We start from the raw sequence: 110,806 nt of genomic DNA, 5'->3' as shown, positions 1-110,806 counted from the left end.
GGATCGCCGCTCTTGCGCTTCTGGCCGCGGTGCCAGCGCTCGGCGACCTGGTAGGCGCGCTCGACCTGGCGCAGCGTCGCCGTCTCGATCTTGGGGTCGTTGCTGCGCACTATCCGCAGCAGCGGTTCGAGCACCGGGTTGTACGCGGACGAGCGCTGTACGCCAAGGCGGGCGAGGCGGGCGCGCACCCGGTTGGAGGAGCCGCCGCCGGAGCGCGACACGGAGCCGGCCGGCACCACGGGCTTGGCGACCGGCACCGGAGCAGGGGTTTTGGCCGGTGCCTTGGCCGGCGCGCCCTCGGGCGCCGCGGGCTTCGGCTTCGCCGCGGGCTCGGAAGGCGTGGCCGGGGCCGCCGCGGGCTGTGTGGCCTGCTGGTCGGGCTGCGCGGCGGAGAGTGGCTGGGCCTCGTCTGGCAAAAGCGCTCCTCTGGGGTCCCCCCGGACGGAGTCTGGGGGAGGGTCCGGGTCCCCCGGTCAGGCCCGGAAGTACCCATGGTATCGAGCCAAGAGCCTCCGCTCGCCCTCGGCCGGTGTGACGCCTCTGCCTGGAGAAACACCGGAGGCGGGCACCGGATTCCTCCGGGCCCGCCTCGGCGGTGTTCTGCGGCCTGCTCAGACCGTGATCAGGGCATCCAGCGGGGCGCCGCGCAGGGCGCTCTCCAGGCGCTCGCGGCCGCTGAGGAAGCTGAGCTCCATCAGGACCGCGACACCCGCGACCTCGGCTCCGGCCCGGCGGATCAGCTCCAGCGAGGCCTCGGCCGTGCCGCCGGTGGCGAGCACGTCGTCGATGACCATGACCCGGTCGCCCGCGCTGAGGTCCTCGGCGTGCACCTCGATCTCCGCGGTGCCGTACTCCAGCTCGTACGCCTGCCTGAGCGTCGCTCCGGGGAGCTTGCCCGCCTTGCGTACGGGGATGAAGCCGATCCCGGCACGGACCGAGACGGGGGCCGCCAGGATGAAGCCGCGCGCCTCCAGGCCGACGATCTTCGTCGCGCCGTGCTGGACGCACAGCGCGGCGAGCGCGTCGGTGAGGGCCGTGAACGCCTCCGGGTCCGCGAGCAGCGGGGTGATGTCCTTGAACATCACGCCCGGCTTCGGATAGTCCGGCACGTCACGGATGCGGCTGAGCAGCAGCCCCACGGTCTCGGTGGACACGCTGGTCATCGGCGCTTCCGGTTGTTGCGGGTGGGCTGGCGGCGCTGGCCGACGACCGCACCGGCCGTCTCGGCGTCGTCGTCCTCGTCGTCGAACGGCGCCACGTCCTCGGGCTCCGCGCTCTCGCCCTTGGCGGCGGCCGCAGCGCGCTTGGCGAGCACCCGCTTCTTGAGGGCCTTCATCTCCGGCATGGTCTCCTTCAGGTCGGCGACCAGCGGAGTGGCGATGAAGATCGAGGAGTACGCACCGGCCGCGAGGCCGACGAACAGGGACAGCGAGATGTCGTTCAGCATGCCGGCGCCGAGGACGCCGCCACCGATGAACAGCAGGCCCGCCACCGGGAGCAGCGCCACGACCGTGGTGTTGATGGAGCGGACCAGGGTGCCGTTGAGGCTCTTGTTCGCCATCTCGCTGTAGGTGACCCGGGTCTGCTTGGTGATCCCCTTCTGTCCCTCCTTGAGTCCGTCGAAGACGACGACGGTGTCGTAGAGGGAGTAACCGAGGATCGTGAGCAGACCGATCACGGTGCCGGGGGTGACCTCGAAGCCGACCAGCGCGTAGATCCCGACCGTGATCGTGAGGTCGTGGATCAGGGCGACGAGGGCCGCGACCGCCATCCGCCACTCGAAGGCGATGGCCAGGTAGATCACCACGAGGATCATGAAGATGATCAGGCCCGTCCAGGCCTTGTTGGCGATCGTCTGGCCCCAACTGGGGCCGACCAGGTCGGCGTTGATGTTGTTCGCCTCGACCTTGAGGTCCTTGGCGAGCTGGGTCTTGATCTGGTCGGACTTGGCCGTGTCGACCCCGCCGATGGTGATGCGGATCGTGCCGTCGCCGAGCTTCTGGGCGATCGCGTCGTGGCCGGACGCGGCCTCGGCGTCCTTCTCGGCCTGCGGGGCCGAGATGGAGGTCTTCGGGGTGGTGAAGACCGCGCCGCCCTCGAATTCGATGCCCATCGTCAGACCCCGTACCGCCAGGCCGACGATGGCCGTGATGGTGATCAGGATCGAGATGCCGTACCAGATCTTCCGCTTGCCGACGAAGTCGTAACCGACCTCACCGCGGTACAGCCTGGCGCCGAGAGTGCCGAGCTTCGACATCTCACGCCTCCTTCGGGTTGTCGACGGGGGCGGAGGTGGTGCGGCGGGTGCGGCGCAGCGGCGGCTTGGCGCCGAGCCGCTTCGGGTCCAGACCGGACCACGGGTGGCCGCTCGCGAAGAACTTCTTGCGGGCCAGGAGCGTCATCACCGGCTTGGTGAACAGGAACACCACGACCACGTCGAGCAGGGTGGTCAGACCCAGCGTGAACGCGAAGCCCTGGACCTTGCCGACGGTCACGATGAACAGCACCGCGGCGGCGAGGAACGACACGAAGTCGGAGACCAGGATGGTGCGCCGCGCGCGCGGCCAGGCGCGCTCGACGGCGGGACGCAGGGTGCGGCCCTCACGGATCTCGTCACGGATGCGTTCGAAGTAGACGATGAACGAGTCCGCGGTGATGCCGATGGCGACGATGGCGCCGCAGACCGCGGGCAGGTTCAGCGCGAAGCCGATGCCCGGGCCGAGCAGCGTCATGATCGCGTACGTCAGGATCGCCGATACGACGAGGCTGAGGATGGCGATCAGCGCGAGGCCGCGGTAGTAGGCCACCAGGTAGATGATGACCAGCGCGAGGCCGATGGCACCCGCGATCAGGCCGGCGTGCAGCTGGTCGGCGCCGAGGGCCGCGGTCACGGTGGTGACGCTCTGCTCCTGGAAGGAGAGCGGCAGCGCGCCGTAGGACAGCACGTTCGCCAGGTCCTGGGCGGTCGACTGGTTGAAGTTGCCGGAGATCTCGGCGGAGCCGCTGAGCGTGGAGCTCACGGTGGGGGCCGAGACGACCTGGTTGTCCAGCGCGATCGCGAAGCGGTTGTTCGGGTACTGCTGCTGGGACAGCTTGCCGGTGATGGCCGCGAACTTCTTCGAGCCGCCGCCGGTGAAGTCCATCTGAACGATCCACTGACCGTTCTGCTGGTTGATCACGGCCTGCGCCTTGGAGACGTCCGTGCCGTCGACCTCGGCCGGGCCGAGGATGAACTTCTCCGCGCCGTCCTTGTCGCACGCCACGGTCGGCTCGGAGGACTTGGCGCCCTCGCCGGCCTTGGAGCGGGCTTCCTTGGTGGAGCAGTCGAGCGCCGCGAACTTGGCCTGGAGCTGTGCGGCGGCCGCGTCACCCGTGGGGGCCGACGGGTTCGGCGCGGGGCTGCTCGGCTTGCTCGCGCCGGGCGTGGGCGAGGCCTTCAGCGCGTCGGAGAGAGCGCGGCCCTTGGCCGAGCTGGAGGCGCTCGCGGAACCGGACGGCGTGCCCTTGCCGGAGGCGCTCGGGGTGCCCGAGGGGGCCGGCTTGCCGCTGGTCGAGGCGCTCGGGGAAGCGCTCGGGTTGGGCGCCACGGCCGTCGGCTGGGCGGTCAGGACCGGCCGGAAGTACAGCTTGGCGGTCTGGCCGACCTGCTGACGGGCCTGCTCCGAGTTCGTGCCCTTGGGGATGTTGACAATGATGTTGTCGCTGCCCTGGGTCTGGACCTCGGCCTCGGTCACACCAAGACCATTCACACGACGGTTCATGATCGAAACCGCTGTGTTCATGTTGTTCTTGTTGATCGCCGATTCCTGGCCGGGCTCGGCCTTGGCCTTGAGCGTGATGCTCGTACCGCCCGCGAGGTCGATGCCCAGCCTCGGAGTGGTGTGGTGGGAAATGAACATCCCACCGACGAGCGCGACCATGGCGATGAGGATCAGGGCCAGGGCGCGGCCCGGCTTGCTCTGTCCCCCCGCCGCCGGCCTTCGGCCCTTGTTCGGTGCTGCCACCTTGTCGTTTCTCCCTGTCCAACCACCCTGCGCCGGGTATGCGCGTGGGCGGCCACGAAGTGTTGTGGGGACGTCCCCCGCGGAAGTCGGCGCGCTCCGGGGACCGCCCGCGCCGGTCGGGCGCCGTGCGGTCCCGGTGCGTGACTACTTCGCGTCGGCCCCGCCGTCGGCCTTGCCGTCCTTGCCGTCCTTGAGCTCGGCGGCGTCCTCCGCCTCGTCCTTCTTGCCCAGGTCGATCTTGGCGTCCTTGCTGTCCTCGGCGTCGGCCTCGGCGGCCTCGGCGGCCTCGGTCAGCGAAGAGGCGTCGTCCGGCACCGCCGGGAGCTCCTCCTCGGTGTCGCCGTGCACGATGCGGTTGTACTCCGCGTCGTCCAGGACCGCGCCGATGGCGTTCTTGGCGTAGACGGCGTGGACGCCGGGAGCCACCTCCAGGAGGACCGTCTCGTCGCCGATCTCCTTGACGGTGGCGTACATGCCCCCGATCGTGCGGACACCGGTGCCGGGCTGCATCTCATCGCGCATGGCGGCAGCCGCCTGCTGCTTCTTCTTGGCGGACCGGGTCATCAGGAACATGGCCCCGATAAGCACAATGAAGGGGAGGAGAGTGATAGGGCTCACGGGACGGAACTTCCTTCGCATGACCACGCCTGAGGCGCGGCCTGATCTGGGGGTGGGTACGCCGGCCGGGAAGGGCGGCATCGGCGGAGTCTAAGCGAGTCCGCACAGATGGAACAACGCCCAGCATCCCACCGGGGTTCCTCGGGGTGCGACCCTCCGCGCCGTCACGCCCCGAAGAGACCCTGTTGTCCGCTTCCTGCCGCGCCACCGCCCTGCTGCGGTGGTACGAGACCGAGGTGGGCCCAGGCGGCGGGTGTGGCCACCCGGCCCCGCGGAGTACGGGCGAGCAGACCCTCGCGGACCAGGAACGGCTCGGCCACCTCCTCCACCGTTTCGCGCTCCTCGCCCACCGCGACCGCCAGCGTGGACAGGCCCACCGGGCCCCCGCCGAACAGCTTCAGGAGGGCCTGGAGGACGGCCCGGTCCAGGCGGTCCAGACCTCGGGCGTCAACCTCGTACACCCCCAGCGCCACCGAGGCGATCTCAGGGGTGATGACGCCGTCCGCCTTGACCTGGGCGTAGTCGCGCACCCGGCGCAGCAGCCGGTTGGCGATGCGCGGGGTGCCGCGGGAGCGGCCCGCGATCTCCGCGGCGCCCGCGGTGTCGATCTCCACGTCGAGCAGCCGGGCCGAGCGGTGGATGACCCGCTCCAGCTCGGAGGGCTCGTAGAACTCCATGTGCCCGGTGAAGCCGAACCGGTCTCGCAGCGGGGGCGGCAGCAGGCCGGCCCTGGTGGTGGCGCCGACCAGGGTGAAGGGCGGCAGCTCCAGCGGGATGGCGGTGGCGCCGGGGCCCTTGCCGACGATGACGTCGACCCGGAAGTCCTCCATCGCCATGTAGAGCATTTCCTCGGCCGGCCGCGACATCCGGTGGATCTCGTCGAGGAAGAGGACCTCGCCCTCCTGGAGGGAGGAGAGGATCGCGGCGAGGTCGCCCGCGTGCTGGATGGCGGGGCCGCTGGTGATGCGGATCGGGGCGCCCATCTCGGCCGCGATGATCATCGAGAGGGTGGTCTTGCCGAGGCCGGGGGCGCCGGACAGGAGCACGTGGTCGGCGGTGGCGCCGCGGGCGCGGGCCGCGCGCAGGACCAGGTCGAGCTGCTCGCGGACCTTCTCCTGGCCGACGAACTCGTCCAGGTCCTTGGGACGCAGGGCGGCCTCGACGGCGGTGTCCTCACCGTCGGCGTCGGCCCCGACGAGGCGGTCCCCGGCCGTCGCGGACAGATCCGCCGTGTCGGAGCTGTCTTCCCAGTTCATGACGTGTGCCTCGGATCGTGGTCGCGATGGGTGGTGCGGGTCGGGCTCAGCGGGCGCGGTTCAAGGTCTGGAGCGCGGCCTTCAGGAGCGCGCCGATGTTCGGCCTGTCGGAGGCCTCGGCCTGCGGGGCCACGGCCGTGACCGCCTCGTCGGCCTCCCGGGTCGCGTAGCCGAGGCCGATGAGGGCCGCGTGCAGCTGGTCGCGCCAGCCCGAGGTGACCGGCGCTCCGACCGCCGGGGCGTTGCCGACGGGCGCGCCGAGCCGGTCCTTCAGCTCGATGAGGAGCTTCTGGGCGCCCTTCTTGCCGATGCCGGGCACCGCGGTGAGCGCCTTCTCGTCACCGGTGGCGAACGCGCGGCGCAGCGCGTCCGGGGTGTGCACGGAAAGGACCGCCTGGGCGAGCCGGGGGCCCACCCCGTTGGCGGTCTGGAGCAGCTCGAAGACCTGCTTCTCGTCGTCGTCCGCGAAGCCGTACAGGGTGAGCGAGTCCTCCCGTACGACCAGTGACGTGGCGAGTTTGGCGTGCTGGCCGATGCGCAGTTCGGCCAGCGTGTTGGGCGTGCACTGGAGGGCCATGCCGATGCCGCCGACCTCGACCACCGCGGTGTCGGGAGCGAGGGCGGCGACCGGGCCGCTGACGAAGGCGATCATCGGGTGACCTTCCGTACGGAGTGCTGGGCGTGGGCCTGTTGGAGCCGGTTGAGCGCGGGGGCGCGCCAGATGTGGCAGATGGCGAGGGCGAGCGCGTCGGCCGCGTCGGCCGGTTTGGGCGGGGCGTCGAGCCGGAGCAGCCGCGTCACCATGGCGCCGACCTGCGCCTTGTCGGCCCGGCCGCTGCCGGTGACGGCGGCCTTGACCTCGCTGGGGGTGTGCAGGGCGACGGGGATGCCGCGCCGGGACGCGCACAGCATCGCGACCGCGCTGGCCTGGGCGGTGCCCATCACGGTGCGCACGTTGTGCTGGCTGAACACCCGCTCCACGGCGACGACTTCGGGCCGGTGAGCATCGAGCCACTCCTCGATGCCGCGCTCGATGGCGATGAGGCGGAGGCCCAACTCGGCGTCCGCGGGGGTCCGTACGACACCGACGCCCAGCATCGTCAGGGACCGGCCCGCGACCCCCTCGACCACGCCGACGCCACACCGCGTCAGGCCGGGGTCCACCCCCAGTACGCGCACGGCCCCTCCCCTCGGTGATCTTTGACTTGCTGCCAGGCTATCCGCTGCCACTGACAACGGCGGCGGGCCGATGGGACGTGTCCCATCGGCCCGCCGGAACCGCTCAATCCGCGGCAGCGTTACGCGTCGACCTTCTCCATGACCTCGTCGGAGACGTCGAAGTTGGCGAAGACGTTCTGCACGTCGTCGCTGTCCTCCAGCGCGTCGATCAGCTTGAAGATCTTCCGCGCGCCCTCTTCGTCGAGCTCGACCTGCATGGTCGGTACGAAGTTGGCCTCGGCCGAGTCGTAGTCGATGCCGGCCCCCTGGAGCGCGGTACGGACCGCGACCATGTCGGTGGCCTCGGAGATGATCTCGAAGGAGTCACCGAGGTCGTTGACCTCCTCGGCGCCCGCTTCCAGAACCGTCTCCAGAACGTCGTCCTCCGAGAGCTCGCCCTTGGGCAGGACGACGACGCCCTTGCGGTTGAACAGGTACGAGACCGAGCCCGGGTCGGCCATGGAGCCGCCGTTGCGGGTCATCGCGACACGTACGTCGGATGCGGCACGGTTGCGGTTGTCGGTGAGGCACTCGATGAGCACCGCGACACCGTTCGGGCCGTAACCCTCGTACATGATCGTCTCGTAGTCGGCACCGCCCGCCTCAAGACCGGCACCGCGCTTGAGCGCGGAGTCGATGTTCTTGTTGGGCACCGACTGCTTCTTGGCCTTCTGTACGGCGTCGAAGAGCGTCGGGTTGCCGTCGATGTCGGCGCCGCCGGTGCGGGCGGCGACCTCGATGTTCTTGATCAGCTTCGCGAAGAGCTTGCCGCGCTTGGCATCGATCACGGCCTTCTTGTGCTTCGTCGTAGCCCATTTAGAGTGGCCGGACATCTGCCTGTCTCCTTCGCGTAACCCATTCTGCGTCGTTCGGCAGAGATCCTACCGGGACCTCGTCACCGTGCGGCGCGCACCATGTCCACGAACAGCGCGTGCATGCGGTGGTCGCCGGTCAGCTCGGGGTGGAACGAGGTCGCGAGGGCGTTGCCCTGGCGTACGGCGACGATGTGGCCGCCGTGCTCGGCGAGCACCTCGGTCTCGGCGCCGACGGACTCGACCCAGGGCGCGCGGATGAACACGCCTTCCACGGGGCCCACTCCCGAAACCTCCACGGTCGCCTCGAACGACTCGTTCTGGCGGCCGAAGGCGTTGCGGCGGACGATCATCTCGATGCCGCCGATGGTCTCCTGGCCCGAACGCGGGTCGAGGATCTTGTCGGCGAGCATGATCAGCCCGGCGCAGGTGCCGTACACGGGCAGGCCCGCGCGGACCCGCTCGCGCAGCGGCTCCAGCATGCCGAACAGCGCGGCCAGCTTGGAGATGGTGGTGGACTCGCCGCCGGGTATGACCAGGCCGTCCACCTCGGCGAGCTCCTCGGGGCGCCTGACCGGCCTGGCCACGGCGTCCGCCGCGGCCAGGGCGATGAGGTGCTCCCGTACGTCGCCCTGGAGGGCCAGGACACCAATCACGGGGGTGTGCATGAGTGACTACCAGCCGCGGTTGGCGTAGCGCTCGGTCTCGGGCAGGGTGTCGCAGTTGATGCCGACCATGGCCTCGCCCAGGTTGCGGGAGGCGTCCGCGATGATCTTCGGGTCGTCGAAGAAGGTGGTGGCCTTCACGATGGCGGCGGCGCGCTTGGCCGGGTCGCCCGACTTGAAGATGCCGGAGCCGACGAAGACGCCCTCGGCGCCGAGCTGGCGCATCAGCGCGGCGTCGGCGGGGGTGGCCACGCCACCGGCGGAGAACAGCACGACGGGGAGCTTGCCGAGCTCGGAGACTTCCTTGACCAGCTCGTACGGGGCGCGCAGCTCCTTGGCCGCGGCGTACAGCTCGTTGTTGTCGAAGCCGCGCAGCTTGGCGATCTCGTTCTTGATCTGGCGCAGGTGGCGGACGGCCTCGACGACGTTGCCGGTGCCGGCCTCGCCCTTGGAGCGGATCATGGCCGCACCCTCGGCGATGCGGCGCAGGGCCTCGCCCAGGTTGGTGGCGCCACACACGAACGGGGTCGTGAAGGCGAACTTGTCGCTGTGGTTGACCTCGTCGGCCGGGGTGAGGACCTCGGACTCGTCGATGTAGTCGACGCCGAGCGACTGCAGGACCTGGGCCTCGACGAAGTGGCCGATGCGGGACTTGGCCATCACCGGGATGGAGACCGCGCCGATGATCTCCTCGATCATGTTCGGGTCGGACATCCGGGCCACGCCGCCGTCCTTGCGGATGTCGGCCGGCACCCGCTCCAGGGCCATGACGGCGACGGCGCCCGCGTCCTCGGCGATCTTCGCCTGCTCGGCGTTGACCACGTCCATGATCACGCCGCCCTTGAGCTGCTCGGCCATGCCGCGCTTGACGCGGGCGGTGCCGATCGCGGGGCTGTCGGACTGGGGGGTGCTGGAAGGCGTGCTGGACACGGAGCGACCTCACTGAGTGAAGAAGGGATTCTGCTGCCCCGAGAGAACCCTGGCGGACCAGTCCACATCAAGGGCCAATGTGTACCCGGTGGATCGTTTTCGCCGGTCAGCCACCCCCAGTGGCTACGAGATCACGTTCCCGGGCGGTCGGCCAGGGCCGTCGGAGGCTCGTCGTCCATCTCGAAGGCCAGCGGGAACGGCGCGTGGCCCGCCAGGCGGAACCAGCGCACCGTACGGTGCCTGCGCAGCGCCCTCGCGGCCCGCACGGCGTCGTTGTGGAAGCGCCGCGCCATCGGCACCCTGCGCACCGCCTGCGCCAGCTCCTCGGCGGCCTCCACGCCCCCGGGCGCCTCCCGTACGGCGTCGACCTGCGCCGGCTCCCCGAAGACCGCCCGCAGCGCCTGGCTGAGCTCGCTCTCGGCGACCTCCCGGTGCTCCTCCTCCGCCTGGCGTGCCGCGTGCGCGGCCTCGTACAGCACGATCGAGGCGGCCGGGTCGAGCACCCCGCTGGTGGCCAGTTCCTGGGTGACCGAGGCGCGGCGGAGCAGTTGGGCGTCCAGGGCGGCGCGGGCCGCGTCGATGCGGGCGTGCAGCCGGTCGAGCCGGCCGGCGGTCCAGCTGAGATAGAGGCCGATCGCGACGAGGGCGACGACGATCCAGATGAGGGTTACGGTCACGGGCCGCAAGGCTACCGGGGCGCCGGGTACGGCCGTCCCGCCCAGGGGACGAGCCCGCTCTTGGAACGCGCGGTGCCGTAGGGAAGGCTGGGGCCCTTGACGCGGGCGGATCGGACGGACAGGGGGAACGGACTGTGGGCGCGGGCCAGTTGGTGACCATGGGCACACCGCACGACGCGGCACGGCGGATCGCCGAGGTGCTCGGCGGCCGGGACGCGCGGGTCGAGGCCGGGGACGGCTGGGCGCACACCCGGTTCACGGTCGGCGGCCGGGGCGTGCCGCTCGGCGTCGACGTGGTGGCCGACACCCGGCGGGCGCCGACCGGCATCGCCTTCCTGCTGCCCGGCGGCGGCCTCGGCTTCGCCGCGAACTTCTTCACGCCGCGCGCCCGCAATCTCGCCCACCACCTACGCGGTGCGGGCCAATTGGTGGTAGGGATCAGCCCGCGCGAGGATCTGGCGTCCGCCGCCGACATCACGGCCGACTGGGGCCTGGCCGCGCACGCCCGCGACGCCCGCTCCGTGATCGACGCCGTGACCGGAGTGCTGCCACTCCCCCACCAGTACGTGGGCCATTCGGCCGGGGCGGTGCTCGCCCTGGACCTGGCGTCCAAGGACAGCTCGCACCGGCTGCGCCGGGTGGTCGCCCTCGACACCACGGGCCCGTACACCGGCGATCTCGCGGTACGGGCGGCACAGTCGCGCACCGCGCTCCAGGGGCTCATCGACCAGGGCGTATACGTCAACGACCCTGGCCTGAAAGGGCTGTTGGCGCGGGCCGTGGCCGATCCCGGCGGGGCGAGCGCGGCGCCGCGGCCGGTCGATCCGGCGGCCCGGTTCACCAACACGGGGCTCGCGCACTTCGCGCTGATCCGCACCGCTTCGCTGCCAGGGCTCACCAACTGGATCTACCGGCAGGGCTTCAGCGCCGGGACGTACGGGTTCGGGGCGGCCCCGGCCGAGGACCGGTTTGCTCTCGACCGCACCCCGTTGGAGGTGTGGGCCGAGGCGACCGCCGCGCTGGGCAGCGGGCTCGTGCCGAACGCGCTGCTGCGCGACCTGATGTCGGTCTGGGCCGCCGACGGGACGGGGTACGCCGTCGACTGGGCGGGGATCCGGGCCGAGGTGGTCTGGGTGAACATGGAGCTCGGCCGGGGCGACCACCCCCGGGGCGCGGAGCTGATCCGGGCCGGCGGCAACGGCCGGGTCGGCTTCCGCGTGGTGGCGGGTTACGGCCACGGCGACCCGGTGTGGGGCACCACGGCCGCAGCCGATGTGTGGCCGCTGCTGACCCCGGCCTGAGCGGCGGCCTCCGCCGAGCCCGGCCGGGGCCGCAGTCAGTCCCTGGCCAGCCCGAACCGGGCCCGGAATCCGGTGCGTTCGTCCGTGGCCACCGCCGCCGCCCCGTGCGTCACCGTCTCGTACACCGCGAGGATGTCCGCGCCGACCGTCGCCCAGTCGAAGCGCCGCACGTGCGCCGAGCCGCGTTCGCTCAGGCCCGCGCGGCGGGCCGGGTCGGCGAGCAGGCGTACGGCCGCCGAGGCGAGCGCGTCGGCGTCCTCGTTGGCGAAGAGGTCGCCCGCCGCGCCCTGGTCCAGGACCTGCGCGAAGGCGTCCAGGTCGCTGGCGAGGACCGCGGCGCCCGCCGACAGCGCCTCGACCAGGATGATCCCGAAGCTCTCGCCGCCGGTGTTGGGCGCGACGTACACGTCCACACTGCGCAGCAGCCGTGCCTTGTCCTCGTCGCTGACCATGCCGAGGAACTCGACCCGCGAGCGCATCTCGGCCGGCAGGGAGGCCACCGCCTCCTCCTCGTCGCCCCGGCCCGCGACGAGCAGCCGTGTCTCCGGGCGCTCCGCGAGGATCTTGGGGAGCGCCTTCATGAGGACCGGCAGGCCCTTGCGGGGCTCGTCGATGCGCCCGATGAAGCCGAGGGTCTGGCCCTGCCACTCCTTCTTCGGCTCGGCCCTCGCGAAGAAGTCGACGTCGACGCCGTTGGGGATCACCACCGCGTCGCCGCCGAGGTGTTCGACCAGGGTGCGCCGCGCGTACTCGCTGACCGCGATGCGCGCGCTGATCTTCTCCAGGGCGGGCTGGAGGATCGGGTACGCCGCGATCATCGCGCGGGAGCGGGGGTTGGAGGTGTGGAAGGTCGCCACGATGGGGCCCTGCGCCGCCCAGCAGGACAGCAGGCCGAGCGAGGGCGAGGCCGGCTCGTGGATGTGGATGACGTCGAACGTGCCGTCGTGCAGCCAGCGCCGCACCCGCGCGGCCGACAGGAACCCGAAGTTGAGCCGCGCCACCGAGCCGTTGTACGGGACCGGGACGGCCCGGCCCGCCGAGACGACGTAGGGCGGCAGCGGGGTCTCGTCGTCGGCGGGGGCGAGGACCGAGACCTCGTGGCCGAGGCGGATCAGGTGCTCGGCCAGGTCCCGGATGTGGAACTGGACGCCGCCGGGGACGTCCCACGAGTACGGGCAGACGATGCCGATCTTCACGGCCGTCGCTCCTCCAGGTCCGCGAGCCACAGCCGTTGCAGCATGTGCCAGTCCTCCGGGTGGTCGGCGATTCCGGTGGCGAAGGCGTCCGCCAGCGTCTGTGTCATCAAGGACGTCTTGGCGGCCCGGTCGCCCGTCTCGGGCACCTCGATGGGCGGGTGGACCCGGCCCTTCATGATGGGCGAGTCGTCGTACCAGAGCGTCACCGGGAGGAGCAGCGCGCCGGTCTGCTGGGCCAGCATGGCCGGTCCCGCGGGCATCCGGGTCTGCTCGCCGAAGAACTTGACCTCGACTCCGGACGCCGACAGGTCGCGGTCGGCGACCAGACAGACCAGGCCGCCCGCGCGCAGCCGCCGGGCCAGCGTGCCGAAGGCGGAGCCGCCGACGTGCGGCAGGACCTCCATGCCGAGGCTCTCGCGGTAGGCGACGAAGCGGTCGTACAGCGTCTCGGGCTTGAGGCGCTCGGCGACCGTGGTGAACGGGGTGGCCAGCTTGGTGGTGACCCAGGCGCCCGCGAGGTCGTAGTTGCCCATGTGGGGCAGGGCGAGGACGACGCCGCGCCCGGAGGCGAGGGCGTCCGTCAGGTGGTGGACGTCCTCGGGCACGAAGCCGTTCGCCATCCGGTCCTTGCTCCACGACGGCAGCCGGAAGGACTCCATCCAGTACCGCATGTAGGAGCGCATGCCCGCCTGCGAGAGGGCCGCGAGCCGTTCCGGGGTGGCGTCGGGCACGACCCGCGCCAGGTTGGATTCGAGCCGCAGCACGCTCTTGCCGCGCCGCTTCCACACCTGGTCCGCGATGCGTCGGCCGAGCCCGTTCGCGACGGGCTCCGGCAGCTTCTTGACGGTGGCCCAGCCAAGGCCGTACAGCGCGTCGGTCAGCCTGTCCTTCATGCGCCCGCCTCACCGGCCGCCCGCGCGTCGGCCTCGGCGGACTCCCGGCGGACCGTCACCACACGCTGGATCAGCGTGACGAGACTGCCCACGGCCACGATCCACAGCGCGATGGGGAGCAGCACCTGGATGCCCGGCACACCGAACTTGTGCAGTCCGGCCAGGCCCGCGGCCACCAGCGAGATCACGAGCCGTTCGGCCCGCTCCACCAGGCCGTTGACCGCGACCGGCAGCCCGATCGCCTCGCCGCGCGCCTTGGTGTACGAGACCACCTGGCCGCTGGCCAGGCAGAAGATGGCCACCGCGCACAGCGCGTTGTCGTCGCCCTGCCCGGCGTACCAGAGGGCGAAGCCGCCGAAGATCGCACCGTCGGCGACCCGGTCCAGGGTCGAGTCGAGGAAGGCGCCCCAGCGGCTGGAGATCCCGGCCTGGCGGGCCATGTTGCCGTCGACCAGGTCGGAGAAGACGAAGAGGGTGATGACGATGGTGCCCCAGAAGAACTCTCCACGGGGGAAGAAGACCAGCGCACCCGCCATCACTCCGGCCGTGCCGATGAGGGTCACCGCGTCGGGGCTGACTCCGCGACGGAGCAGAAATGCGGCGAACGGCGTGAGGACACGCGTGAAGAATGCACGCGCGTACTTGTTCAGCATGGCCTTCCCGAGGGGTCGGTGTGGCCGCGCGGCCCCTGCTGGCCACCGGCCGACCCATCGTAGCCACGACTGCGCGGCCGCACCGCCGGGCACCCGCCGCGTGACCGGCGGGCCACTGTCCGCGTGCGGTCGCGTACGACGTATGGACGCACAGTGACCGGAGTGGAAAGCTCGAATTACCGCGGGCGTCGCAGATGCCGCCTCCGCACGCGGAGTCCGCGTGTCCGCGCCCCCTCACCACCTCACCGCGCACGAAACCGGGAGGAACGGACATGGGCGACAAGGCAAACGCACACCCCGGGGCCGCCGGCAGGGCTACAGCGGCCGACCACCCCTCATCCGTACGGAACGTGGTGCTGGTCGGCCACAGCGGATCCGGGAAAACCACCTTGGTGGAAGCGCTCGCGCTGGCGGCCGGGGCCGTCAACCGGGCGGGCAGGGTCGAGGACGGCGGCACCGTCTCCGACTACGACGAGATCGAGCACCGGCAGCAGCGCTCCGTACAGCTGTCGCTGGTTCCGGTCGAATGGGGTGGTTTCAAGATCAATATCTTGGACACCCCCGGATACGCCGACTTCGTCGGGGAACTCAGGGCCGGTCTGCGAGCGGCGGACGCGGCCCTTTTCGTCGTCTCGGCCGCGGACGGCGTGGACGGCTCGACGCGGATGGTCTGGGACGAGTGCGCGGCCGTCGGGATGCCGCGGGCGATCGTGATCACGCACCTGGAGGCGGCCCGCGCCGACTTCGACGCGATGACGACGATCTGCGCCGAGGCGTTCGGCGGCGACGACCCCGACGCGGTGCTCCCGCTGTACCTCCCGGTGCACGGCGCGGCCGGACCCGACGGGCACGCGCCGGTGACCGGCCTGACCGGGCTGCTCTCGCAGCGGGTCTTCGACTACGAGTCCGGCGAGCGCAAGGAGACCCAGCCGGACGCCGACCTGCTCCCGCTGATCGAGGAGGCCCGCAACCGGCTCATCGAGGGGATCATCGCGGAGAGCGAGGACGAGACCCTCATGGACCGCTACCTCGGCGGCGAGGACATCGATTTCAAGACGTTGGTGGCGGACCTGGAACGCGCGGTGGCGCGCGGCACCTTCCACCCGGTCCTGGCCGCGGCGCCGGCCGCCGAGGGCGCCAAGCAGGGCCTCGGCACGATCGAACTCCTCGAACTCGTCACCGGCGGCTTCCCCTCCCCCCTGGAGCGGACGGCGCCCGAGATCACGACCCCGCAGGGCGGGCCCCGGCCGACCCCCTCGTGCACGGTCGAGGGCCCGCTGGTGGCCGAGGTGATCAAGACCTCGTCCGACCCGTACGTGGGCCGGATCAGCCTGGTGCGGGTCTTCTCCGGCACCCTGCGCCCCGACGAGACGGTGCACGTGTCCGGCCACGGCATGGAGGACCGCGGCCACGAGGACCACGACGTCGACGAGCGGATCGGCGCGCTGTCCTCGCCGTTCGGCAAGCAGCAGCGCACGCTCACCAAGTGCGTGGCGGGCGACCTCGCGTGCGTGGCCAAGCTGTCCCGGGCCGAGACCGGCGACACCCTGTCCGCCAAGGAGGACCCGCTCCTGATGGCGCCCTGGGACATGCCCGACCCGCTCCTCCCGCTGGCCATCGAGGCACACAGCAAGGCCGACGAGGACAAGCTCTCGCAGGGGCTCTCGCGCCTGGTCGCGGAGGACCCGACGATGCGCCTCGAACAGAACCCGCACACCCACCAGCTGGTCCTGTGGTGCCTGGGCGAGGCCCACAAGGAGGTCGCCCTGGAGCGGCTGCGCAGCCGGTACGGCGTCCAGGTCGACGTCGTGCCGCACAAGGTGTCGCTGCGCGAGACCTTCGGCGCGAAGGCGGCGGGACGCGGCCGGCACGTCAAACAGTCCGGCGGGCACGGGCAGTTCGCGATCTGCGAGATCGACGTGGAGCCGCTGCCGCCGGGCAGCGGCATCGAGTTCGTGGACAAGGTGGTCGGCGGGTCGGTCCCGCGCCAGTTCATCCCGTCCGTCGAGAAGGGCGTACGGGCCCAGGCCGCGAAGGGCGTGGCCGCCGGGTATCCGCTCGTGGACGTGCGCATCACGCTCCTGGACGGCAAGGCGCACTCGGTGGACTCCTCCGACGCGGCGTTCCAGACCGCGGGCGCGCTAGCCCTGCGGGAGGCGGCCGCCGAGGCCCGTATCCATCTGCTCGAACCGGTCGCCGAGGTCCAGGTCCTGGTCGCCGACGACTACGTGGGCCCGGTGATGAGCGACCTGTCCGGGCGCCGCGGCCGGGTGGTCGGCACCGAACAGGCCGGCCCGGGCCGCACGCTGGTGCGCGCCGAGATCCCGGAGATCGAGATCGGCCGGTACGCGCTCGACCTGAGGTCGCTGTCCCACGGCACCGGACGGTTCAGCCGCAGCTACGCGCGGCACGAGCCGATGCCGCCCCAGCTCGCCGACAAAATTCGCGAACAGGCCGAAGAAGGGCGATAGTTGACAGGTCATCAGAAAGCCGCCCACCGCAATCTCCTTGCGGCGGGCGGCATTCCGACGTCCCCTGACGGGCAGCCTGTGACCCCGATACGCTGTGGTCCCAGCTCAGCAGGTGTGCGGGGTGCGGCAGTCGGGAACGGGTCGCGGAGCGACGGTGTGCGGCGATGGGGGCGGCAGTGACGACGGAAGAGCCATTCTTCGACTTCTTGCCCAGGCCACAGGTGCCGCTCCAGGGCTCCGCGGGCCAGACGGCCGCGACCCAGGCGCTCGCCTCGGCCGCGTACCGGGACAGCCCGATCGAGGACATACTCAAGGCCAACAGCGAATGGCACGAGTCCGAGGTGAAGAAGGGCAAGCTGTCGCTCTTCGAGCCCAACCTCGGCGAGGCGTTCTCGCGGGCCGTGCAGTCCCGGATGCTCGGCGCCACCCGCAAGGGCATCATCCAGTCGTTCGGCACCGAGCCCGGGACCATCGTCGAGCACTGCCTGGCCTCGATCCGCATCCGCAAGGAGCGGGACACCAAGCTCACCCTGGTCATGGTCGTGTTCGGGCTGCTCTTCCTGCCCGGCCTGCTGCTGTGGCTCGGCCTCTTCCAGCTGCGCCGCACCCTGGCCGGCGCCAAGGACCGGCGGGCCGGCGCGCTCGGCAGCATCCTGCTCGCGGCGGCCGGGATCCTCGCCCTGATCTTCCTGATCAAGCTGCCCTTCAACGGCTTCCTCGCGCTGTACCTGCGCGCGATGGTCGTGGCCCCGATCGTCGGCTGGTACTGGGCGAAGCTCATCTGTGAGAAGACCGCGCGGGACCTGCGCTCGCGCTGGGACAACCTGCTGGGCGGCGGCGGCATCGGCGCCAAGATCCCCGAGGCAGTGCCCAAGAGCTCGGCGGCGGGCTCCGCGGAACAGTTGCGCCAGTCCCTGGTCAAGCTGGCCGCCGAGGACCAGAGCAACATCGTCTTCTACGCGGGGCCCAAGGGAATACTGGGCATGGGCACCCGCTGGGGCAGCTGGCAGCTCGCCGAGGAACTGGAGCCCAAGGAAGCCGGCAAGGAGATCCACGGCTTCCGCAGCTGGGACGTCATACGGGCCATCCAGGACCGCCTCCAGCTCCTGGAGCGCGGCCCCCTGCACACCGGCGGCTTCCCCACCCCGTCCATCAAGAACTGGGTGGTCTCGCCGATCGGCGAGGGCGCCAAGGAGGTGTCCCGGCCCAGCGGCCAGGACATCGACAACTTCCAGGTGCGCGCCCACGAGATCCAGCGGATCTGCAACGAGCAGCAGTTCTCCAGCGGCAACCGGCACTACCTCGGCGTCCAGTTCACGCTCTGGGACGGCCAGTTGGTCATCACCATGATGGTCACCGTCACCGTGCTGCACGAGACGCTGCGGATCGAGGTGACCGGGCACGCGCTGGGCCCGGTGCACGCCCTGTTCACCACCAAGCCGGCGCCCAAGACCAAGGAGGTCGACAAGACCTTCCGGTTCTGGGAGAAGAAGACGATCGCGCTGCCCCTGGTCGACGCCACCGAGGTGGTGCGCCTGGCCGCGCGGGCCCCGCTGACCTGGTACCCGCCGCTGCTCGACTACCTGGGCGGCAAGATAGCGCTGCCGGAGCCGTTCGGCCTTCGGCACGCCTGGGCCGACAAGCCCTGGCGGCACCGCTTCATGGCCGACGACGCGATGCGGGCCGCCACCCCCGTGCTGCGGGTGGTGCACTCCGCCGCCATGAAGGTGCTCGACGAGCACGGAGTGAACACCGACCGCTTCACCAACCGCTCGATGATCCTCAGCGGCATGGTCCAGGACCCGGCACCGAGGAAGGCGGACCTGTACGACGCGTAGCTAGTCCTGCGGCCAGGCGTCGGCCAGCATCTTGCGGGTGTCCGCGAGGAGTTGGGGCAGCACCTTGGTGTGGCCGACGACCGGCATGAAGTTGGTGTCGCCGCCCCAGCGCGGCACGATGTGCTGGTGCAGATGGGCGGCGATCCCGGCACCGGCCACCGTGCCCTGGTTCATGCCGATGTTGAACCCGTGCGCCCCCGACGCGGTGCGCAGCGCGGCCATCGCCCGCTTGGTGAGCTCGGCGAGCTCAAGCGTCTCGGCCGCGTCCAGCTCCGTGTAGTCGGCGACGTGGCGGTAGGGCACCACCATGAGGTGCCCGCCGTTGTACGGGTACAGGTTGAGCACCGCGTACACGTGCTCGCCGCGCTTGATGATCAGCCCGTCCTCGTCCGACTTCGCCGGGATCGAGCAGAACGGACACCCGTCGCCGGACCCCGGCCCCGTCGGCTTGTTCTCGCCCTGGATGTACGCCATCCGGTGGGGCGTCCACAGGCGCTGGAACGCGTCCTGCGTCCCCACTCCGATCTGCTGCTCCGGCTCAGTCGTCATGGTGTGCAGCATATGACTTCGGCGCTCCGGGACGTCGCCCGGGTGGCCGGTGCCAGAACGCCCGAGGGCCCCCGGGAAGGCGAGCTTCCCGGGGGCCCTCACAGCGCGGGCAGGGCGTCAGACCTGGGTCCGCTCCGCCACGACCTTCTCGATCTTCGCGATGGCCTCGTCGCGCGGAATGCCGTTCTCCTGCGAGCCGTCGCGGTAGCGGAAGGAGACGGTGCCCGCGTTCATGTCGTCGTCACCGACGATGATCATGAACGGCACCTTCTGCTTCTGCTGGTTGCGGATCTTCTTCTGCATCCGGTCCGAGGACGCGTCCACCTCGACCCGCAGCCCCTTCTTCTTCGCCTCGGCGGCGAACTCCTGGAGGTACGGGATGTGGGCGTCGCCGATCGGGATGCCGACCGCCTGGACGGGGGCGAGCCAGGCGGGGAACGCGCCCGCGTAGTGCTCCAGGAGCACCGCGAAGAAGCGCTCGATGGAGCCGAACAGGGCGCGGTGGATCATGACCGGCTGCTGCTTGGTGCCGTCGTTCGCGGTGTACTCCAGGCCAAACCGCTCAGGCTGGTTGAAGTCGACCTGGATGGTCGACATCTGCCAGGACCGCCCGATCGCGTCCTTGGCCTGCACCGAGATCTTCGGCCCGTAGAACGCCGCGCCACCCGGGTCCGGCACCAGCGGGAGGCCCTGCTTCTCGGCCGCCTGCCGCAGCGCCTCGGTGGCCTCCTCCCAGGCCTCGTCGGAGCCGATGAACTTGTCCGACTCCGGGTCGCGGGTGGACAGCTCCAGCTCGAAGTCGTCCAGGCCGTAGTCGCGCAGCAGGTCGAGCACGAAGGTCAGGAGCGAGTCGAGCTCCTGCGGCATCTGCTCCTTGGTGCAGTAGATGTGCGAGTCGTCCTGGGTGAAGCCGCGCGCACGGGTCAGACCGTGCACCACACCCGACTTCTCGTAGCGGTACACCGTGCCGAACTCGAAGAGCCGCAGCGGCAGTTCACGGTAGGAGCGGCCGCGCGCCTTGAAGATCAGGTTGTGCATGGGGCAGTTCATCGCCTTGAGGCGGTAGTTCTGCCCGTCGAACTCCACCGGCGGGAACATGCCGTCGCCGTAGTGCGGCAGGTGCCCCGAGGTGACGAAGAGCTCTTCCTTGGAGATGTGCGGGGTGTTCACGAACTCGTAGTCCGCGTCCTCGTGCTTCTGGCGCGAGTACGCCTCCATCTCCCGCCGGACGATGCCGCCCTTGGGGTGGAAGACCGCGAGGCCGGAGCCCAGCTCCTCCGGGATGGAGAACAGGTCGAGCTCGGCACCGAGCTTGCGGTGGTCGCGCTTCTCGGCCTCGGCGAGGAACTCCAGGTGTGCCTTGAGCTCGTCCTTGGTCGGCCAGGCGGTGCCGTAGATGCGCTGCAGCATCGGGTTCTTCTCGCTGCCGCGCCAGTACGCGCCGCCCGAGCGCATCAGCTTGAACGCCGGGATGTTCCGGGTGGTCGGCAGGTGCGGACCGCGGCACAGGTCCTTCCAGCACAGCTCGCCGGTCTTGGCGTCGAGGTTGTCGTAGATGGTCAGCTCGCCGGAGCCGACCTCCGCGTCCGCCCCGTCGGCGGCCTGCGCGGCGTTGCCCTTCAGGCCGATGAGCTCCAGCTTGTACGGCTCGTCGGCCAGCTCGACGCGGGCGGCCTCATCGGTGGTGACGCGGCGGGAGAAGCGCTGGCCGCGCTTCTGGATCTCCTGCATCTTCTTCTCGATGGCCTTGAGGTCCTCGGGCGTGAACGGCTTCTCGACGTCGAAGTCGTAGTAGAAACCGTCCCGGACCGGCGGGCCGATGCCCAGCTTGGCCTCGGGGTGGAGCTCCTGCACGGCCTGGGCCATGACGTGCGCGGTGGAGTGGCGCAGGATGTTGAGACCGTCCTCGGAGGAGATCTCGACGGGCTCGACCTCCTCGCCGTCCTTCACCTCGTACGCGAGGTCCTTCAGCTCGCCGGCCACGCGGGCCGCGACGACGGTGCGCTCACCGGCGAAGAGCTCGGCGGCCGTAGTGCCCGTCGTCACCACGCGCTCTTCCCGCTCGGAATCGCGTTGGATGATCACACGGACGTCTGACACCGGACTTCTCCTGCCGTAGGGGGGCGCGCAGCGTGCCGCGTACGCGAGACGATCCTACCGAGCCGGTGGGGTGAGCCGCGAAACGGATACGGGCCCCTCAGTCGGCCGCCGGGTCGGCATCCGCCCCGCAGGCCTCCTCGAAGAAGTCGAGGTTCTCCTGGAGGGACTTCATCAGGCGGTCCCGCTCGGCGTCGTCCACCTGCACCGGGGTCACCTCGCGGGCGGCGGAGAGCCGGCGGAATCCGCCCCGGCTCTCCAGGCGCCCCACGACCCGGATCGGCAGCCCGACCAGATGCGCGTGCCCGGCGATGCGGTACGCCTCCTCGTCCAGCTCCATGCGCACTTGCGGCACCTCCGCCCCGGCAAGCACTCTCAGCCGTACGACGCCGGAGCCGCGCGGCCCCGAGCGGCGCAGCCGCACCACGGCGCCGGTGATCCGCACCGGCAGGGACGGCTCGTCGGTCAGGTAGCGGGCGCCGGCCGCACGCAGCGCGGGCAGGTCACCGGGCGAGAAGTCGACGGGTTCGGGCCGGGCCGCGCACCCGGCGGGCACCCCGGCCGCCGGGGCCCATTCGAGGGCGACCCGGACGCCTTCGGTGCCGCGCACCAGGGCGACCACGGACTCGGTCAGCTCTCTGCTGACGCCCGCCCGCACGGCCGCGTCGAAGGCCTCCATGCCGCCCGTGGTGCGCTGGTAGTCGACCGCGTCCCGCACCGCGTTGAGCGCCGCGTAGAGGCATACGACCGCGGGCCGCCCCGATGCCGCCGGCACGAACGCGGTGAGCCCGCCGCCCGGTCCGGGCTCGACGAGGACGCCTTCCAGGGAGGCGAGGGCCTGCCTGCGGTGGCGGGCCCCGTAGTACCCGGCCGGTCCGCGCACGGCGAGCGCACCCGCGAGCAGCATCCGGTGGGCGGCGCCGCGCAGTTGTTCCTGCTCGCTCCAGGAGGCGGCGCCGGCCGGTCCCTCGGGCACCTCGCGCCACCACCGCACCTCGTCGCTGGGCACCGCGAGCGAGACCAGCACCTCGCGGGCGGAGGGCGCGGCGCTGCGGGCGAGTGCGGTCAGGGCCTCGCCGAGCAGGTCCTCGCTGTCGGGGTAGGCCCGGCTCTCGGGGACGAGCAGGCTCATGCCGGAGCCGATCGCGCCGGGCGGCGTCCAGCGCGCGTAGCGCCCCGCCGCTCCCCCGCGCCGCCGCCAGCCGTGCCGGTGGAGCAGCACCCCGAGCACCGCCGGATCGACCTGGCCGGGACCCGGCAGAATCCCGCCGAGCTCATCGTCGGACCAGCGCATCAGGGCCTCCCTCCCACCCCGACCCGCGTCATGATCTCGCAGAGCGCGCGGTCGTCGAAGATCCGCGAGGTCGGTATTCGCACCGTGGTCCTGCGCCGGCCGGTCACCGGGTGCCCGGCCAGATTGGTCCAGTAGCAGCAGTGCCGCAGCGCCAGGCGGTCGTGGCCGGCGCGCAGCCACTCGTCCTGACTCCTCGGCACCAGCATCACGACCAGGATCTTGTGCACCGACACGGGCGTGCGGGCCAGCTTCACCAGGTGCGCGTTGTCCAGCGTGAAGGAGAAGGCCCCGCCCGGCGGATGCGGCGGAATCTGGTACGTGCACTTGAGCTGCACCTTGATCGTCACTTCGTCGTCGACCGTGTGCCCGGGAGCGCTGTGGCTCACGTGCCAGTCGATCCCGTTGTCCGGAAAGGGCTGCGACAGCGAACACCCCGCTGCCGCCGCCACCGCGTGCAGGTAGCCCACCTGAAGGGTCTCCATGCAGGCGGTGGTGGCGAGCGAGCCGCGCAGCGGTGCGATCCGCTCGGGCAGCAGACCGTGCCCGGGCGCGGCCGGATCGGGCTGCGCGAGCGCCATGGCTGTCGTATGCCTTCCGGAACTGTGCCGAACTTTCTCCATGACGGCCCGTCAAATTCCAGTCCCGTCACCTGTGTTGTCTCCGCACTCGGGTCCCCGCAAACGGCGTATGTCGCAAACGGCCCGGGTATCACGGAATCGGGCAGGGGATGCACGCCATCTGCCGGGAGTGCGCGAGGAGTTGAGTAGACATGACGTGTTGGTACGAGGGTCCCCTGGCGGCGTTCGACACCGAGACCACCGGGGTGGACGTGGAAGGGGACCGGATAGTTTCGGCCGCACTGGTCATCCAGGACGGCCCGGACGCCCGGCCGCGGTCGACCCGCTGGCTGGTCAACCCGGGCATACCCGTCCCGGCGGGCGCAACGGCCGTACACGGTCTGACCGATGAACACCTCCAGCTGAACGGGCGCTGGCCGGCCCCCGTGATGGAGGAGGTCGCGAAGTCGCTGGCCGAGCAGTGCGCGGCGGGCCGGCCGCTGGTCATCATGAACGCGCCGTTCGATCTGACGCTCCTGGACCGGGAGTTGAGGCGTCACCGCGCGGCCTCGCTGTCCCATTACCTGGGCCAGAACCCGCTGCGCGTCCTCGATCCGCGGGTCCTGGACAAGCACCTGGACCGCTACCGCAAGGGCCGCCGCACGCTGAGCGACCTGTGCGAGCACTACGGCGTGACGCTGGAGGGCGCGCACGACGCGGCCGCCGACGCGCTGGCCGCCCTGGAGGTCGTACGGGCCGTGGGGCGCAGGTTCGCATCCCGCCTGGAGCGGCTGACGCCCACGGAGTTGCACACGCTCCAGGCGACCTGGCACGCGGCTCAGGCGCGCGGCCTGCAAGCCTGGTTCACCCGGCAGGGCACCCCGGAGCTGGTGGACACGGCGTGGCCGCTGCGGCCCGAACTCCCGGCGGCCGCCTGAGCGTTGACAGCAAAAAGGCCGGCCCGTCGATGACGGACCGGCCCTTCCCGGTGGGCGATACTGGGTTCGAACCAGTGACCTCTTCGGTGTGAACGAAGCGCTCTCCCACTGAGCTAATCGCCCGGGAACGCACTGAACAATACAGTCCCCCACGCCCACCTTTCAAACCGCATTCAGTCTTCGCCCGAGACCCCGCCTCCCGGACCTCATCATCAGCGCGTGATTGGCCCGGAACACCGGGCGGCCCGGCACCGCGAGCCGCCGCATGAGCGGCTTGCGCACCTCGACCTCCTGCTCGTACACGGCCCTCGTTCCGCCGCCGCGGGCGAACAGCGTCCAGCGCGCCCACCCTTCGAGGTCCCCGCAGAGCTCGACCTCCAGGACCCGTCCCACCGGATCGCGCCGGCTCTCGCGGGCGGTGACGAACAGGTCGTACGGGACGAGCGAGCGGAGCCGGGCGGTGGCGGTGCGCTCGTCGACGGGGGTGACCTCGCGGACCTCGGGCCACCAGCGCGGGTACTCCTCGGCGCGCTCCAGGACCGCGTACACGGCGGCGGGCGCCGCGGGCAGGTCCCAGACGCTGCGGAAGCGGTAGCGGCACCAGTCCATGCCCCCAGTCTGCGGGACAGGCGGGGGCCGGGAACGCCGACGGCCCCGGAGATCTCGATGATCTCCGGGGCCGTCGGTCCGGGTGGGCGATACTGGGTTCGAACCAGTGACCTCTTCGGTGTGAACGAAGCGCTCTCCCGCTGAGCTAATCGCCCGGGCGCACCGCAAACATTACCGCATGTCAGCGGGGCCTTTGACCACCCGCGGTCACTCGTTGATCTTCCACGGCATCACGATGCCGAACTTCCACACGTAGACGCCGACGAGCACGGCGACGATCACCAGGCCTACCGCGGTGAGGATGATGTTGCGGCGCCGCACCTTGGGGTCGAGCGCCTTCTGCGTGGCCTCCGTGACCTTCCGCTTCGTCCAGCGGAGCACCAGCTGGGCCCATACGAATTCGGTCGCCCAGATCGCCATGCCGCCGAAGATCACCAGCCAACCGGGGCCCGGCAGCGGCAGCATCACGACGCCCGCGGCCACGACCGCCAGGCCCACCACGAAAACGCCGACCTGCCAGCTCAGGTGCAGCGGCCTGGACGCCTTGATGAACGCCGGCGCACGCGAGCCGAGGGCCGCGGCGGCCTGTTCGTCACTCCCCGTATCCATGCGTTCCAACCTACCGGACGGGTGTCTCGAAACGGGTTCACCGAAATGGACCTATCACGCAAAGTAATAGTCGGCCGTACGAGCTACGTGAACGCCTGCAAAACGGTCAGAGGGGTTTACAACGGCACCGTAGGTGGCATGTCGATTTCGCCGACGTGCGAATCCCCGAGCGCACACTGAGCGAAAGGCCCTGGCGCTTATGAACACCACGGTCAGCTGCGAGCTGCACCTGCGCCTCGTTGTGTCGAGCGAGTCCTCACTGCCTGTACCCGCGGGCCTGCGGTATGACACGGCCGATCCCTATGCCGTGCACGCCACCTTCCACACCGGAGCCGAGGAAACCGTCGAGTGGGTCTTCGCTCGCGACCTCCTCGCCGAGGGCCTGCACCGGCCCACCGGAACCGGCGACGTCAGAGTCTGGCCGTCACGCAGTCACGGCCAGGGTGTCGTCTGTATCGCCCTGAGCTCGCCGGAAGGAGAAGCCCTGCTCGAAGCCCCGGCCCGGGCCCTGGAGTCGTTCCTGAAACGGACCGACGCCGCGGTGCCGCCCGGCACCGAGCACCGTCACTTCGATCTCGACACGGAACTCTCGCACATCCTGGCCGAGAACAACTGAGGCCAGGCAGAGAGCCGCACGGCGCCGTCCGACTCGGGGCGACGGCGCCGCGCGGACAACCACATAACGGCAGCCATCGGCGCCGTCCCCCACGAAAGCCGTCGTGGGGGACGGCGCCGGTGCGCCGTTCGCGCGAGCCGCTAGAGTCGGCCAGCATCGACGGGCGCCCGCCCGCCGCAGGCCAGGGAGCGAATCGTGCTGATCCCTCACGACACCCGGATCGCGCTCGACATGGTGGTCGATCTGGTGAACACCGCGCCGGAGAGCGAGGCCAGCGACCGCCTCGCGGACGTGGACGCGCTGTACGGCTTCGTCCAGGACCACAGCGTGAGCGGTGTGGAGCGACTCTCCACCGGTGACCTCCTGGGCGTCCAGAGCGTCCGCAGCAGGTTCGCGGAGATCTTCGCGGCGCCCGACGCCCGCACCGCCGCCGAGCTCGTCAACCAGCTGGTCGCGGCCGCCGGCACCACCCCGCAGCTGACCGACCACGACGGCTACGACTGGCACGTGCACTACTTCGCGCCCGGCGCCTCGGTGGCCGACCACCTGGCCGCGGACGGCGGCATGGCGCTGGCCTTCATCGTGGTGACCGGCGAGCAGGAACGTCTCCGCCGGTGCGAGGCGCCGGACTGCGGACGGGCCTTCGTGGACCTCTCCCGCAACCGCTCCCGCCGCTACTGCGACAGCCGCACCTGCGGAAACCGCCTGCACGTGGCCGCGTACCGGGCCCGGCGCAAGGAAGCCGCGGGCTGAGCACCTGCGCGAAAGCGGCTCTCAGAGCAGGAAGAGGTCGTGCACGGCCGCCATGAGCAGCAGACAGCCGATCACCCCCAGAAAGATCATCAGGGGTGGCTGGGAGAGCGCGAAGAGACAGCCCCGCGCCTGCGGGTCGGGCGCGCTCGGCTTGTCGGTCGGTGCAGGGGTGGAGCCCTGGGAAGTGTCCAGCATCTCGGGGCGATGATGACCCAGCCGCACCGCATGGGTATACCAACACGCCCATAAGCAGCGGCAGTTCGCCCGATCTTGTAGCGCGCGAAGCCGATCTTGTGGCGCGCGGAGGCAGAGCCGCGCGCGGGCGCCGCGCCCCCGCGCGCCCGGGGGACGTCAGATGCCGTGCTTCTTCAGGATGGCCTCGATGTCGCTGAAGTCCTCGCTCGCGGCGGGCTTGGCCTTCGCCTTCGGTACGGGCTGGGCGGCCGGGGTGCGGCCCGCGCCGAGCGAGGGGGCGGACGCCGCGGGGGCTACCGCCTCGCGCTGGGCGGCGGCCGCGGCGGCCTTGCGTTCCTTACGGGTGCCGCCGCCGCGCCGCTCGATGGCCCGGGTCGTCATGAACAGCAGCCAGGCGACCCCGAGCAGCCCGAAGCCCAGCCACACGCTCGGTTTGAAGACGATGCCGGACACCCACTGCACGACACCGGTCATGACGAGGCCGACGGGGACGAGCGAGTAGGCGGCGATGCGCGTAGCCGCGAGGAAGCGCTTGCGGTACGCCGTGATGGCAGCGATGCCCAGTCCGGCCGCGGAAACGGCGGAGCAGACGGTCTCGGCAAGCATCCGGTTCCTCCAGGCATGGGTGGTATGGCGGGCATGGGGGGTATGGCTTCTTCCATCCTGCACCGGAACCCGCCCCGCGGGCCACGGCCGGCCGCGACCTCAGGGAGATCTCCGGGGCAGGATCCTCCCCAGGTCCCGGTTGCTGGGAGACTGGACCCCATGAGCGACACCACCCCCTCAAGCACCGCAGGCCCCGTCGTCCTCGACGTCTGGTGCGAGCTGCAGTGCCCCGACTGCCGCAGCGCCCTCGACGACATCCGCGCGCTGCGCGCCCGCTACGGCGACCGCCTCGACATCCGGCTGCGGCACTTCCCGCTGGAGAAGCACAAGCACGCCTTCGCCGCGGCGCAGGCCGCCGAGGAGGCCTTCGAGCAGGGCCACGGCTGGCCGTACGTGGAGGCCGTCCTCGCCCGCACCGAGCGCCTCGCCGAACAGGGCGAGCCCGCGCTCATCGAGGTGGCCGGTGAACTGGCCCTGGACACCGACGAGTTCGAGACCGCCCTCATCGACGGGCGGCACATCCTGATCGTCGACGCCGACCAGGCCGAGGGCAAGGCGATCGGCGTGACCGGCACTCCGACGTACGTCATCGGCGACGAGCGCCTGGACGGCGGCAAGAGCCAGGAGGGGCTGCGCGCGCGCATCGAGGAGATCGCGGACCGGCTGCTCGCCCAGTAGCCGAGCGGCTCAGAGCAGGGGCTTGTAGAGGTTGTAGTTGGTGACCCGGTAGCTCAGCGACTCATACAGGCGCAGCGCCGGGGTGTTGTCCGCGAAGACGTGAAGCCCCATGGTGTCCATGCCGTCGGCCAGCGCCACGCGTTCCGCGAGCAGCATCAGCGAGCGGCCGTGGCCCCGGCCCCGGTGCTCCTCGGCGACCCCGACGTCGTAGACGTACGCCCCCTCCTCGGGTGCCGAGCGCCGGGCCACCCACACGCTGCCGACCGCGCTCCCCCGGTCCTCAAGGACCAGGAAGTGCGCCCCGGCGGTGGCGACGCCGTCCGGCAGCAGGATGCGGTGCTCCGCCGCGGACCTGTCCCGGGCCTCCGCGGCGGGCACGCCCCGCTCGATCCAGCTGCGCGCGTAGCTCTCCACTTCCTCGCGCTGCCAGTCCTCGAACTCGTCCGCGCTCATGGGCCGCCCGGCCACCCCGGCGGGCAACTCCGGTGCCACGGGCGGGAGTTGCTTGACCATGTTGCGGCTGCGCTCCAGGTAGCCGAGGGCGCCGGCCATCCGCAGCGCCGCCCCGGCGTCGGCCGGTACCGCGAGGCGGACCTGGCCGCACCCCCAGCCCCGCAGCACCTCCTCGGCGGCCAGCGCCGCGACGGTGCCCCGCCCCCGGCCCCGGTCCACCTCGTCGATGCGGAGCTCTTCGATCCGGCCCATGCGGGGCCCGAACGAGGTGTCGGTGGCGATGCGGATCAGTCCGACGCGTCGGCTGTTCACACACACGTCGTACGTACGCGACTTGGCGCCGTCGGCGCCCTGCTGGAGCGGCTCGGTCGGCCGAATGGTGGTGGTCATCAAGGCCGTTGTACCTGCCCCGGCGCCGCCCGTCACCAGCTTTTACGGGTCCAGATCCGATCCGGCCCGCTCGTCGAAGATCCGCATGGCCTTCGTCGTGACCGGACCGGGCGCGGCGGCCAACTGCCGCCCGTCGACGCGGTGTACGGCCTGTACGTCGCGCAGCGTGGAGGTCAGGAAGATCTCCTCGGCGCTCTCCAGGACGTCCAGCGGGAGCTCGGTCTCGTACGCGCCGGTCCATTCGACGGTCAGCGCGCGGGTGATCCCGCCGAGGCAGCCGGAGGCGAGCGGCGGGGTGTGCAGGCGCCCGTCGACGACCACGAAGACATTGGAGCCGGTGCCCTCGCAGAGCTGCCCGGCGGTGTTCGCGAAGAGGGCTTCGGAGGCACCCGCCCCGTGCGCCTTCGCGAGGGCGACCACGTTCTCGGCGTACGACGTGGTCTTCAGGCCCGCCACCGCGCTGTGCTCGTTGCGGGTCCACGGGACGGTGATCACAGCGGTGGTGTCGGGCCTGCGGGCCGTCTCGCCGAGGGCGACGACCAGGGTCGGGCCCGCGTCCCCCCGGTCGGAGCCGAGCGGCGAGAGCCCGCCGGTGTAGGTGATGCGCAGCCGGCCGAGCGGCATGGGGTTCGCCTCCAGGACGGCCGCGCAGGCGCGCCGCACCTCGTCGAGGTCGGGGTCGGGCAGGCCGAGGCCGCGGGCCGAGCGGGTCAGCCGGTCGAGATGGCGGGTGAGCGCGAAGGTGTTCCCGCCGGTCGCCTTCACCGTCTCGAAGACGCCGTCGCCCACGGTGAGCCCGTGGTCGAGGACGGACACCTGCGCGGCGTCGGCGTCGCGCAGAGCGCCGTTGACCCAGATCTGCATTTACGCGGTCCTTCCACTGTGCCCACTGTGGGCATACGCGCCCGACGCTACCGCCAGGAGACGCGAGGCCTTCAGCTCGGTCTCCTGCCACTCGCGCTCGGGGTCCGAGCCCCAGGTGATGCCCGCCCCGGTGCCGAAGCGCAGCACGCCGTGCGGCCGGTCGACCCAGAAGGTACGTATGCCGACGGCGAGCTCGGCGGCGCCCCGGTCGGCGTCGACCCAGCCGATGCCGCCGCAGTAGGGGCCGCGCGGCGCGGTCTCCAGGGCGTCGATGATCCGCAGCGCGCTGGACTTGGGCGCCCCGGTGACCGAGCCCGGCGGGAACGTGGCATCGAGCAGCTCGCGCCACCCCGCGCCCTCACGCAGTTCGCCGCGCACGGTGGAGACGAGGTGGACGAGGCCGGGATGCTCCTCGACGGCGCACAGTGCGGGGACGGTCACCGAGCCGGTGGCGCAGACCCGTCCCATGTCGTTGCGGACGAGGTCCACGATCATCACGTTCTCGGCGTGGTCCTTCTCCAGAAGGTCCGCCGCGGTCCGCCCGGTCCCCTTGATCGGCCCGGACTCCACGATCCGTCCCGTACGGCGCAGGAACAGTTCGGGCGACGCGGTCGCGATCTCCACCCCGTGCGCGGGCAGCCGGATCGTTCCTGCATAGGGCGCGGGGTTGCCGCGCGCGAGCAGTGCGGTGAGGGCGTCGACGTCGGCGGCCGCCGGGTCGGGCAGCGGCGCGGTCAGCACGCGGCAGAGGTTCGCCTGGTAGACCTCGCCGGCCGCGATGTGCTCGCGGATGCGGCGCACCCCCGCCGTGTACGCGGCGCGGTCGAGAGAGGACGTCCAGTCGCCGATGGCGGGCCCGCGCCAGGCGCCGGGCACGGGCTCGGGGACCGGCCGCGTGCGGACGTCCGCGAAGCGGGCGCAGACGAGGCGGCCCTCGAAGTCGACGGAGACGGCCCAGAAGCCGGCGGAGTCGAGGGCCTCGGGGTCGCTGGTGACATCACGCAGGTCCGAGGCGACGAGGTGGCCGAAGCGGGCCAGAGGAGCGAGGTCGTGCACGGTTGTGAGTCTAGGGCCGGTGCAGGTGGGGTGCCCCTGAGTGACCTGGAGGCGAACACCCGTCCGGACCCCGGGCGGGGTCCGGACCAGGCGCAACGCAGCACGCTGCACAAACGCGTTTTTGTACTGGCCCCGGAATCCGCTAGAGTTCAACACGTCGCCGGGACGCGCAAGCGAAACGGAAACGACAAGCGGACGTGGCTCAGTTGGTAGAGCATCACCTTGCCAAGGTGAGGGTCGCGAGTTCGAATCTCGTCGTCCGCTCGATGTGGGGGATCTTCCCGAACCCCATATGCACTCCTGGTGGAGTGGCCGAGAGGCGAGGCAACGGCCTGCAAAGCCGTCTACACGGGTTCAAATCCCGTCTCCACCTCCAAGCGCGATTAGCTCAGCGGGAGAGCGCTTCCCTGACACGGAAGAGGTCACTGGTTCAATCCCAGTATCGCGCACGCAGTAACACGAAGTAACCGGTCCCGTAGGGTTTGGGACCGTCCCGCGCGATTAGCTCAGCGGGAGAGCGCTTCCCTGACACGGAAGAGGTCACTGGTTCAATCCCAGTATCGCGCACGCAGTAACACGAAGTAACCGGTCCTGTAAGGTTTGGGACCGTCCCGCGCGATTAGCTCAGCGGGAGAGCGCTTCCCTGACACGGAAGAGGTCACTGGTTCAATCCCAGTATCGCGCACCATCCGAAACCCCCGGCCCTCTCGAAGGCCGGGGGTTTCGTCGTTCGGCCCGCAGTCGTTCGGCCCGCGCGGTGGACGCCCCTGCCGGGACGTCCAGTTGGCAGCCGGGGCCGGCCCCGCCGCAAGCGCAAAAGGCGTTGCCCGATCGGCTCCCCAGCCGATCGGGCAACGCCTTTTACTGCCGTCCGCCGCACCCCCGTCCCCACGGGGCTGTAATGGCCGGATGTCCCCGACCCGGTCCGCTCTACCGGGTCCGGGGCGCCGCTCAGCGCCCCAGCATCACGCCCACGGACGACGCCTGTGTGACCACCGCGTCCCAGCCGCCGAAGACGACTACGAGCAGGGCCGCCAGGGGAAGGACCATGGCCGTTGCCACCAAGGGATGGCGCGGGCCGGAGCGGCGGGCACCGAACGCGGCGCTGTACGCCCTGCGTCCCTGCGTGCGGATGATCGTCCGCGCAGCCGTGTCCGCCATGGTCCTCTCCTGTTCGTCTCTGAGTTGGTCGGCAGCGGCGGGTGTCTGACCTCGGGGGACGAGTGCACCACCCGCCGCTTGTCTTCAACAGTAGGGATCCGTGCGGCGCCGGACGTCATGCCCTCGTACCGATCTGCTGGCCTCCCAGGGGATGAGCCGTCACCCCTGGGAGTACTCCCCTGGGTGGAGACGGACCCCCTACGCCTTGGGGTCTTCCCGGAGGGGGCGGCTCTGCGCGCGGGCCTCCGCCTCCCTCGCGTCCTCCCTGGGGACCGGCTGCTCGACCAGGGCGAGCACCCGGGTGGCCATGAAGCGGGCCGTGCGCACGACCGTGCCGCTGCGCGTGACTTCACTCACTTCCACCACCCCGCGACGGACCGCCGTCTCGACCCTGCGCCCCGCCCGGCTTGCCACCACTTCGTACGTCCGGGTCGTGTCTCCCGCGTCCACCACTATCTCCACGCGGTCACCCTTCATAGATCCAAACCCCCTTCTGCGACGGACCGTTGAGATCTCGCGCGGGTCAGCGGCCCTGGATCCACGGGTTGCTGACCACTCTTCAAGTTTCCCACCCGGCACTGACAATCGCCCGGGCCGCGAGGGCGCGGCCTATGAGCACACCGGGCGACGGGTACGTAAGCTGTGCCACGTCAACAGGACTGGCAGCGGGGATGAAAATGGCGATGATGCGGCTCCGGCGCGAGGACCCGCGTGTCGTCGGCTCGTTCAGGCTCCACCGGCGTCTCGGCGCGGGCGGCATGGGGGTCGTGTACCTCGGCTCCGACCGGCGCGGGCAGCGGGTGGCGCTGAAGGTGATCCGGCCCGACCTCGCCGAGGACCAGGAGTTCCGGTCCCGGTTCGCGCGTGAGGTCTCGGCCGCGCGGCGGATCCGTGGCGGTTGCACGGCCCGGCTGGTCGCCGCCGACCTCGAAGCCGAACGACCCTGGTTCGCCACCCAGTACGTCCCCGGGCCCTCGCTGCACGACAAGGTCGCCGAGGAGGGTCCGCTGACGGCCTCCGAGGCCGCCGCGATCGGGGCCGCGCTGTCCGAGGGGCTCGTCGCGGTGCACGAGGCCGGAGTCGTTCACCGGGACCTCAAGCCGTCCAACATCCTGCTGTCCCCGAAGGGGCCCAGGATCATCGACTTCGGCATCGCCTGGGCCACCGGTGCCTCGACGCTGACCCATGTCGGCACTGCTGTCGGCTCCCCCGGCTTCCTCGCCCCCGAGCAGGTGCGCGGCGCCGCGGTCACACCGGCCACCGACGTCTTCTCGCTCGGCGCGACGCTGGCGTACGCCGCGATGGGCGACTCGCCCTTCGGGCACGGCAGTTCCGAGGTGATGCTCTACCGCGTGGTGCACGAGGAAGCGCAGCTGCGCGGCGTGCCGGACGCGCTGGCCCCGCTGGTCCGGGCGTGCCTGGCGAAGGACCCCGAGGAGCGGCCCAGCACGCTCCAGCTCTCCATGCGGCTCAAGGAGATCGCCGCGCGGGAGGCCCAGGGCGGGCTGCACGGGCAGGTCGCGGAGGCGCGGCCGCCGGCTCAGCGCGAGCGGGTCGAGCTCGACCGGCCCACGGGGCGGCTCGACGACCGGACCCAGCGCTACACCGAGGCCGGGCGGGGCACTGGGGCCCCGGCAGCCCGGCCCGCGCCGCGCACGGGGGGCTCGCGTCCCGGCGGGCCGCGCAGCAACGCCGCCTCCCGTCCCGGAGGGCGTCCGGGCACTCGGCCCGGGCCCCGCACCTCCGGCGGGCTGCGGCCCGCCAACCCCCGGCTGCTGCGGCAGCGGCTCACCGTGTTCGTGCTGGTGACGTTGATCGTGCTGCTGGGGATCGCTGCGGTCAAGCAGTTCTGAGCCCCGCGCCCCCAAGGGGCGCTCAGGCAGTCGGCCTGCCCGTCGCCACCGCGTAGAACGCCACCGCGGCCGCCGCGCCCACGTTCAGGGAGTCGACTCCGTGTGCCATCGGGATGCGTACCCACTCGTCCGCGGCCACCAGGGCCTGGGTCGAGAGGCCGTCGCCCTCCGCGCCGAGCATCAGGGCCACCTTGTCGAGCTTGTGCGGGGCGGCGTCCTCGATGTCGGAGGCCTTCTCGTCGGGGGTCAGGGCCAGCAGCCTGTAGCCCGCCCCGCGGACCGATTCCAGGCCCTTGGGCCACGATTCCAGGCGGGCGTACGGGACCGAGAAGACCGCGCCCATCGACACCTTCACCGAGCGCCGGTACAGCGGGTCCGCGCAGTCCGGCGAGAGCAGGACCGCGTCCATGCCGAGGGCGGCGGCGCTGCGGAAGATCGCACCGATGTTGGTGTGGTCGTTGACCGCCTCCATGACCACCACCCGGCGGGCGGTGGTGAGGAGTTCGTCGGCGGCCGGCAGCGGCTTGCGCTGCATCGAGGCGAGCGCCCCCCGGTGCACGTGGTAGCCGGTGACGCGTTCGGCGAGGTCCGGGCTCACCGCGTACACGGGGGCCGGAAGCTCGTCGATGACGTCCCGCATGACGTCGACCCACTTGGCCGAGAGCAGCATCGAGCGCATCTCGTAGCCGGCGTCCTTGGCCCGTCTGATGACCTTCTCGCCCTCGGCGATGAAGAGGCCTTCGGCGGGTTCGCGGCGGCGCCGCAGCTCCACGTCGGTCAGGCCCGTGTAGTCGCGCAGGCGGGGGTCGTCGGGGTCCTCGACGGTGATGAGATCGGCCACAGGGTGATACTGCCTTGTCCTGGGTGAGGTGCCAACGGCTGGGACGGAGATCCGTTACCGGTGGTTACGGGCGAAGGGGCAAAGGTTCGGGCGCTGGTTACGGGCGTGGGTTCACGGCGGTCACACGCGGGAGTTCACCGTCACCACGTCGCCGATGACGATGACGGCCGGGGGCTTCACTTCCTCGGCCCTGGCCACCTCCGCGACGCTTCCCAGAGTGGCGTCCACGCGGCGCTGGGCGGCGGTGGTGCCCTCCTGGACGAGGGCGACCGGGGTCCCCGGGTCCTTGCCGTGCGTGACGAGCGCCTGCGCGATCGCGCCGATCTTGTCGACGCCCATCAGGATCACCAGGGTGCCGCGCAGCTGCGCCAGCGACTTCCAGTCGACCAGCGAGCGCGGGTCGTCCGGCGCCACATGGCCGCTGACCACCGTGAACTCGTGCGCCACGCCCCGGTGCGTGACCGGGATCCCGGCCGCGCCCGGCACCGAGATGGAGCTGGAGATACCGGGCACCACCGTGCAGGTGATGCCGGCCTCGGCCAGCGCCTGGAGTTCCTCCATGCCGCGCCCGAAGACGTACGGGTCGCCGCCCTTGAGCCGGACGACCGCCTTGCCCGCCTTGGCGTGCTCGATCAGCGCGTTGTTGATGGCCTCCTGCGCCATGAAGCGGCCGTACGGGATCTTGGCCGCGTCGATCACCTCGACGTGCGGAGGGAGCTCGTCGAGGAGGTCTCGGGGGCCGAGCCGGTCGGCGATCACCACGTCCGCCTCGGCGAGCAGCCTGCGGCCGCGCACCGTGATCAGGTCCGGGTCGCCGGGGCCACCGCCGACCAGGGAGACGCCGGGCGTGCGGGTGCGCTGCTGCGGGGCGACGAGGGTGCCGTCGCGCAGGCCCTCGACGACGGCGTCCCGGATCGCGGCCGAGCGGCGGGGGTCGGGGCTGTCGGTGGTGAGGACGGCGACCGTGACGCCCTCGGAGCGGCCGGTTGCCGGGGTCCAGGCGGTGGCGGCGCTCGCGTCGTCGGAGCGTACGCACCAGACGCGGGAGCGCTCGGCCTCGGCGGAGATGCGCTCGTTGGCCTCGGTGTCGGCGGTCGCGACAAGCGCGTACCAGGCGTCCGCCAGGTCGCCGTCCTCGAAGCGGCGCCGCTCCCAGCGGATCTCGCCCGCGTCCGCCATGGCCTCGACGGAGGGGGTGGCGCTCGGGGAGACCAGGGTGATGTCCGCCCCGGCGGCGATGAGGGCCGGCAGCCGGCGCTGGGCGACCTGGCCGCCGCCGACGACGACGACGCGGCGGCCGGTGAGGCGGAGGCCTACGGGGTAGGCGGGGTGTTCGGCCATGGGGGCTCTGCTCCTCGGGCGTACCTGGCGTGCGGTGGGCCGCTGCGGCGGTGAAGCGGCTGGTGGGAGGGGGTGCGGGCGCCGAGGACAGCCTACGGGCCCTAAGACGCGGGCGACATGGGGAGGGGGCCGGGGTCAGCGACCCCGGCCCCCGCTCGTACCTCTACGGGCTACTTCTCGGTGACGCCTGCCGAGTCGAACGTGGCGACCTCGTGCATCGCGCGGGCCGCGCTCTGCACCACCGGCAGGGCGAGCAGGGCGCCGGTTCCCTCGCCGAGGCGGAGGTCCAGGTCGACCAGGGGGCGCAGGCCCAGCTTGTTGAGGGCGGCCACGTGGCCGGGCTCGGCGCTGCGGTGGCCCGCGATGCAGGCGGAGAGCACCTCGGGGGCGATCGCGCGGGCGACCAGGGCGGCGGCTCCGGTGCTCACGCCGTCGAGGATCACCGGTGTACGCAGCGAGGCGCCGCCGAGCAGGAAGCCGACGAGGGCCGCGTGCTCCAGGCCGCCGACCGCGGCGAGGACGCCGATGGGGTCGGCCGGGTCCAGCTGGTGGAGGTCGAGGGCGCGGCGTACGACGTCGACCTTGCGGGCGTGCGTCTCGTCGTTGATGCCGGTGCCGCGGCCGGTGACCTCGCCCGGGTCGACGCCCGTGTAGAGGGAGATCAGGGCGGCCGACACGGTGGTGTTGGCGATGCCCATCTCGCCCGTCAGGAGCGCCTTGTTGCCGGCCGCCACCAGGTCGCGGGCGGTCTCGATGCCGACCTCGATGGCGGCGATCGCCTCCTCGCGGGTCATCGCGGGGCCGGTCGTCATGTCGGCCGTGCCGGCGCGCACCTTGCGGGGCAACAGGCCGGGCGTGGCCGGGAGTTCGGAGGCGACGCCCACGTCGATGACGCAGACCTCGGCGCCGACCTGGTTGGCGAAGGCGTTGCAGACCGCGCCGCCGCCGAGGAAGTTGGCGACCATCTGGCCGGTGACTTCCTGGGGCCACGGGGTGACGCCCTGGGCGTGCACGCCGTGGTCACCGGCGAAGATCGCGACGGCGGCGGGCTCCGGGATCGGCGGCGGGCACTTGCGCGAGAGGCCGGACAGCTGCGCGGAGATGATCTCCAGCATGCCGAGCGCGCCCGCGGGCTTGGTCATCCGCTTCTGGCGCTCCCAGGCCTCGCCGAGCGCCTTCGCGTCCAGGGGGCGGATGTTGGAGACGGTCTCGTCAAGGAGGTCGTGCGGGTCCTCGCCGGGCAGCGCGCGGCGGCCGTACGTCTCCTCGTGGACGACCCAGGACAGTGGGCGGCGCTTGGACCAGCCCGCCTGCATCAGCTCGGGCTCCTCCGGGAACTCGTCGACGTAGCCGACACAGAGGTAGGCCACGACTTCGAGGTGCTCGGGCAGGCCGAGGGCGCGGACCATCTCGCGCTCGTCGAAGAAGGAGACCCAGCCGACGCCGAGGCCTTCGGCGCGGGCGGCGAGCCACAGGTTCTCGACGGCGAGCGCCGAGGAGTACGGGGCCATCTGCGGCTGGGTGTAGCGGCCGAGGGTGTGCCGTCCGCCGCGGGTCGGGTCCGCGGTGACCACGATGTTGACCGGGGTTTCGAGGATGGCCTCGATCTTCAGTTCCTTGAACTGCTTGGCCCGGCCCTTGGGCAGCGACTTGGCGTACGCCTCGCGCTGGCGCCGGGCGAGTTCGTGCATGGTGCGACGGGTCTCGGCGGACCGGATCACCACGAAGTCCCAGGGCTGCGAGTGGCCGACGGACGGCGCGGTGTGGGCCGCCTCCAGGACGCGGAGCAGCACCTCGTGCGGGATGGGGTCGCCGCGGAAGCCGTTGCGGATGTCGCGGCGCTCGCGCATGACGCGGAGCACGGCCTCGCGCTCGGCGTCGTCGTAGCCGGGGGCGGCGGGCGCCTGCTCGGCGGCCTCGAAGACCTCGGCGAGCTCCTCGGCCTCGGCGGGCGCCTCCGGCTCCGCGGCGGCCTCCGGTACGGCGGCGGGCTGCGGCGCACTGATCACTTCGAGCGGCTCTTCGCCGGCGGACGCGGCTTCGGCAGGCTCGGCCGGGGCAGCCATCACAGCCGCTTCCTCGGCCGGTTCGGCGGCCGGGGGCTGCTCCTGCTGCGGTACGAGCACGGGCTCGGGCGCCTGGACCGGCTCGGCGGCGACGACCGCCGGCGCCTCGGAGGCAGGCTCGGGCACGGTCACCGCCTGCTCCTCGGGAGCGGCCTGCGGCACGGGGACGGCGACGTGCGTGGTCGCCTGGCTCTGCACCACGACGGCCGGCTGGGCCTCGGGAGCTGCGGCCGGAGCGGGCACGGCGGGCTCGACGGCGATCGGCTGCGGGGCCACGGCGACCGGCTCGGCCACGGCCACCGGCTCGGCGGGCACGGGCTCGACCGCGATGGGCTCGACGGCGATGGGCTCGGCCGCCACGGGCTCGACGGCGACCGGAGCGGCCGGGGCCTGCTCCGCCGCGACCGGCTCGGCTGCCGGGGCTTCGGCGGCCACGGGCCCGACGACGATCGGGGCAGCGGGCTCGGCGGGCGCGACCGGCTCCGGCTCGGCGGCCACCGGAGCGACGGGCTGTGCGACCGGGGCGACGGGCTCCGGTGCCGGCTGCGGCACGCCCTGCGCGCGGGGCGCTTGCGGGGCGGGCGCTTCCGGTACGGGCTGCACGGGTGCGGGCGCGAGGTGCGGGCCGGTCGGGACCGAGCCCTCGACGGGCACGAACTGGCCCACCGGCTGCGGCACTCCGGGCTGCTGCTGAGCCTGCTGGGCCGCCTGCGGAACGGCCTGCTGGGCGACCAGCTGGTCCACGAGCAGGGCGGGCTGCGCGACCGGCTGTGCCACGGGCTGCGCCGCGTGTTCGGCGGCCTGCGGCTGAACGGCCGGAACCGCGGCCTGGGCCGCGAACTCCTCCGGGACGACCGTTTCTGCAGGGGGCATGGGTGTGTTGAGTGACTCGTGGGGCGCCGTTCGCTGCTGAGGCGTCCATGCCATACCGGGCTGCGGCGGGAGCTCCCCGAGCTGCGGTCCCGACAGCTGCGCCGCGGGCTCCTCGCGCGGGATGTCCAGATACTCGGGACCGGCGGTCGGCGGACCCTGGGCGCGCAGCGGCACCGGGTTCACGGGGGCGCCGGCCGGGCCCCGGTCGGCGAGGGAGCGTACGACTCCGGCGGAGGCGTCCGGCACCTGCGGGCCGAGGTGGAGCGGGCGGCGCGGCGGCGGGGTCGACGCCGCGGGCGCCTGCGCCGCGCGTACGCCGCCGAGCTCGACGGAGCCCGTGTCGCGGCCGCCGGTCTCGTGCGCGCCGGGCTCGGCCTGGCCGGGCACGGGCGGCACCTGGGCCATGACGGGGGCGGGCGCGGGCGCGGACTGCGGGTCGATCCAGGCGCCCTGGGCGCCCGGCATCAGGAGCAGATCGTCGTCGTCCGCACCGTTCTCGGAGGGGTCGAGGAAGGTGTAGGCACCGGGAGCGGGGACGCCCGGCTGTTCCACCATGCCTGCGTTCTCCGGCAGTCCCTCGCCCGGGACCTGGCCGGTGTCAGTCATGCGTACCCCTCGCCCATCTGTAGTGCTCCTTCGGCCTGCGCCCGGGGCCGCACACGCTGGACGCGTGAGGCACCGTCGCTCAGAACGTGTGCGCCGCGCGGTTGCGAACGGCCCGCAGGCATCAACGACACCATGCATTGTCGCGGGCCTTCGCCGCCGTGGCGGTCAGTCTCGGCCACGGACCGTGTGGGCTGCGCCACGTTGCGCGTCCCCCGGATGTGCCGTACCGCGAACGGGTCCCAAAAAGGTCCCCTTTTCCGGCCCTTGGCGAGCGGAACGCCGAACGGCCGGGTGCGGTACAACGATCGGCCAGCCTACCCCCCGCGGCGCGCCCAAGGGGTCACAGGGATCTTTCTTTCCGCCTTCCGGAGAGCAGGAAGGCGACCGAGCGTTCGCGCTCCGACCAGGCGCTCGTGTCGAGGTCGACCGATTGGATGAGCGCGCACTCGACGTCGTATCCGCCGGCGCTCAGAGCGGCGCCCACGGCCTCCGCCTCGTCCCGGGTGGCCGCGTGCGTCACGATGCGCTCCGGCCTGCGATCGGCGCACGCCTCCACGACGGCCGCGCCGCCGCCTCCGATGCGTACGACATCGGGTTCGGGCAGCGACTCCAGGACGTGCGGGGCCCGGCCGCGGACGACCTGGACCTGGACTCCGAAGCGGCGGGCGGTGGATTCGGTGCGCGAGCAGGCTTCCGCGCTGTCGTCGACGGCGATCACGGCGGCGCCGAACCGGGCCGCCTCCGCGGAGAGGGCACCGCTGCCGCAGCCGATGTCCCAGACGAGATCGCCGATGCGCGGGCCGAGCCGGGCGAGTTGGGCGGCGCGCAGCTCGGTGGATTCGCCGGGGCCGAGCCCGGCGCCGTACTCCCGGGCGGGCAGCGCCCAGCCACGCGGCGCGGACGGGTAGCCGGGCGGGGGTCCGGCGAGCCAGCCGTCGCCCTCGGTCGCGGGGCCGCCGCCGAGGACTATGACGACGTTGGGGTCGCGCCAGGCGTGGTCGGCGGCGTTCTCGGAGGTGAGGACGGTGACCCGCTCGCGGTCGCTGCCGAGCTCCTCGCAGATGACGAAGGTGCGGTGGACGCCTTCGAGGAGCAGCGCGAGTTCGGCGGGTCCGGCGCCGGGCGAGGTGAGGACGGCGACCTTGGGGTGGGCGCGGCAGACGTTGACGGCGCGGCGCAGGGTGCGCGGGTGGGCGACGACGATCTGGGCGTCGTCCCACGGCATCCCGGCCTGCGCGAAGGCGGCGGCGACGGCGGAGACGGCGGGCACGACCTCGACCTCCAAGCCGTGCTCGGGGGCCCTGAGGGTGCGTACGACGCCGAAGAAGCCGGGGTCGCCGTCGGCGAGGACGACCGCGCTGCCGCGGTGGCCGGCGATGCGGCGGGCGGCCAGGCTCACGCTGCCGAGCCGGATGCGCTCGGCGCCGGCCGGCACTTCGGGGAGTGCGAGGTGGTGGGCGGCACCGGCCACCAGGGTGGCCGCGGAGAGGGCGGAGGTGGCCGCGGGGGTGAGGGGCGAGCCGTCCCAGCCGATCACCGTGACGCGGTCGGCCATCTTCGTCAGTCTCCAGGTGTTGTCGCAGCTCGGGGCGGTCCGGCGAAGGCCGGCACCAGTGAGGGTAGCCCCGGAATTTCGTTCCGGCCGGTGGCCGGGGATCAGTTCCAGTCGGTGAAGGAGGCGTATCCGGCGTCCGCGAGCTGGTCGGCGACGCCGTCGAGGTCCTCGGGGAGCAGGCTCCACACGATGAGGTCGGTGCGGATGTCCGTCCAGCCGCCGTCCTCCGTCTGTGTCCGCGCTATCCAGGCGTTGCGCAGCACGCCCTCGCTGATGCAGCCGATCTTCTGGGCGACCTGCTGGGAGGCGGTGTTGTCGGCGGCGGTACGCAGTTCCAGGCGCTCGAACCGCTGGTCCCTGAACAGCCATTGGGCGGCGGCGAGCACGGCCTCGGTGGCGTAGCCCTCGCCGCGCGCCCAGGGCGCCACGACATAGCCCACCTCGGTGGCCAGGGTGCGCCAGTTGGTGTTCTGGAGGTGGACGATGCCGACGAGGCGCTGGGTGAGGAATTCGGTGACCGCCAGAACGATTCCTCGGCCCTCGGTGCGCTCGCGCGGAGCGAGGTGGCGGACCCAGTCCTCGGCGTCGCGGGCCGTGTAGGGGTGGGGCACGGCGGTCCAGGCGACGACCTGCTCGTCGTTCATCATCTCTATGAGCGCGGGGCTGTCGGCATCCTCGAAGGGGCGCAGCACCAGGCGGTCCGTGCTGATGGAGATGTCCGGGAACACCGGAAAGGGGGTAGTCATGTGCCGCTCCATGCCGTGGACCGCCGTGGGGGCCGCGAAGGCCCTGGAACTTTCGTGGCCCGTCAACCTATAGGGACCGTAAAGGCACAGCATGCAGCATCGGGCCCTCGGCGTGCATGGCCGGGTGGGCGTTTGCGACGAAGGTCCCGGACACCTGGCGGGGTGTCCGGGACCTTCGTCCTGCCGTACGGGGAGCGCTACTTGGCGGGGCCGAACGCGGGGATGACGGAGCCCGCGTACTTGTCGGCGATGAACTTCTTGACCTCGTCGGAGTTCAGGAGCTTGGCGAGCTTCTGGACGCGCGGGTCGCTCTCGTTGCCCTGCTTGACGGCGAGGAAGTTGGCGTACGGGTTGCCGTCCGCCTTCTCCAGGGCGAGGGCGTCCTTGGCGGGCTTCAGGTTCGCCTCGATCGCGTAGTTGCCGTTGATGACCGCGGCGTCCACGTCGTTCAGGGCGCGGGGCAGCGTGGCGGCCTCCAGCTCCTTGAACTTCAGGCCCTTGCTGTCCTTGATGTCGGAGAGCTTGGCACCGGAGCCGGCGCCGTCCTTCAGCGTGATCAGGCCGTTGGCGGCGAGCAGTTGGAGGGCGCGGCCCTCGTTGGTGGTGTCGTTGGGGACGGCGATCGTCTGGCCGGAGGCGATGTCCTTCAGCGACTTGACCTTGTGGGAGTAGAGGCCGAGCGGCTCCAGTTCCACGTTGACGACGGGCACGATGTGGGTGCCGTTCTTCTTGTTGAAGTCGTCCAGGTAGGGCTTGTGCTGGAAGAAGTTGGCGTCGACCTGGCCCTGCTCGGTGGCGGTGTTCGGCAGGACGTAGTCCGTGAACTCCTTCACCTCCAGCTTGAGTCCGGCCTTGGCCGCCAGGTTGTCCTTGACGAACTTGAGGATGTCGGCGTGCGGCGTCGGGGACGCGGCGACGACCAGCGCCTTGGATTCGTCCGCCTTGGCGCCAGCGGGCTTCGGGTCGGAGGAGGAGCCGCAGGCGGTGAGGCCGACGGCGAGCGCGGCGGTGGCGAGGGCAGCAGCGGTGATCTTGGTGTTCTTACGCACGAAAAGTGCCTCTTTCCGGTGGTGCGGTGTGACGCCCGGACAAGGAGTTCGGGCCGTTGTGAGAGAAGTTCAGGAGGTCCGGCCGCGGCGGGCGAGCAGGCGGACGACGCCGTCGCCGAGCAGCTGGATCACGGTGACGATGGCGATCAGGACGGCCACCGTGATGAGCATGAAGTTGGTCTCGAAGCGCTGGTAGCCGTAGGTGATGGCGACCGAGCCGAGGCCGCCGCCGCCGACCGCGCCGGCCAGCGCGGAGTAGCTGACCAGGGTGATCACGGTGGTGGTGATCGCGGAGACCAGGGAGGGCAGCGCCTGCGGGAGCAGCACCTTCCACACGATGGTGGGGATGCCGCCGCCCATGGACTGGACGGCCTCGACGAGCCCGTGGTCGACCTCACGGACGGAGGTCTCCACGAGCCGCGCGAAGAACGGGATGGCGCCGATGGAGAGCGGCACGATCATGGCGCTGGGGCCGATGAAGGTGCCGACGGCCCAGGTGGTGAAGGGGATCAGGGCGATCAGCAGGATGATGAAGGGCAGCGAGCGGCCGATGTTCACGATCACGCCGATGACCTTGTTCACCGGGCGGTTCTGCAGCAGCCCGCCCTTGTCGGTGAGGACGAGCAGCACACCGAGCGGCAGCCCGAGCCCGATGGTGACGACGGTCGCCCACAGCACCATGTAGAAGCTGTCGTACGTTCCCTGCGACAGCAGCGGCTGCATTTCCGACCAGCTCACTTGGCACCTTCCTTGACCAGGTCGAGCACCTGGCTGTCGTCGTCCACCACGTCCACCTGGAGGCCCTGCTCGCGCAGGAAGCCGACCGGGACGACGTTCTCCTCGTACGCGCCGGGCAGTTCGATCCGCATCCGGCCGATCTGCTTGCCCGCCACGGTGTCCATGGCCGCGCCGAGGATCGAGATGTCGATGTTGTAGGTCCGGGCCAGCTGGGAGATGACCGGCTGGGTGGCGGCCTCGCCGTGGAAGGTGACGTCGATGACGGTGCGTTCGGGGCCGGTGGCCTCGCCGGTCACCGGGAACAGTTCGGCGGCGAGCTCGGAGCCGGGCGTCGCGAGCAGTTCGCTGACGGTGCCGGACTCGATGACGCGTCCCTTCTTCATCAGCGCGGCCGAGTCGCAGATCGTCTTGACGACGTCCATCTCGTGCGTGATGAGCAGGACGGTCAGGCCGAGCTGCTGGTTGAGGTCGCGCAGGAGCTGGAGGATGGAGCGCGTCGTCTCGGGGTCGAGCGCGCTGGTGGCCTCGTCGGAGAGCAGCACCTTGGGGTCGCCGGCCAGCGCCCGGGCGATGCCGACACGCTGCTTCTGGCCGCCGGAGAGCTGGGCGGGGTAGGCCTTGGCCTTGTCGGCGAGGCCGACCAGGTCGAGCAGTTCGAGGGCCTTGCGGGAGCGCTCCTTGCCGGAGACGCCGAGGATCTCCAGGGGCAGCTCGATGTTGTCCTGAACGGTGCGCGAGGACAGCAGGTTGAAGTGCTGGAAGACCATGCCGATGCGGGAGCGGGCCCGGCGCAGGTCCTTGCCGGCCCGGCGGCCGCGACCGGCGAGCGCGGTGAGGTCGACGCCGTCGACGGTCACCGTGCCGGAGGTGGGGCGCTCCAGGAGGTTGACACAGCGGATGAGGGAGGACTTGCCGGCGCCGCTCTGGCCGATGACGCCGTACACCTCGCCCTCGCGGACGTGCAGGTCGACGCCGTCGAGTGCGGTGATATCTCGTCCGCGCGACTGGTAGACCTTGGTCAGGCCCGTTGTGGTGATCACAGGGAGTTCCGTCACTGTCGAGTGCGCGGCGCGGGGTATGCCGGGCACGGGGCAAACGTGTTCGGGGCGCGACTCGGCCTCATCGGTGGATACCGGGGGCACGGTGTGCGCGGGGCGGGCCGAATCCGTACGTCGTGGTACGGGCTCGGGCGCAGCCGTCAGGGTCTCGCTTCGGGGCGCGAGGCTCAGGCGGGGGCCCTCAGAAGGCGCACATTCGACACATACAACGAGCACCGGGCGTCATCATCGCCTCGGTCGCAAGGGTGCGGCTGCTCGTCGTGGTCATGTGGGCAAGTAAAGCAGAAGCGATCAGAAACAGATCAGGGATGTCCGAATACCGGACATCCCTGGACCACCATGCGGACGAGGTCACTCCGCCGTGGTGATCTCCACTCCACCGGCCGTGGCCTGCGCGGACACGGCCGATAGGTCCTTCACGACGACGTCGGCGACGAGTTCCTCGGCCCGGTGCGTTGTGGTCAAGGCCACGGTCGTCATGCCGGCCGCGCGGCCGGCCGCGAGCCCCGCCGGGGCGTCCTCGAACACCACGCAGCGCGCCGGATCCACGCCGAGCCGGGCCGCCGCGAGCAGGAAGGGCTCGGGGTCGGGCTTGCCCCGGGTTATGTCGTCGGCGGACACCAGGTTCTTGGGGTGGATGCCGGCCTCGGTGAGCCGGGCCTCGCCCAGCCTGCGGGTGGCCGAGGTGACCACGGCCCAGCGGTCCGCCGGGAGCGCGGCGAGCAGCGCGGCGGTGCCGGGCAGCAGTACCACTCCCCCGGCGACGTCCTCGACCTCCAGTTGCTCGATGCGGGCCAGTGCCTCGGGCACGACATCGGCGGGCAGCAGGTCGGCCACGATCTCGACGGCCGGGCGGCCGTGCAGCTCCACGCGCGCGAAGTCCTCGGCGGTGATCCCGTACTCCTGGGCCCAGCGGGTCCAGCAGCGGGTGACGGACTCCATGGAGGAGACGAGCGTTCCGTCGTTGTCGAACAGGAGGGCTTCGGCATGGATCTTCATGTCTCCCGACCCTACGGGTGCGGGTGGGGGTGAGCGCATCGGGCCTTTCGGCCCGTAATACCCTCGACCCCATGCTCGACGCCCTGACGGTCGCGGTCGCCGCCGCGGCCCTCGCCCTCGCAGCCTGGTGCGGCTCCGCCGCATACCGGGACCAGCCCACCAAGGACTGGCACTTCATCGGCATGGCCGTGGTCACCGTCCTCGCCCTTGCGCAGCTCGTGGTCGGGCTCGTGCAGCTCGGCCGCGGCGAGAAGCCCGAGCAGGGCGTCGCGATCTTCCTCGCCTATCTGGCGGGCGCGTTCGCGGCCGTTCCGGCCGCCGGATTCCTCTCGCTCTCCGAGCGCACCAAGTGGGGCTCGGTGACGGTCTCGGCCGGCGCGGTGGTCCTCGCGGTGCTCGAAGTGCGCCTCTACGACATCTGGGGAGGCTGACCGTGACCGAGTCCGCCGCTGACACCACGCCCGACCACAAGCTCGGCTCCGGGCCCGGCCGGGTGCTCGTCTGGTTCTACGGGGTGTTCACCGTGGCCGCCGCGTCCCGCTCGATCGTCCAGACCGTCCTGGACTTCGGCAAGGCGCCGCTGGCGTACGTACTGTCCGCGATCGCGGCCTGCGTGTACGGCTTCATCACGTACTCGCTGGTGCGCGGCGGCGAGAAGGCCCGCCGGGCAGCGCTGGTGTGCTGCGCGGCGGAGCTCCTCTTCGTCCTGGTCGTCGGCACCTGGACCCTGGCGGACGCCTCCGCCTTCCCGGACGCGACGGTGTGGTCGGACTACGGAATGGGCTACCTCTTCATCCCGGTGATCCTGCCGATCCTCGGGATGCTGTGGCTGAGGCGAGCCAAGCGCTAGGCGCTCGCCGCGAACTCCTGGGCCGACGCGTCCTTTTCCAGGGTGATCAGCGAGAGGCGCGTGCTCACCTGCTCCCTGCCCACGGCCGCGTATCCGTGCCGGAGGTACAGGCGCAGGTTCGACTCGCTGCGGTGGCCGGTGAAGAGCTGGAAGCGTTTGGCGGCGAGCTCGGCCGCGCAGTGGGCCTCGATGGCGGCCAGGAGGCGGCCGCCCAGGCCGTGCCCCTGCATCCGGGGATGGACGATCAGCTTGTCGATGCGGCCGGTGCCCGACGCGTCCACGCGGCCCCGCACCGAGGCGACGATCTCGTCGCCGAGCCGGGCCACCAGGGCGTAACCCGTGGAGAGTTCGGCCCGAAGGCCCTCAAGGGTCTGCGTCAGGGGCTCGATCGAGTAGTCGCCGTAGAGCTCGGCCTCGCTCTGGTAGCAGAGGTACTGCAATTTCAGTATCTGCTCGGCATCCTGTGCGCCGGCCGCAGAGATGGTCACGCTCATGCCCATGTGTGCATGCCTCTCGCTCAACTGGTCCCCGATTGTCTACCGCTCCTTTCCCCCGAGTTCAGGAGCGGCAACCTCCGCCGCCAGCATTCTGCGCAGGCATCCCAGGCAACGGGAACGCATCGGCCCCAGGCTGCCCTGTGAGATATCCAACTCCCCTGCGATTTCCCGGTAGGTGGGGTCCTTGGGGGAGAGCAGCGCGGCAAGCAGGCGCGGGCAGTTGCCCGGAGTGCGGCCGATCGCCGCGTGCAGGATGCGGCGCCGCTCGGCGGTGATGGCGGCGAGTTCGGGCCCCGGATCCGGGTCGGCGGCGGGGGCGCTGCCGTACGGCCGCTCCTGGCGCCGCAGCCGGCGGGCGCGGCGCGCCTCGGCCCGCACGGCGGTGCGGACCCAGTGCACCGGGTCCGCCGGGTGCTGCTCCAACAGCCTTAGCCAGACGGCCTGTTCGAGGTCGGCGGCATCCATCCCGGTGCCGGGTGCCTCGGCCGCGGCCTCGGCGGCGACGAGCGGGCTGAGCTCTGTGACGAGATCCATGCCGGGCGGGACGCGCCCGCCGCGGAAGCCGGTTTCCGCAGCGGGCACTTCTCACTCGTACGTGGGTGAAAGGGGTTGGACGTCAGTGCTTGCGGAAGTCGGCCGCGGCGAGCAGCGCGGTGTCCGCGTTGTCGGAGAACACCGCGTCGATACCGGTCGCGAAGTACGTCTTGAACGCGCCGAAGGCGTCCCCGTAGGCGTTGGGGTCGGTGCCGCGCTGGAAGTCGGCGGGGAGGAAGGAGTTCTCGTTGCGCATCGTGTACGGGTGCAGGATCAGCCGCTGCGCGTGCGCGTCGCGGACGAGGGTGGTCGGCTTGGTGAGCCTGCCCGACGCGTCCTTGGGGATGATCAGGTCGAGGGTGGGGCCGATGCCCTGCGCGTACGAGGCGATCCACTTCAGGCCGGCCGGCTTGACCAGGTCGTCGACGGTGCGCGGGTCGCCGCTCACCACGAAGTCCCACGGCTTGGTGCCCGCGTTGGAGAGCAGCACCACCGAGGGCGTGTCGACCAGCTTCGCCAGCCGCTGGATGCTGCTGGGCTCGAAGGATTCGAGGAACTGCGGGGAGTCCGCGTGGTGGCGCCCGTAGCGGCGCAGGAGGGCCGCGACCCGGTCCTCCAGGGGCAATCCGATGCCGCGGAAGTAGGTGGGGTGCTTGGTCTCGGAGTGCAGCCAGATCCGGCGGCCGAGGCGGCGGCCCTGCTCCTGCGCCCAGCGAAGCACCTCCTCGAAGGTGGGCACGTCCCAGCGGCCGTCGTACAGCGTGTTGTGCTGCCGGTTGCCCGGTATGCGCTCCTTGGCGCGCAGCGTCTTCAGCTCGGCGAGCGTGAAGTCCTCGGTGAACCAGCCGGTGATGGCGACCCCGTCGACGGTCTTGGTCGTCTTGCGGGACGCGAACTCGGGGTGGTCGGAGACGTTCGTCGTGGCCGAGATGTCGTTCTCGTGGCGGCACACCAGGTGCCCGTCCTTGGTGGGCACGAGATCCTGCTCGATGACATGGGCACCGAGATCGAGGGCGTGCTGGTAGGAGCCGAGGGTGTGCTCGGGCCGGTATCCGGCGGTGCCGCGGTGTCCGATGACGTACGGAACGGGCAGGTCGCGGTAGGCGGCCGGGCCCCCGCCGTGGCGCTGCGCGGCCGAAGCCGGCGCCCCCGCGAGCCCGGTGGCCGCGGTGCCGAGGACGGCCGCGCCCGCCGCCCCAAGGACGGTGCGCCGTCCGGGTCTCATCCGCTCGCCGTCAGTCATGAACACTCCTCGGTCGTCTGTTCCCACTGGCGTTTCCCCCATGTGTCCCGCACCTGTCAAAGCGAGGAGACGAGCGTAGGCGGACCGAGCTGAAGAGCGGGATGCTTCGTGGGTACGCGGGGACGAAGGCGGGCCGAACCTGGCGCAAACACATGTCAACAGTGCGTATCCACTTCGTGAACCCGATGTGCGATCAGAGCTGACCCGCGAGTATCGTCCTCACCTGCACAGACATCCCACCCCCACCCAGACGACTCCGGAGGGCCCGTTGTCCCGCTTCGCGCTCATCAAGGCAGTGCTCGGACCGATCATGCGCCTGATGTTCCGCCCACAGGTGGAAGGCGCCGAGAACATCCCGGGCACCGGTCCAGTGATCCTCGCCGGCAACCACGTGACGTTCATCGACTCGATCGTGCTGCCCATCGTGTGCGACCGGCAGGTGTCCTTCATCGGCAAGGACGAGTACGTGACGGGCAAGGGGCTCAAGGGCCGTCTGATGGCCTGGTTCTTCACCGGGGTCGGCATGATCCCGGTCGACCGGGACGGCGCCAACGGCGGTGTGGCCGCGCTGATGACGGGCCGCCGCGTCCTGGAGGACGGCCGGATGTTCGGCATCTACCCGGAGGGCACCCGCTCCCCCGACGGCCGCCTGTACCGGGGCCGCACCGGCGTCGCGCGGCTCACCCTGATGACGGGCGCGCCGGTCGTGCCGTTCGCGATGGTCGGCACGGACAAGCTCCAGCCGGGCGGCGCGGGCATGCCGCGCCCCGGCAAGGTGACGGTCCGCTTCGGCGAGCCGATGGAGTTCTCGCGCTACGAGGGCATGGACCGGGACCGGTACGTGCTGCGGGCCGTCACGGACTCGGTGATGGCGGAGGTCATGCGGCTGTCCGGGCAGGAGTACGTGGACATGTACGCCACGAAGGCGAAGGCGGCGTAGCCGCGCTTTTCGGGGTGCCCGACGTCGAGGGTGCCCCCTCCCAACTCCCTTGACCCCAGCCCTGCCAGGGGCGCGGGGAGTTGGGGCCGCGCCCCAGCAGCACCGAGTGGCTCAGTGCTCGATCCCGTCGGCCAACTTCTGGCCCCGCAGCAGGAACCACGCTGCGATCGCCGTGGCGAAGAGGACGACCGCACCCACCGCCGCCGCCGTCTGGAAGCCGGACGTGAACGCGTCCCGCGCCGCGGACAGCATCGCCTCCGCCTGGGCGGGTGGGAGGTGCACCGCCGCCTCCACCGCGCCGCCGAGCGAGTCGTGGGCCTCGGTGGCGATGTCCGGGGGGACGCCCTCCGGGGTCTCGAAGCCCCGGTAGATGCCGGTCACCACCGAGCCGAGCAGGGCGATCCCGAGGGCCGCGCCCAGTTCGTACGCCGTCTCGGAGACCGCAGACGCCGCGCCCGCCTGCTCCTTGGGGACGCTGGAGAGGATGACGTCGGCCGTCACCGTGAAGGCGAGGCCCGCGCCGAGCCCGCCCACGAACAGGGCGATGCCCAGGGACACCACCCTGGTGTCCGCGCCGAGCGCCACGCAGGCGGCGAGGGCCAGGGCGACCGCCGCGAGGCCGCCGGAGACCGCGCTGCGCACGGAGGCCCGGCGGGCGATCGTGCCGGCCGCGAGGCCCGCGCCCACCGCGCCGACCGCGGCGGGCAGTTCGATGAGCCCGGCCTCCAGCGGCGAGCGGCCCTGGACCAGTTGGAGGAACTGGGAGAGGAAGAACACAAGCCCCGACAGGCCGAGGATGGTCAGCAGGTCGGCCAGGACCGCGCCGGAGAAGCCCCGGTGGTGGAAAAGGCGGATGTCCAGGAGCGGCGAATCCAGGGTGCGCTGGCGGCGTACGAACCAGACGAGGGCCGCGATGCCGAGCACGGCCGACACCGCGATGTCCCAGCGGAACCCGTTGACCGCGGCCTCCTTCACCGCGTACACCACGGCGACCATGCCGACCAGCGAGAGCCCGACGCTGATGAGGTCCCAGGGGCCAGGATTCGGGTCGCGCGACTCGGGGAGCAGCTTGATGCCGACCAGGACCAGGACGGCCATCACCGGCAGGTTGATCAGGAAGACCGAGCCCCACCAGAAGTTCTCCAGGAGGAACCCGCCGACGACCGGGCCGACCGCGGCGCCCGCGGACGCGGCGGCGCCCCAGATGCCCACGGCGAGGCTGCGCTCCCGGGGGTCGTGGAAGATGTTGCGGATCAGGGCGAGCGTGGACGGCATCAGGGTCGCGCCCGCGACGCCGAGCAGTGCGCGGGCCAGGATCATCATCTCCGGGCTCGACGCGTAGGCGTTGAGCACGGACACCGCGCCGAACGCCACGGCGCCCAGGAGCAGCAGTTTCTTGCGGCCGATGCGGTCGCCGAGGCTGCCCATGGAGACGAGGAGTCCGGCGATGACGAACGAGTAGACGTCGCCGATCCACAGCAGCTGGGTGCCGGACGGCTTGAGGTCCTCGCTGAGGAAAGGCGTGGCGAGGCCGAGCACGGTGGCGTCGACAGCCACGAGCAGCACGGCTAGGACGAGGACCGCGAGCGCGAGCCAGCGGCCCATCCGGGCGACGGCGTGGTGCTCCCGCGGTTCGGTTGCGGTCACTTCTCCACGCTCCGCCGTACGCCGCCGAGCAGCAACTCGGCGATCATGTACTGGAAGTCCTTGGCGGCGACCCGGCCGTCCTGCACGGCCCAGGCGCCCGCGCCGATCAGCCCGTACAGGGCCTCGGTGAGCCAGGCGGGGGTCAGGTCGATGCGGAACTCGCCCTGCTCCTGGCCGCGCCGGAAGAGCACGGAGACGCGGGCGTCGATGCGAGCCCAGCCCGCGTTCATCTGCTCGCCCTCGAAGAGCTGGTTCTCGGTGACGAGGAAGGCGAGGAGGCCCGCCACGGGCTCGACCTCGGCGACCATGCGACGCAGCGCGTCCGAGGTGTCGCCCTCGTCGAGCCGGGCCGCGTCCAGGGCGCCCTCCAGCTCCCGGATGCCGAGCTCCTCCAGCGCTCTGACGAGGGCTTCCCGCCCGGCGAAGTGCCGGTGCAGGGTGGCCCGGCCGATTCCGGCGGCGCGGGCGACCTCGTCCATGGTGGCGGTGGCTTTACGGGTGAGGAGAGCGGCGGCGGTGCGGAGCACCTGGTCTCGATCCACGGTCATGAGACAACCATAGCCCGAGTGAGACACAAACGTCTCACTCGGGCTATGGAGGCGGACACCCCCGGCGGACCTACTTCTTCGCGGTCGCCCAGGCGTGCTGGACCGTCAAGTCGGCCTTGATCTCGGCGAGTTGGACGGCCACCGCCGAGGGGGCCGTGCCGCCGCGGCCGCTGCGGGAGGCGAGCGCGCCCTTGACGTTGAGGACCGTACGGACCTCGGGGGTCAGATGCTCGGAGATCTTGGCGAACTGCTCGTCGGTGAGCTGGTCGAGCTCGATGCCGTGCGCCTCGCACTCCTTGACGCACCCACCCGCGACCTCGTGCGCGACCCGGAACGGCACGCCCTGCTTGACCAGCCACTCGGCGATGTCGGTGGCGAGCGAGAAGCCGGCCGGGGCGAGCTCCTCCATCCGCTCCCGGTTGACGGTGAGCGTGGCCATCATCCCGGTGAAGGCGGGCAGCAGCACCTCCAGCTGGTCACAGGAGTCGAAGACCGGCTCCTTGTCCTCCTGGAGGTCCCGGTTGTACGCGAGCGGCAGCGCCTTCAGCGTGGCCATCAGGCCCGTGAGGTTGCCGATGAGGCGGCCGGACTTGCCCCGCGCCAGCTCGGCGATGTCCGGGTTCTTCTTCTGCGGCATGATCGACGAGCCGGTCGAGAAGGCGTCGTGCAGGGTCACGAAGGAGAACTCCTTCGTGTTCCAGATGATGATCTCCTCCGCGATCCGCGACAGGTTCACGCCGATCATCGCGGTGATGAAGGCGAACTCGGCGACGAAGTCCCGCGAGGCCGTGCCGTCGATGGAGTTGCCGACCGAGCCGTGCTCGAAGCCGAGCTCGGCAGCGACGGCCTCCGGGTCGAGCCCGAGCGAGGAGCCCGCCAACGCGCCCGATCCGTAAGGCGATACGGCCGTGCGGGTGTCCCACTGGCGCAGCCGCTCGGCGTCCCGGGACAGCGACTGGACGTGGGCGAGCATGTGGTGGGCGAAGAGGACGGGCTGGGCGTGCTGGAGGTGAGTACGGCCGGGCATGGCGACGTCCGCATGCGCCTCGGCGAGGCCGACCAGGGCGTCCTGGAGCTCGGCGATCAGGCCGCCGATGGTGCGGGCGTGATCGCGCAGGTACATCCGGAAGAGCGTGGCGATCTGGTCGTTGCGGGACCGGCCGGCGCGCAGCTTGCCGCCGAGGTCGGCGCCGAGGCGCTCCAGGAGGCCGCGCTCCAGGGCGGTGTGGCAGTCCTCGTCGGCGATGGTCCCGACGAAGGAGCCGTCGGCGACGTCGGCTTCGAGCTGGTCCAGGCCGGCGATCATCCGCTGGAGCTCGTCGGCGGTGAGCAGGCCCGCCTTGTGGAGCACGCGGGCGTGCGCACGGGAGCCCGCCAGGTCGTACGGGGCGAGCCGCCAGTCGAAGTGGACCGACGCGGACAGGTTCGCCAGCGCCTCGGCGGGACCGTCGGCGAACCGGGCGCCCCAGAGCCGGACGTCACCGTTGTTGCTGCTCACAGCTCAAGCTCCTCAGAAGGGATGGATGTGCCACCGCCTCCCCGCCGCGGAGGAACGGGGAGGCGGCCGTATAACGGGTCACGCTCACGTGAAGTCGCGCCTGACGGCGATCTCGGTGATAGGCATAACTATGCAATGCTCCGTATGTTCTGTCAATGAGCCGATGTCCGGCGCCTGGCCCCCGCCCGCGTCCCATCGCTTACCCCCGTCTGCCGCCACCGCCCGGGGCAGCGGATAATCCGGCCCATGGGAAAGACCTACGACCGCATAGACGGACGCCTCAGGACCTTCATCGAAGAGCAGCACATCTTCTTCACCGCCACCGCCCCGCTCGACGGCGAGGGGACCATCAACCTCTCCCCCAAGGGCCTGACGGGATCGTTCGCGGTGCTCGACGAGCAGACCGTGGCCTACCTCGACTTCGCCGGCTCCAACGCCGAGACCATCGCCCACCTGCGCGAGAACGGCCGGATCACGCTGATGTGGTGCGCCTTCCAGGGGCCGCCGAACATCGTGCGGGTGCACGGCAGGGGCGAGCCCGTCTTCCGCGACGACCCGCGTTTCGAGGACCTGCTCGGCCACTTCCCCGCCATCGAACCGGCCCAGCACGGCCTGCGCGCCATCGTGGTGGTCACCGCCGACCTCGTCCGCGACACCTGCGGATACGCGGTGCCGTTCATGTCGTACGACGAGGACCGCGACCTGCACGCCAGGCGGTTCGCGCGCGAGGACGACGACAGCCTGAGCGCGTACTTCGAGAAGAAGGACCACATCGCGACCAGCATCGACGGCCTGCCGGGGCTGCCGCTTCCGCTGCCCAAGCGCGTGGCCTGACCCTCGCGCGGGTCGCGCGGACGGAGCAACCCGCGCCGGTTCGGGCGGCCGGGCGCGGCGGCTGAGCATACGGTCCGGAACATGCGCATCGCTGCTCTGCTCCTGGCGTCCCTGCTCGTCCCGCTCGCCGTGCCCGCGCACCCGGGGCCGCTGCCGGAGCGGATGGCGTACACCGGTGGCGGCAGTCAGCTGATCACCGCGGAGGCACCCTCCCTCGGGGCCACCACGGGCACGCTCACCTGGTGGGACCGGCGGGCCGGGCGCTGGGTGGCGGCGGGCTCGGCGCCCGCCAGGTTCGGCGCGAAGGGCCTGGTCGAGGGCGACTCGCGCGTCCAGGGCACCGACACCACGCCGACCGGCCTGTTCACGCTGCCGTACGCCTTCGGGGTCGCGCCCGCGCCGCACGGCACCCACTATCCCTACCGGCGCGCGACGGACGGGTCCTGGTGGTGCCAGGACAACGAGTCCCGCAGGTACAACCGCTGGGTGGAGGGCCTGCCCCGGGACTGCCGGGCGAGCGAGTCGGAGCATCTGACCGCGTACGCGAGCCAGTACGCCCGGGCGCTCGTCATCGGCTTCAACTACCGGCGGCCGGTGCGCGGCCGGGGCGCCGGGATCTTCCTGCACGTCAACGGGCGCGGCGCGACGGCCGGTTGTGTGTCGGTGTCCGCCGAGGCGATGACCCGGGTGCTGATGTGGGTGCATCCGCTGCGGCGCCCGCACATCGCGATCGGCACGACGAGCGGGCCGACCGCGATCACACGCTACTGAACTCGCTTACCACAGGCGGGAGTTGGTGGCCAGAGCCCTCGGCTCCCGTCAGCGGTGGTCGTTCTGGGCGAGCCGCAGCAGATGGTCGGCCAGCGCCTGGCCGCCCGAGGGGTCGCGGCTGATCAGCATGAGCGTGTCGTCGCCCGCGATCGTGCCGAGGATGTCGTGCAGTTCTGCCTGGTCGATGGCCGAGGCGAGGAACTGGGCGGCGCCGGGCGGCGTGCGCAGGACCACCAGGTTGGCGGAGGCCTCGGCGGAGATGAGGAGTTCCGCGGACAGCCTGCGCATCCGCTCCTCCTTCGCCGACTCGCCAAGGGGCGCCTTCGGCGTGCGGAAGCCGCCCTCGCTGGGCACCGCGTAGATCAGCTCGCCGCCGGTGTTGCGGATCTTCACCGCGCCCAGCTCGTCGAGGTCGCGGGAGAGCGTCGCCTGGGTGACGCTCAGCCCGTCGTCCGCGAGGAGCTTGGCGAGCTGGCTCTGGGACCGCACCGGCTGCCGGTTGAGGATGTCCACGATCCGGCGGTGGCGGGCGGTGCGGGTCTGCGGTACGGCGGGGCCGCCCGGCTCGAAGTCCTGCGCCTCGTCGGTCATCGTCGTCTCATTCTCCGGATCGTCCGTCCCCGTTGACTGTGTCGAGAACGCCGGGCAGGGCCTGGAGGAACGCGTCCACCTCCGCGTCACCGATGATGAGCGGCGGCATGAGCCGTACGACATCGGGGGCGGGCGCGTTGACCAGGAAGCCGGCATCCTGAGCCGCCAGCTGCACCTGAGGCGCGAGGGGCTCGTTGAGCACGATACCCAGCAGCAGCCCCGCACCACGGACACGGGCGACCAACGGGTGCCCCAGCGCCTCGATTCCGTCGCGCAGCTTCTCGCCGGTCCGCTTGACCTGGTCGAGCGCTCCGTCGGCGGACAGCGTGTCGATGACGGCGAGTCCGGCGGCGCAGGCGATGGGGTTCCCGCCGAAGGTGGTGCCGTGCATGCCGGGCTTGAGCAGCTCGGCCGCGGCGCCGAAGGCGACCGTCGCGCCGATCGGGAGACCGCCGCCGAGGCCCTTGGCCAGCGTCACGATGTCCGGGTCGACGCCCTCGTGCCGCTGGTGCTCGAACCAGGTGCCGGTCCGCCCGATGCCGGTCTGCACCTCGTCCAGGACGAGCAGCGTTCCGGTGGCGCGGGTGATCTCCCGGGCGGCCTTGAGGTAACCGGCCGGCGGGACGACCACGCCGATCTCGCCCTGGATGGGTTCGATGATGACGAAGGCGGTCTCTTCGGTGACGGCCGCCCGCAGCGCCTCGACGTCGCCGAACGGTACGTGCGTGACATCGCCGGGCAGCGGCAGGAACGGCGTCCGCTTGCCCTCCTGGCCGGTGAGGGCGAGCGCGCCCATCGTGCGGCCGTGGAAGCCACCGTCGGTGGCGACCATGTGGGTGCGCCCGGTGAGCCTGCCGATCTTGAAAGCCGCCTCGTTGGCCTCGGCGCCGGAGTTGCAGAAGTAAACGCGTCCGGGCCGGTCGAAGAGCTGGAGGAGGCGTTCGGCGAGCGCCACCGGCGGCTCCGCGACGAACAGGTTCGAGACGTGGCCGAGCGAGCCGATCTGCTGGGTCACGGCCTGCACGACGGCCGGGTGGGCGTGGCCGAGAGCGTTGACCGCGATGCCGCCCACGAAGTCGGCGTACGCGGTGCCGTCCGCGTCCCAGACCGTCGCGCCCGCGCCGCGTACGAGCGAGAGCTTCGGGGTGCCGTAGTTGTCCGTCATGACGTGCCGCCACCGCTGTGCGAGCTCCTGGTTGGTCACCGCGCTCCCCCTCGTCCGTCCGTCACGTGTGGTCCGTCGGGCACGACCATCGTGCCGATGCCCTCGTCGGTGAAGATCTCAAGCAGGATCGAGTGCTGGACCCGTCCGTCGATCACGCGCGCGGTGTTGACCCCGTTGCGCACCGCGAACAGACAGCCCTCCATCTTGGGGACCATGCCGCTGGAGAGCTCGGGAAGCAGCTTCTCCAGCTGACTGGCAGTCAGTTTGCTGATGACGTCGTCGCTGTTGGGCCAGTCCTCGTAGAGGCCTTCGACGTCGGTCAGGACCATCAGGGTCTCGGCGCCCAGCGCCGCAGCGAGTGCCGCAGCCGCCGTATCAGCATTGACGTTGTAGACATGTCCGTCGTCCTGGGAGCGGGCGATCGAGGAGATGACCGGGATCCGGCCGTCGTCCAGGAGCGCCTGGATGGCGCCCGGGTCGATCGCGGTGATCTGGCCGACCCGGCCGATGTCGACCAGCTCGCCGTCGATCTCGGGGCGGTGCTGGGTGGCGGTGATGGTGTGGGCATCCTCGCCGGTCATGCCGACGGCGAGCGGCCCGTGCTGGTTGAGCAGCCCGACGAGCTCGCGCTGCACCTGCCCGGCGAGCACCATCCGGACCACGTCCATGGCCTCGGGCGTGGTGACCCTGAGGCCTGCCTTGAACTCGCTGACCAGGCCCTGCTTGTCGAGCTGGGCGCTGATCTGCGGTCCGCCGCCGTGCACGACGACGGGCTTGAGGCCGGACTGCCGCAGGAACACGACGTCCTGGGCGAAGGCGGCCTTCAGCTCCTCGTCGACCATGGCGTTGCCGCCGAACTTGATGACGACGGTCTTGCCGTGGTGCCGGGTCAGCCAGGGCAGCGCCTCGATGAGGGTCTGCGCCTTGGGCAGTGCGGTGTGTTTACGGGTACTCATGGGCGCAGCCCATTCCTTGGAAGGGTGGTGGTGGGAGACGGGTGGGCGCTCATGAGCTGTACGCGCTGTTCTCGTGGACGTAGTCGGCGGTGAGGTCGTTGGCCCAGATGACGACGGGCTCGCTGCTGCCGGCCGCGAGGTCGGCGGTGATCTGCACCTCCCGGTAGCGCATGTCGACGAGGTCGCGGTCCTCGCCGACCGAGCCGTTCTTGCAGACCCAGACGCCGTTGATGGCGACGTTCAGCCGGTCGGGATCGAAGGCCGCCTTCGTCGTGCCGATGGCGGAGAGCACCCGGCCCCAGTTGGGGTCCTCGCCGTGGATCGCGCACTTGAGCAGGTTGTTCCGCGCGATGGACCGCCCGACCTCAACGGCGTCGTCCTCGCTCGCGGCGTTGATGACCTCGATGCGGATGTCCTTCGACGCGCCCTCGGCGTCCCCGATGAGCTGCCGCGCGAGATCGTCGCAGACGGCCCGCACGGCCTCGGCGAACTCCCCGTATTCCGGGACGAGTTCACAAGCGCCGGAGGCGAGGAGCAGCACGGTGTCGTTGGTGGACATGCAGCCGTCGGAGTCGACCCGGTCGAAGGTCTGGCGCGTGGCGTCGCGCAGCGCCTTGTCGAGCGTGGCGGCGTCGAGGTCGGCGTCGGTGGTGAGCACGACCAGCATGGTGGCGAGCCCGGGGGCGAGCATGCCCGCACCCTTGGCCATGCCGCCGACGGTCCAGCCGTCCTTGGTGACCACGCTGGTCTTGTGCACGGTGTCGGTGGTCTTGATGGCGATGGCGGCCTTCTCACCGCCGTGCGGGGAGAGTTCGGCCGCCGCCTGCTCGATGCCGGGCAGGAGCTTGTCCATCGGGAGCAGCACGCCGATGAGCCCGGTGGACGCGACGGCGACCTCGCCCGCACTGTGTCCTTCGAGCACCTCGGCGACCTTCTCGGCCGTGGCGTGGGTGTCCTGGAAGCCCTTGGGGCCCGTACAGGCGTTGGCGCCACCGGAGTTGAGGACGACGGCGCTCACCTCGCCGCCCTTGAGGACCTGCTCGGACCACAGGACCGGGGCGGCCTTGACGCGGTTGGAGGTGAAGACGCCCGCGGCCGCGCGGCGGGGCCCGGTGTTGACCACGAGGGCCAGGTCCGGGTTGCCGTTCTGCTTGATCCCGGCGGCGATGCCCGCCGCCGTGAATCCCTGCGCTGCGGTCACGCTCACGGCGCAACTCCAATCGTGGAAAGGCCGGTGGACTCGTCGAGTCCGAGGGCGATGTTCATGCTCTGCACCGCGCCGCCGGCGGTGCCCTTCGCGAGGTTGTCGATGGCGCTGACGGCGATGACGCGCCCCGCGCTCTCGTCGTGGGCCACCTGCACCTGAACGGAGTTGGACCCGTACACCGAAGCGGTGGCCGGCCACTGCCCGGCGGGGAGCAGGTGCACGAACGGCTCGTGGGCGAAGGCCTTCTCGTACGCGGCCCGTACGCTCTCGGCGGTGACGCCGTCCTTCGCCTTCGCGGAACAGGTGGCGAGGATGCCGCGGGACATCGGCGCGAGGGTGGGCGTGAAGGACACGGTGACGTCCTCGCCCGCCACGGCGCTGAGGTTCTGGATCATCTCGGGGGTGTGCCGGTGCCCGCCGCCCACGCCGTACGGGGACATCGAGCCCATGACCTCGCTGCCGAGCAGGTGCGGCTTGAGCGCCTTGCCCGCGCCGGAGGTGCCGGTGGCGGCGACGATCACGGCGTCGCTCTCCACGAGCCCGCCCTGGTACGCCGGGAACAGCGCGAGGGAGACGGCCGTCGGGTAGCAGCCCGGCACGGCGATCCGCCGCGTCGACCCCAACGCGTCCCGTGCGCCCGGCAGTTCGGGCAGCCCGTACGGCCAGCACCCGGCGTGCGCCGAACCGTAGAACTTCTCCCAGTCGGCGGCGTCCCGGAGCCGGAAGTCGGCCCCCATGTCGACGACGAGGACGTCCGGCCCCAGCTGCTCGGCCACCGCCGCCGACTGGCCGTGCGGCAGCGCCAGAAAGACGACGTCGTGCCCGGCGAGCACCTCGGCGGTGGTCGGCTCAAGCGTGCGCCCGGCCAGCGGAACGAGGTGCGGCTGAAGCGAACCGAGCAGCTGCCCGGCGTTGGAGTTCGCGGTCAGCGCCCCGATCTCGACCCCGGGGTGCCCGAGCAGCAGGCGCAGGAGCTCCCCGCCCGCATACCCACTGGCCCCTGCCACTGCCGCACGTACCGCCGCCATCGTTCCTCCTCGGTGATGGCATGACTATACGCAGCAATGCAGTTTTATGCAAAGACTCTCCAGCGACGAGCCTACGGATCTCGTTGCCGAGTGCATAGGGTCACCGGCATGGCACTGCGACCTGTTCAGGTGAACATCAAGGCTCTCGATGACTCGGCGGTCGGCCGATTCTGGGCACAAGCGCTCGGCTGGGGTGTTTCCAGCGAGGCCCCCGGCGTGACCAACGTCGAACCCACCGGCGGCTTCGTCTGGCCGGACCCGGTCGCCGTCTGCATCGACGTCGTGACCGTCCCGGAGCCCAAGACGGCGACGAAGAACCGTGTCCACCTCGATCTGGCCACCACGTCCGCGGCCCATCAGACGGAGCTGGTCACGCGCCTGAAGGCGCTGGGTGCGACGCCCGCCGACGTGGGCCAGGGCGACGTACCGTGGACGGTCCTCGCCGACCCGGAGGGCAACGAATTCTGCGTGCTTGAGCCCCGGGAGATCTACCGGGACACCGGGCCGATCGCCGCGGTGGTGGTCGACTGCGCGGATCCGCGGGCCATGGCCCGGTTCTGGGACGAGGCGATCGACTGGACCCTGCACAAGGTGACCGACGAACAAGCGGCGCTGCGCTCCGCCAAGGGTGTCGGCCCGTATCTGGAGTTCCTCCGCACCTCCGACGTGCACACCGCGGCGGACCGCGTCCATCTCGACCTGCTGCCGTACCCCGGCGACGATCAGGAGGCGGAGGTGGCCCGGCTGCGGGCGCTCGGCGCCACCGACCTCGACCTCGGCCAGGGCGACGTCTCCTGGAAGTGCATGTCGACGCCGGAGGGGCACGAGTTCTGCGTCCTGCGCCCGGCCAAGGCGTAGCCCCGAGGACACCCGGGGCTCGCGTATCGGTGGAATGACCGATGTGCGGCGGGTGGCGGCGCGGCCATAGTCCACGGAGATCGTTCGCGGGTCGCCATGGGGGCGCCCGGTTCTGGAAGGGATCCTCTGTGGACGCGTATGCGGATCTGGTGTTCGTCGGCGGGCAAGTGGTCACGGTCGACGCGGAGTTCTCCGTCGCCTCGGCGCTGGCGGTGACCGGCGGGGTCATCACGGCCGTCGGCGGGCGGGACGACGTCACGCCGCTCGTCGGGCCCGGCACCCGCGTCGTCGACCTGCGAGGGGCGACGCTGCTGCCCGGGATCAACGATTCCCATCTGCACGGATGCGCCTTCGGCATGGCTACGCCGCCGCTCTCCCTCGACGTCGGCCACCCCGCCGTTTCGTCGCTGGCCGACGTGGCCGCTGCGGTGGCGGACGCCGTCCGGCGGGCGCCCGACGGGCAGTGGATCACCGGGCACGGCTGGGACCCCGGCTACCTCGACGAGTGCGTGTCCGATCCGTCGCGGCTGCCCTCGCGGCGCGACCTCGACGCGGTGAGCGCGGACCACCCCGTCGTCCTGTACTCCTTCTCCGGGCACGCCACTTGGGTCAACTCCAAGGCGCTCCGGCTCATGGGGATCGACCGGCACACCGTCGCGCCGCCCGGCGGATCCATCGTCGCGGACGCGGCCGGAGAGCCGACCGGGCTCCTCCACGAAGGCGCCCAGGCCCTCGTCCAGAACGCGCTGCCGCCGCTCAGCCGGCAGGAGCGGACCGACGCGGCCAGGTCGGCGCTGACCACGCTCGCCCGCCTCGGCGTGACCAGCTACACCGAGCCCGGCCTCGGCCCCGGCGGCGACGGGATCATGCGGGGCGCCCTCGGCGCGGAGACCCTCGACGTCTACCGCCGCCTGCTCGCGGACGGCGAACTGACCGCCCGCGTGGGCGTGTTGCTCCTGCCCACCGGAATGGCGAGCACCGCCGAAGAGTTCGCCCGTACGCTCACCGGGCTCGGCGCGTGCGGCGACGCCGATCCGCGCCGCCTCGCGATCCACGGGGTCAAGATCTTCGCCGACGGGATCGTCCCCAACAAGACCGCGTGGATGCACGAGCCGTACGTCGGCGGCGGCTGCGGCTCGCTGTGCGTCGGCGGCGGGAACGACGCGGAGCGGATCACCGAGATCGAGGCCATGATCCGGCACGCGCACGCCGCCGGGCACCAGCTGGGCGTCCACGTCACGGGCGACCGGGCCTGCGACACCGTCGCGGACGCCTTCGCCGCGGCCCTGGCCGAACACCCGCGGCCCGACGCCCGCCACTACGTCATCCACGGCGACTTCCTCACCGCGCACAGCATGAAGGTGCTGGCCGCGCACGGCTTCGGCGTCAACATGAACCCCACCATCAAGTGGACCGTCGCCGACATGGAGGAGGAGTTCGTCGGGGCCGGACGAGCCGCGTACGCCTGGCCCTACCGCGATGCCATCGACGCGGGCGTACGGGTCGCGAGCGGGTCGGACGCCCCCGTCACGCACCCGGACTGGCGCCAGGGCGTCGCCACCATGGTGCTGCGCGAGTCGAAGGCCGGCCGCCGGGTCAGCGGCCCCGAGCAGCGCATCGGCCTGGCCGAGGCGCTCCGTACGTACACGATCGAGGCGGCCTGGCAGGACTTCGCCGACGACTGGAAGGGCTCGCTTGAGCCGGGCAAGGTCGCCGACCTCTGTGTGCTCGACGGGGACCTGCTCGCCGCCGACCCGCACGACATCCCGTCGATGCCCGTCGTGCTCACCGTCATGGACGGCCGAGTCGTGCATGACACACTGCGCGATTGACGCATTCCGGTCTCATGATCATCCTTGGCGGATGACAGCGCACCGGAGCACGGCGGACATCCTGGACGCGGCCGTCCACGTCAGGGAGGCCGCACGGAACGCCACGAGCGGCGCGGCCGGCGTCGACACGGTCCTGGCGGCGCTGTCGCAGGTCCTTGAGTACGACCACGCCTCCCTGACCCGGTGGGATCCGCTGCGCCGGCGCCACACCACCCTGGCGGGGAGCTACCCAAAGGACGCCACGGCCTACATCGAGACCCGCCTCCATCACGACCCGGTGTTCCCCGTGCTCCGCACCCCGGCCCAGGGCGGTCTCTGGCTCGGGGACGTGCCCCCGCGGCTCCTGGCGGCATCGCCGGGTTTCCAGGACGTCCTGTCCCCCCTGGGCATCGAGGACGGCGTGGCCCAGTGCCTGTTCGGCGCGGACGGCCGGTACGTCGGCATGCTGAACGTCAGCACCCGCCGCCCCCGGCGCACCCCCGATCCGGCCCGCGCGGTGGTCACCCTGCTCACGGAGTCCCTCGCGGCGGCGGTCGCCGTCCGCGAGGAGCCGGGGCCGCCCGGCGGGCTCTCACCCAGGGAACTCCAGGTGCTGGCCGAACTGACCACCGGCCGCACCAACCGGGAGATAGCCGAGCGCCTGTACGTCACACCGCGCACGGTGGGCACCCACATCGAACACATCCTGGCCAAGCTCGACCTCCCCAACCGCGCGGCGGCCGCGGCGCGGGCGGTGGCGTGGGGGATCGAACCGAGCGGCTGACGCGGGCCAGGAACGGAGACGGGGGCGGGGACGACGCGAGCGCTAGGATCCCGGCCATGGCCCTGACCATGAAGGACGTCGACCTGTTCGAGGCCTCCAGGCCGCGCCTGGAAGCCATCGCCTACCGGCTGCTCGGCTCCGCGAGTGAGGCCGAGGACGCCGTGCAGGAGACGTTTCTGCGGTGGCAGGCCGGTGACGTCGAGCGCATCGAGGTGCCCGAGGCCTGGCTGACGAAGGTCCTCACCAATCTGTGTCTCAACCAGCTCACCTCGGCCCGCGCGCGGCGCGAGACCTATGTGGGGCAGTGGCTTCCCGAGCCGTTGCTCGAAGGGGACCCGATGCTCGGGCCCGCCGACACCGCCGAGCAGCGCGAGTCGGTCTCGTACGCGGTCCTCGCCCTACTTGAGCGCCTCTCCCCCAATGAGCGGGCGGTGTACGTGCTGCGGGAGGCGTTCGCGTACTCGCACCGGGAGATCGCCGCGATCCTCGACATCAGCGAGGCCGGCTGCCAGCAGATCTTCCACCGGGCCAAGAAGCACATCGCCGAGGGCAAGGCCCGTACCGAGATCGACGAGGCCGCCGCACGGCGGATCGTGGACGAGTTCCTCGCGGCCGCCACCAGCGGCCGGACCGAGCCGCTCGTACGGCTGCTCACCCAGGACGCCATCTCGGTCGGCGACGGCGGCGGGAAGGTACCGGCCCGCGCGAAGGCGTTCGAGGGGGCTCTCGCGGTCGCGACGTTCCTGCGGGGCCTGTTCAAGCCCGGCAAGGCCAAGCGTGCCCTGATCGGCGGCTCGGCCGAGGTCTACGCCGCGACGGCCAACCAAGGCCCCGCCGTCGTGGCGGTCGTCGACGGCCGGGTCGTCGGCGTCATGTGCCTGGAGGTCACCGCCGAGGGCATCGCCGCCGTCCGCAACCAGGTCAACCCCGACAAGCTCGAACGCGCCACCGAGCGGTGGGCGGCAGCCCAGCACGGGGAGCCGCTGTTCAACGCCTTCTGACGCGAATGTGACCTGGTTCACATCGCGTTCCTGTCAGGAAAAGGCGGGCTGCCCGGTTCAAGGGGCGAAACCGCGCGAGCCAGGAGCAGGGATATGCAGCACCGCATCATCGTCCTCGGAGCCGGATACAGCGGAGCCATCGCGGCCGGGCGGCTCGCCAAGCGGCTGCGGCGCGAAGACGTCGCCATCACCCTCGTCAACGCCGAGCCCGACTTCGTCGAGCGCGTCCGGCTGCACCAGCTCGCGGTCGGCCAGGACCTCAGGCCCCGGCCCTTCGCCGCAATGTTCGCGGGCACCGGCGTCGAGCTGAAGCTCGCCCGGGTCACCGCGGTCGATGTCGACCGCAGGACCGTCGCCGTCGCCGTCACCGGCGGCGACGGCGACGGCGACGGCGCCGAGGAGCTGGCGTACGACACCCTCGTGTACGCCCTCGGCAGCGGCTGGAGCGACCAGGGCGTCCCCGGCAGCGCCGAGCACGCCCACCAGATCGCGAGCAGGACCGGAGCGCTGCGGCTGCGCGAGCGCCTGGCCCGGCTGGACGCCGGGCAGTCCGTGGTCGTGGTCGGCGGCGGCCTCACAGGACTGGAGGCCGCGGCCGAGATCGCCGAGGCCCGCCCGGACCTCGATGTCGCCCTCGCCGCCCGCGGCGGCCTCGGCGACTGGCTCTCGCCCAAGGGCCGTCGGCACCTGCGGGACGTCTTCGGCAGGCTCGGCATCACCGCGTACGAGAACGTCGACGTCACCGGTGTCGAGGACGGCCAGGTCGCCACCGCCGACGGCACGTTCATCCCGGCCGCGGTCACCGTGTGGACCACCGGCTTCGCCGTCCACCCGATCGCGCGAACCACCGCCCTGGAGGTCACGGACACCGGCCGGATCGTGGTCGACGAGACCATGCGGTCACTCTCGCACCCGGACGTGTACGCCATCGGCGACGCGGCCATGGCGATGGGGCCCGGCGACAAGCCGCTGCGGATGTCGTGCGCCTCGGGCACCCCCATGGCGTGGCAGGCCGCCGACGCCATCGCGGCGCGCCTGACCGGCGGAAAGCTCCCGAACGTGCCGCTGCGCTACTTCAACCAGTGCATCTCGCTGGGCCGCAAGGAGGGCCTGATCCAGTACGTCACCGCCGACGACCGCGCCGTACGGGCCGCTCTGACGGGGCGGGTCGCCGCGCTCTACAAGGAGCTGGTCTGCAAGGGCGCTGCCTGGGGCGTCGCCAACCCGCTGCTCGGGATGCCGGCCCGGCGCCGCCGCGTCGTCGTGCGCGAGCCGGTCGGGGCGGACCGGGCGGTCAAGGCGCCGGCCTGACCGGCAGGTCCCCGTCCTGGCCGACCCGCTCCGTCAGGAACGCCTCCCAGGTGCGGCTGCCCACCGTCGCCCGGTCCAGGGACAGGTTCTCGCCCGCCCGGTACGCGCGGCCCGTCTTTCCCGGGAGGCGGACCGGCAGCATCGGGCGGCGGCTGCCGCGTGCCGCCAGGTAGCCGCGCGCGAGGTCGGCCATCGCGTACACCTTCGGTCCTGTCAGGTCGGGCACCGGTCCGGCCGGGTCGCCCAGCGTCAACTCCACCAGTCTGCTTGCCACTTCGCGCGAGTCGACCGGCTGGAAGCGGAGGCCGCCCGGGCAGGGCACCACCGGAAGCTTCGCCATCTTCGACACGACGGTCAGGGTGAGGTCGTGGAACTGGGCGGCGCGCAGCGTGGTGTACGGGATGCCCGATTCGGCGATGGCCCGCTCGGCGCCGAGCTTGGACCTGAAGTAGGCCAGCGGCATCGTGTCCGTGCCGATGACGGAGATGTAGACCAGGTACCGCACCCCGGCCCGCTTGGCCGCGCGCACGAGGTTGCGGGTCGCCTCGTCGTCGCCCTTGGCGCCGCCCGCGAGGTGCAGGACCGTCTCGGCCCCGTCGAGCGCCGCGCCGATGCCCTCGTCCTTGAGCAGGTCGGCGGTCACGTACTCGATGCCGGCCGCGGACGGGCGCTCCTGTCGGGTGAGGACCCGCACGTCGCGGCCCGCCGCGCGCAGCAGAGGGAGGACGTGGCCGCCCAGCGTGCCCGTGCCGCCGGTGACGAGGATGGGGGACGTCGATGTCATGGCTGCTCCAGCTTGTCCGGTGCGGGAGCCCGGCCCCCGCCGCGTTCCGCCCGGTCGGGTGGATCTGCTGCTCTGACACCGCGTGCCGGGTGAATGTGACCCGGGCGGCGGCCACCTTCCCGGGCGGGCGGACTTCCGGCGGGACGGGCCCCTCACCGGCAGCCACTCGCCGCGCACGGCTCAAGGCCACCCCTCACCCGGCTCCGGTTCCGCCAACCTCCGCTCCAGGAACGCCCGTTCCGCCGCGTTGCCCGTGCGGTCGAGCGCCTTCTCGTACGCCTTCGCCGCCTCCTCGCCGCGGCCCAGGCGGCGCAGCAGGTCCGCGCGGGTGGCGTGGAAGAGGTGGTAGGAGTCCAGGGCGAGGGCGTCGACCAGCGCTAGGGCTTCGGCGGGGCCCTCCGTCTCGGCCACCGCGACGGCCCTGTTGAGGGCCACCACGGGTGTCGGGGCGAGGGCGAGCAGTTGGTCGTACAGCCGCCGGATCTGGTGCCAGTCCGTCGCCCGGGGTGTCGGAGCGTCGCTGTGTACGGCGTTGATCGCGGCCAGGATCTGGTAGGGGCCCGGCTGGTTGCGGCGCAGGCACCGGCGCACCAACTCCTGACCCTTCGCGACAAGTTGATGGTCCCAGCGGGTGCGGTCCTGGTCGGCGAGGAGGACGAGTTCGCCGTTCGGGCCGGACCTGGCGGCCCGGCGGGACTCGGTGAGCAGCATCAGCGCGAGCAGCCCGAGGGCCTCCGGCTCGTCGGGCATGAGCTCAACGAGCAGCCGGCCCAGGCGCACGGCCTCCGCGCACAGGTCGTCCCGTACGAGCCGCTCGCCCGAGCTCGCCGCGTACCCCTCGTTGAAGATCAGGTAGACGACGGCCAGCACCGCCGCGAGCCGGTCCGGGAGGTCCGCCTCGTGCGGGATCCGATACGGGATGCGGGCGTCGCGGATCTTGCCCTTGGCCCGCACCAGGCGCTGGGCCATCGTCGGTTCGGGCACCAGGAAGGCGCGGGCGATCTCCGCCGTACTGAGCCCGCCCAACAGCCGCAGTGTCAAGGCGACTTGGGCGGCGGGGGCGAGCGAGGGGTGACAGCACGTGAAGATCAGGCGGAGCCGGTCGTCGCGCACGGGGCCCTCCTCGGCGGGTTCGTCGGCGGCGTACGACTCGGCCCGCCGCACGGCCTCGGCCTGCCGGTCCGCGCGGGTCGCCTCCCGGCGCAGGCGGTCCACGGCGCGGTTGCGGGCGGTGGTGATGATCCAGCCGGCCGGGCTCGGCGGCAGCCCGTCCTTCGGCCACCGGGCCACCGCCGTCGCGAACGCGTCCTGCACCGCCTCCTCGGCGAGGTCGATGTCTCCGAGGGCCCGGACCAGCACGGCCACCGCGCGGCCGTACTCCGCCCGGAAGATCCGCTCGATCGCGGCGTCCCCCGGACCGCCGGACTCGGCACCCATCACTCTTGGGGCTGCCCGTGGAACGGCCGCACCTCGATGGGCAGCGTCGTGGCGTGCAGCGCCTTCCGGCCCCATTCCAGGGCCGCGTCGAGGTCGGGCGCCTTCACGATGCACAGCCCGCCGAGGTACTCCTTGCTCTCGATGTACGGCCCGTCGGTGGTGAGCACGTCGCTGCCCTTCGCGCGGAGCACCGTGGCGGTGCCGGGAGCGGCGAGGCCTCCGGCGAAGACCCAGGCACCGGCGTCCTTCAGCTCCTGGTGGAAGGTGTCGAGGTTGGCCGTGATCCGCGCCATCTCGTCCACCGTGGGCGGCGTCCCCTCGGCCGGCTGGACCACGCTGAGCAGGTAGTACCGCACGTTCGTCATCACGTTCTCCTCGGACGGTGGCGCCCCCGGCGGGGCGGCCTTCATCATCTATACGAACGGGGACCGGCCGGATCGACACGGAACACGGACGCGCGGCGATGTTTTTCCGGGAACCCGATCCGCGGGCCGGTCACCGGTCGTCTCCCGGCGTGCGCACGGCCTGCCGGACAGCGCGGGAACGATCCCGGCCGTCCGCCCGGCGGATGCCGTACGGTTCCGGTTCCGGGCAACCGAGCTGGGAGGACACCCCGTGGGTGAGAACAAGCGGCTGATGCTGGCCGGCGAGTGGTACATCCCCGACGATCCCGAACTCCGCGCCGACACCGAGCGCCGCGTCGAGTTGTGCGCCGCCTACAACGCGGCCGCCACGGCCCCGTCCGCCGACCGGCACAAGATCCTCACCGAGCTGCTGGGTTCGGTCGGCGGGTCCGTGCGCATCAGGGCGCCGTTCCAGTGCGACTTCGGCTACAACATCAGCATCGGCGCCGGTACGTTCGTGAACTTCGGCGCCGTCTTCCTCGACACCGGCCGGATCACCGTCGGTGCCGATGTGCAGATCGGCCCGAACGTCCAACTCCTCACCCCCACCCATGAGTTGGATGCCGAGCGGCGGCGGGCCGGCTGGGAGAAGGCGCTGCCCGTGACCGTCGGGGACAATGTGTGGCTGGGCGGCGGCGTGATCGTGTGCCCCGGGGTGACGATCGGCGCGAACACGGTGGTGGGCGCGGGCGCCGTCGTCACCAAGGACCTGCCGGCGAACGTGCTCGCGGTCGGCAACCCGGCCCGGGTCGTGCGCGAGCTGGCCTGACCGGACCCGGGCTGAGCCGAACTCGGCGTCAGGCGGCCGCCGGGCCGCTCCAGGCCCCGGCCTCCAGACACAGGTGCCAGCGCCGGGCCGCCCCGGTCAGGGTGACCGTGGACAGCGGGCGGACCTCGACGTTCCAGTACGCGGCGGGCGGCGCCTTCAGGGCGTACACCAACGCGGCCCGGACGACGGCGGGTTCGGCGACCGCCAGGATGGAGCTGCCGTCGTCCGCGGGCCGCGTGTCCAGCCAGCCCCCTATCCGGGTGATGAAGGCGAGCAGCGACTCGCCGCCGTGCGGGGCCGCCCACGGGTCGGCGAGCCAGGCGTCGACGGCGGCCGGCTCGCGGGCCGTGACCTCGGCGAGCGTGCGGCCGCGCCAGCGCCCCATGTCGCAGTCCCGCAGGGCGGGCTGGGCCATCGGCGCGTAGCCGAGCGCGGTGCCGGTCGCCCGGCTGCGCGGGGACGGCGAGCAGTAGCGCAGCTCGGCCGCGCCGAGCGGCACGAGAGCGCGTGCGGCCAGCTCCACCTCGTGCCAGCCGGCCCCGTCCAGCGGCCGGTCGTCGTCGAAACGCTCGTCGAGGAGCGCGGAGCTGCGTGCGGCGGCGACCAGCGTGACCCGGTTCATGGCCGCGATCGTGAGGCCAGAAGGGCGGCGGGTCAAGAGGCGATGAGGGGCTATTGCAGGCCGAGCGCCATCCACTTGCCCGGGGTTTCCAGAGTGCGGAAACCGATCTTCTCGTAGACCCCGTGAGCGTCGTCCGTGGCCAGCAGGATGCGGCGCAGGCCGTGCGGCTCCAGGTGGTCCCGCACGGCGGCCACCAGCGCCGTGCCGAGCCCCTTGCCGCGCGCGGCCGGATCGACGTACACGTCGCAGAGCCAGGCGAAGGTGGCGCGGTCGGTGACGACCCGCGCATAGGCGACCTGCTCGCCCGAACTCCCGTCGTACGCCCCGAAGTTGAGGGATCCGGCGATGGCGGCGTCCTGCTTCTCACGGCTGCGGCCGAGGGCCCAGTACGCGTCCGTCGAGAGCCAGTGGTGGACGCGGGCGGCATCGATGCGCGCCGGGTCGCTGGAGATCGCGTACTCGCGGAAGATCACGTCACTCATGCGGGGAGCCTCGCAGGCGGCGGGCCGATTGTCAGTGGCGGATGCCACGCTGGTTGCCGTGACAGAGATACGAGGGACCCACGAGGGATCAGAGCGCTGACCGCCCGCTAGCCCAGCACGTCGTCCAGGGCCGTGCGCAGCCGCCGTACCGCCTCGGTGATCTCCGAGCGGCCCGTCACGCCCGCGAAGCCGAGGCGGATGTGGCCTGCCGGGGGTTCGGCGCTGAAGTAGGGGCGGCCGGGGGCGACGGCGACGCCCGCGCGCAGGGCGGCGGACAGGACGGCGGTCTCGGGGGCGCCGTCGGGCAGGCGGAGCCAGAGGTGGTAACCGCCGGACGGTACGTGGGGCAGGGCGAGTTCGGGGAGGTGGTGCAGGACGGCGGCGGCCAGGGTTTCCCGGCGTGCGGTCAACTCGGCCGATACGGCGCGCAGATGGCGGCTCCAGGCCGGGGAGCCGACGAGTTCGAGGGCGGTCTCCTGGAGGGGGCGCGGCACGAAGAAGGAGTCGACGACCTGGATGGCGCGCAGGCGTTCCCGTACGGGCCCGCGGGCGGCGAGCGCACCGACCCGCAGGCTCGGCGAGGTCGCCTTGGTGAGCGAGGAGACATGGACGACGACGCCGTCGGGGTCGTCGGCGGCGAGCGGGGCGGGCAGCGGGCCCGCGTCCTGGTGGGCGAGCCGGCGGGCGAAGTCGTCCTCGACGACGAACGCGCCGAAGGAGTGGGCGATGCGGACCGCTTCGCGGCCGCGGTCCGGGGAGAGGAGGGCGCCGGTCGGGTTCTGGAAGAGGGGCTGGCAGATGAGGACGCGGGCGCCGGTGGCGGCGAAGGCGCTGGAGAGGAGTTCGGGGCGGATGCCGTCCGGGTCGACGGGGACCGGGACGGGGCGCAGGCCACAGGCGCGGGCGATGGCCAGCAGGCCGGGATAGGTGGGTGACTCGACGAGGACGGGTGCGCCGGGTGCGGCGAGCGCGCGCAGGGTGGTGGTCAGGGCGGTCTGGCCGCCCGCGGTGACCAGGACGTCGGCGGCGGTGACGGTGCCGCCGATCTCCCGGGCGAACCATTCGCGCAGCTCGGTGAGCCCGTCGACGGGCGGGCGGCTCCAGACGCCGGGGCGGCGGCCGGCCCGGGCGAGGGCGGCGGCCATGGCCCGCTCGGGCCGAAGACCGGGGTCGAGGTAGCCGCCGCTGAGGTCGATGACGCCGGTCGGCGGGACGGTGAGGGTGGCCAGGACGCCGGTGGCGTCGACCGCGCGCGGGGCCGGTTCGGTGGCGCCGTCGGCGCTGAGCGCGACCTCCTGCCAGGAGGTGTCGCCGGTGCGGGCGGTGACCGTGCGCGGCTCGGCGCGGTAGGCGCCCGCGCCGGGGCGGGTGACGACCAGGCCCTCGGCGACAAGCTGGGCGAGCGCGCGGGAGACCGTGACCGGGGAGACCCGGTAGCGCTCGACCAGCGCCCGGCTCGACGGCAGCTTTCCACCCACGGAGTAGCGGTTCAGCTCATTACGAAGGGAGTTCGCCAGATCGGCCACACTGCTACGCTCATGCATGACAGTACAGGATAGCGCTACTCACTCGACGACGATAGCGGTCGGCGCGGACGGCAGCTCCGGATCCGGCTCCGTCCTGCCGGACGGCGATTCCGGTCCGGACAGCGGTTCCGTTTACGTCTCCGACTCCGTCCTGCCGCGCGGCGCGATGCTCGCCGCGCTCGGCGTGGTCTCCTTCTCGCTCACCTTCCCCGGCACCGCCTGGGGCCTGGAAAGCTTCGGGCCCTGGACGCTCGTGTCGCTGCGCATCGCGCTGTCCGCGCTGATCGCGGGTGCGCTGCTGCTCGGGCAGCGGGTGCCGTTCCCCGACCGGGCGCACTGGCCGGGCCTCGCGGTGGTCGCGGGCGGCTCGCTGATCGGGTTCCCGCTGCTCACCACGATCGCCCTGCAGACCTCGACGACCTCGCACGCCGCCGTGGTGATCGGGCTGCTGCCGCTGGCCACGGCAGCCCTCGGCGCGGTGCGCACCGGGCGGCGGCCCTCGCGCGCGTTCTGGGCGGCCGCGCTGGCCGGGGCCGCGGTGGTGGCCGCGTTCACCGTGCAGCAGAGCGGCGGGGCGCTGTCCGCCGGGGACGTGTACCTGTTCGCGGCGCTGCTCGTCTGCGCGGCCGCGTACGTCGAGGGCGGACGGCTCGCCTCGGTCATGCCGGGCTGGCACGTGGTCGGCTGGGCGCTGGTGTTGTGTCTCCCGTTCGCCCTGGTGGGGGCGGCGGTGGCGCTGTCGTACGAGCCCTGGCGGCTCACCGCGCACGGCGTGGCCGGGCTGCTGTGGCTGGCCGCGGGATCCAACTTCTTCGGGCTCTACGTCTGGTACCGGGGCCTGGCCGCGATCGGCGTGCCCAAGGCCAGCCAGCTCCAGTTGGCCCAGCCCCTGCTCACCCTCGTGTGGTCGGTGCTGCTACTCGGCGAGCACCTGTCCCCGGCGGCTCCGCTGGCCGCGGTGGGGGTCCTGGTGTGCATCGCGGTGACGCAACGGGCCCGGTCCTGAGCCCTGCCAACTTGCCGGTGCCGTCCTAGACTGGCCGCATGCGAGCAATGGTGGGCGACCGACTCCTCGTACACGGCAGGACCGTCGGACAGCAGGACCGGCAGGCCGAGGTCATCGAAATTCTGGGACCCGACGGCACTCCCCCGTTCCGGGTGCGCTTCGAGGACGGGCACGAAACCCTGATGTCACCCGGCCCCGACACGGTGGTGCGGCACATCGCCGAGGACGAGTAGCCCAGAGCCTTCAGCGGGCCCGGCGCAGGTAGTGGTCTGCGACGACACGGGCCATGGCCCCGATGCGGTCCTCGGTGACCTCCTTCGCGGCGAAGAAGCAGTGGCCGCGCACCGAGGCGTACCGCCGGGCCAGGGTCAGGTGGCGGGACAGTTCCGCCGGGTCCTGCCAGGCGGCGGGCTGCGCCGGGTCGCCCGCCTTGTACAGGGCCTCGCCGATGTAGACGTCGACGCCGGTGCCCCGGGCGACCTCGTCCCACCAGGGCACCAGGACCGCGTAGTCGGCGGCGGCGAAGCCGATGTTCCAGTACACCTGCGGGCAGATGTAGTCGAGCCGGCCCTCGCGCACCCACGCCCGGGTGTCGGCGTACAGGTCGTCGTAGGTCTGGACGCCGGCCGTGGTCGCCGACCCGCGCTCGTCGCTCGCCGCGTTGCGCCACACCGCGAACGGACTGATCCCGAAGGACAGCCGGGGGTTGATCTTCTTGATCCGGGCGGCCGTCTCGCGCACCAGGAGGTCGATGTTGTTCCGTCGCCAGGCATCCCGGTCCGGGAAGCCGGCGCCGTACCGCTCGTAGGCCTCGTCGTCGTCGAAGCTCTGGTCGGCCACGGGGTACGGGTAGAAGTAGTCGTCCCAGTGCAGGCCGTCGATGTCGTAGCGGCGCACCGCGTCCAGCATGGCGTCCTCGACGAACCGGCGGACCTCGGGCAGGCCCGGGTTGTAGTAGAGCTTCCCGCCGTACGGGACGGCCCAGTCGGGGTGCACGCGTGCCGGGTGCGTCGGGACCAGGCGCGAGGGGTCGGTGTGGTTGGCGATCCGGTACGGGTTGAACCAGGCGTGCAGTTCGAGGCCGCGCCGGTGCGCCTCGTGCACGGCGGTGCCCAGCGGATCCCAGCCCGGGTCCCGGCCCTGCACCCCGGTGAGCCACTCGGACCAGGGCTCGTACGGGGACGGCCAGAACGCGTCGGCGGTCGGGCGGACCTGGAAGACCACCGCGTTCAGCCGCCGCTCGACCGCCTTGTCCAGGTGGGCGAGGAGCTCGGCGCGCTGGGCGGCGGCGGTCAGGCCGGCTCTGGACGGCCAGTCCCGGTTGGCCACCGTCGCCACCCACACGCCGCGGAAGTCCCGGCCCCGGCCCCTGGCCGCCACCGTCCGCACCGCCTGTTCGAGCGCCCCGTCCCGCAGCATTCCGGCCCGGCCCGCGGCGGCCGCGCCGCCCGCCGTGGCCAGCCCGCTCAGCGCTCCGGCCGTCGCCGTCACGAAGCCCCGTCGCGTGATTCGTCCCACGTCGCACCCCTCACTCCGGTCCCTTGGCCCAGGTGTACCGGACAGCATGCCCGCCCCGGCCCCTCATGCACGCGCGCGTCCGGAGTAACGTCAGGGGCTTAAGGCGGGCGCCGGAATCACACGGGGGACCTGCCGGGGACTGCAGTAGAGCGAAAGGCACGATGTGACCGACATCGAACGCGTCGGAATTGTGGGCTGTGGCCAGATGGGCGCGGGCATCGCGGAGGTGTGCGCCCGCAGCGGCCTGGACGTCATGGTCGCCGAGACCACCGGCGAGGCCCTGGAGATCGGCCGCACCCGGCTGCACAACTCCCTCTCGAAGGCCGCCGAACGCGGCAAGATCACCGAGGAGGAGCGCGACGCGACGCTCGCCCGGCTCAGCTTCACCACCGACCTCGGCGAGTTCGCCGACCGCGATCTGGTGATCGAGGCCGTCGTGGAGAACGAGCAGGTCAAGACCGAGATCTTCCAGGTCCTCGACCAAGTGGTGACCCGCCCGGACGCGATCTTGGCCTCCAACACCTCCTCGATCCCGCTGGTCAAGCTCGCGGTCGCCACCTCGCGCCCCGACCAGGTCATCGGCATCCACTTCTTCAACCCGGCCCCGGTGCAGAAGCTGGTCGAGCTGATTCCCGCGCTCACCACCTCCGAGGGCACGATCAGCCGGGCCCAGGCCCTGGTCGAGAAGGTGCTCGGCAAGCACGCCATCCGCGCGCAGGACCGCTCGGGCTTCGTGGTCAACGCGCTGCTCATCCCGTATCTGCTCTCGGCGATCCGGATGTTCGAGTCGGGCATCGCGAGCCGTGAGGACATCGACAACGGCATGGAGCTCGGCTGCGCCCACCCGATGGGCCCGCTCAAGCTCTCCGACCTGATCGGTCTGGACACCGTCGCCTCGGTCGCGGACTCCATGTACGACGAGTTCAAGGAGCCGCTGTACGCCGCTCCCCCGCTGCTCCAGCGGATGGTCGACGCCGGACGCCTCGGCCGCAAGACCGGGTCCGGTTTCTACTCGTACGCCTGAGTAAAACGGCGTACGTCTGTATACGCGGGTGTACGCCTGAAAGGCGTGGGCCGGGCTCGTAGCGCGCACACCGGGTGTGCGGAACGAGCCCGCATATGCCCATCGCACACGCTCCCGTCCCTGGAACACGGCGAGTTGACTCTGAGCCAACACATCAATGGCACGTCCGGAAACAGGACTAAGGAGCCACGCCGTGTCCACCGACCCGGGACATTCGACCACCGTCGACGAACTGGCGGAGTTACGCCTCCGCCTGGACGTCGGCATGACCCGTCTGGACGGTCAGCTCGCGCTGCTCGCCCAGCGGGGAGAGCAGACAGAGCGCGAACTGACCGACGCGGTGGGACGGGTGGCGGCCCTCGAACATCTGAGGTGGCCGCTCCCCGCCCTCACCGTGCTGACCGCCGTCGGCGCACTCTCGCTCGCCGTGTGGCAGGCCCTCGGTCACTAGACGTTTCTGCGGCTAGCCGTCCGCGAGCCGCAGATGGTGCAGGAGTAGGAGTCCGGCCGCCATGTTGGCGGCCGGGACCTCCCCCCGGGCGACCATGTCGGGCACCAGCTTGAGGGGTATCCACTCGCGGCGGGACGACTCGAAGTCGTCCTCGGGGTGGCCGATGTACTCGGCCGACTCGGACCAGAACAGATGGTGCCGGGCGTCGATCAGCCCGTTGGCGGGCTCGACGGTGAGCAGGGGTTTGAGCGGCCCCGGCCGCCAGCCGGTCTCCTCCTCCATTTCACGGGCGGCGGCGGCCTCGATGTCCTCGCCGTCCTCGACGACCCCGGCGGCCAGTTCCCAGCCCCAGCTGTCGGTGATGAAGCGGTGCCGCCAGAGCAGCAGCACCTCGTTGGCGGCGTTGACGACGGTCGCGACGGCGACCGGCCGCAGCCTGATCAGGAAGTGGTCCAGGTGCCGCCCGTCCGGAAGCTCTACGTCCGCGAGGTTGACCCGAAACCAGCGATTCTCATACACAGTTTGTTCGCTCAGGTTCGTCCACTGCACGTTTCTGCCACCTTCCGACAAGTAGATGGCAATATCGCAGCAGGCTGACGGTCACAGGGGAACGCGAAGTGCCCCGTCGATCAGCTCGGCGGCTTCGTCGGCGCCGGCGCAACCGCTCTCGACCAGGTGCTCTCGCACCATGCGCAGCCGGTCACGCAATCGCTGCGACTCCATCCCCCGGGCCCGCTCCGCCATTTCGACCGCGGTAGCCACGGCCCGGTCAGCGTCGCCCTGCCGCAGCTCGATCTGCGCGAGCATCGCAAGGCGGTGCACCCTGCCCCTGTCGTGGCAGGGCTCGTCGGCCGCGAGGGCGGCCTGTTCGCGCGCGGCCGTCAGATCGCCGAGGCTGAGCAGGGCCTCGGCCACCTGGACATTGACGAGACCCGGCTGGACGTAGCCGGTCTCGGCCGGCTCCTGGCCCGGCCTGATCCGCCCGGCCGCCGACTCTGCGCTCATGATCGAGGACAGCGCGCTCTGCCCGTCCCCCAGATGCGCGTACGCCTTGGCCTGCATGGCGTGCAGATCGGCCGCGAGCGCGGGGCTCAGCCGGCCGCCCGCCGCCCGCAGGGCCGCCTCCGCGAAGGCGACCGACTGGCGGTAGTCCCGCATGAACAGCGACTGGTTGACGAGCAGCGCGATGACGTAGGCGCCGAGCCCCCTGTCCCCACTGGCCTTCGCGAGCCGCAGCGCCTGGTGGAAGTAGCGCTGGGCGAGGCCCTGGGCATTGGAGTCGTACGCGCAGATCCCGGCGATGGCCACCAACCCGCCGGTGGCGCGGTGCAGTTGGCGTCCGGTGGCGTCCGTGTAGCCACCGCGCAACAACGGAGCGGTCTCCGCGTTGAGGAACCCGACGATGCGCGAGCGGGTCGCGATGCCGCCCGCCTTGCGGTACATCAGCTCGTAGTGCTCGCGCGCCGAGCGCAGCATCTCGATGTCCGACTCGCCCACCGCGGTCTGCCCGTTGCGGGACACATCGGTGTCCTCCGGCGGGTTCTCCCACTCCCATACGGGCATGACGGCGGGGGTGCCGGTGACGGCCGGGGCGTCGAGTATGTGCGTGCGCTGTTGTTCGTCCGAGCGCCACAGGGCGGTGGCCCGCTCGACGAATCCAGCGAGCGGCGAGCCGTGCGCGGGGACCGGTTCGCCCGGCACCCCGAGGCCGATGTCGTCGAGCGTGACCCGGCGGCGCAGCCGACCCGCGAGCACCTCGCAGATCAGGTCGGGCACCTGGCCGCGCGGCCGCTGGCCCTTCAACCACCGCGCCACGGCGGTGTGTTCGTATCTGAGTGCGAGGCCTCTGGCCCGGCCCGCCTGGTTCACGCGGGCGGCCAGCCCGGCATGTGAGATCCCCGCCTCGTCCACCAGGGCGTCGAGCAGGGTATTGGGCTGCATGGGGCCCTCCGTTGGCTCGGTGAGGTCAGCGTAGACGAGCCCGGTTCACACGGGGTGTGAAGCGAGTACCCGCATTTATGCGCCGCGCTCTCTGCCCCTGGCGGCCCCCAGTCGGTTGACTCTAAGACGCCTCTCCTTGAGGCGACCGGGCCGCCGGCTCCCCCTCGTACAGTGCGGCGGCCCGCTCCCGGCGCCGTCCGCCCTGTCCGCGCTGCCCGGCACTCCCGGCAGGGTGGCGGCGCCCCACCGTCAGCGGTGAACACCGGCCGCCTCGCTGCCGGTTGGCTGGGCGGGCACCCGGACCCGGTCGTTGCGCAGCACCAGGAGGGCCACATCGTCCGAGAGCCGTCCGCGGGTGTGGCGCAGGAGCGCGCGCTGCACCCGCTCGACGACGTCCGCCGGGGACACCGGCGGGGTACGGGCCGCGGCCGCGAGGGTCTCGCGCAGCGCGAAGAACCGTCCTGCTCCGTCCCGCGCGTCCTCGGCGCCGTCGGTGTACAGGCACAGCGCCTCGCCGGGCAGCAGCCGGGTGCAGCGCATCAGGGGCAGTTCGGCCGGGAGCGGGAACGGCCCGAGCGGCGGCAGCGGGTCGCCGGGCGTGAGCGGCTCGGCTCCGCGGCAGAGCCGATAGGGCCAGGGATGGCCGCAGTTGAGGGCGTACACGTCGCCGCCCGGCCGGATCTCCAGGAGCAGTACGGTGACGAACTCCTCGGCGAGCGGGCTGTCCGGCTCGCAGCCGCCGGACGCGGGGTGTTCGGCGCGGCAGCGCTCGCGCAGATGCCGGGCGAGCGCCCGGTCCAACCTCCGCAGTACGCCCGCCAGTTGGGGCTCGTCGTAGGCGGCCTCGCGGAAGCTGCCGAGGACGGCGGCGACCGCGCCGATCGCACCGAGCCCGTGGCCGCGCACGTCGCCCATCACCACGCGCACTCCGTACGGGGTCGACATCGCCTCGTAGAGGTCGCCGCCGATCGACGCGCCGCGGCTCACGGAGAGCTGGCCGGCGGCGAGCGCGATCCCGTCGAGCCGCGAGGGCAGTGGCCTCAGGAGCGCTCGCTGGGCGACCTCGGCGATGTGCCGGATCCGCCGCAACTCCCGTTCCGCGGTGGCCCGTACGCCGTTGGCCAGCCACACCACGGCGATCAGGAAGGCCAGGCACGTCGCGATCCGCAGGCCCATGCGGTCGTCGCGGGCCAGCGGGCAGGCCAGCTGCCAGGCGACGACCAGGACGAGCCAGCAGGACGGCAGGACGAGGGCGACGCCGAGCGCCCGGCGGGAGCGGAGCGCGGCCGCGCAGGCCGAGGTCCATCCCGGTGTACGGATCATGCCGTCGGCCCCCCTGGCCTCTGCGCGCTCATTGCACCGGACCGCAAGGGCCGGAAGCCGCACCGGCCTGCACGGCCGGATTGATTCTGTCGATCGCCCGCGCCCTTTTGCGAAGACCGAGCGGACTTCCACCCGAACGAGTGAGACGGCAACGGCTCGTTCCTGGACGGCGAGAGGGGCGCACCGGGAATCCCGGTGCGCCCCTCTCGTTGCATGGTCCCCGCGGGTTACGCCCCGCGCAGCACCGCGCCCGTGTTCTCGGTGGCACGGGCCACCGCCGCGTCGCGGGCGGCCGAGGCCTCCTCGACGGTCAGGGTGCGGTCGGCCGCGCGGAACCGCAGCGCGTAGGCCAGCGACTTCTTGCCCTCGCCGACCTGCTCGCCGCTGTAGACGTCGAACAGCCGGATGGATTCGAGGAGTTCACCGGCGCCGATGCGCAGCGCGTTCTCCACGGCGGCGGCCGGGACCTGGGCGTCGACGACGAGCGCCACGTCCTGGGTGGCCACCGGGAAGGTGGAGATCGACGGCGCCTGGACGGCACCTCCGGCGGCCTGCTCCAGGACGTCGAGGTCGAGCTCCATCGCGCAGCTGCGGGCGGGCAGACCGAACGCCTTGACGACGCGCGGGTGCAGCTCACCGGCGTACCCGACGAGGGTCTTCACCCCCTCGGGGAACACGTACAGCTCGGCGCAGCGGCCCGGGTGCCAGGGGCCGTACTGGCCCTGGTCCACGGCGAGTTCGAGCCCCGCCTCGCGGGCCACGGTCCGGGCGGCCTCGATCGCGTCGGCCCAGTCGGCCGGGCGGCCCTTGCCCCACCAGCCGGCCTGCTCGCGCGCACCGGCCATGACGGCGCCGACGTGGCGCGGCTGCACGGGCAGCACGGCGTTGAGGGCGGCGATCTCCTCGTCGGTGGGACGGCGGTCGACGGGCAGCCGGGTGGCGACGCCCGGGTTCGCCGACGGGTGGAAGACCAGGCCCGTCTCGAACAGCGCCAAGTCGTGGCTGCCCCGGCCGTCGTTGCGGCGCAGGGTGGCGAGGAGGCCCGGGAGCAGCATGGTGCGCAGCGCCGGCTCCTCGTCGCTGAGCGGGTTGACCAGCTTGACGACGGCGCGGTTCGCGTCGTCCTTGTCGAGGCCCAGCTGGTCGAAGACCGACTCGGCGACGAACGGGTAGCTCGGCGCCTCGGTGAACCCGGCCCCGGCGAGGGCGCGGCCGACCCTGCGGTGCAGACGCTGACGCTCCGTCAGACCCCGCCCGGCGGGCGGCTTGGGCAGCGTGGAGGGCAGGTTGGCGTAGCCCTCCAGGCGGATGACCTCTTCGGCCAGGTCGTTCGGCTCGGTGAGGTCGGGGCGCCAGGACGGCACCGTGACGACGAGCTCGTCCTGCCCGTACGCGTCGCAGCCGACCTCCTGGAGGCGGCGCACGACGGTCTCGCGGCCGTACTCGATGCCCGCGACGCGGTCCGGGTGGTCCGCGCGCATGGAGATGGTGCGCGGCGCGGACGGCGAGACGATCTCGGTGACGCCGGCCTCGGCCGTGCCGCCCGCGAGCAGCACCAGGAGGTCGACGGTCCGCTGGGCGGCGGCGGACGCCGCCTGCGGGTCGACGCCGCGCTCGAAGCGCTTGGACGCCTCGGAGGTCAGCCTGTGGCGGCGCGCGGTGCGGGCGATGGCGACCGCGTCGAAGTGCGCGGCCTCGATGACGACCTCGGTGGTGCCCCTGACCTCGCCGGTCTCGGGGTCCGTGACGGAGTCGGCGATCTCGGTGTTGGCTCCGCCCATCACCCCGGCGAGGCCGATGGGGCCCCGGTTGTCGGTGATGACGAGGTCGGCGGCGTCCAGCTTGCGCTTGGTGCCGTCGAGGGTGGTGAGGAGCTCACCCGGCTCGGCGCGGCGCACGCCGATGGGGCCGTCGACCAGGCTGCGGTCGTAGGCGTGCAGCGGCTGGCCGAGCTCGATCATCACGTAGTTGGTGATGTCGACGGCGAGCGAGATCGGGCGCATCCCGGCCTTCTGCAGCCTGCGCTGCAGCCAGATCGGGGAGCGGGCCTCGGGGTCCAGGCCGGTGACGGTGCGCGCGGTGAAGCGGTCGCAGCCGATCGGGTCGGCGACCTTGACCTGGTAGCCGTACGAGTTGGGCGCGGGCACGTCGAGCAGCGCCGGGTCGCGCAGCGGCAGGCCGTAGGCGATGGCGGTCTCGCGGGCGACGCCGCGCATCGACAGGCAGTCGCCGCGGTTGGCGGTGACCGCGATGTCGAGGACCTCGTCGACGAGTTCGAGCAGCGCGATGGCGTCGGTGCCGACCTCGTGCTCCGGCGGCAGCACGATGATGCCGCCCGTGGTGTCCGGGCCCATGCCGAGCTCGTCGCTGGAGCAGATCATGCCGTGCGAGGTCCGGCCGTACGTCTTGCGCGCGGCGATCGCGAAGTCGCCGGGCAGCACGGCGCCGGGCAGCACCACGACGACCTTGTCGCCGACCGCGAAGTTGCGGGCGCCGCAGACGATCTCCTGGGGCTCACCGGTGCCGTTGGCCAGGCCGACGTCGACGGTGCAGAAGCGGATGGGCTTCTTGAAGCCCTCCAGCTCCTCGATGGTGAGGACCTTGCCGACGACGAGCGGGCCCTTGAGCCCGGCGCCGAGCTGCTCGACGGTCTCGACCTCCAGGCCGCCGTCGACGAGCTTGGCCTGCACATCGCGACCGGTCTCGGTGGCGGGGAGGTCGACGTACTCCCGCAGCCAGGAAAGCGGGACCCGCATCAGATCTCCATCCCGAACGGCCGGGTGAACCGGACGTCACCCTCGACCATGTCTCGCATGTCTTCGACGTTGTGGCGGAACATCAGCATCCGTTCGATGCCGAAGCCGAAGGCGAATCCGCTGTACTTCTCGGGGTCCACACCGCAGGCGGTGAGCACCTTCGGGTTGACCATGCCGCAGCCGCCGAGCTCGATCCAGCCCTCGCTGGAGCAGGTGCGGCAGGGCCGGTCCGGGTTGCCGACGGACTCGCCGCGGCAGACGTAGCAGACCATGTCCATCTCGGCGGACGGCTCGGTGAACGGGAAGAAGTTCGGCCTCAGCCGCGTCTTCATGTCCTCGCCGAACAGCGCCTTGACCATGTGGTCCAGGGTGCCCTTGAGGTCGGCCATGGTGAGGCCCTCGTCCACGGCGAGCAGCTCGACCTGGTGGAAGACCGGGCTGTGCGTGGCGTCCAGCTCGTCGGTGCGGTACACCCGGCCGGGGCAGATCACGTACACCGGAGGCTCGCGGTCGAGCATCGAGCGGATCTGCACGGGCGAGGTGTGGGTGCGCAGCACGACACCGGAGTTGGCCGAGCCGTCCGGGCCCTGCACGAAGAACGTGTCGTGCTCGGTGCGGGCCGGGTGGTCCGGGCCGATGTTGAGCGCGTCGAAGGTGAACCACTCGGCCTCGGCCTGGGGGCCCTCGGCGACCTCGTAGCCCATGGCCACGAAGACGTCCTCGATGCGCTCGGAGAGCGTGGTCAGCGGGTGGCGGGCGCCGGCCGGTACGCGGTCGTGGGGCAGCGTGACGTCCACGGCCTCCTCGACCAGGACCCGGGCGTCCCGCTCGGCCTCCAGCTCGGCCTGGCGCGCGGCCAGGGCCTTGTTCACGGCGCCGCGGGCCATGCCCACGAGCTTGCCGGCCGCGGCCTTGGCCTGCGGCGGCAGCGCGCCGATCTCGCGGTTGGCGAGCGAGAGGGGCGAGGTACCACCGGTGTGCGCGGTCTTCGCCTGGGCGAGCGCGTCGAGGTCGCCGGCGGCCGCGAAGGCGGCGAGCGCCTCGTCCCGCATGCGCTCGATCTCTTCCGGTTTCAGTGCCTCGACCTCGACAGGGTCGTACGACTTATTGGGTGCCGACATCTCTTCCCGTGCTTCCGATTGGCTTGGCTGGGGGTCCCCGCGACCGCGACAGCGATACCGCGATAGCGCGCGGACACAAACGCGCCAAAGGTCGAGTCTAACGGGGTGCGGGAATGCGGTTGCGCCCGTGGGCGGCTCGGGGGGCGCTCTACTGGAGATACGCCGGAGCCGCGACGGGCAGGATGAATCGGAACTGGGCGCCGCCGCCGGGGCCGCGGCCCACCGTGATGGTGCCGCCGTGCGCCTCGACGATGCCCTTGACGATGTACAGGCCGAGCCCGGTCCCGCCACGCTTGCTCCCCCGCCAGAAGCGGGTGAAGACACGGCCCATCGACTCCTCGGGGATGCCGGGGCCTTCGTCGCTCACGGTGACGGCCGTTCCCTTCTCGTCGTGCTCGTCGATACGGACGGGCGCTGGTGCCACCTCAATGGTGACGGTTCCCTCGCCGTGGCGCACCGCGTTTTCCAGCAGATTGCCGAGCACCTGGTCGATCTTGTCCGGATCCGCCCACAGATCGGGCAGCGGCCGCTGGATGCGGACCAGGAAGCGGTCCGGGGACTGTCCGGAGGCCACGTGGGCCTGGAGGTGGCGGCCGACGGCGGCCGGGATGTCGACCGGCTGGCGGCGCACTTCGAGGCGGCCGGAGTCGATGCGCGAGATGTCGAGGAGTTCGGCGATGAGCCGGGTGACGCGGTTGGCGTCGGCGTCGACGGTCTCCAGCATGAGCCGCTTCTGGTCGTCGGTGAAGCGCTCCCACTTGGCGAGCAGCGTCGCGGTGAAGCCCTTCACGGAGGTCAGCGGCGAGCGCAGTTCGTGGGCGACGGTGGCGATGAGCTCGGCGTGCGAGCGTTCGGTTCGCCGCCGGGCCTCGGTGGAGCGCAGGCTGACCACGACCCGGCGCACGGGCCCGGTCGGGTGCTCGCGTACATAGCGCGCGGAGACCAGCACTTCGCGGCCGCCGGGCAGCAGCAGGTTGCGTTCGGGCTGGCCGACCCGGATGGCCAGGCCGCCGTAGGGATCGGTGAGCTGCCACCAGCGGCGGCCCTTGAGGTCCTCCAGGGGCAGCGCGTGCTCAAGGGGGAAGCCGAGCGCCTCGTGCTTCGCCACCGCCGTGATCCTGACGGCGGCGGCGTTGAAGCAGATCACCTGCCCCTTGTCGTCGGCGACCACGATGCCGTCGGGCAGGTCGTCGGGGTCGAAGCCGAGGACGTCAGGACGGCCGGACGGGCACAGCGCGGTGCTGTTGCCGATGCTGCTCATGCCGACAGCCATCCCCTTATCCCACCTCTCCGAAGCGCTGAGTGGGCCCCCGAGCCCGCAACACTACTAGTACGAGGTGACGGAGCGGCACCCTCCGGCAGCACGCTGCGCACGAGCGGAGGCGTAGAGGCACACGGCGGCGGCGGTGGCGAGGTTGAGGCTTTCGGCCTTGCCGTGGATGGGCACGCGCACCACGGCGTCCGCGAGTGCGCGGGTCTCCTCGGGCAGGCCCCAGGCCTCGTTGCCGAAGATCCACGCGGTGGGCCCGCCCATGGTGCCGGCGTCCAGCTCCGCGTCGAGGTCGTCCTCGCCCGCGCCGTCGGCCGCCAGGATCCGTACGCCCGCGTCCCGCAGGCCCTGGACGGCCTGTTCGACGGGGACGCCGACAGCGACCGGCAGGTGGAAGAGCGAACCGACCGACGCGCGCACGGACTTCGGGTTGTAGAGGTCGACGGAGGCGTCGGTGAGGACGACCGCGTCGGCGCCCGCGGCGTCCGCGCAGCGCAGTACGGTGCCGGCGTTGCCGGGGTCGCGGACGTGCGCGAGCACGGCGACCAGCTTCGGCCTGGCCCTGAGGATCTCCTCGAACGGGGAGTCCAGGAACCGGCAGACGCCGACCAGGCCCTGCGGGGTGACGGTCTGGGAAACCTCGGCGAGCACCTCGTCGTCGGCGTAGTGGACTCGGGCGCCCGCCTCCAGGGCGGCGGTCACGATGTCGGCGTACCGCTCGGCGGCCTCGACGGTGGTGAACAGCTCGATGAGGGTGGGCTCGCCGTCGCTGCGGTGCTCGACGGCCTCGCGCACGGCCTGCGGCCCCTCGGCGATGAACCGGCGTTCCTTGCCCCGGAAGTTGCGCCGGGCGAGCCGGCGGGCGGCGGCGACGCGCGGGGAACGCGGGGAGATCAGCTCGGGGGTGGGCATGTACACGCGGTCTCTCTACGAAGGAAGTGGGGCCCGGGGCGGGGGGCCGAGGGCCTCGCCCCCGGAAGACCCCCGCAACGCACCGGGACCCGCAGGCCAGCGGCCTGCGGGTCCGGTCCGGCTCAACAAGCCGTCAGGCGCTTACGCGGCCTTCGGGGCGTTGACGTCGCTCGGGAGGGCCTTCTGGGCCACCTCGACGAGCGCGGCGAACGCGTTGGCGTCGTTGACCGCGAGCTCGGCCAGGATCTTGCGGTCCACCTCGATGTTGGCGGCCTTCAGACCCTGGATGAGGCGGTTGTACGTCATGCCGTTCTGGCGGGCAGCGGCGTTGATGCGCTGGATCCACAGCTGACGGAAGTCGCCCTTGCGCTTCTTGCGGTCGTTGTAGTTGTAGACCAGCGAGTGGGTGACCTGCTCCTTGGCCTTGCGGTACAGGCGCGAACGCTGACCGCGGTAGCCGGAGGCCGCCTCGAGGATTGCCCGGCGCTTCTTGTGGGCGTTTACTGCCCGCTTGACGCGTGCCACTTGTTAACTCCTTGTAGCGGGGCCGTGGTTGGACTCACACGACCCGAAATCGAATAGGTCCCGGTCTCGACGTTCCGCCTCCGGAAATCCGGAGGCGGGGGAACGTCACTTGCCGAGAAGCTTCTTGACCTTCTTGGCGTCGGCCGGAGCCAGGACGACCGTGCCCGTCAGCGAGCGGGTCTTCTTGGACGACTTGTGCTCGAGCAGGTGGCGCTTGCCGGCGCGCTCACGGAGCACCTTGCCGGAGCCGGTGATCTTGAAGCGCTTGCTGGCACCGCTGTGCGACTTGTTCTTCGGCATAGCGCCGTTATCTCCTCGTCAGTGGCGCTCCCAGCCGGTCCTGGGACCGGCGCTCGGGAGCGTCATATGTATCGGTTGATATCCGGAACGGGCTGTCCCGGAATCAGGCCTCGGCGGGTTCCTCGGCCGGCGTGGCCTCGGCGGCGGGCGCCTCGGCGACGGTCTCGTCCTCGGCGGACTCCTCCGTCTGAGCCGACTGACCCTGGCGCTCCGCCTTGCGGGCCGCCTGGGCCTCGCGGGCTTCGGCCATCGCCTCGGTCTTCTTCTTGTGCGGACCGAGAACCATGATCATGTTTCGGCCGTCCTGCTTCGGGCTGGACTCGACGAAGCCGAGGTCCTCCACGTCCGAAGCGAGGCGCTGGAGCAGTCGGTAGCCGAGTTCCGGCCGGGACTGCTCGCGACCACGGAACATGATCGTGATCTTGACCTTGTCGCCCTGCTTGAGGAACCGGACGACGTGACCCTTTTTGGTGTCGTAGTCGTGCGGGTCGATCTTCGGCCGGAGCTTCATCTCCTTGATGACCGTGTGCGCCTGGTTCTTGCGCGCCTCACGGGCCTTCATGGCCGACTCGTACTTGAACTTCCCGTAGTCCATGAGCTTGCACACGGGCGGACGGGCGGTCGCCGCGACCTCGACCAGGTCGAGGTCATACTCCTGGGCGAGCTCCAGGGCCTTGGCAAGCGGAACAATTCCGACCTGCTCGCCGCTGGGGCCGACAAGTCGCACCTCGGGAACGCGAATCCGGTCGTTGATGCGGGGCTCGGCGCTGATGGATCCTCCTCGGTAGCACCACACGACTGTCTGGCAGACAGCCGCGTACGTCTGTATTGACGTGACCAACCGCCACGAGGCACAAAAAATGCCCCGGACGGACACAGGCGGGGCTCCAAGAAAACCGGAACACCGCCGCGGTCTACCGCGGGGCGCACATCGGGCGGCTCCATCGTCCGTACGGAACGATGGTGGCCACCTGACCGGATGACCCGCCGCCCCTGAGGGTGGCCGGGTGGGAGATCGGAGCCTCCACTTGTGGGCCGGGCACACGTGCCTGGCCGGTCGTTACACAAGGTTAGCAGGATCCGGACAGAGGGGCTAATCGAGTGCGCGGGAAGAGGAGCGGCGCGCACCGCATATCGTGTGGGCATGAGTGAGACGCCCCCCAATGAGCCCGCAGACTTCGACACCATGGCCCGCGACATCGCGGAGGTCCCGGCGGTCGAGGTGATCGTGACGGTCGCCGTGAACCTGATGAGCGCCGCCGCCGTGAAGCTCGGTCTGACCGAGGAGGGCGACCAGTACAAGGACCTCGACGAGGCCCGCAAGCTGGTGCACGCCCTGGCCGGTCTGCTTGACGCAGGGGCCACCGAGATCTCGTCGTTCCACGCCGCCCCGCTGCGCGACGGCCTCAAGTCGCTGCAGCTCGCGTTCCGCGAGGCGTCGATCGTGCCGGACGCGCCGGGCCAGGGCCCGGGCGAGAAGTACACGGGCGCCGTCTTCGGCTGAGCCCCTTCTTTATTCTTTTACGAACGGAACCGGGCCGCTCCTCCCCCTCAGCGGGTGAAGAGCGGCTCGTTCGGCTGTGGGGCCCCCGTCGGCAGCAGCGCGAGGTCGAGGCCGCGTACGAGCCGGGCCCGCAGGGTCTCGTCCGCGGCGATCAGTTCGGCCACTCTGCGGGCCGTGTCGGCGGGCGCCGCGCCGTCGGCGAGGACCAGCGCGAGCGTGCCGTCCGCGCTGCCGGGGCCGAGGTGGGCCCGAAGGACCGCGGGAACGGCGGCCACCGCCGAGCGCACCGCTTCGATCACCGACGGGTCCAGGAGCGGGTCCGCGCTGGTGCGGCCCTCCGCGAGGGCGAGCAGGGCCGCGCCCTTCAGCTCGTAGGCGACCGGGCCCGCGAGGTCGATGACCACGGTGTCCGCCTTCTCGTGCACGGCTGCCGCGAGCGCCTGGTGCAGCGGGACGGCGACCGGCCGGGCCTCGGGGTCCCACAGGGCCAGCGCCTCGATGGAAGTGAACGCGGGCAGTGCCGTGCGGTCGCCGGCCTTCAGGGTGGGGACGGCCATGTCGCTGGTCTTCTCGCGCTTGAGGCCGTTTTCGTCGATCTCGCTCTCGCCGAGCATCGCGACTACGGGGACGAGCAGCCGTGCCGTGCGCAGGGCCCCGAGCACGCGCGGCTCGGCCGCCCTGTCCTTGGCCCAGGCGGCCAGCGCCTCGGTCAGTTCGGGGGCGGCAGTGCCGTCGTCGTCGGAGAAGCCGGAATCCGGGATGTTCTTGAGCGCCACGTCACGAGCCTAGCCGGGGCTTCTCGCGAGCCCGCCCACGGCCCGGCTCAGAGCCACTCGCGGGGGGTCCTGACCCGGGTCGAGCGCCACAGGACCACGCCGGTCGCGAGGAGCAGGAGGCCGCCGCCCGCGGAGACCGGGGCCAGCCAGTTCGCCGGGTCGTCGGAGGCGGCGCGCGCGTCGGGGCCGCCGCCGAAGTACGTCGTGCCGTACGCCGCGGACTCGGAGCGCAGGCCGGCGGGCTTCAGCCTGGCGGCGGCGGTCAGCGCCGCCGCCGGGTCGATCATGCCGTAGCCCCGGGCGTCGTCGCGGCCGCCCTCGGGGGCGTTGCGGGCGGTGTCCTCAAGGAGCTTCTTGATCTGCGCCGGGCTGAGGCCGGGGTACCCGGAGCGTATGAGGGCGACCGCGCCGGAGACGAACGCGGAGGCGGCGCTGGTGCCCCAGCCCTCGTAGTACTTGCGGTCCGGGTCGGCTATGACGACGTCCACGCCGGGGGCGCTGACGGTGGCGTACCAGCGGCGGGTGGAGAAGGAGGCGTGGGTGCCGTTCTTGTCGACGGCGGCCACCGCTATGACGCCGGGGTAGGCGGCCGGGTAGGAGATGTGGTCGCCCTGGTCTCCGCCGTTGCCCGCCGATGCCACGACGACGGCGCCCTTGCCGAGCGCGTACTGGATCGCGGCGTCCTCGGCGGGTTCGGGGTGGGCGGAGGCGCTGTCGTCGCCGAGCGAGAGGTTGATGACATCGGCGCCGTTGTCGGCGGCCCAGCGGATGCCGTCGGCGAGCGCGCCGCCCTTGGTCTCGCGGGCCTGTTTGCGGGCCGGGTCGGTGGATTCCAGGATGACCCGGACCGGCAGGATCTTGGCTTCGGGCGCGATGCCGAGCACCCCGGACTGGTTGCCCGCGCCGTGGCCGTGGCCCGCGATGATGCCGGCCATGGCGGTGCCGTGCCGGGCCCAGTCGCGGCTGCCCTGGCCCGCCCCGAAGCCGATGAGGTCGTTGCCGGGAAGCACCTGCCCGGCGAGGTCGGGGTGGCTGCCGTCGACGCCGGTGTCGAGCACGGCGACCGTCATGCCCTTGCCCTTGGTCGTACGCCACGCCTGCTGCGTGTGCATGGCGGTGAGTTCCCACTGGCGGTCGCGGATGCCGTCGGCGTGGGCCGGGGCCGCGCTGAGCAGCAGGGTGAGCGCGGCGGCCGAGGCGAGGGCGCCGGTGCGGCGCGGCCGGCGGGACGGCCCGGTCACGGATGGCTTGGTCACGGTGCGGGCTCCGGGCTTGCGGCGGCCTTCTTGCGCAGGCCGCGTTCGACGTTGTCGGCGATGCCCTGGGCGTCGTGGCCCAGGCCCGCCTCGGCCGCGGGGCCGCTCGCGCCGTCGGCCGTGGCCTGTTCGGCGGACTGGGGGGTGGTGACCGCGCGGCCGTCGGCGAAGCCGGAGACGGCCGTGACGACCACGGGCGCATCGGTGAGGACCCGCACCGTCCAGCTCGCGCGCTGCTTGTCGCCGAACGCCGCGGCCACGCCGCCCTTGACGGGGTAGGTGCGCGGCATCAGATCGGGGCGGTCGCCGAGCTTCTCGGTGGAGAACCGGTGCGCCAGGGCGGTCATCGCGGCGGGCTCGGCCTGGGTGAAGACCAGGCCGACGGTGGTCACGCTGGTGGCGGTCGCGTCCGTATAGGTGGCGCGCACCATGCGGGCGCAGCCGACCGGTTCGAGGACCTTGAGGAGCAGGGGGTCGAGCGCGCCCGCGCAGTCGCCGTCCGGCGCGACCCCGACGCGGGTCCATTCGCGGTCGGCGCCGCCGGGGCCCGCGCCGGTGCCCCGGATGGTGCGCGGGAAGAGGGTGTCGACGGGCACGCTGTGCCACAGGTCCCGGGCGTCGGTGTAGTTGCTGCGGGCCGCGGGCCCGTCGGAGTCGTCGTCGAGCCAGGTGCCCGCGGCGGCTCCGCCGATCAGTCCGACGCCCAGAACCACACAGACGGCGGCGGCTGCCACGCGCCCGGGCCTGCGGGCCGGCACCGGCCGCAGCGGGCCCGGCTCGTCGGACAGCGGTTCCGGGGGGAGCAGCGGCTTCGGCGGGGTGGCCGGCAGCGGGGGTATCTCGGGGGGCGGCGGCGTCGAAAACCTGGGCGGTATGGGGGTGTTCGGCAGGACTGGTCCCGGATCGATCAGGTCGAGCGCCGAGCGGAGCCGGCTCGCGGGTTCGGGCGCGGGCGGCAGCGGGACCGGGGTCGGCGCGGGAGCCTCGGACGGCTCGGATTGCGGTGCGGGCGGCGGCAGTTGAGGGGTGCCCGGGGGTCGTGCGTCGGTGGTCATCCGCCCCCCTCTTGCCGTCCAGCTCAGCCCGTTGCCGCTCGGGCGTCACTCTACGGGCTGATCCTGTGCGGGCGCAGACCGGCCGTCCGGCTTCCACATCCGTACCAGTCGTCCCCTACCTTGTGGTAACCGGTTCTGGCAGGCTTCCGCCATGACTCCCCGCGCCGCTGACCGCGCCCGGTACGACCGGGCGACCGCTCATCTCGATGCGCCCGTCGCGATCGTCGATCTGGAGGCGTTCGACGCCAACGCGGACGATCTGGTCCGCCGGGCGGCCGGCAAGCCGATCCGGGTCGCCAGCAAGTCGGTGCGGTGCCGCGCTCTGCTTGAGCGGGTGCTCGCCCGGCCGGGGTTCGCCGGTCTGATGTCGTTCACGCTCGCGGAGTCGGTGTGGCTCGCGCGGGCCGGGTTCGAGGACGTTCTGCTCGCCTATCCGTCCGCGGACCGGGCGGGGTTCGCCGAGCTGACCTCGGATCCCAAGCTGGCCGGGGCGATCACCGTGATGGTCGACGACCCGGCGCAGCTCGACCTCGTGGACCGGGCGCGCGAGCGCGACGGCCTGGAGGTGCGGGTCTGTCTGGAGCTCGACACCTCGCTCCAGTTGTTCGGCGGCCGGGTCCGCGTCGGCGCCCGCCGCTCCCCTCTGCGCTCCCCCGCCCAACTCGCGGAGCTCGCCCGGTCGGTGGCCCGGCGGCCCGGGTTCCGTCTTGTCGGGCTCATGGCGTACGAGGGTCATGTGGCCGGGGTCGGGGACGCGGTGGCGGGCAGTCCGCTGCGCTCGCGCGCGATCCGGCTGATGCAGGCCGCGGCCCGCAAGGAGCTGGCCGCGCGGCGGGCCGAGGTGGTGCGTGCGGTGCGGGCGGTCGTGCCGGATCTTGAGTTCGTCAACGGCGGCGGCACCGGCAGTGTGCAGCACACGGCGGCCGAGGCGGCGGTGACCGAGGTCGCGGCGGGCTCGGGGCTCTATGTGCCGCGGCTCTTCGACAACTACACGTCGTTCAGCGGGCGTCCGGCCGCGCTGTTCGCCCAGCCGGTGGTGCGCAGGCCGGGCGTCGGCGTCGTCACGGTGCTCGGCGGCGGATACCCGGCGTCGGGCGCGGCCGGACCGGACCGGCTGCCGGTGCCGTATCTGCCGGAGGGGCTGCGCTACGACCCGCAGGAAGGCGCGGGCGAGGTGCAGACGCCGCTGCTCGGCTCCGCCGCGGACGATCTTTTGATCGGCGACAAGGTGTGGTTCCGGCACGCCAAGGCGGGCGAACTGTGCGAGCGCTTCGAGGAGTTGCAGCTCGTCGAGGGCGACCGGGTGACGGCGGCCGTGCCGACGTACCGGGGCGAGGGCCGCACGTTCCTCTAGCGCACGGACGGCTCACAGCGACGGCGGGGGCAGGCTGCTGCCGACCCCGCCGTTCTGGCTGCCGCCGATGGGCGCGATGCCCCGCGTGATGGTGTCCATGAGGGCGAGCGGCGGGCCGTCCTTGCCCGCGTCGAAGGCGAACCGTGCGATGACCATCGCCTCGCTGCCCACCGTCGAGGGAAAGGCGAGCGACTCGACGTAACCGCCGGGCCCCGCACCGGTCTTGACCTCCCAGCGCACCAGATATCCGGTGCGGCCGTCGACCACCACGGAGCCGGATTTCACTTCCCGGTGCGAGGTGATGCCGTTGTAGGGGCGGGCGCCGACCGGGTCGTGGTCGTAGGCGTCGTTGGCGGCGTCGGTGATGTCGTTCTTGGCGACGGCCTCGGCGGTCTTGAGGTCGGTCATGGTGGCCGTAGAGGTGGTGACCTTGCCGTGGTGGCAGAACCCGGAGTCGCCGGGGCAGTTGTAGGTGTCCTTGGTCGCCATCGTGACGAGGCCGGTCACCGCGTCGTCGGTCTTCTCCCAGCCGTCCGGGATCGGCAGCGTGATGCCGTTGAGCTGGTCGACGAGGGTGTGCGGGTCGCCCGATGCCCCCGAACTCGGCTTGCCGGAAGGGGAGTTGACCGCCGCCGGCGCCGTGGCGCTCTTGCTCGCGCTCGTCGTGTGCGGGGTGTCGTCACCCTTGCCGAGGACGGCGACCCCGACGGCGATCGCGGCCACCAGGGCCACGGCGGTCGCGCCGATGGCCACCAGCGGGCCGCGCCGCCGGACGGCGGGCGCGGCCACCACGGTGACGGGCTCGGGCGGCCCGAACGCCTGCCCGCCCGGCGCCCTGGTGTGGGCGGTCCAGGCGGCGCCGTCCCACCAGCGCTCGGTGCCGGGCACGCCCGGATCCGGGTACCAGCCGGGCGGGGTCGTCATGCTCATGGCCCATACCCTAGAACCCGGGTTCAGCCGCCGTACACCGAGTCCCGCTGATCCGGCACCACGGAGCCGTCCGCACGTCGCACGGGGGCCGGGGTGCCGTCGTGGTCGGTGTAGCCGGTGGTCGCGCAGGGGTAGGCCGCCGCCTTCTGGCCCTTGGGCTCGATGAACATCGGGTTCACGATCCAGCGGCCGTCGCTGTCGTCGTACGCCCGGCACATCAGCTCGTTCTTGTTGCGGTTCAGGACGAGCCGCAGGCCGGTCGCGTCCCGCAGGAAGGACACGTCGGTGTCGGAGTCGCCCGCCGCGAACACCTGGCGCCTGGCGGCGGGCTGCACCTTCTCGGCCGCCGCGCCCCGCACGCCGAAGATCTCCTGGTTGATCCAGCAGCGCTTGCCGTCGATGTAGGTGATCACCGAGTCGTCGCCGTCCCTGGCCGAGCCGCAGCCCTTGAGGTGCGACGTGATGCGGCCGTGGTCGGTGGTGGAGCGGATGCCGATGGCGTGGTCGGGGTCGACGCCCGCGCCACGTGCCCACACGTCCACGACGGGCTCGGGCGAGGCCGAGGTGATCCAGACGTCGAAGCCCGACTTCTTCAGCGTACGGATCAGGTCGCGCTGCTGGTCGTAGTAGCGCACCCAGGCCGTCGCCTTGGTGTTGCTGCCCACCGTCTGTACGGCGTCGGCGGGGGCGTTGAGGTTCTCGGTGCGGGCCGCGCTCGCGAAGGACTCGACCTGGGCCGGGGTCCAGCCGTGCAGGAGCTGGGCGAGCCAGGCGTACGAGGGCTCGATGGTGCGGCGGTCGTACCCGGCGAAGGCGACGGCGCCCTTGCCGGTCTTGCCGTCGCCGTACACCGCGAGGATCTCGTCGGTGCACTTGGTGTCGGTGGCGGTGGGGAGGGTCTTGGATGTGCCCGCCGGGCAGGCGGCGGCGAGGGACTTCGCCGCGTCGTCGGTCAGATAGCGGCTGGTGGTGCGCCAGTCGCCGCGCGCCGGGCGCTGGATCTTGGAGTTGCGCAGCAGCCAGTACATCGTGGCGTCGCCGACGTCGTTCTTGACGACGGTGTTGTCCCAGTCGAAGACGGCGACCGGCTTCTTGCCGTGGCCCGCGTCCGCTCCGCACTTTCCGTAGGTGTCGATCAGGTCCTGGATCCGGTCCTGGTTGTCCCCGTACCACCCGTCGGAGATGGTCAGTCGGGGGCAGTGGGGCGTCCGCGCCTCGGCGGGCTGGGCGGCGACGAGGCCGCCGGCGGCTATGGAGAGCGCCGCGGCGAGGACCGGCAGTCGGCGGACGGTGCTGGACTTGGACACGCTGAGGAACTCCTGTCGTCGGGAAGATCATCGCGGACGTTAGACAGCACAGCCGGGCGTCGTGCGACGCCCGGCTGCCGTGTGCGTGGCCCCCAGGTGAACAACGGGGGTTGGCGGGATTTAGAGGGGGGTGACGTACGCCCCGGCGATGCCGCCGTCGACCAGGAAGTCGGTGGCGTTGATGAAGGACGAGTCGTCGCTGGCGAGGAAGGCGACGGCGGCGGCGATCTCGTCGGCCTCGGCGAACCGGCCCGCCGGAATGTGCACCAGGCGGCGCGCGGCCCGCTCCGGGTCCTTGGCGAACAGCTCCTGGAGCAGCGGGGTGTTGACCGGCCCCGGGCAGAGCGCGTTGACGCGGATGCCCTCACGGGCGAACTGCACGCCGAGCTCGCGCGACATGGCGAGCACGCCGCCCTTGGACGCGGTGTACGAGATCTGCGAGGTCGCAGCCCCCATGATCGCCACGAACGAGGCGGTGTTGATGATGGAGCCCCGGCCCTGGCGCTGCATGTAGGGCAGCGCGGCCTTGCAGCACAGGTAGACGGAGGTGAGGTTGACCTCCTGGACCCGGCGCCAGGCGTCGAGGCCTGTGGTGAGGATGGAGTCGTCGTCGGGCGGCGAGATGCCCGCGTTGTTGAACGCGATGTCGACGCTTCCGTAGGTGTCGAAGGCCGTCTTGAAGAGCGCCTCGACCTGCTCCTGGTCGGTGACGTCGACCTTGACGAAGGTGCCGCCGACCGCTTCGGCGGCGGCCTTGCCGGCGCTCTCGTCGATGTCGCCGCACACCACGTTGGCGCCCTCGGCGGCGAGCCGCCTGGCGGTGGCGAGGCCGATGCCGCTGCCGGCCCCGGTGATGACGGCGGTGCGGCCGACCAGGCGGCGGCAAATGATGTCGTCGGTCATGTGTGCTCAGGCCTCCGTGCTGATGAAGACGTTCTTGGTTTCGGTGAAAGCGGTGAGGGCGTCGGGGCCGAGCTCGCGGCCGAGGCCGGACTGTTTGTAGCCGCCGAACGGGGTCGAATAGCGCACGCTGGAATGGGAGTTGACGGAGAGGTTGCCCGCCGCGACGGCCCGCGAGACGCGCAGCGCGCGGCCCACGTCCCGGGTCCAGATCGACCCGGAGAGCCCGTACTCGGTGGCGTTGGCGAGCCGCACCGCGTCCGCTTCGTCCTCGAAGGGCAGCACGACGGCGACCGGCCCGAAGACCTCCTCGACGGCGGCGGGCGCGTCCGCGGCGAGGCCCGTCAGGACGGTCGGCGGGAACCAGAACCCGGGGCCGTCGGGCGCGCTGCCGCGCAGGCCGGGTGCGTCGTCGGCGACATAGGAGCGGACGCGGTCCAGCTGGACGCGCGAGATCAGCGGGCCCATCTGCGTCTTCTCGTCGGCCGGGTCGCCGACCACGACCTCCTCGATCGCGGGGGCGAGCAGCTCCATGAAGCGGTCGTACGCCGTGCGCTGGACCAGGATGCGGGTGCGGGCGCAGCAGTCCTGGCCGGAGTTGTCGAGGAAGGACATCGGGGTGGCGAGGGCGGCTGCCTCGATGTCGGCGTCCGCGAAGACGATGTTGGGGCTCTTGCCGCCGAGTTCGAGGGTGACCCGCTTCACGCGGTCCGCGCACTTGGCCATGATCTGCTTGCCGACCCGGGTCGACCCGGTGAAGACGATCTTCGCGACGCCGGGGTGCTCGACGAGCGCGTCGCCCGCGACCGCCCCCGCACCCGGGAGCACCTGGAAGAGGCCTTCGGGAAGCCCTGCCTCCAGGGCGAGTTCGGCCAGCCGCAGGGCCGTGAGCGGGGTCGTCTCGGCGGGCTTGAGGATCACCGCGTTGCCGGCCGCGAGCGCGGGGGCGGTGCCCCAGGCGGCGATCGGCATCGGGAAGTTCCAGGGGGCGATGACGCCGATCACGCCGAGCGGTTCGAGCAGGGTGATGTCGAGGCCGCCCGCGACCGGGATCTGACGGCCACTCAGGCGCTCCACTCCCCCGGCCGAGAAGTCGAGCAGATCGCGGACGTTGCCCGCCTCCCAGCGGGCGTTGCCGAGGGTGTGCCCGGCCTCGCGCACCTCCAACTGGGCGAGTTCTTCGATGTGTTCGTCGACGACGGCCGCGAAGCGGCGAAGCAGGCGGGCCCGGTCGGCGGGGGCCGCGGCCGCCCAGCCTCGCTGTGCGGAGCGGGCCCGCACGACCGCCGCGTCGACGTCGGCGGAGGTGGCACCCCGGACGGTCGCGATGACTTCCTCGGTGGCCGGGTTGAGTACCTGTAGCTCGTACGCGGTGGACAAGTCGTTCCTCACAGGCGTTCGAAGGAGCGGCGGAGCTCCCAGTCGGTCACCGCGGCGTCGAACGCGTCGAGCTCGACCCGCGCCATGTTGCGGTAGTGCGCGACGACTTCGTCCCCGAAGGCGGCCTTGGCGATGGGACTGTTCTCCCACAGCTCGGCGGCCTCGCGCAGGGTGGTGGGGACATGGGCGTAGTCGCCGACGTAGGCGTTCGAGGTGCATGCCTCGGGCAGTTCCAGCTTGTTCTCGATGCCGTACAGACCGGCCGCGACGAGTCCGGCGACGGCCAGGTGCGGGTTGACGTCGCCGCCCGGGAGCCGGTTCTCGAAGCGGGTGCCCGCGCCGTGGCCGACGACGCGCAGCGCGCAGGTCCGGTTGTCGTGCCCCCAGGCGACGGCGGTCGGCGCGAAGGAGCCCGGCTGGAAGCGCTTGTAGGAGTTGATGTTCGGCGCGTACAGGAGGGAGAAGTCGCGCAGCGCGGCGAGCTGTCCGGCCAGGAAGTGGCGCATCACGGGCGACATGTGGTCGGGCCCGTCGCCCGCCATCACGTTGCGGCCGTCCTCGTCGGTGAGCGAGAGGTGGATGTGACAGGAGTTCCCCTCGCGCTGGTCGTACTTGGCCATGAAGGTGAGCGAGACGCCCTCCTGGGCCGCGATCTCCTTGGCGCCCGTCTTGTAGATGGCGTGCTGGTCGCAGGTGACCAGGGCCTCGTCGTAGCGGAAGACGATCTCGTGCTGGCCGGGGTTGCACTCGCCCTTGGCCGACTCGACGGTCAGGCCAGCAGCCTGCATCTCGTTGCGGATGCGGCGGAGCAGCGGCTCGATGCGGCCGGTGCCGAGCACCGAGTAGTCGATGTTGTACTGGTTGGCCGGCGTGAGGCCCTGGTATCCGGCGTCCCAGGCCTGCTCGTAGCTGTCCTTGAACACGATGAATTCGAGCTCGGTGCCGACCTGGGCGGTGTAGCCGAGCTCGGCGAGCCGCTCCAGTTGGCGGCGCAGGATCTGGCGGGGGGCCGCGACGACCGGCGAGCCGTCGTTCCAGCCGAGGTCGGCGATGAGCATCGCGGTGCCCTCGTTCCACGGGACGCGGCGCAGCGTCGCCGGGTCCGCGTGCATGGCGAAGTCGCCGTAGCCGCGCTCCCACGACGACATCGCGTAGCCGTCGACGGTGTTCATCTCGGTGTCGACGGCGAGCAGGTAGTTGCAGCCTTCGGTGCCGTGCGCCAGGACCTCGTCGAGGAAGAACCCGGCCGCGAAGCGCTTGCCCTGCAGTCGCCCTTGCATATCGGGGAAGGCGAGGACGACAGTGTCGATCTCACCGCTCGCGACGAGGGCGCGCAGCTCCTCGATCGAGAGCGGGGGTGTGCGGTCTGCCACGGGAAGCTCCTCCTTGGGTCAGCCGAGAGCCATAAGGTATGGGGTAAGACCATTGATTGGGAAGGGGAATCCGCGACGTGGCGAAGAAGATCGACTCGACGGACCGCCCGGACGGCCGGACACCGGACACGCTCGTCCCCGTACTGCGGACCGTACGGGCCGGGAACGGCTTCGAGGAAGCGCTGGAGCAGATTCTCCAGCTCCTGCGCCTGGGCCTTGTGCCGCCCGGTGAACGGCTGCCCTCCGAGCGGGAGTTGGCCGAGCGGATGGGGATCAGCCGGGTCACCCTGCGCGAAGTCCTCAAGGTCCTCCAGGACCAGGGCCTGGTGGAGAGCAGACGCGGCCGCTACGGCGGCACGTTCGTGCTGCCCAGGGCCGCCGAGGGCGGCGAGGACGAGCTGCGCCGCCGGATCGCCTCCGTCGACGTCGAGGACATCCTGCGCTTCCGGGAGGTCCTGGAGGTCGGCGCGGCCGGGCTCTGCGCGGCGCACGGGCTGACCGACGAGGGCGCCGAGCGGCTGCGCGCCGCGCTCACCGCGACCCACGACGCCGAGCTCACCGACTACCGCCGCCAGGACACCCTGCTCCACCTCACCCTGGCCGAGCTCTCCGGATCGCCCACGCTCACCGCCCAGTACGCGGCGGTGCGGGCCACCGTGAACGACCTCCTGGACTGCATCCCGCTCCTGGTCCGCAACCTGGAGCACTCGCAGCACCAGCACACCGCACTGGTCGAGGCGGTGCTCGACGGGGATGCCGACGGGGCGCGCGAGGTGATGCGGGAGCACTGCGGCGGCACGGCGGCGCTGCTGCGCGGCTTCCTGACCTGAGCGGTCCGGGGCGGCCGAGGCACCCCGGCCCGAACCCACGCGAACCCGCCCGGCCCCGCGTTCACCGGCGATTTCCGTAACCGCGGTTTTACGTACACCCCTTGCGCTCCACCCTGCCCTCCAGCAAAGGTATGCAGCCGAACCATTGACTTGATCTCCCTTGACGATCACCTGGAGCGGCTCATGGCCGAGGGCACCGACACCGATCTGCGCACCGCACCGTCTGCGTCCGCCAAGGACGCCCAGGACGACTACCTGCACCGGCGCACCCTGCGGCGCGGCAGCGCCGGCTGGCTGCTGCTCACCGGGCTCGGCGTCGCCTATGTGGTGTCGGGCGACTTCTCCGGCTGGAACATCGGTCTGTCCAAGGGCGGCTTCGGCGGTCTCGCCGTCGCCACCGTCCTGATGGGCGTCATGTACGCCTGTCTGGTGTTCTCGCTCGCCGAGCTGTCGGCCATCCTGCCCACCGCGGGCGGCGGTTACGGCTTCGCGCGCCGGGCGCTCGGCACCTGGGGCGGCTTCCTGACCGGCACCGCGATCCTCATCGAGTACATCCTGGCGCCCGCCGCGATCTCGCTGTTCATCGGCGACTACGTCGAATCGCTCGGCCTGTTCGGCCTCACCTCGGGCTGGCCCGTCTACCTCGCCTGCTTCGCGATCTTCATCGGGATCCACCTGTGGGGCGTGGGCGAGGCGCTGCGCTTCAGCCTCGTGGTCACCGCGATCGCGGTCGCCGCCCTGCTGGTCTTCGCCATCGGCGCCTTCACCGACTTCGACGCGTCCCGCCTCAACGACATCCCGGTCGACGCCTCCGCACTCGGCTCCAACTCCTGGCTGCCGTTCGGCGTGCTCGGCATCTGGGCCGCGTTCCCGTTCGGCATGTGGTTCTTCCTCGGCGTCGAGGGGGTACCGCTGGCGGCCGAGGAGGCCAAGGACCCGGTGCGGTCCATGCCGCGCGCGCTCGCCATCTCCCTGTCGATCCTGGTACTGCTCGCCGTGGTGACCTTCTTCGCGGCGACCGGGGCGCACGGCTCCGCCGCCATCAAGGACGCGGGCAACCCGCTGGTCGTGGCGCTCCAGGGCGACGGCGGCCCCACGGCTCTCAGCCGCTTCGTCAACTACGCGGGGCTCGCGGGCCTGGTGGCGTCGTTCTTCTCGCTGATCTTCGCGGGTTCGCGCCAGCTCTTCGCCCTGTCGAGGGCCGGCTACCTGCCCCGCTTCCTGTCCCTGACCAGCCGCCGCAAGTCCCCGTACCTGGGCCTCCTCATCCCGGGCGCGCTCGGCTTCGCGCTGGCGGCCTGGAGCGGCAACGGCGGCCGGATGCTGAACGTGGCGGTGTTCGGCGCCACCATCTCCTACGCCCTGATGGCGCTCTCGCACCTGGTCCTGCGCCGCCGCGAGCCGGGCCTCGATCGGCCCTACCGCACGCCCGGCGGCGTCCTGACCTCGTCCGTCGCCTTCGTGCTCGCCCTGTTCGCCCTCGTCGCGACGTTCCTGGTCGACAAGGACGCGGCCTTCATCGCGCTCGGCGTCTACGCGATCGCGCTGGCCTACTTCGCCTTCTACAGTCGCCACCGTCTGGTCGCCCACGCGCCCGAGGAGGAGTTCGCCGCCCTGGCCGCCGCCGAGGCCGAGCTCGCCCGGGACTGACCCGCTCAACGAACGGAGACCGCCACCGTGTCCAAGCCGCTCATCGGCATCAGTACGTACCTGGAGCCCGCCAAGTGGGGCGTGTGGGACCTGCCCGCCGCCCTGCTGCCCGCCGGATACCCCCGCCTCGTCCGGGCGGCCGGCGGACTGGCCGCGATGCTGCCGCCCGACGACGGCCCGGCGGCCGCGGCCGAGGTCGTGGCGCGCCTGGACGGCCTGGTCATCGCGGGCGGGGCGGACGTGGAGCCGGTCCGGTACGGGGCCGAGCCGTCGCCCCGTACCGGACCTCCCGCCCGCGAGCGGGACGCCTGGGAGCTCGCCCTGATCGACGCGGCGCTGGCCGCCGGCACCCCCCTGCTCGGCATCTGCCGGGGCCTCCAGCTCCTCAACGTCGCGCTCGGCGGCACCCTGGTCCAGCACCTGGAGGGGCACACCGGCGGGCGGGGCGTGTTCGGCGAGCACACCGTCAAGCCGGTGCCGGGCACGCTCTACGCGGGGCTCGTCCCCGAGGCCGCGGACGTGCCGACCTACCACCACCAGTGCGTGGACCGGCTCGGCGTCGGCCTCATCGCCTCGGCCCACGCGGAGGACGGCACGGTCGAGGCGGCCGAACTGCCCGGCCCCGGCTGGGTCCTGGGCGTCCAGTGGCATCCGGAGATGGGCCGGGACACCCGCGTGACCGAGGGGCTCGTACGGGCCGCGTCCACGCGCTGAAGCCCCAGCTCAGGCCCGTCGCGACGGCCCCGGACCCGGTGCGGGCCGGGGCCGCGCGACACGCCCGGCGAGCCTCACTCTTCCGAGGGGGTGACGATTGGGCGATCATCCGGGTATCTTCCTCTCGCCGCCCCTCACAAGGCGGATTCCCCGCGACTCCTCGCCTTCACCTGGCCGCTCGTTCCTCTTCGCGCTCTCGTTCCTTCCCTGGCCATTTCACGGAAACATCCTGACCGTGTGTTCCTCCGTGTCCCCGCTCTCGCCACCCATCGGTGGAGAAGCTCCGCCGCGCCCCGAAGGACCGAAGGCCCCGTGCCCGCACCCGTCATCCTGTCGGGCCGTTCCGTACGGCTCGAACCCCTCACCGTCTCCCACGCCCCGGCCCTGGCCGCCGCCGCGGCCGCCGACCGGACCTCGTACGCCTTCACTCCCGTGCCGCACGGCCTCGACGCGGCGCACGCCTACATCCAGAGCGCGCTGGCCGACCAGGAGGCCGGGCTGAGCCTGGCGTTCGCGACCGTACGGGCCGCCGACGGCCTGGTCGTCGGCTCGACCCGGTTCTGCGAACTGGACTACTGGGACGGGCCCGTGGTGTGGCCGCCCGCGCCGCGCGGCCCGCTCACCGGCGGCGCCGACGCGGTCCCGGACGCGGCCGAGATCGGCGCCACCTGGCTCTCCGCGCACGCCCAGGGCACCGGCATCAACACCGAGGCCAAGCTCCTGATGTTCCAGCACGCCTTCGACACCTGGCGAGTGCGGCGCATCTCGCTGCGCGCCGACGCCCGCAACACCCGCTCCCGGGCCGCCATCGAGCGGCTCGGCGCGGTGTGCGAGGGGGTGCGCCGGGTGCACACGCGGGGCCTGGACGGACTCGTGCGCGGGACGGCGTTCTACTCGGTCCTCGACGAGGAGTGGCCCATGGTGCGGCACACCATCGAGCAGCGCCTGGCCCGCACCCGGCAAGGCGCCAACAGCGGCCGCCTGGTGCCTGCCTGACGGTTCGTCAGGTTGGTCGGGTCAGGGAGAGCAGGTCGCGGGCGGGCCCCGCGGGCAGCGGTCCCTGGCGCCACACCGCGCGCAGATCGCGCCGCAGCCGTACGCCCTCGACCGGGATCTGCACCAGGCGCCGGGCCGCCAGCTCCTCGCCGAGCGCGAGCTCGCTGAGCACCGAGGGCCCGGCCCCGCTGACGACGGACGCCTTCACGGCGGTGGTGGAGGAGAGCTCGATGAGGGGCTCGGCGAGCCCGCCGTGGGCGGCGAGCGCCGCGTCCAGGACCTGGCGGGTGCCCGAGCCGCGTTCGCGCAGGACGAGCGGGGTCGCGGCCAGCTCCGCCGGCGGCAGCGGGTGGCGCCGGCGGGCCCACGGGTGCGAGGGGGCCGCGACCACGACGAGCCGGTCGTGGCCGATGACCGCCGAGTCCAGGCCCGCGGGCACGCCGAGCCCTTCGACGAAGCCGAGGTCGGCCTCGTCCGCGAGCAGCCGCTCGGCGACCACGGCCGAGTTCCCGGCGCTGAGCGAGACCGCGGTGCCGGGGCGCTCGGCGCGCAGCGCGATCAGCCAGCCCGGCAGCAGGTACTCGGCGATCGTCATGCTCGCGGCGATCCGCAGCCGCGAGTCCCGGCGGCCGCGCAGCGCCTGCGCTCCCGCGTCGAACGCCTCGGCCGCCTCCACGACCCGCCGCGCCCAGTCCGTCACCAGGACGCCCTCGGCGGTGAGCCGGGAGCCGCGCGGGGAGCGGTCGACGAGGGCGACGCCGAGGAGGCGCTCCATCGAGCGGACGCGACTGCTCGCGGCGGGCTGGGTGATGCCGAGGTCGCGGGCGGCCCGCCCCAGGCTGCCGTGCCGGGCGACGGCGAGCAGCAGCTCCATCGCGCCCAGGTCGGGCACCCGGTGGGCGAGGGGGGCGGTGCCCTCGGGACCGTTCACGCTCATAAACCCAGCTTATGTGCCCATAGCCCCAGCAGGCGTGGCGGGGGCCTCCGGGCGGTACGAAGCTGGATTCATGGCCACCATCGCGCAACCGCGCCCCCGCACCCAACCCCCCGTCGCCGCCGTCCGGCGCCGTCCCGCCCTGCGCCACCTCGGCCCGAACTGGTACGCCGCGGTGATGGGCACCGCGATCATCGCCAACGCGGGCGCCGGACTGCCGTTCCACGTCCCCGGTCTCCAGGTGATCTGGGCGCTGGCGCTGGCCATGCTCGTGGTGCTGCTCGTGGCCCGCGCCGGGCACTGGCTGCACCACCGCGACCAGGCCCGCGCGCACCTCATGGACCCCACCGTCGCGCCCTTCTACGGCTGCCTGTCGATGGCGTTCCTGGCCGTCGGCATCGGCTCGCTGTCGGTCGGCGCCGACCTGATCGGCGAGACCGCGGCCGTCCCGCTGGCCTGGGTCCTCTACGGCGTGGGCACGCTGATCGGCCTGGTGGCCGCCGTGGCCGTGCCGTACCTGATGGTCGCCCGGCACGACGTCGCTCCCGGCAGCGCATCGCCCGTCTGGCTGCTCCCCGTGGTCGCCCCCATGGTCTCGGCGACCCTCGGCCCGCTGCTCGTCCCCCACCTGCCCGCAGGTCAGGCCCGCGAGGCGCTGCTGCTCGGCTCGTACGCGATGTTCGGCATGAGCCTGCTGGCCACCCTGGTCATCCTGCCCGTGGTGTTCTCGCGCCTGATCCACCGGGGCGCGCTGCCCCTCTTCCTGACCCCCACCCTGTTCCTGGTGCTCGGCCCCCTCGGCCAGTCCACCACCGCCGTGAACAAGCTCGCCGACGTGGCCCCCGGCGCGATCGACGCCACCTACGCCAACGGCATGGGCGCCTTCGCCGTCCTGTACGGGGTGCCCGTGATGGGCTTCGCCCTGATGTGGCTGGCGCTCGCGGCCGCCATGGCGATCCGGGCGAAGCGGCGCGGCATGGGCTTCGCGATGACCTGGTGGGCGTTCACCTTCCCCATCGGCACCTGCGTCACCGGCGCCGAGGGCCTCGCCCGCCACACCGGCCTGCACGCCTTCGACTGGCTGTCGGTCGCCCTGTACGCCCTCCTGGTGACGGCCTGGCTGGTGGCCGGATTCCACACCATACGAGGCCTCGTGAACGGCAAGCTGCTCGCGGCCCCCGTGAAGAAGTAGCCCCGCCTGACGGTCCCGTCAGAGACTGTTCCGCAGCGCCGCGCCGAGTACGGCCGGCGCTTCGGCCAATGACGGGCCGTACCAAGTGAGCCGGCGGCCGTCGACCAGGGCGGCGGGCAGGCCGGGGAAGGCCTCGGGGCCGTCGTCCGGCGTGAAGCGGTACGGCTCGTCGGGCAGGACCACCAGGTCGGCGCCCGCAGCGTTCAGCTCGTCGATGGCGATGCGCGGGTAGCGCTCGGCGCGAGCGGCGTAGACGTTGTGCACGCCCAGCCGGGCCAGCAGGTCGCCCGCGAAGGTGTCGCGGCCGAGGACCATCCAGGGGCGCCGCCAGATCGGCACGACGGCCATGCGTTTCGGGCCGGGACGCGCCTCTGCCCACGCCCGCTCGGCCGCGTCCAGCCAGCCCGGCCGGGCAAGGCCGCAGCCGTCGACCAGGACCCGCTCCAGCTCGGCGAAGGCCTGCGGCAGCGTGCGGACCTCGGTGACCAGGACGTCGAGCCCGGCGGCGGTGAGGGCCGCCAGATCGGCGGGCCGGTTCTCCTCCTCGTTGGCGACGACCAGATCCGGGGCGAGCTCGATGATCCGGGCCACGTCCGGGTTCTTGGTGCCTTTGACGCGTACGGCGTCGAGCCCGGCGGGGTGGCTGCACCAGTCGGTCACGCCCACCAGGAGCCCGGGGGCGCTGACCGCGACCGCCTCCGTCAGGGACGGGACGAGGGAGACCACCCTCATCAGTGGCGGGTTTCCTCGATGGCCTCGATGGGGTCGGCGACCGCCACGACGAGGATGCGCGTGCCGGGCAGTGCCGCCCGCCAGCGGTGGCGCACCCCGCCGGACAGGCACAGCGTGTCGCCGCGCTCCAGGCGGTAGGCGCGGCCCTCGGCCTCGACCTCGGCGGCCCCGTCGGCCACGTACATCAACTCGTCGTTGCGGTGCTGGAACTCGCGACCGGTGTCCTGCTCGCCGGTGAACTCCATCGCGTGCAGTTGGTGGTGTCCGCGCAGCAGGGCCCGCACGCCGGGTCCTTCTTCGCCCTCGGGCTCGGCCCGTACGACGTCGACCGTGCGGGTGCAGTCGGCGGCGTCGTACAGCTCGCCGACCGTGGTGTTCAGGGCGTCCGCCACGCGCTGGAGGGAGCGGGCGCTGGGGCGGGCGCGCTCGTTCTCGACCTGGCTGAGGAACGGCACCGAAAGGCCGCTGCGCTCGGCGACCACGGCAAGGGTGAGGCCGAGGCTGCGGCGCAGCCGCCGCACCGCCACCCCCACCCGAAGAGTTTCCTTGTCGTCCATCTCCCGGGCTCCCTCCCTGTCACTCGGTCCGCGTTCGCACCGGCTGCGTTCACGTCACCCTACGCAGCTTCGGGCCCCAAGGGGACCGTCCCGCCAAGATCGCCAAGGGTTCCGTGGGAGATCAGGCCGGATCCCGACGTTCCGCAGCCGCGGCCGGAGGACCGGCCGCGGCTGCGGAAACGGGAGGTGGGAGGGGGCTCCCCTCCTCGGGCGGCTACGACGAGACCGGAGTCCACTTGTCGGCCAGGCCCGGGTTCTCCTTGAGCCAGGCGCGCACCGCGTCCTGCTCCTTGCCCTTGCCGGTGGACTGGATCTTGGCTTCAAGGCTGGTGAGCTGCTTCTCGTCCATCTTGAAGTTCTTCAGCCACGTGCCGACCTCGGCGTTGTCGGAGGCGAAGCCCTTGCGGGCCAGGGTGTGCACGCCGTCGCCCTTGCCCCAGACGCCCTTGGGGTCCGTGAGCTTCTTCAGGTCGTAGGTGTTGTACGCCCAGTGCGGCGACCAGAGCGGAACCACGATGGGCTCCTTCTTGGCGTACGCCCGCTTCAGCTCGGCCAGCATGCCGGGGGTGGAGCCGTCGACGACCTTGTACTCGCCGTCCAGGCCGTACTCCTTGAGGATCTTGTCCTTCAGGATCCCGGTCTCACCGGCGCTCGGCTCGATGCCGACGATGCGGTTCTGGAACTCGGCGCCCTTCCCCTTGAGGTCGTCGAGGGAGTTGACGTCCTTGACGTAGGACGGCACCGACAGCTCCAGGGAGGTGGGCCCGTACCAGGAGCCCAGGTCCTCCAGCTTGTCCTTGTACTTCGCCCAGTACTGGGCGTGCGTGGTGGGCAGCCAGGAGTCGGTCTCGAAGTCGATCTGGCCGCCGGCCATGCCGGTGTAGAGCGCGCCGGCCTCGTACTGGCGGGCGTCCACGGTGAAGCCGCGGCGCTCCAGGAGCTCCTTCCACAGGAAGGTGGAGGCGACGCCCTCGTCCCACGGGATGTAGCCGAGCGAGATCTTCTTGCCCTTGCCGACGTCCTGGGCGCCGCCGGCGGTGACCTCGTCCGAGGAGCCGAACATGTTCATGCCGCCCGCGACGAGCGCGAGGACGACCACGCCGACGACCGCGACGGCGGGCTGCGGACGGTAGTTCCAGATCTTGAGTCCGCCGGTGGCGGCCTTCGCCTTGGCGAGCGCGCGCCGGCCGAGCGGCGAGACCTGACGGCTGAGCGCTCCGGTCATCCGGTCCAGGTACATGGCCAGGACGACGATGGAGATGCCGGCCTCGAAGCCGAGGCCGATGTCGACATTGCCGATCGCCCGGTAGACGGCGCCACCGAGGCCGCCGCCGCCCGCCATGCCCGCGATGACCACCATGGACAGGCTGAGCATGATGACCTGGTTGATGCCCGCCATGATCGTCGGCAGGGCGAGCGGGAGCTGCACGCGCACCAGCGTGTTGCGCGGCGTTGTGCCGAACGCCTCGGCCGCCTCGACGAGCTCACCGTCGACCTGGCGGATGCCGAGCTCCGTCATGCGCACGCCCGGGGGCAGCGAGAAGACGATGGTGGCGATGATGCCGGGGACGACGCCGACGCCGAAGAAGATGATGCCGGGGATCAGGTAGACCATCGCCGGCATGGTCTGCATGAAGTCGAGGACCGGGCGCAGGACGGCGCTGACCGTCTTGGAGCGGGCGGCCCAGATGCCGAGCGGGATCGCGACGACCAGCGTGACGATCGCCGCGACGAGCACCAGCGACAGCGTCGACATGGTGTCGTCCCACAGCTGGATCGAGTCGATCAGCGCGAAACCGGCGAAGGTCAGGACACCCGCGGACAGGCCGCGCAGCCACCAGGCCACGACGGCGAGGATGCCCGCGAAGAGCAGCGGCTGCGGCGCGTCGAGCACCGCGTTGATGCCGTCGTACATGCCGTTGACGACCTGGGTGATGGCGTCGAACAGCCAGGACAGGTGGCTCTGCAGGAAGTTGACGGCGCTGTCGACCCAACCGCCGAGGTTCAGCCTAGGCATGCGTCGCCACCTCCTTCATCGAGCATTCGACCGGGCCCTGCTTGTCGTCCCCGAGGAAGGCGATGAGCCGCTCCTGCGGTACGACGCCGAGCAGCGAGCCGTCGATGTCCTTCACCGCGACGGGGTGCGGGACCCGGGCGGCCACGGCGCACACGTCGGCGACGGAGGTGCCGGGCAGGACGGTCTCGCAGTCGCAGTCCCCGGCGTCGGGGCGGTGCGGAGTGGTCATCACGGACAGCGCGGTGAGCACCCGGGAGCGGTCGACGTCCTGGATGAAGGACGCCACGTAGTCGTTGGCCGGGGTGAGCAGGATGTCCTCGGCGGTGCCGAGCTGGACGATCCGCCCGTCGCGCATCACGGCGATCTTGTCGCCGAGCCGCATGGCCTCGTTGAGGTCGTGCGTGATGAAGACGATCGTCTTCTTGAGGCGCTTTTGCAGTTCGAGGAGCTGGTCCTGCATGTCGCGCCGAATCAGCGGGTCGAGGGCGCTGAACGACTCGTCCATCAGGAGCAGGTCGGCGTCGGTGGCCAGGGCGCGGGCCAGGCCCACGCGCTGCTGCATGCCGCCGGACAGCTCGTCGGGCCAGGAGTCGCCCCAGCCCGCGAGGCCGGTCAGTTCCAGGGCCTCGGCGGCGCGCTTCTCACGCTCGGCACGCGGGACGCCCTGGACTTCGAGGCCGTACGCGGCGTTCTCCAGCACGCTGCGGTGCGGGAACAGCGCGAAGTGCTGGAAAACCATGCTGATCTTGCTGGAGCGGACCGTGCGCAGCTCGCGCGCGGGCAGGCTGGTCAGGTCCTGGCCATCGAAGAGCACGCGGCCCGCGGTGGGCTCCAGGAGCCCGTTGAGCATGCGCAGCAGGGTCGACTTGCCGGATCCGGAGAGACCCATGACAACGAAGATCTGGCCGGGGTCCACCGTGAACGAGGCGTCGATCACCGCCGCGGTCGTCCCGTCCGCCCGCAGCTCGTCGCGGTCAGCGCCGCCTTCGAGCTTGCGGACGGCTTCGTCGGGTCGTCTGCCGAACACCTTGTAGAGCTGCTCGGCTTGCAGCCTGGACACATACACCTCACGGGTAGAACTCAAAACGGCCCGACTCCCCCGCGGGCGGGCCGTGGAGCGGCGCGGATTCGGTCCGCAGCCCGAGAAATGGTTGAAATCCATACTGGGGTCCGCTCCGGCGTCGCGCCTGCCCCGCTTCACCGGGAGCAAACACAACAGTGATCCAGTTCACGTATTCACTAGCGATGCGAGCTTCACGGCGGTGCGCGGCTTCACGGCTGCCGCGAGGTGGGTGTCAGTGGGGTGCGGCATCATCGGGGTGTGACGCGACGCCTGATGCTCCTCGACACCTCGTCCCTCTATTACCGCGCCTATTTCGGGGTGCCCGACACGGTCAGGGCGCCGGACGGCACACCGGTCAACGCCGTGCGCGGCCTGCTCGACTTCATCTCCCGCCTTGTCCACGACCACCGCCCGGACGACCTCGTGGCCTGTATGGACGCGGACTGGCGGCCGCAGTGGCGGGTCGATCTGATCCCCTCCTACAAGGCTCACCGGGTGGCCGAGGAGACCCCGGCCGGGCAGCCCGACGAGGAGGAGACCCCGGACACGCTGGCCCCGCAGGTGCCGGTGATCGACGACGTCCTGGACGCGCTGGGCATCGCCCGCGTCGGCGTCGCGGGGTACGAGGCGGACGACGTGATCGGCACTCTGTCCGGCCTCGCGCCAGGACCGGTCGACATCGTCACCGGCGACCGCGACCTGTTCCAGCTGGTCGACGACAAGCGCGGGGTGCGGGTCCTCTACCCGCGCAAGGGCGTGGGCGACTGCGACCTGGTCGACGACGAGCTGATCCGCGCGAAGTACGGGGTGCGGCCCGACCAGTACGCGGACTTCGCGGCGCTGCGCGGCGACACCAGCGACGGGCTGCCCGGCGTGAAGGGCATCGGCGAGAAGACTGCGGCCCAGCTGATCAACGAGTACGGCGACCTGGCGGGGGTGCGCGCGGCCGCCGCCGACCGCCTCTCCAAGCTGACGCCGGCCAAGCGCCGGGGAATCCTGGAGGCGGCCGACTACCTGGACGTCGCTCCGAAGGTGGTGCGGGTCGCGATGGACGTGGCCCTGCCGGAGTTCGACCCCACGCTGCCCTCGGAGCCGCTCGACCCGGCCACCCTGGAGGAGCTGGTGGCCCAGTGGGGCCTGGCCGGGGCGACGGGCCGACTGCTCTCCACTCTTCACCGGTGACGCGCCACTTGGGTGACGCGCCACTTGATTGAGGTGCCACTTTTCGCCCTCAAGGTGCTAACTTAGGCAATCCTAACTAACGGTGGATCAGGCTGGATCAGGGGAGCGCACTGTGGCAGAACGCCCGTCTCGCAAGGCACGGACCATCAATGAGGCGCAGGTGGTGCGCGCCGAGCGGCTCACTCCGCACATGGTGCGCATCGTGCTCGGCGGCGAGTCGCTGGCCGGGTTCGGCACCGGCGAGCACACCGACCACTACATCAAGATTCTGTTCCCGGCCGAGGGCGTGAGCTACCCGGAGCCCTTCGACATGGAGCGGATCCGCGCCGAGTTCCCGCGCGAGCAGTGGCCGAGCACGCGCGCCTACACGGTGCGCAACTGGGACGCGGCGGCCGGCGAGCTGACCGTCGACTTCGTGGTGCACGGCGACGAGGGCCTCGCGGGCCCGTGGGCCGCCCGCGTCCAGGTGGGCGAGACGGTGCGCTTCCTCGGCCCCGGCGGCGGGTACGCCCCGGACCCGGCGGCCGACTGGCACCTGCTCGTCGGTGACGAGAGCGCGCTGCCCGCGATCGCGGCGGCCATGGAGCGCATGCCGGCGGGCGCCGTGGTGCACGCTTTCGTCGAGGTGACCGGCCCCGAGGAGGAGCAGAAGATCAGCACTCCGGACGGCGTCACGGTGACCTGGCTGCACCGGGGCGAGGCCGCGGTGGGCTCCGAACTGGTGGGCGCCGTCAAGGACTTGGAGTTCCCGGCCGGCGATGTGCACGCCTTCGTGCACGGCGAGGCGGGCTTCGTGAAGGAGCTGCGCCGGCTGCTCCGGGTCGAGCGGAACGTACCGCGCGAGCGGCTTTCCATCTCGGGCTACTGGCGCCTGGGTCAGGACGACGACGGCTGGCGCGCGATGAAGCGTGACTGGAACGAGCAGGTGGAGCGCGAGCAGGAGGCCCCGGCTGCCTGACCTCCTCCACCTCCCCCGCTCACCTCGAACCCCCCGGCGCCTGCCCGCCGGGGGGGCGCTGTCGCTCAGGCCGGGCGCTCTCGCACTGCACCGTCGCCGTCCACGCCCTTGAGGCCGCCCCCGTCGCCCTCCTTGCCGTACATGCGGGCCGACGCGTCCTGGTGGGCCATGCGGCGGGCGGCGGGGGCGGCCTCAAGGGCGTGGACGGCGACGGTGCAG

At 71.8% G+C, this 110,806-nt stretch carries 110 protein-coding genes and 7 tRNA genes (1 of these 117 cut by a window edge); 37 read left to right on the top strand and 80 right to left on the bottom strand.

From position 1 onward, the window contains the following. The 12 genes from ADK54_RS01595 to ADK54_RS01540 all read right to left on the bottom strand — a co-directional run. Positions 1–416 carry the beginning of a RelA/SpoT family protein gene (locus tag ADK54_RS01595; RefSeq protein WP_053723638.1) on the bottom strand. The gene continues 2,089 nt to the left of window position 1, outside the view, so 416 of the gene's 2,505 nt are visible here — the first part of the coding sequence; its start codon is at positions 414–416; its stop codon lies beyond the left edge, outside the window. 195 nt (positions 417–611) lie between these two features. Beyond that, on the bottom strand, positions 612–1,163 hold the full coding sequence (locus ADK54_RS01590) for an adenine phosphoribosyltransferase (RefSeq protein ID WP_053723637.1): 552 nt from the start codon (positions 1,161–1,163) through the stop codon (positions 612–614). Further along, the gene (gene secF, locus ADK54_RS01585) at positions 1,160–2,257 is read right to left on the bottom strand and encodes a protein translocase subunit SecF (protein ID WP_053723636.1); all 1,098 of its coding nucleotides are present in this window, start codon (positions 2,255–2,257) and stop codon (positions 1,160–1,162) included. Before secF ends, ADK54_RS01590 begins: the two co-directional genes overlap by 4 nt. A gap of 1 nt (position 2,258) precedes the next feature. Beyond that, positions 2,259–4,004 (bottom strand): protein translocase subunit SecD, encoded by a 1,746-nt coding sequence (gene secD / locus ADK54_RS01580; protein ID WP_053723635.1) that lies wholly within the window; start codon positions 4,002–4,004, stop codon positions 2,259–2,261. A gap of 144 nt (positions 4,005–4,148) precedes the next feature. Beyond that, entirely contained in the window at positions 4,149–4,622 is a 474-nt protein-coding gene (yajC, locus tag ADK54_RS01575; protein WP_053723634.1) for a preprotein translocase subunit YajC, read from the bottom strand. 164 nt (positions 4,623–4,786) lie between these two features. Beyond that, positions 4,787–5,878, bottom strand: a complete 1,092-nt coding sequence (gene ruvB / locus ADK54_RS01570; RefSeq protein WP_053723633.1) for a Holliday junction branch migration DNA helicase RuvB — start codon at positions 5,876–5,878, stop codon at positions 4,787–4,789. Positions 5,879–5,924: 46 nt separating this feature from the next. Then, positions 5,925–6,530, bottom strand: coding sequence for a Holliday junction branch migration protein RuvA (gene ruvA / locus ADK54_RS01565; protein WP_053723632.1), 606 nt, complete (start codon positions 6,528–6,530; stop codon positions 5,925–5,927). Further along, positions 6,527–7,057 (bottom strand): crossover junction endodeoxyribonuclease RuvC, encoded by a 531-nt coding sequence (ruvC, locus tag ADK54_RS01560; protein WP_053723631.1) that lies wholly within the window; start codon positions 7,055–7,057, stop codon positions 6,527–6,529. The genes ruvA and ruvC overlap by 4 nt, the downstream gene beginning before the upstream one ends. Before the next feature lie 119 nt (positions 7,058–7,176). Then, positions 7,177–7,929 (bottom strand): YebC/PmpR family DNA-binding transcriptional regulator, encoded by a 753-nt coding sequence (locus tag ADK54_RS01555; RefSeq protein ID WP_053723630.1) that lies wholly within the window; start codon positions 7,927–7,929, stop codon positions 7,177–7,179. Positions 7,930–7,991: 62 nt separating this feature from the next. Beyond that, positions 7,992–8,576 carry a pyridoxal 5'-phosphate synthase glutaminase subunit PdxT gene (pdxT, locus tag ADK54_RS01550; RefSeq protein ID WP_053723629.1) on the bottom strand — a complete coding sequence of 195 codons (585 nt, stop codon included), beginning with the start codon at positions 8,574–8,576 and terminating at the stop codon, positions 7,992–7,994. A 6-nt stretch (positions 8,577–8,582) separates the two neighbouring features. Beyond that, on the bottom strand, positions 8,583–9,503 hold the full coding sequence (gene pdxS / locus ADK54_RS01545; protein ID WP_053723628.1) for a pyridoxal 5'-phosphate synthase lyase subunit PdxS: 921 nt from the start codon (positions 9,501–9,503) through the stop codon (positions 8,583–8,585). A gap of 131 nt (positions 9,504–9,634) precedes the next feature. Beyond that, complete coding sequence (locus ADK54_RS01540) at positions 9,635–10,180, bottom strand: hypothetical protein (protein WP_053723627.1); 546 nt, start codon at positions 10,178–10,180, stop codon at positions 9,635–9,637. 158 nt (positions 10,181–10,338) lie between these two features. Between ADK54_RS01540 and ADK54_RS01535 the strand changes: the two genes are divergently transcribed. After that, entirely contained in the window at positions 10,339–11,481 is a 1,143-nt protein-coding gene (locus ADK54_RS01535; protein WP_159047588.1) for a hypothetical protein, read from the top strand. A 35-nt stretch (positions 11,482–11,516) separates the two neighbouring features. On the opposite strand, the gene ADK54_RS01530 is transcribed toward ADK54_RS01535, so the two are convergent. From ADK54_RS01530 to pgsA, 3 genes are read right to left on the bottom strand one after another with little or no spacing between them, the layout of a single operon-like run. Continuing rightward, complete coding sequence (locus ADK54_RS01530) at positions 11,517–12,677, bottom strand: glycosyltransferase family 4 protein (RefSeq protein ID WP_053723625.1); 1,161 nt, start codon at positions 12,675–12,677, stop codon at positions 11,517–11,519. Further along, positions 12,674–13,570 (bottom strand): phosphatidylinositol mannoside acyltransferase, encoded by an 897-nt coding sequence (locus ADK54_RS01525; RefSeq protein WP_053723624.1) that lies wholly within the window; start codon positions 13,568–13,570, stop codon positions 12,674–12,676. The genes ADK54_RS01530 and ADK54_RS01525 overlap by 4 nt, the downstream gene beginning before the upstream one ends. Then, entirely contained in the window at positions 13,567–14,223 is a 657-nt protein-coding gene (gene pgsA, locus ADK54_RS01520) for a phosphatidylinositol phosphate synthase (protein WP_053723623.1), read from the bottom strand. Before pgsA ends, ADK54_RS01525 begins: the two co-directional genes overlap by 4 nt. A gap of 272 nt (positions 14,224–14,495) precedes the next feature. On the opposite strand from pgsA, the gene ADK54_RS01515 reads away from it, so the two are divergent. Then, positions 14,496–16,694 carry an elongation factor G-like protein EF-G2 gene (locus ADK54_RS01515; protein WP_053723622.1) on the top strand — a complete coding sequence of 733 codons (2,199 nt, stop codon included), beginning with the start codon at positions 14,496–14,498 and terminating at the stop codon, positions 16,692–16,694. Positions 16,695–16,858: 164 nt separating this feature from the next. Then, on the top strand, positions 16,859–18,532 hold the full coding sequence (locus tag ADK54_RS01510) for a hypothetical protein (RefSeq protein ID WP_199826835.1): 1,674 nt from the start codon (positions 16,859–16,861) through the stop codon (positions 18,530–18,532). Here ADK54_RS01510 and ADK54_RS01505 read toward each other — a convergent pair whose 3' ends face one another. The 4 genes from ADK54_RS01505 to ADK54_RS01490 all read right to left on the bottom strand — a co-directional run bounded on the left by ADK54_RS01505 (position 18,533) and on the right by ADK54_RS01490 (position 23,050). Continuing rightward, positions 18,533–19,093, bottom strand: coding sequence for an HIT family protein (locus tag ADK54_RS01505; protein WP_053723620.1), 561 nt, complete (start codon positions 19,091–19,093; stop codon positions 18,533–18,535). A 105-nt stretch (positions 19,094–19,198) separates the two neighbouring features. Next, a complete protein-coding gene (gene thrS, locus ADK54_RS01500; protein WP_078966058.1) occupies positions 19,199–21,181 on the bottom strand; it encodes a threonine--tRNA ligase in 1,983 nt (660 codons plus the stop codon). A 97-nt stretch (positions 21,182–21,278) separates the two neighbouring features. Beyond that, on the bottom strand, positions 21,279–22,472 hold the full coding sequence (locus tag ADK54_RS01495) for a hypothetical protein (protein ID WP_053723618.1): 1,194 nt from the start codon (positions 22,470–22,472) through the stop codon (positions 21,279–21,281). Continuing rightward, positions 22,472–23,050 carry a DUF4365 domain-containing protein gene (locus tag ADK54_RS01490; protein ID WP_053723617.1) on the bottom strand — a complete coding sequence of 193 codons (579 nt, stop codon included), beginning with the start codon at positions 23,048–23,050 and terminating at the stop codon, positions 22,472–22,474. Before ADK54_RS01490 ends, ADK54_RS01495 begins: the two co-directional genes overlap by 1 nt. A 191-nt stretch (positions 23,051–23,241) precedes the next feature. Here ADK54_RS01490 and ADK54_RS01485 point away from each other — a divergent pair, with 191 nt between their 5' ends. Further along, positions 23,242–23,967, top strand: a complete 726-nt coding sequence (locus tag ADK54_RS01485) for a 3'-5' exonuclease (RefSeq protein WP_053723616.1) — start codon at positions 23,242–23,244, stop codon at positions 23,965–23,967. A 51-nt stretch (positions 23,968–24,018) separates the two neighbouring features. Here the strand turns inward: ADK54_RS01485 and ADK54_RS01480 are convergent. The 4 genes from ADK54_RS01480 to ADK54_RS01465 all read right to left on the bottom strand — a co-directional run bounded on the left by ADK54_RS01480 (position 24,019) and on the right by ADK54_RS01465 (position 25,185). Then, positions 24,019–24,090, bottom strand: a tRNA-Val gene (locus ADK54_RS01480). Between the two features lie 39 nt (positions 24,091–24,129). Next, complete coding sequence (locus ADK54_RS01475; RefSeq protein ID WP_053723615.1) at positions 24,130–24,576, bottom strand: SRPBCC family protein; 447 nt, start codon at positions 24,574–24,576, stop codon at positions 24,130–24,132. Between the two features lie 83 nt (positions 24,577–24,659). Continuing rightward, positions 24,660–24,731 (bottom strand) — tRNA-Val (locus ADK54_RS01470). A gap of 52 nt (positions 24,732–24,783) precedes the next feature. Continuing rightward, complete coding sequence (locus ADK54_RS01465) at positions 24,784–25,185, bottom strand: TIGR02611 family protein (RefSeq protein WP_053723614.1); 402 nt, start codon at positions 25,183–25,185, stop codon at positions 24,784–24,786. A gap of 199 nt (positions 25,186–25,384) precedes the next feature. Here ADK54_RS01465 and ADK54_RS01460 point away from each other — a divergent pair, with 199 nt between their 5' ends. Beyond that, positions 25,385–25,801, top strand: a complete 417-nt coding sequence (locus ADK54_RS01460) for an SsgA family sporulation/cell division regulator (protein WP_053723613.1) — start codon at positions 25,385–25,387, stop codon at positions 25,799–25,801. Between the two features lie 195 nt (positions 25,802–25,996). Beyond that, positions 25,997–26,554 carry a CGNR zinc finger domain-containing protein gene (locus ADK54_RS01455; RefSeq protein WP_053723612.1) on the top strand — a complete coding sequence of 186 codons (558 nt, stop codon included), beginning with the start codon at positions 25,997–25,999 and terminating at the stop codon, positions 26,552–26,554. Between the two features lie 21 nt (positions 26,555–26,575). Here the strand turns inward: ADK54_RS01455 and ADK54_RS46585 are convergent, their stop codons facing one another. After that, positions 26,576–26,749, bottom strand: coding sequence for a hypothetical protein (locus tag ADK54_RS46585; protein WP_162952646.1), 174 nt, complete (start codon positions 26,747–26,749; stop codon positions 26,576–26,578). A 156-nt stretch (positions 26,750–26,905) separates the two neighbouring features. Further along, the gene (locus ADK54_RS01450; protein WP_053723611.1) at positions 26,906–27,355 is read right to left on the bottom strand and encodes a hypothetical protein; all 450 of its coding nucleotides are present in this window, start codon (positions 27,353–27,355) and stop codon (positions 26,906–26,908) included. 159 nt (positions 27,356–27,514) lie between these two features. On the opposite strand from ADK54_RS01450, the gene ADK54_RS01445 reads away from it, so the two are divergent. Then, the gene (locus ADK54_RS01445; RefSeq protein WP_053723610.1) at positions 27,515–28,033 is read left to right on the top strand and encodes a DsbA family protein; all 519 of its coding nucleotides are present in this window, start codon (positions 27,515–27,517) and stop codon (positions 28,031–28,033) included. Between the two features lie 9 nt (positions 28,034–28,042). Here ADK54_RS01445 and ADK54_RS01440 read toward each other — a convergent pair whose 3' ends face one another. Genes ADK54_RS01440 through ADK54_RS01430 form a run of 3 tightly spaced genes read right to left on the bottom strand, consistent with a single transcriptional unit; the run spans position 28,043 to position 30,796 of the window. Then, a complete protein-coding gene (locus ADK54_RS01440) occupies positions 28,043–28,876 on the bottom strand; it encodes a GNAT family N-acetyltransferase (RefSeq protein ID WP_053723609.1) in 834 nt (277 codons plus the stop codon). Positions 28,877–28,918: 42 nt separating this feature from the next. Next, entirely contained in the window at positions 28,919–29,740 is an 822-nt protein-coding gene (locus ADK54_RS01435) for an aminotransferase class IV (protein ID WP_053723608.1), read from the bottom strand. Continuing rightward, a complete protein-coding gene (locus tag ADK54_RS01430) occupies positions 29,741–30,796 on the bottom strand; it encodes a chorismate-binding protein (RefSeq protein ID WP_053723607.1) in 1,056 nt (351 codons plus the stop codon). A gap of 191 nt (positions 30,797–30,987) precedes the next feature. Here ADK54_RS01430 and ADK54_RS01425 point away from each other — a divergent pair. From ADK54_RS01425 to ADK54_RS01405, 5 genes are all read left to right on the top strand, one after another. Next, positions 30,988–31,060 (top strand) — tRNA-Gly (locus ADK54_RS01425). A gap of 38 nt (positions 31,061–31,098) precedes the next feature. Further along, positions 31,099–31,172, top strand: a tRNA-Cys gene (locus ADK54_RS01420). A gap of 1 nt (position 31,173) precedes the next feature. Further along, a tRNA-Val gene (locus ADK54_RS01415) sits at positions 31,174–31,245 on the top strand. A 46-nt stretch (positions 31,246–31,291) separates the two neighbouring features. Beyond that, positions 31,292–31,363, top strand: a tRNA-Val gene (locus ADK54_RS01410). Positions 31,364–31,409: 46 nt separating this feature from the next. Continuing rightward, positions 31,410–31,484 (top strand) — tRNA-Val (locus ADK54_RS01405). A 263-nt stretch (positions 31,485–31,747) separates the two neighbouring features. Here the strand turns inward: ADK54_RS01405 and ADK54_RS01400 are convergent. Continuing rightward, positions 31,748–31,957 (bottom strand): hypothetical protein, encoded by a 210-nt coding sequence (locus ADK54_RS01400; RefSeq protein WP_053723606.1) that lies wholly within the window; start codon positions 31,955–31,957, stop codon positions 31,748–31,750. A 198-nt stretch (positions 31,958–32,155) separates the two neighbouring features. Then, on the bottom strand, positions 32,156–32,434 hold the full coding sequence (locus ADK54_RS01395) for a hypothetical protein (RefSeq protein WP_053723605.1): 279 nt from the start codon (positions 32,432–32,434) through the stop codon (positions 32,156–32,158). A gap of 194 nt (positions 32,435–32,628) precedes the next feature. On the opposite strand from ADK54_RS01395, the gene ADK54_RS01390 reads away from it, so the two are divergent. Next, positions 32,629–33,810 carry a serine/threonine-protein kinase gene (locus ADK54_RS01390; protein WP_053723604.1) on the top strand — a complete coding sequence of 394 codons (1,182 nt, stop codon included), beginning with the start codon at positions 32,629–32,631 and terminating at the stop codon, positions 33,808–33,810. A gap of 22 nt (positions 33,811–33,832) precedes the next feature. Here ADK54_RS01390 and ADK54_RS01385 read toward each other — a convergent pair whose 3' ends face one another. The 9 genes from ADK54_RS01385 to ADK54_RS01345 all read right to left on the bottom strand — a co-directional run bounded on the left by ADK54_RS01385 (position 33,833) and on the right by ADK54_RS01345 (position 45,682). Then, positions 33,833–34,651, bottom strand: a complete 819-nt coding sequence (locus tag ADK54_RS01385; RefSeq protein ID WP_053723603.1) for a TrmH family RNA methyltransferase — start codon at positions 34,649–34,651, stop codon at positions 33,833–33,835. Positions 34,652–34,771: 120 nt separating this feature from the next. Further along, entirely contained in the window at positions 34,772–35,992 is a 1,221-nt protein-coding gene (gene cobA / locus ADK54_RS01380; RefSeq protein ID WP_053723602.1) for a uroporphyrinogen-III C-methyltransferase, read from the bottom strand. A gap of 170 nt (positions 35,993–36,162) precedes the next feature. Continuing rightward, positions 36,163–39,537, bottom strand: a complete 3,375-nt coding sequence (gene cobT / locus ADK54_RS01375) for a nicotinate-nucleotide--dimethylbenzimidazole phosphoribosyltransferase (RefSeq protein WP_053723601.1) — start codon at positions 39,535–39,537, stop codon at positions 36,163–36,165. A gap of 340 nt (positions 39,538–39,877) precedes the next feature. Then, positions 39,878–41,092: a precorrin-6y C5,15-methyltransferase (decarboxylating) subunit CbiE gene (gene cbiE / locus ADK54_RS01370; RefSeq protein ID WP_053723600.1), complete on the bottom strand. Its 1,215-nt coding sequence runs from the start codon at positions 41,090–41,092 to the stop codon at positions 39,878–39,880. 101 nt (positions 41,093–41,193) lie between these two features. Further along, a complete protein-coding gene (locus ADK54_RS01365; protein ID WP_053723599.1) occupies positions 41,194–41,850 on the bottom strand; it encodes a GNAT family N-acetyltransferase in 657 nt (218 codons plus the stop codon). Positions 41,851–42,035: 185 nt separating this feature from the next. Then, positions 42,036–42,887 carry a MetQ/NlpA family ABC transporter substrate-binding protein gene (locus tag ADK54_RS01360; RefSeq protein ID WP_053723598.1) on the bottom strand — a complete coding sequence of 284 codons (852 nt, stop codon included), beginning with the start codon at positions 42,885–42,887 and terminating at the stop codon, positions 42,036–42,038. 69 nt (positions 42,888–42,956) lie between these two features. Beyond that, positions 42,957–43,625 carry a methionine ABC transporter permease gene (locus ADK54_RS01355; protein WP_053723597.1) on the bottom strand — a complete coding sequence of 223 codons (669 nt, stop codon included), beginning with the start codon at positions 43,623–43,625 and terminating at the stop codon, positions 42,957–42,959. Then, entirely contained in the window at positions 43,622–44,665 is a 1,044-nt protein-coding gene (locus tag ADK54_RS01350; RefSeq protein WP_053723596.1) for a methionine ABC transporter ATP-binding protein, read from the bottom strand. Before ADK54_RS01350 ends, ADK54_RS01355 begins: the two co-directional genes overlap by 4 nt. A gap of 369 nt (positions 44,666–45,034) precedes the next feature. Continuing rightward, positions 45,035–45,682 (bottom strand): HAD-IA family hydrolase, encoded by a 648-nt coding sequence (locus tag ADK54_RS01345; protein WP_053723595.1) that lies wholly within the window; start codon positions 45,680–45,682, stop codon positions 45,035–45,037. 71 nt (positions 45,683–45,753) lie between these two features. Between ADK54_RS01345 and ADK54_RS01340 the strand changes: the two genes are divergently transcribed. Together ADK54_RS01340 and ADK54_RS01335 are read left to right on the top strand one after the other, a co-directional pair. Then, positions 45,754–46,113 (top strand): hypothetical protein, encoded by a 360-nt coding sequence (locus ADK54_RS01340; RefSeq protein WP_053723594.1) that lies wholly within the window; start codon positions 45,754–45,756, stop codon positions 46,111–46,113. A 2-nt stretch (positions 46,114–46,115) separates the two neighbouring features. Next, complete coding sequence (locus tag ADK54_RS01335) at positions 46,116–46,532, top strand: hypothetical protein (protein WP_234391873.1); 417 nt, start codon at positions 46,116–46,118, stop codon at positions 46,530–46,532. Here the strand turns inward: ADK54_RS01335 and ADK54_RS01330 are convergent. From ADK54_RS01330 to ADK54_RS01320, 3 genes are all read right to left on the bottom strand, one after another. After that, positions 46,529–47,032: a GNAT family N-acetyltransferase gene (locus tag ADK54_RS01330; protein WP_053723593.1), complete on the bottom strand. Its 504-nt coding sequence runs from the start codon at positions 47,030–47,032 to the stop codon at positions 46,529–46,531. The genes ADK54_RS01335 and ADK54_RS01330 overlap by 4 nt on opposite strands. Before the next feature lie 36 nt (positions 47,033–47,068). After that, positions 47,069–47,563 carry a sigma-70 family RNA polymerase sigma factor gene (locus ADK54_RS01325; RefSeq protein WP_053723592.1) on the bottom strand — a complete coding sequence of 165 codons (495 nt, stop codon included), beginning with the start codon at positions 47,561–47,563 and terminating at the stop codon, positions 47,069–47,071. An 82-nt stretch (positions 47,564–47,645) separates the two neighbouring features. After that, positions 47,646–48,806, bottom strand: a complete 1,161-nt coding sequence (locus ADK54_RS01320) for a glycerophosphodiester phosphodiesterase (protein ID WP_053723591.1) — start codon at positions 48,804–48,806, stop codon at positions 47,646–47,648. Between the two features lie 319 nt (positions 48,807–49,125). Here ADK54_RS01320 and ADK54_RS01315 point away from each other — a divergent pair, with 319 nt between their 5' ends. Beyond that, a complete protein-coding gene (locus ADK54_RS01315; protein WP_234391872.1) occupies positions 49,126–49,746 on the top strand; it encodes a lysophospholipid acyltransferase family protein in 621 nt (206 codons plus the stop codon). A 111-nt stretch (positions 49,747–49,857) separates the two neighbouring features. Here the strand turns inward: ADK54_RS01315 and ADK54_RS01310 are convergent, their stop codons facing one another. The 3 genes from ADK54_RS01310 to argH form a co-directional block, all read right to left on the bottom strand. Beyond that, positions 49,858–51,351 (bottom strand): MFS transporter, encoded by a 1,494-nt coding sequence (locus tag ADK54_RS01310; RefSeq protein ID WP_063801883.1) that lies wholly within the window; start codon positions 51,349–51,351, stop codon positions 49,858–49,860. A 38-nt stretch (positions 51,352–51,389) separates the two neighbouring features. Then, complete coding sequence (locus tag ADK54_RS01305; protein ID WP_053723588.1) at positions 51,390–51,941, bottom strand: TetR/AcrR family transcriptional regulator; 552 nt, start codon at positions 51,939–51,941, stop codon at positions 51,390–51,392. A gap of 70 nt (positions 51,942–52,011) precedes the next feature. Continuing rightward, positions 52,012–53,439: an argininosuccinate lyase gene (argH, locus tag ADK54_RS01300; RefSeq protein WP_053723587.1), complete on the bottom strand. Its 1,428-nt coding sequence runs from the start codon at positions 53,437–53,439 to the stop codon at positions 52,012–52,014. Between the two features lie 246 nt (positions 53,440–53,685). Between argH and ADK54_RS01295 the strand changes: the two genes are divergently transcribed. Together ADK54_RS01295 and ADK54_RS01290 are read left to right on the top strand one after the other, a co-directional pair. Beyond that, positions 53,686–54,273, top strand: a complete 588-nt coding sequence (locus ADK54_RS01295; RefSeq protein ID WP_053723586.1) for a pyridoxamine 5'-phosphate oxidase family protein — start codon at positions 53,686–53,688, stop codon at positions 54,271–54,273. Between the two features lie 81 nt (positions 54,274–54,354). Further along, the gene (locus ADK54_RS01290; RefSeq protein WP_053723585.1) at positions 54,355–55,044 is read left to right on the top strand and encodes a L,D-transpeptidase family protein; all 690 of its coding nucleotides are present in this window, start codon (positions 54,355–54,357) and stop codon (positions 55,042–55,044) included. Between the two features lie 48 nt (positions 55,045–55,092). On the opposite strand, the gene ADK54_RS01285 is transcribed toward ADK54_RS01290, so the two are convergent. Genes ADK54_RS01285 through argC form a run of 5 tightly spaced genes read right to left on the bottom strand, consistent with a single transcriptional unit; the run spans position 55,093 to position 59,991 of the window. Continuing rightward, positions 55,093–55,635 carry an arginine repressor gene (locus tag ADK54_RS01285; protein WP_053723584.1) on the bottom strand — a complete coding sequence of 181 codons (543 nt, stop codon included), beginning with the start codon at positions 55,633–55,635 and terminating at the stop codon, positions 55,093–55,095. Between the two features lie 7 nt (positions 55,636–55,642). After that, positions 55,643–56,800 (bottom strand): acetylornithine transaminase, encoded by a 1,158-nt coding sequence (locus ADK54_RS01280; protein WP_234391874.1) that lies wholly within the window; start codon positions 56,798–56,800, stop codon positions 55,643–55,645. 35 nt (positions 56,801–56,835) lie between these two features. Then, on the bottom strand, positions 56,836–57,756 hold the full coding sequence (gene argB, locus ADK54_RS01275; protein WP_053723582.1) for an acetylglutamate kinase: 921 nt from the start codon (positions 57,754–57,756) through the stop codon (positions 56,836–56,838). Positions 57,757–57,805: 49 nt separating this feature from the next. After that, complete coding sequence (gene argJ, locus ADK54_RS01270) at positions 57,806–58,963, bottom strand: bifunctional glutamate N-acetyltransferase/amino-acid acetyltransferase ArgJ (RefSeq protein ID WP_053723581.1); 1,158 nt, start codon at positions 58,961–58,963, stop codon at positions 57,806–57,808. After that, positions 58,960–59,991 carry an N-acetyl-gamma-glutamyl-phosphate reductase gene (gene argC / locus ADK54_RS01265; protein WP_053723580.1) on the bottom strand — a complete coding sequence of 344 codons (1,032 nt, stop codon included), beginning with the start codon at positions 59,989–59,991 and terminating at the stop codon, positions 58,960–58,962. Before argC ends, argJ begins: the two co-directional genes overlap by 4 nt. Positions 59,992–60,099: 108 nt before the next feature. Here argC and ADK54_RS01260 point away from each other — a divergent pair, with 108 nt between their 5' ends. The 5 genes from ADK54_RS01260 to ADK54_RS01240 all read left to right on the top strand — a co-directional run bounded on the left by ADK54_RS01260 (position 60,100) and on the right by ADK54_RS01240 (position 65,756). Next, complete coding sequence (locus ADK54_RS01260; RefSeq protein WP_053723579.1) at positions 60,100–60,849, top strand: VOC family protein; 750 nt, start codon at positions 60,100–60,102, stop codon at positions 60,847–60,849. A gap of 128 nt (positions 60,850–60,977) precedes the next feature. Beyond that, a complete protein-coding gene (locus ADK54_RS01255; RefSeq protein WP_053723578.1) occupies positions 60,978–62,681 on the top strand; it encodes an amidohydrolase in 1,704 nt (567 codons plus the stop codon). Between the two features lie 31 nt (positions 62,682–62,712). Continuing rightward, positions 62,713–63,444 (top strand): helix-turn-helix transcriptional regulator, encoded by a 732-nt coding sequence (locus ADK54_RS01250; protein WP_053723577.1) that lies wholly within the window; start codon positions 62,713–62,715, stop codon positions 63,442–63,444. A gap of 56 nt (positions 63,445–63,500) precedes the next feature. Continuing rightward, a complete protein-coding gene (gene sigJ, locus ADK54_RS01245) occupies positions 63,501–64,445 on the top strand; it encodes an RNA polymerase sigma factor SigJ (RefSeq protein ID WP_053723576.1) in 945 nt (314 codons plus the stop codon). Between the two features lie 93 nt (positions 64,446–64,538). Then, on the top strand, positions 64,539–65,756 hold the full coding sequence (locus tag ADK54_RS01240; protein WP_053723575.1) for an NAD(P)/FAD-dependent oxidoreductase: 1,218 nt from the start codon (positions 64,539–64,541) through the stop codon (positions 65,754–65,756). On the opposite strand, the gene ADK54_RS01235 is transcribed toward ADK54_RS01240, so the two are convergent. The 3 genes from ADK54_RS01235 to ADK54_RS01225 form a co-directional block, all read right to left on the bottom strand. After that, entirely contained in the window at positions 65,740–66,540 is an 801-nt protein-coding gene (locus ADK54_RS01235) for an SDR family oxidoreductase (RefSeq protein ID WP_053723574.1), read from the bottom strand. The genes ADK54_RS01240 and ADK54_RS01235 overlap by 17 nt on opposite strands. A 180-nt stretch (positions 66,541–66,720) precedes the next feature. After that, on the bottom strand, positions 66,721–67,977 hold the full coding sequence (locus tag ADK54_RS01230) for an RNA polymerase sigma factor (protein ID WP_053723573.1): 1,257 nt from the start codon (positions 67,975–67,977) through the stop codon (positions 66,721–66,723). Further along, a complete protein-coding gene (locus ADK54_RS01225; RefSeq protein ID WP_107090439.1) occupies positions 67,977–68,333 on the bottom strand; it encodes a YciI family protein in 357 nt (118 codons plus the stop codon). The genes ADK54_RS01230 and ADK54_RS01225 overlap by 1 nt, the downstream gene beginning before the upstream one ends. Before the next feature lie 259 nt (positions 68,334–68,592). Here ADK54_RS01225 and ADK54_RS01220 point away from each other — a divergent pair, with 259 nt between their 5' ends. Next, the gene (locus ADK54_RS01220) at positions 68,593–69,150 is read left to right on the top strand and encodes a sugar O-acetyltransferase (RefSeq protein ID WP_053723571.1); all 558 of its coding nucleotides are present in this window, start codon (positions 68,593–68,595) and stop codon (positions 69,148–69,150) included. A 28-nt stretch (positions 69,151–69,178) separates the two neighbouring features. Here the strand turns inward: ADK54_RS01220 and ADK54_RS01215 are convergent, their stop codons facing one another. From ADK54_RS01215 to ADK54_RS01205, 3 genes are all read right to left on the bottom strand, one after another. Continuing rightward, on the bottom strand, positions 69,179–69,772 hold the full coding sequence (locus ADK54_RS01215) for a histidine phosphatase family protein (protein WP_053723570.1): 594 nt from the start codon (positions 69,770–69,772) through the stop codon (positions 69,179–69,181). Between the two features lie 50 nt (positions 69,773–69,822). After that, positions 69,823–70,254 (bottom strand): GNAT family N-acetyltransferase, encoded by a 432-nt coding sequence (locus ADK54_RS01210; RefSeq protein ID WP_053723569.1) that lies wholly within the window; start codon positions 70,252–70,254, stop codon positions 69,823–69,825. A 107-nt stretch (positions 70,255–70,361) separates the two neighbouring features. Next, positions 70,362–71,798: a PLP-dependent aminotransferase family protein gene (locus tag ADK54_RS01205; protein ID WP_053723568.1), complete on the bottom strand. Its 1,437-nt coding sequence runs from the start codon at positions 71,796–71,798 to the stop codon at positions 70,362–70,364. Between ADK54_RS01205 and ADK54_RS01200 the strand changes: the two genes are divergently transcribed. Together ADK54_RS01200 and ADK54_RS01195 are read left to right on the top strand one after the other, a co-directional pair. Next, a complete protein-coding gene (locus tag ADK54_RS01200) occupies positions 71,797–72,786 on the top strand; it encodes a DMT family transporter (protein WP_078966055.1) in 990 nt (329 codons plus the stop codon). The two genes, ADK54_RS01205 and ADK54_RS01200, sit on opposite strands and share 2 nt — an antisense overlap. Before the next feature lie 38 nt (positions 72,787–72,824). Further along, entirely contained in the window at positions 72,825–73,019 is a 195-nt protein-coding gene (locus tag ADK54_RS01195) for a DUF1918 domain-containing protein (RefSeq protein ID WP_053723567.1), read from the top strand. Between the two features lie 10 nt (positions 73,020–73,029). Here the strand turns inward: ADK54_RS01195 and ADK54_RS01190 are convergent, their stop codons facing one another. After that, positions 73,030–74,304, bottom strand: a complete 1,275-nt coding sequence (locus tag ADK54_RS01190; RefSeq protein ID WP_234391871.1) for a glycoside hydrolase family 10 protein — start codon at positions 74,302–74,304, stop codon at positions 73,030–73,032. A gap of 163 nt (positions 74,305–74,467) precedes the next feature. On the opposite strand from ADK54_RS01190, the gene ADK54_RS01185 reads away from it, so the two are divergent. Together ADK54_RS01185 and ADK54_RS01180 are read left to right on the top strand one after the other, a co-directional pair. Further along, a complete protein-coding gene (locus tag ADK54_RS01185) occupies positions 74,468–75,328 on the top strand; it encodes a 3-hydroxybutyryl-CoA dehydrogenase (protein ID WP_053723565.1) in 861 nt (286 codons plus the stop codon). A gap of 193 nt (positions 75,329–75,521) precedes the next feature. After that, positions 75,522–75,779 (top strand): hypothetical protein, encoded by a 258-nt coding sequence (locus tag ADK54_RS01180; RefSeq protein WP_053723564.1) that lies wholly within the window; start codon positions 75,522–75,524, stop codon positions 75,777–75,779. Positions 75,780–75,791: 12 nt separating this feature from the next. On the opposite strand, the gene ADK54_RS01175 is transcribed toward ADK54_RS01180, so the two are convergent. The 10 genes from ADK54_RS01175 to infC form a co-directional block, all read right to left on the bottom strand. Next, positions 75,792–76,328 (bottom strand): NUDIX domain-containing protein, encoded by a 537-nt coding sequence (locus tag ADK54_RS01175; protein ID WP_078966054.1) that lies wholly within the window; start codon positions 76,326–76,328, stop codon positions 75,792–75,794. A gap of 51 nt (positions 76,329–76,379) precedes the next feature. Further along, entirely contained in the window at positions 76,380–77,720 is a 1,341-nt protein-coding gene (locus ADK54_RS01170; protein WP_053723562.1) for a hypothetical protein, read from the bottom strand. Positions 77,721–77,969: 249 nt separating this feature from the next. Beyond that, the gene (locus ADK54_RS01165; RefSeq protein WP_053723561.1) at positions 77,970–79,043 is read right to left on the bottom strand and encodes a PP2C family protein-serine/threonine phosphatase; all 1,074 of its coding nucleotides are present in this window, start codon (positions 79,041–79,043) and stop codon (positions 77,970–77,972) included. Positions 79,044–79,270: 227 nt separating this feature from the next. Further along, positions 79,271–81,799 (bottom strand): phenylalanine--tRNA ligase subunit beta, encoded by a 2,529-nt coding sequence (gene pheT / locus ADK54_RS01160; RefSeq protein WP_053723560.1) that lies wholly within the window; start codon positions 81,797–81,799, stop codon positions 79,271–79,273. Next, the gene (gene pheS / locus ADK54_RS01155; protein ID WP_053723559.1) at positions 81,799–82,920 is read right to left on the bottom strand and encodes a phenylalanine--tRNA ligase subunit alpha; all 1,122 of its coding nucleotides are present in this window, start codon (positions 82,918–82,920) and stop codon (positions 81,799–81,801) included. Before pheS ends, pheT begins: the two co-directional genes overlap by 1 nt. Positions 82,921–83,068: 148 nt before the next feature. Beyond that, entirely contained in the window at positions 83,069–84,181 is a 1,113-nt protein-coding gene (locus ADK54_RS01150; RefSeq protein WP_053723664.1) for a sensor histidine kinase, read from the bottom strand. A 66-nt stretch (positions 84,182–84,247) separates the two neighbouring features. Continuing rightward, on the bottom strand, positions 84,248–85,102 hold the full coding sequence (locus ADK54_RS01145) for a TrmH family RNA methyltransferase (protein WP_053723663.1): 855 nt from the start codon (positions 85,100–85,102) through the stop codon (positions 84,248–84,250). Positions 85,103–85,243: 141 nt separating this feature from the next. Beyond that, positions 85,244–85,627 (bottom strand): 50S ribosomal protein L20, encoded by a 384-nt coding sequence (rplT, locus tag ADK54_RS01140; protein WP_003970214.1) that lies wholly within the window; start codon positions 85,625–85,627, stop codon positions 85,244–85,246. A gap of 105 nt (positions 85,628–85,732) precedes the next feature. After that, positions 85,733–85,927: a 50S ribosomal protein L35 gene (gene rpmI, locus ADK54_RS01135; protein WP_053723558.1), complete on the bottom strand. Its 195-nt coding sequence runs from the start codon at positions 85,925–85,927 to the stop codon at positions 85,733–85,735. 103 nt (positions 85,928–86,030) lie between these two features. Then, positions 86,031–86,723, bottom strand: coding sequence for a translation initiation factor IF-3 (gene infC / locus ADK54_RS01130; protein ID WP_078966052.1), 693 nt, complete (start codon positions 86,721–86,723; stop codon positions 86,031–86,033). Between the two features lie 348 nt (positions 86,724–87,071). Here infC and ADK54_RS01125 point away from each other — a divergent pair, with 348 nt between their 5' ends. After that, a complete protein-coding gene (locus tag ADK54_RS01125) occupies positions 87,072–87,431 on the top strand; it encodes a DUF1844 domain-containing protein (protein WP_053723556.1) in 360 nt (119 codons plus the stop codon). A gap of 47 nt (positions 87,432–87,478) precedes the next feature. On the opposite strand, the gene ADK54_RS01120 is transcribed toward ADK54_RS01125, so the two are convergent. From ADK54_RS01120 to ADK54_RS44550, 3 genes are read right to left on the bottom strand one after another with little or no spacing between them, the layout of a single operon-like run. Continuing rightward, positions 87,479–88,207 (bottom strand): SseB family protein, encoded by a 729-nt coding sequence (locus ADK54_RS01120; protein ID WP_053723555.1) that lies wholly within the window; start codon positions 88,205–88,207, stop codon positions 87,479–87,481. Between the two features lie 47 nt (positions 88,208–88,254). Then, entirely contained in the window at positions 88,255–89,463 is a 1,209-nt protein-coding gene (gene mycP / locus ADK54_RS01115; RefSeq protein ID WP_234391870.1) for a type VII secretion-associated serine protease mycosin, read from the bottom strand. Continuing rightward, complete coding sequence (locus ADK54_RS44550) at positions 89,460–90,518, bottom strand: hypothetical protein (RefSeq protein ID WP_107090436.1); 1,059 nt, start codon at positions 90,516–90,518, stop codon at positions 89,460–89,462. Before ADK54_RS44550 ends, mycP begins: the two co-directional genes overlap by 4 nt. A gap of 151 nt (positions 90,519–90,669) precedes the next feature. Between ADK54_RS44550 and ADK54_RS01105 the strand changes: the two genes are divergently transcribed. Continuing rightward, positions 90,670–91,872, top strand: coding sequence for an alanine racemase (locus ADK54_RS01105; RefSeq protein WP_053723554.1), 1,203 nt, complete (start codon positions 90,670–90,672; stop codon positions 91,870–91,872). A gap of 12 nt (positions 91,873–91,884) precedes the next feature. On the opposite strand, the gene ADK54_RS01100 is transcribed toward ADK54_RS01105, so the two are convergent. The 5 genes from ADK54_RS01100 to ADK54_RS01080 all read right to left on the bottom strand — a co-directional run bounded on the left by ADK54_RS01100 (position 91,885) and on the right by ADK54_RS01080 (position 97,762). Then, positions 91,885–92,802 (bottom strand): DUF2510 domain-containing protein, encoded by a 918-nt coding sequence (locus tag ADK54_RS01100; protein WP_053723553.1) that lies wholly within the window; start codon positions 92,800–92,802, stop codon positions 91,885–91,887. 23 nt (positions 92,803–92,825) lie between these two features. Next, complete coding sequence (locus ADK54_RS01095; protein ID WP_053723552.1) at positions 92,826–94,109, bottom strand: haloacid dehalogenase-like hydrolase; 1,284 nt, start codon at positions 94,107–94,109, stop codon at positions 92,826–92,828. A 120-nt stretch (positions 94,110–94,229) separates the two neighbouring features. Further along, positions 94,230–95,012 carry a 3-oxoacyl-ACP reductase gene (locus tag ADK54_RS01090; RefSeq protein ID WP_053723551.1) on the bottom strand — a complete coding sequence of 261 codons (783 nt, stop codon included), beginning with the start codon at positions 95,010–95,012 and terminating at the stop codon, positions 94,230–94,232. Between the two features lie 6 nt (positions 95,013–95,018). Continuing rightward, positions 95,019–96,389, bottom strand: coding sequence for an aldehyde dehydrogenase family protein (locus tag ADK54_RS01085; protein ID WP_053723550.1), 1,371 nt, complete (start codon positions 96,387–96,389; stop codon positions 95,019–95,021). Between the two features lie 8 nt (positions 96,390–96,397). Next, positions 96,398–97,762 (bottom strand): glutamine synthetase family protein, encoded by a 1,365-nt coding sequence (locus ADK54_RS01080; protein WP_053723549.1) that lies wholly within the window; start codon positions 97,760–97,762, stop codon positions 96,398–96,400. Positions 97,763–97,839: 77 nt separating this feature from the next. On the opposite strand from ADK54_RS01080, the gene ADK54_RS01075 reads away from it, so the two are divergent. From ADK54_RS01075 to ADK54_RS01060, 4 genes are all read left to right on the top strand, one after another. After that, positions 97,840–98,592 (top strand): FadR/GntR family transcriptional regulator, encoded by a 753-nt coding sequence (locus ADK54_RS01075; protein WP_234391869.1) that lies wholly within the window; start codon positions 97,840–97,842, stop codon positions 98,590–98,592. A gap of 183 nt (positions 98,593–98,775) precedes the next feature. Continuing rightward, the gene (eat, locus tag ADK54_RS01070) at positions 98,776–100,242 is read left to right on the top strand and encodes an ethanolamine permease (protein WP_053723659.1); all 1,467 of its coding nucleotides are present in this window, start codon (positions 98,776–98,778) and stop codon (positions 100,240–100,242) included. A 27-nt stretch (positions 100,243–100,269) separates the two neighbouring features. Beyond that, complete coding sequence (locus ADK54_RS01065; RefSeq protein ID WP_053723548.1) at positions 100,270–100,956, top strand: gamma-glutamyl-gamma-aminobutyrate hydrolase family protein; 687 nt, start codon at positions 100,270–100,272, stop codon at positions 100,954–100,956. A 312-nt stretch (positions 100,957–101,268) separates the two neighbouring features. Continuing rightward, positions 101,269–101,952, top strand: coding sequence for a GNAT family N-acetyltransferase (locus ADK54_RS01060; protein ID WP_053723547.1), 684 nt, complete (start codon positions 101,269–101,271; stop codon positions 101,950–101,952). A 7-nt stretch (positions 101,953–101,959) separates the two neighbouring features. Here the strand turns inward: ADK54_RS01060 and ADK54_RS01055 are convergent, their stop codons facing one another. After that, entirely contained in the window at positions 101,960–102,889 is a 930-nt protein-coding gene (locus ADK54_RS01055; RefSeq protein ID WP_053723546.1) for a LysR family transcriptional regulator, read from the bottom strand. 70 nt (positions 102,890–102,959) lie between these two features. On the opposite strand from ADK54_RS01055, the gene ADK54_RS01050 reads away from it, so the two are divergent. After that, positions 102,960–104,078, top strand: coding sequence for a TDT family transporter (locus ADK54_RS01050; protein WP_053723545.1), 1,119 nt, complete (start codon positions 102,960–102,962; stop codon positions 104,076–104,078). Positions 104,079–104,096: 18 nt separating this feature from the next. Here the strand turns inward: ADK54_RS01050 and ADK54_RS01045 are convergent, their stop codons facing one another. The 4 genes from ADK54_RS01045 to ADK54_RS01030 all read right to left on the bottom strand — a co-directional run bounded on the left by ADK54_RS01045 (position 104,097) and on the right by ADK54_RS01030 (position 108,444). Then, positions 104,097–104,810, bottom strand: coding sequence for a helical backbone metal receptor (locus ADK54_RS01045; protein ID WP_053723544.1), 714 nt, complete (start codon positions 104,808–104,810; stop codon positions 104,097–104,099). Beyond that, complete coding sequence (locus tag ADK54_RS01040; RefSeq protein ID WP_053723543.1) at positions 104,810–105,367, bottom strand: helix-turn-helix domain-containing protein; 558 nt, start codon at positions 105,365–105,367, stop codon at positions 104,810–104,812. The genes ADK54_RS01045 and ADK54_RS01040 overlap by 1 nt, the downstream gene beginning before the upstream one ends. A gap of 214 nt (positions 105,368–105,581) precedes the next feature. Then, positions 105,582–107,384, bottom strand: coding sequence for an ABC transporter permease/substrate binding protein (locus tag ADK54_RS01035; RefSeq protein ID WP_053723542.1), 1,803 nt, complete (start codon positions 107,382–107,384; stop codon positions 105,582–105,584). Then, positions 107,377–108,444, bottom strand: a complete 1,068-nt coding sequence (locus ADK54_RS01030; RefSeq protein WP_053723541.1) for a quaternary amine ABC transporter ATP-binding protein — start codon at positions 108,442–108,444, stop codon at positions 107,377–107,379. Before ADK54_RS01030 ends, ADK54_RS01035 begins: the two co-directional genes overlap by 8 nt. 276 nt (positions 108,445–108,720) lie before the next feature. Here ADK54_RS01030 and ADK54_RS01025 point away from each other — a divergent pair, with 276 nt between their 5' ends. Beyond that, positions 108,721–109,629 carry a 5'-3' exonuclease gene (locus tag ADK54_RS01025; RefSeq protein ID WP_053723658.1) on the top strand — a complete coding sequence of 303 codons (909 nt, stop codon included), beginning with the start codon at positions 108,721–108,723 and terminating at the stop codon, positions 109,627–109,629. A 112-nt stretch (positions 109,630–109,741) separates the two neighbouring features. Continuing rightward, complete coding sequence (locus ADK54_RS01020; protein ID WP_199826834.1) at positions 109,742–110,587, top strand: siderophore-interacting protein; 846 nt, start codon at positions 109,742–109,744, stop codon at positions 110,585–110,587. Positions 110,588–110,806: the final 219 nt, after the last annotated feature.

The organism is Streptomyces sp. WM6378 (assembly GCF_001279695.1).
Taxonomy (GTDB): domain Bacteria; phylum Actinomycetota; class Actinomycetes; order Streptomycetales; family Streptomycetaceae; genus Streptomyces.
The sequence above is the reverse complement of the archived record's forward strand: the minus strand, read 5'-3'. Positions and strand labels throughout refer to the sequence as shown.

Coding starts and splice junctions, on each gene's coding strand:
- ADK54_RS01025 (WP_053723658.1), top strand. CDS start 108,721: ATGCTCCTCGACACCTCGTCCCTCTATTACCGCGCCTATTTCGGGGTG.
- ADK54_RS01260 (WP_053723579.1), top strand. CDS start 60,100: ATGGCACTGCGACCTGTTCAGGTGAACATCAAGGCTCTCGATGACTCG.
- ADK54_RS01055 (WP_053723546.1), bottom strand. CDS start 102,889: ATGAGCGTGAACGGTCCCGAGGGCACCGCCCCCCTCGCCCACCGGGTG.
- ADK54_RS01235 (WP_053723574.1), bottom strand. CDS start 66,540: ATGACATCGACGTCCCCCATCCTCGTCACCGGCGGCACGGGCACGCTG.
- ADK54_RS01100 (WP_053723553.1), bottom strand. CDS start 92,802: ATGAGCATGACGACCCCGCCCGGCTGGTACCCGGATCCGGGCGTGCCC.
- ADK54_RS01440 (WP_053723609.1), bottom strand. CDS start 28,876: ATGACCACCACCATTCGGCCGACCGAGCCGCTCCAGCAGGGCGCCGAC.
- argC (WP_053723580.1), bottom strand. CDS start 59,991: ATGGCGGCGGTACGTGCGGCAGTGGCAGGGGCCAGTGGGTATGCGGGC.
- ADK54_RS01330 (WP_053723593.1), bottom strand. CDS start 47,032: ATGGGCATGAGCGTGACCATCTCTGCGGCCGGCGCACAGGATGCCGAG.
- ADK54_RS01205 (WP_053723568.1), bottom strand. CDS start 71,798: ATGCATGAGCGTAGCAGTGTGGCCGATCTGGCGAACTCCCTTCGTAAT.
- ADK54_RS01280 (WP_234391874.1), bottom strand. CDS start 56,800: ATGACGGACAACTACGGCACCCCGAAGCTCTCGCTCGTACGCGGCGCG.
- ADK54_RS01445 (WP_053723610.1), top strand. CDS start 27,515: ATGAGCGACACCACCCCCTCAAGCACCGCAGGCCCCGTCGTCCTCGAC.
- ADK54_RS01390 (WP_053723604.1), top strand. CDS start 32,629: ATGAAAATGGCGATGATGCGGCTCCGGCGCGAGGACCCGCGTGTCGTC.
- ADK54_RS01145 (WP_053723663.1), bottom strand. CDS start 85,102: ATGCCCACCCCCGAGCTGATCTCCCCGCGTTCCCCGCGCGTCGCCGCC.
- cbiE (WP_053723600.1), bottom strand. CDS start 41,092: ATGGCCGACCGCGTCACGGTGATCGGCTGGGACGGCTCGCCCCTCACC.
- ADK54_RS01535 (WP_159047588.1), top strand. CDS start 10,339: ATGGGCACACCGCACGACGCGGCACGGCGGATCGCCGAGGTGCTCGGC.
- ADK54_RS01210 (WP_053723569.1), bottom strand. CDS start 70,254: ATGAGTGACGTGATCTTCCGCGAGTACGCGATCTCCAGCGACCCGGCG.
- ADK54_RS01525 (WP_053723624.1), bottom strand. CDS start 13,570: ATGAAGGACAGGCTGACCGACGCGCTGTACGGCCTTGGCTGGGCCACC.
- ADK54_RS01170 (WP_053723562.1), bottom strand. CDS start 77,720: ATGCAGCCCAATACCCTGCTCGACGCCCTGGTGGACGAGGCGGGGATC.
- ADK54_RS01165 (WP_053723561.1), bottom strand. CDS start 79,043: ATGATCCGTACACCGGGATGGACCTCGGCCTGCGCGGCCGCGCTCCGC.
- ADK54_RS01395 (WP_053723605.1), bottom strand. CDS start 32,434: ATGAAGGGTGACCGCGTGGAGATAGTGGTGGACGCGGGAGACACGACC.
- ADK54_RS01285 (WP_053723584.1), bottom strand. CDS start 55,635: ATGACCGACGAGGCGCAGGACTTCGAGCCGGGCGGCCCCGCCGTACCG.
- ADK54_RS01215 (WP_053723570.1), bottom strand. CDS start 69,772: ATGAACCGGGTCACGCTGGTCGCCGCCGCACGCAGCTCCGCGCTCCTC.
- ADK54_RS01340 (WP_053723594.1), top strand. CDS start 45,754: ATGCTCGACGCCCTGACGGTCGCGGTCGCCGCCGCGGCCCTCGCCCTC.
- cobT (WP_053723601.1), bottom strand. CDS start 39,537: ATGACTGACACCGGCCAGGTCCCGGGCGAGGGACTGCCGGAGAACGCA.
- ADK54_RS01195 (WP_053723567.1), top strand. CDS start 72,825: ATGCGAGCAATGGTGGGCGACCGACTCCTCGTACACGGCAGGACCGTC.
- ADK54_RS01510 (WP_199826835.1), top strand. CDS start 16,859: ATGGGGGCGGCAGTGACGACGGAAGAGCCATTCTTCGACTTCTTGCCC.
- ADK54_RS01305 (WP_053723588.1), bottom strand. CDS start 51,941: ATGACCGTGGATCGAGACCAGGTGCTCCGCACCGCCGCCGCTCTCCTC.
- ADK54_RS01475 (WP_053723615.1), bottom strand. CDS start 24,576: ATGGACTGGTGCCGCTACCGCTTCCGCAGCGTCTGGGACCTGCCCGCG.
- sigJ (WP_053723576.1), top strand. CDS start 63,501: ATGGCCCTGACCATGAAGGACGTCGACCTGTTCGAGGCCTCCAGGCCG.
- ADK54_RS01555 (WP_053723630.1), bottom strand. CDS start 7,929: ATGTCCGGCCACTCTAAATGGGCTACGACGAAGCACAAGAAGGCCGTG.
- ruvA (WP_053723632.1), bottom strand. CDS start 6,530: ATGATCGCCTTCGTCAGCGGCCCGGTCGCCGCCCTCGCTCCCGACACC.
- rpmI (WP_053723558.1), bottom strand. CDS start 85,927: ATGCCGAAGAACAAGTCGCACAGCGGTGCCAGCAAGCGCTTCAAGATC.
- ADK54_RS44550 (WP_107090436.1), bottom strand. CDS start 90,518: ATGACCACCGACGCACGACCCCCGGGCACCCCTCAACTGCCGCCGCCC.
- ADK54_RS01460 (WP_053723613.1), top strand. CDS start 25,385: ATGAACACCACGGTCAGCTGCGAGCTGCACCTGCGCCTCGTTGTGTCG.
- ADK54_RS01465 (WP_053723614.1), bottom strand. CDS start 25,185: ATGGATACGGGGAGTGACGAACAGGCCGCCGCGGCCCTCGGCTCGCGT.
- pheT (WP_053723560.1), bottom strand. CDS start 81,799: ATGCGGGTCCCGCTTTCCTGGCTGCGGGAGTACGTCGACCTCCCCGCC.
- ADK54_RS01045 (WP_053723544.1), bottom strand. CDS start 104,810: ATGAGGGTGGTCTCCCTCGTCCCGTCCCTGACGGAGGCGGTCGCGGTC.
- pdxT (WP_053723629.1), bottom strand. CDS start 8,576: ATGCACACCCCCGTGATTGGTGTCCTGGCCCTCCAGGGCGACGTACGG.
- ADK54_RS01450 (WP_053723611.1), bottom strand. CDS start 27,355: ATGCTTGCCGAGACCGTCTGCTCCGCCGTTTCCGCGGCCGGACTGGGC.
- ADK54_RS46585 (WP_162952646.1), bottom strand. CDS start 26,749: ATGCTGGACACTTCCCAGGGCTCCACCCCTGCACCGACCGACAAGCCG.
- ADK54_RS01150 (WP_053723664.1), bottom strand. CDS start 84,181: ATGAGCAGCATCGGCAACAGCACCGCGCTGTGCCCGTCCGGCCGTCCT.
- ADK54_RS01490 (WP_053723617.1), bottom strand. CDS start 23,050: ATGGCGCTCGCGCAGCCCGATCCGGCCGCGCCCGGGCACGGTCTGCTG.
- ruvB (WP_053723633.1), bottom strand. CDS start 5,878: ATGAACTGGGAAGACAGCTCCGACACGGCGGATCTGTCCGCGACGGCC.
- ADK54_RS01125 (WP_053723556.1), top strand. CDS start 87,072: ATGAGTGAGACGCCCCCCAATGAGCCCGCAGACTTCGACACCATGGCC.
- ADK54_RS01345 (WP_053723595.1), bottom strand. CDS start 45,682: ATGAAGATCCATGCCGAAGCCCTCCTGTTCGACAACGACGGAACGCTC.
- ADK54_RS01400 (WP_053723606.1), bottom strand. CDS start 31,957: ATGGCGGACACGGCTGCGCGGACGATCATCCGCACGCAGGGACGCAGG.
- ADK54_RS01290 (WP_053723585.1), top strand. CDS start 54,355: ATGCGCATCGCTGCTCTGCTCCTGGCGTCCCTGCTCGTCCCGCTCGCC.
- ADK54_RS01495 (WP_053723618.1), bottom strand. CDS start 22,472: ATGCGCTGGTCCGACGATGAGCTCGGCGGGATTCTGCCGGGTCCCGGC.
- ADK54_RS01090 (WP_053723551.1), bottom strand. CDS start 95,012: ATGACCGACGACATCATTTGCCGCCGCCTGGTCGGCCGCACCGCCGTC.
- argB (WP_053723582.1), bottom strand. CDS start 57,756: ATGAGTACCCGTAAACACACCGCACTGCCCAAGGCGCAGACCCTCATC.
- ADK54_RS01050 (WP_053723545.1), top strand. CDS start 102,960: ATGGCCACCATCGCGCAACCGCGCCCCCGCACCCAACCCCCCGTCGCC.
- pgsA (WP_053723623.1), bottom strand. CDS start 14,223: ATGCTGAACAAGTACGCGCGTGCATTCTTCACGCGTGTCCTCACGCCG.
- ADK54_RS01505 (WP_053723620.1), bottom strand. CDS start 19,093: ATGCTGCACACCATGACGACTGAGCCGGAGCAGCAGATCGGAGTGGGG.
- ADK54_RS01310 (WP_063801883.1), bottom strand. CDS start 51,351: ATGGGCCGCTGGCTCGCGCTCGCGGTCCTCGTCCTAGCCGTGCTGCTC.
- pheS (WP_053723559.1), bottom strand. CDS start 82,920: ATGTCGGCACCCAATAAGTCGTACGACCCTGTCGAGGTCGAGGCACTG.
- ADK54_RS01040 (WP_053723543.1), bottom strand. CDS start 105,367: ATGGACGACAAGGAAACTCTTCGGGTGGGGGTGGCGGTGCGGCGGCTG.
- secF (WP_053723636.1), bottom strand. CDS start 2,257: ATGTCGAAGCTCGGCACTCTCGGCGCCAGGCTGTACCGCGGTGAGGTC.
- eat (WP_053723659.1), top strand. CDS start 98,776: ATGGCCGAGGGCACCGACACCGATCTGCGCACCGCACCGTCTGCGTCC.
- ADK54_RS01435 (WP_053723608.1), bottom strand. CDS start 29,740: ATGCAGATCTGGGTCAACGGCGCTCTGCGCGACGCCGACGCCGCGCAG.
- ADK54_RS01035 (WP_053723542.1), bottom strand. CDS start 107,384: ATGCCTAGGCTGAACCTCGGCGGTTGGGTCGACAGCGCCGTCAACTTC.
- ADK54_RS01230 (WP_053723573.1), bottom strand. CDS start 67,977: ATGGGTGCCGAGTCCGGCGGTCCGGGGGACGCCGCGATCGAGCGGATC.
- ADK54_RS01515 (WP_053723622.1), top strand. CDS start 14,496: ATGGGCGACAAGGCAAACGCACACCCCGGGGCCGCCGGCAGGGCTACA.
- ADK54_RS01485 (WP_053723616.1), top strand. CDS start 23,242: ATGACGTGTTGGTACGAGGGTCCCCTGGCGGCGTTCGACACCGAGACC.
- ADK54_RS01240 (WP_053723575.1), top strand. CDS start 64,539: ATGCAGCACCGCATCATCGTCCTCGGAGCCGGATACAGCGGAGCCATC.
- ADK54_RS01365 (WP_053723599.1), bottom strand. CDS start 41,850: ATGGAGCGGCACATGACTACCCCCTTTCCGGTGTTCCCGGACATCTCC.
- ADK54_RS01250 (WP_053723577.1), top strand. CDS start 62,713: ATGACAGCGCACCGGAGCACGGCGGACATCCTGGACGCGGCCGTCCAC.
- ADK54_RS01105 (WP_053723554.1), top strand. CDS start 90,670: ATGACTCCCCGCGCCGCTGACCGCGCCCGGTACGACCGGGCGACCGCT.
- ADK54_RS01200 (WP_078966055.1), top strand. CDS start 71,797: ATGACAGTACAGGATAGCGCTACTCACTCGACGACGATAGCGGTCGGC.
- ADK54_RS01325 (WP_053723592.1), bottom strand. CDS start 47,563: ATGGATCTCGTCACAGAGCTCAGCCCGCTCGTCGCCGCCGAGGCCGCG.
- ADK54_RS01295 (WP_053723586.1), top strand. CDS start 53,686: ATGGGAAAGACCTACGACCGCATAGACGGACGCCTCAGGACCTTCATC.
- ADK54_RS01590 (WP_053723637.1), bottom strand. CDS start 1,163: ATGACCAGCGTGTCCACCGAGACCGTGGGGCTGCTGCTCAGCCGCATC.
- ADK54_RS01315 (WP_234391872.1), top strand. CDS start 49,126: ATGTTCCGCCCACAGGTGGAAGGCGCCGAGAACATCCCGGGCACCGGT.
- ADK54_RS01320 (WP_053723591.1), bottom strand. CDS start 48,806: ATGACTGACGGCGAGCGGATGAGACCCGGACGGCGCACCGTCCTTGGG.
- cobA (WP_053723602.1), bottom strand. CDS start 35,992: ATGGCCGAACACCCCGCCTACCCCGTAGGCCTCCGCCTCACCGGCCGC.